113 protein-coding genes, 1 tRNA gene, 1 other RNA gene and 1 riboswitch (2 of these 116 running past the window's edge) are annotated in these 115343 nt (G+C 42.3%); of the genes, 37 read left to right on the top strand and 78 right to left on the bottom strand.

Features of this window, described 5'->3' with window-relative positions; translation table 11 throughout:
- From rseP to yhbY, 7 genes are all read right to left on the bottom strand, one after another.
- Positions 1-577, bottom strand: the start of a protein-coding gene (rseP, locus tag A4G17_RS06790; protein ID WP_123956323.1) for an RIP metalloprotease RseP. The gene continues 743 nt to the left of window position 1, outside the view; only the first 577 of its 1320 coding nucleotides appear in the window; it begins with the start codon at positions 575-577; the stop codon falls past the left edge of the window.
- Between the two features lie 9 nt (positions 578-586).
- On the bottom strand, positions 587-1456 hold the full coding sequence (locus tag A4G17_RS06785; RefSeq protein WP_123956324.1) for a phosphatidate cytidylyltransferase: 870 nt from the start codon (positions 1454-1456) through the stop codon (positions 587-589).
- A gap of 17 nt (positions 1457-1473) precedes the next feature.
- Positions 1474-2187, bottom strand: a complete 714-nt coding sequence (gene uppS, locus A4G17_RS06780; protein WP_207948542.1) for a polyprenyl diphosphate synthase — start codon at positions 2185-2187, stop codon at positions 1474-1476.
- An 88-nt stretch (positions 2188-2275) separates the two neighbouring features.
- The gene (gene gloB, locus A4G17_RS06775) at positions 2276-2983 is read right to left on the bottom strand and encodes a hydroxyacylglutathione hydrolase (protein WP_123956326.1); all 708 of its coding nucleotides are present in this window, start codon (positions 2981-2983) and stop codon (positions 2276-2278) included.
- A 73-nt stretch (positions 2984-3056) separates the two neighbouring features.
- Positions 3057-3974 (bottom strand): N-acetylglucosamine kinase, encoded by a 918-nt coding sequence (nagK, locus tag A4G17_RS06770; RefSeq protein ID WP_123956327.1) that lies wholly within the window; start codon positions 3972-3974, stop codon positions 3057-3059.
- Positions 3971-4699 carry a phosphatase PAP2 family protein gene (locus A4G17_RS06765; RefSeq protein WP_123956328.1) on the bottom strand — a complete coding sequence of 243 codons (729 nt, stop codon included), beginning with the start codon at positions 4697-4699 and terminating at the stop codon, positions 3971-3973. The genes nagK and A4G17_RS06765 overlap by 4 nt, the downstream gene beginning before the upstream one ends.
- A gap of 144 nt (positions 4700-4843) precedes the next feature.
- Positions 4844-5158, bottom strand: coding sequence for a ribosome assembly RNA-binding protein YhbY (yhbY, locus tag A4G17_RS06760; protein WP_123956329.1), 315 nt, complete (start codon positions 5156-5158; stop codon positions 4844-4846).
- 124 nt (positions 5159-5282) lie between these two features.
- Here yhbY and A4G17_RS06755 point away from each other — a divergent pair, with 124 nt between their 5' ends.
- Complete coding sequence (locus A4G17_RS06755) at positions 5283-6041, top strand: glycosyltransferase family 2 protein (RefSeq protein WP_123956330.1); 759 nt, start codon at positions 5283-5285, stop codon at positions 6039-6041.
- 83 nt (positions 6042-6124) lie between these two features.
- Here A4G17_RS06755 and A4G17_RS06750 read toward each other — a convergent pair whose 3' ends face one another.
- Complete coding sequence (locus A4G17_RS06750; RefSeq protein ID WP_123956331.1) at positions 6125-7150, bottom strand: glycosyltransferase family 9 protein; 1026 nt, start codon at positions 7148-7150, stop codon at positions 6125-6127.
- Between the two features lie 155 nt (positions 7151-7305).
- Here A4G17_RS06750 and argG point away from each other — a divergent pair, with 155 nt between their 5' ends.
- Positions 7306-8637 carry an argininosuccinate synthase gene (gene argG, locus A4G17_RS06745; protein WP_123956332.1) on the top strand — a complete coding sequence of 444 codons (1332 nt, stop codon included), beginning with the start codon at positions 7306-7308 and terminating at the stop codon, positions 8635-8637.
- Between the two features lie 79 nt (positions 8638-8716).
- Here the strand turns inward: argG and A4G17_RS06740 are convergent, their stop codons facing one another.
- Positions 8717-10096, bottom strand: coding sequence for an L-serine ammonia-lyase (locus tag A4G17_RS06740; protein WP_123956333.1), 1380 nt, complete (start codon positions 10094-10096; stop codon positions 8717-8719).
- Positions 10097-10117: 21 nt separating this feature from the next.
- On the bottom strand, positions 10118-11497 hold the full coding sequence (gene radA, locus A4G17_RS06735; RefSeq protein ID WP_123956334.1) for a DNA repair protein RadA: 1380 nt from the start codon (positions 11495-11497) through the stop codon (positions 10118-10120).
- Positions 11498-11682: 185 nt separating this feature from the next.
- Here radA and A4G17_RS06730 point away from each other — a divergent pair, with 185 nt between their 5' ends.
- From A4G17_RS06730 to A4G17_RS10300, 4 genes are all read left to right on the top strand, one after another.
- Entirely contained in the window at positions 11683-12135 is a 453-nt protein-coding gene (locus A4G17_RS06730) for a pilin (protein WP_123956335.1), read from the top strand.
- An 83-nt stretch (positions 12136-12218) separates the two neighbouring features.
- Positions 12219-13613: a GspE/PulE family protein gene (locus A4G17_RS06725; protein WP_123956336.1), complete on the top strand. Its 1395-nt coding sequence runs from the start codon at positions 12219-12221 to the stop codon at positions 13611-13613.
- On the top strand, positions 13610-14797 hold the full coding sequence (locus A4G17_RS06720; RefSeq protein ID WP_123956337.1) for a type II secretion system F family protein: 1188 nt from the start codon (positions 13610-13612) through the stop codon (positions 14795-14797). Before A4G17_RS06725 ends, A4G17_RS06720 begins: the two co-directional genes overlap by 4 nt.
- A 254-nt stretch (positions 14798-15051) precedes the next feature.
- Positions 15052-15462 (top strand): prepilin peptidase, encoded by a 411-nt coding sequence (locus A4G17_RS10300; RefSeq protein ID WP_236940993.1) that lies wholly within the window; start codon positions 15052-15054, stop codon positions 15460-15462.
- Here A4G17_RS10300 and purF read toward each other — a convergent pair.
- From purF to A4G17_RS06675, 8 genes are all read right to left on the bottom strand, one after another.
- Positions 15459-16976: an amidophosphoribosyltransferase gene (gene purF, locus A4G17_RS06710; RefSeq protein ID WP_123956339.1), complete on the bottom strand. Its 1518-nt coding sequence runs from the start codon at positions 16974-16976 to the stop codon at positions 15459-15461. The two genes, A4G17_RS10300 and purF, sit on opposite strands and share 4 nt — an antisense overlap.
- Positions 16977-16984: 8 nt before the next feature.
- A complete protein-coding gene (locus tag A4G17_RS06705) occupies positions 16985-17488 on the bottom strand; it encodes a CvpA family protein (protein ID WP_123956340.1) in 504 nt (167 codons plus the stop codon).
- 216 nt (positions 17489-17704) lie between these two features.
- Positions 17705-18841, bottom strand: a complete 1137-nt coding sequence (locus A4G17_RS06700) for an N-acetylneuraminate epimerase (protein ID WP_123956341.1) — start codon at positions 18839-18841, stop codon at positions 17705-17707.
- 113 nt (positions 18842-18954) lie between these two features.
- On the bottom strand, positions 18955-20802 hold the full coding sequence (locus A4G17_RS06695; protein ID WP_123956342.1) for a TRAP transporter large permease: 1848 nt from the start codon (positions 20800-20802) through the stop codon (positions 18955-18957).
- A 67-nt stretch (positions 20803-20869) separates the two neighbouring features.
- Entirely contained in the window at positions 20870-21856 is a 987-nt protein-coding gene (locus A4G17_RS06690; protein ID WP_123956343.1) for a sialic acid TRAP transporter substrate-binding protein SiaP, read from the bottom strand.
- Between the two features lie 281 nt (positions 21857-22137).
- Positions 22138-22599 (bottom strand): ribonuclease HI, encoded by a 462-nt coding sequence (gene rnhA, locus A4G17_RS06685; RefSeq protein ID WP_123956344.1) that lies wholly within the window; start codon positions 22597-22599, stop codon positions 22138-22140.
- A gap of 110 nt (positions 22600-22709) precedes the next feature.
- The gene (gene purU, locus A4G17_RS06680) at positions 22710-23546 is read right to left on the bottom strand and encodes a formyltetrahydrofolate deformylase (protein ID WP_123956345.1); all 837 of its coding nucleotides are present in this window, start codon (positions 23544-23546) and stop codon (positions 22710-22712) included.
- A gap of 88 nt (positions 23547-23634) precedes the next feature.
- On the bottom strand, positions 23635-24042 hold the full coding sequence (locus A4G17_RS06675) for an H-NS family histone-like protein (protein WP_123956346.1): 408 nt from the start codon (positions 24040-24042) through the stop codon (positions 23635-23637).
- 197 nt (positions 24043-24239) lie between these two features.
- Positions 24240-24419: riboswitch (Lysine riboswitch) on the top strand.
- 121 nt (positions 24420-24540) lie between these two features.
- Between A4G17_RS06675 and A4G17_RS06670 the strand changes: the two genes are divergently transcribed.
- Complete coding sequence (locus A4G17_RS06670) at positions 24541-26076, top strand: Na+/H+ antiporter NhaC family protein (protein ID WP_123956347.1); 1536 nt, start codon at positions 24541-24543, stop codon at positions 26074-26076.
- A 119-nt stretch (positions 26077-26195) separates the two neighbouring features.
- Here A4G17_RS06670 and truA read toward each other — a convergent pair whose 3' ends face one another.
- Positions 26196-26981: a tRNA pseudouridine(38-40) synthase TruA gene (gene truA / locus A4G17_RS06665; protein ID WP_123956348.1), complete on the bottom strand. Its 786-nt coding sequence runs from the start codon at positions 26979-26981 to the stop codon at positions 26196-26198.
- 204 nt (positions 26982-27185) lie between these two features.
- A complete protein-coding gene (gene folE / locus A4G17_RS06660) occupies positions 27186-27842 on the bottom strand; it encodes a GTP cyclohydrolase I FolE (protein ID WP_123956349.1) in 657 nt (218 codons plus the stop codon).
- A 118-nt stretch (positions 27843-27960) separates the two neighbouring features.
- On the opposite strand from folE, the gene A4G17_RS06655 reads away from it, so the two are divergent.
- Positions 27961-28665 (top strand): 3-deoxy-D-manno-octulosonic acid kinase, encoded by a 705-nt coding sequence (locus tag A4G17_RS06655; protein WP_123956350.1) that lies wholly within the window; start codon positions 27961-27963, stop codon positions 28663-28665.
- A 90-nt stretch (positions 28666-28755) separates the two neighbouring features.
- Positions 28756-30069, top strand: coding sequence for an NCS2 family permease (locus tag A4G17_RS06650; protein WP_123956351.1), 1314 nt, complete (start codon positions 28756-28758; stop codon positions 30067-30069).
- Positions 30070-30167: 98 nt separating this feature from the next.
- Here the strand turns inward: A4G17_RS06650 and A4G17_RS06645 are convergent, their stop codons facing one another.
- The 5 genes from A4G17_RS06645 to A4G17_RS06625 all read right to left on the bottom strand — a co-directional run bounded on the left by A4G17_RS06645 (position 30168) and on the right by A4G17_RS06625 (position 33469).
- Entirely contained in the window at positions 30168-30917 is a 750-nt protein-coding gene (locus tag A4G17_RS06645; RefSeq protein WP_123956352.1) for an SDR family oxidoreductase, read from the bottom strand.
- A gap of 149 nt (positions 30918-31066) precedes the next feature.
- On the bottom strand, positions 31067-31540 hold the full coding sequence (locus A4G17_RS06640; RefSeq protein ID WP_123956353.1) for a YcgN family cysteine cluster protein: 474 nt from the start codon (positions 31538-31540) through the stop codon (positions 31067-31069).
- Entirely contained in the window at positions 31540-31857 is a 318-nt protein-coding gene (locus A4G17_RS06635; protein WP_123956354.1) for a YbjQ family protein, read from the bottom strand. The genes A4G17_RS06640 and A4G17_RS06635 overlap by 1 nt, the downstream gene beginning before the upstream one ends.
- Positions 31854-32456: an RdgB/HAM1 family non-canonical purine NTP pyrophosphatase gene (gene rdgB, locus A4G17_RS06630; protein WP_123956355.1), complete on the bottom strand. Its 603-nt coding sequence runs from the start codon at positions 32454-32456 to the stop codon at positions 31854-31856. Before rdgB ends, A4G17_RS06635 begins: the two co-directional genes overlap by 4 nt.
- 80 nt (positions 32457-32536) lie before the next feature.
- A complete protein-coding gene (locus A4G17_RS06625; protein ID WP_123956356.1) occupies positions 32537-33469 on the bottom strand; it encodes a Kdo(2)-lipid IV(A) acyltransferase in 933 nt (310 codons plus the stop codon).
- A gap of 180 nt (positions 33470-33649) precedes the next feature.
- Here A4G17_RS06625 and hpf point away from each other — a divergent pair, with 180 nt between their 5' ends.
- The gene (hpf, locus tag A4G17_RS06620; protein WP_123956357.1) at positions 33650-33976 is read left to right on the top strand and encodes a ribosome hibernation-promoting factor, HPF/YfiA family; all 327 of its coding nucleotides are present in this window, start codon (positions 33650-33652) and stop codon (positions 33974-33976) included.
- Between the two features lie 49 nt (positions 33977-34025).
- Here the strand turns inward: hpf and A4G17_RS06615 are convergent, their stop codons facing one another.
- Together A4G17_RS06615 and A4G17_RS06610 are read right to left on the bottom strand one after the other, a co-directional pair.
- Positions 34026-34733, bottom strand: coding sequence for a SanA/YdcF family protein (locus A4G17_RS06615; protein WP_123956358.1), 708 nt, complete (start codon positions 34731-34733; stop codon positions 34026-34028).
- Complete coding sequence (locus A4G17_RS06610; protein ID WP_123956359.1) at positions 34730-35626, bottom strand: DMT family transporter; 897 nt, start codon at positions 35624-35626, stop codon at positions 34730-34732. Before A4G17_RS06610 ends, A4G17_RS06615 begins: the two co-directional genes overlap by 4 nt.
- A 198-nt stretch (positions 35627-35824) precedes the next feature.
- On the opposite strand from A4G17_RS06610, the gene metX reads away from it, so the two are divergent.
- Positions 35825-36898, top strand: coding sequence for a homoserine O-acetyltransferase MetX (gene metX, locus A4G17_RS06605; RefSeq protein WP_123956360.1), 1074 nt, complete (start codon positions 35825-35827; stop codon positions 36896-36898).
- A 20-nt stretch (positions 36899-36918) separates the two neighbouring features.
- Here the strand turns inward: metX and recO are convergent, their stop codons facing one another.
- The 6 genes from recO to lepA all read right to left on the bottom strand — a co-directional run bounded on the left by recO (position 36919) and on the right by lepA (position 43234).
- Positions 36919-37632: a DNA repair protein RecO gene (recO, locus tag A4G17_RS06600; RefSeq protein ID WP_123956361.1), complete on the bottom strand. Its 714-nt coding sequence runs from the start codon at positions 37630-37632 to the stop codon at positions 36919-36921.
- A 55-nt stretch (positions 37633-37687) separates the two neighbouring features.
- Positions 37688-38590: a GTPase Era gene (gene era, locus A4G17_RS06595; protein ID WP_123956362.1), complete on the bottom strand. Its 903-nt coding sequence runs from the start codon at positions 38588-38590 to the stop codon at positions 37688-37690.
- Between the two features lie 248 nt (positions 38591-38838).
- Positions 38839-39510, bottom strand: a complete 672-nt coding sequence (gene rnc, locus A4G17_RS06590) for a ribonuclease III (RefSeq protein WP_123956363.1) — start codon at positions 39508-39510, stop codon at positions 38839-38841.
- 111 nt (positions 39511-39621) lie between these two features.
- Positions 39622-40584: a signal peptidase I gene (gene lepB, locus A4G17_RS06585; RefSeq protein WP_123956364.1), complete on the bottom strand. Its 963-nt coding sequence runs from the start codon at positions 40582-40584 to the stop codon at positions 39622-39624.
- A gap of 14 nt (positions 40585-40598) precedes the next feature.
- Complete coding sequence (locus tag A4G17_RS06580) at positions 40599-41411, bottom strand: hypothetical protein (RefSeq protein ID WP_123956365.1); 813 nt, start codon at positions 41409-41411, stop codon at positions 40599-40601.
- A gap of 29 nt (positions 41412-41440) precedes the next feature.
- A complete protein-coding gene (gene lepA / locus A4G17_RS06575; RefSeq protein ID WP_123956721.1) occupies positions 41441-43234 on the bottom strand; it encodes a translation elongation factor 4 in 1794 nt (597 codons plus the stop codon).
- Positions 43235-43502: 268 nt separating this feature from the next.
- On the opposite strand from lepA, the gene A4G17_RS06570 reads away from it, so the two are divergent.
- Positions 43503-44186: a 2,3-diphosphoglycerate-dependent phosphoglycerate mutase gene (locus A4G17_RS06570; RefSeq protein WP_123956366.1), complete on the top strand. Its 684-nt coding sequence runs from the start codon at positions 43503-43505 to the stop codon at positions 44184-44186.
- Positions 44187-44290: 104 nt separating this feature from the next.
- Positions 44291-44682: RNase P RNA component class A (gene rnpB / locus A4G17_RS06565), an RNA gene on the top strand.
- 75 nt (positions 44683-44757) lie between these two features.
- On the opposite strand, the gene dacB is transcribed toward rnpB, so the two are convergent.
- Positions 44758-46137, bottom strand: coding sequence for a serine-type D-Ala-D-Ala carboxypeptidase (gene dacB, locus A4G17_RS06560; protein WP_418886386.1), 1380 nt, complete (start codon positions 46135-46137; stop codon positions 44758-44760).
- Between the two features lie 171 nt (positions 46138-46308).
- On the opposite strand from dacB, the gene greA reads away from it, so the two are divergent.
- Positions 46309-46785 (top strand): transcription elongation factor GreA, encoded by a 477-nt coding sequence (greA, locus tag A4G17_RS06555; RefSeq protein ID WP_123956367.1) that lies wholly within the window; start codon positions 46309-46311, stop codon positions 46783-46785.
- 35 nt (positions 46786-46820) lie between these two features.
- Here greA and nrdR read toward each other — a convergent pair whose 3' ends face one another.
- The 9 genes from nrdR to cysS all read right to left on the bottom strand — a co-directional run bounded on the left by nrdR (position 46821) and on the right by cysS (position 55639).
- On the bottom strand, positions 46821-47276 hold the full coding sequence (gene nrdR / locus A4G17_RS06550; protein WP_123956368.1) for a transcriptional regulator NrdR: 456 nt from the start codon (positions 47274-47276) through the stop codon (positions 46821-46823).
- Positions 47276-47575 (bottom strand): YcgL domain-containing protein, encoded by a 300-nt coding sequence (locus A4G17_RS06545; RefSeq protein WP_123956369.1) that lies wholly within the window; start codon positions 47573-47575, stop codon positions 47276-47278. The genes nrdR and A4G17_RS06545 overlap by 1 nt, the downstream gene beginning before the upstream one ends.
- Positions 47576-47671: 96 nt before the next feature.
- Positions 47672-49129 (bottom strand): replicative DNA helicase, encoded by a 1458-nt coding sequence (locus tag A4G17_RS06540; RefSeq protein ID WP_123956370.1) that lies wholly within the window; start codon positions 49127-49129, stop codon positions 47672-47674.
- A 96-nt stretch (positions 49130-49225) separates the two neighbouring features.
- Positions 49226-50044: an RNase RNM gene (gene rnm, locus A4G17_RS06535; protein ID WP_123956371.1), complete on the bottom strand. Its 819-nt coding sequence runs from the start codon at positions 50042-50044 to the stop codon at positions 49226-49228.
- Positions 50045-50110: 66 nt separating this feature from the next.
- Positions 50111-51082, bottom strand: a complete 972-nt coding sequence (locus A4G17_RS06530; RefSeq protein ID WP_123956372.1) for an SAM hydrolase/SAM-dependent halogenase family protein — start codon at positions 51080-51082, stop codon at positions 50111-50113.
- 162 nt (positions 51083-51244) lie between these two features.
- Positions 51245-52801 carry an exodeoxyribonuclease I gene (gene sbcB, locus A4G17_RS06525; protein ID WP_123956373.1) on the bottom strand — a complete coding sequence of 519 codons (1557 nt, stop codon included), beginning with the start codon at positions 52799-52801 and terminating at the stop codon, positions 51245-51247.
- A gap of 47 nt (positions 52802-52848) precedes the next feature.
- Positions 52849-53325 carry a low molecular weight protein-tyrosine-phosphatase gene (locus A4G17_RS06520; RefSeq protein WP_123956374.1) on the bottom strand — a complete coding sequence of 159 codons (477 nt, stop codon included), beginning with the start codon at positions 53323-53325 and terminating at the stop codon, positions 52849-52851.
- A gap of 1 nt (position 53326) precedes the next feature.
- Positions 53327-54172 (bottom strand): DUF817 domain-containing protein, encoded by an 846-nt coding sequence (locus tag A4G17_RS06515; RefSeq protein WP_123956375.1) that lies wholly within the window; start codon positions 54170-54172, stop codon positions 53327-53329.
- A 90-nt stretch (positions 54173-54262) separates the two neighbouring features.
- The gene (cysS, locus tag A4G17_RS06510) at positions 54263-55639 is read right to left on the bottom strand and encodes a cysteine--tRNA ligase (protein ID WP_123956376.1); all 1377 of its coding nucleotides are present in this window, start codon (positions 55637-55639) and stop codon (positions 54263-54265) included.
- A 143-nt stretch (positions 55640-55782) separates the two neighbouring features.
- On the opposite strand from cysS, the gene A4G17_RS06505 reads away from it, so the two are divergent.
- On the top strand, positions 55783-56292 hold the full coding sequence (locus A4G17_RS06505) for a peptidylprolyl isomerase (RefSeq protein WP_123956377.1): 510 nt from the start codon (positions 55783-55785) through the stop codon (positions 56290-56292).
- Between the two features lie 175 nt (positions 56293-56467).
- On the top strand, positions 56468-57196 hold the full coding sequence (locus tag A4G17_RS06500; RefSeq protein WP_123956378.1) for a glutathione peroxidase: 729 nt from the start codon (positions 56468-56470) through the stop codon (positions 57194-57196).
- 84 nt (positions 57197-57280) lie between these two features.
- Here the strand turns inward: A4G17_RS06500 and cpdB are convergent, their stop codons facing one another.
- The 7 genes from cpdB to A4G17_RS06465 all read right to left on the bottom strand — a co-directional run bounded on the left by cpdB (position 57281) and on the right by A4G17_RS06465 (position 65601).
- Positions 57281-59254: a 2',3'-cyclic-nucleotide 2'-phosphodiesterase gene (gene cpdB / locus A4G17_RS06495; RefSeq protein ID WP_123956379.1), complete on the bottom strand. Its 1974-nt coding sequence runs from the start codon at positions 59252-59254 to the stop codon at positions 57281-57283.
- Between the two features lie 232 nt (positions 59255-59486).
- Positions 59487-61820 (bottom strand): LPS assembly protein LptD, encoded by a 2334-nt coding sequence (gene lptD / locus A4G17_RS06490; RefSeq protein ID WP_123956380.1) that lies wholly within the window; start codon positions 61818-61820, stop codon positions 59487-59489.
- An 84-nt stretch (positions 61821-61904) separates the two neighbouring features.
- Entirely contained in the window at positions 61905-63272 is a 1368-nt protein-coding gene (hemN, locus tag A4G17_RS06485; RefSeq protein ID WP_123956381.1) for an oxygen-independent coproporphyrinogen III oxidase, read from the bottom strand.
- Positions 63273-63277: 5 nt separating this feature from the next.
- Entirely contained in the window at positions 63278-63727 is a 450-nt protein-coding gene (locus A4G17_RS06480) for a DUF2489 domain-containing protein (RefSeq protein WP_123956382.1), read from the bottom strand.
- Positions 63728-63744: 17 nt separating this feature from the next.
- Positions 63745-64323 carry a Der GTPase-activating protein YihI gene (yihI, locus tag A4G17_RS06475; protein WP_123956383.1) on the bottom strand — a complete coding sequence of 193 codons (579 nt, stop codon included), beginning with the start codon at positions 64321-64323 and terminating at the stop codon, positions 63745-63747.
- 148 nt (positions 64324-64471) lie between these two features.
- Entirely contained in the window at positions 64472-65212 is a 741-nt protein-coding gene (gene pgeF / locus A4G17_RS06470) for a peptidoglycan editing factor PgeF (protein ID WP_123956384.1), read from the bottom strand.
- On the bottom strand, positions 65212-65601 hold the full coding sequence (locus tag A4G17_RS06465; protein ID WP_123956385.1) for a RidA family protein: 390 nt from the start codon (positions 65599-65601) through the stop codon (positions 65212-65214). The genes pgeF and A4G17_RS06465 overlap by 1 nt, the downstream gene beginning before the upstream one ends.
- Before the next feature lie 113 nt (positions 65602-65714).
- Here A4G17_RS06465 and yejK point away from each other — a divergent pair, with 113 nt between their 5' ends.
- The 3 genes from yejK (at position 65715) to A4G17_RS06450 (ending at position 67893) form a co-directional block, all read left to right on the top strand.
- Positions 65715-66716 carry a nucleoid-associated protein YejK gene (gene yejK / locus A4G17_RS06460; RefSeq protein WP_123956386.1) on the top strand — a complete coding sequence of 334 codons (1002 nt, stop codon included), beginning with the start codon at positions 65715-65717 and terminating at the stop codon, positions 66714-66716.
- A gap of 60 nt (positions 66717-66776) precedes the next feature.
- Positions 66777-67109, top strand: coding sequence for an outer membrane protein assembly factor BamE (bamE, locus tag A4G17_RS06455; protein WP_123956387.1), 333 nt, complete (start codon positions 66777-66779; stop codon positions 67107-67109).
- Positions 67110-67209: 100 nt separating this feature from the next.
- Complete coding sequence (locus A4G17_RS06450) at positions 67210-67893, top strand: hypothetical protein (protein WP_123956388.1); 684 nt, start codon at positions 67210-67212, stop codon at positions 67891-67893.
- Positions 67894-67975: 82 nt separating this feature from the next.
- Here A4G17_RS06450 and tyrA read toward each other — a convergent pair whose 3' ends face one another.
- The 12 genes from tyrA to A4G17_RS06390 all read right to left on the bottom strand — a co-directional run bounded on the left by tyrA (position 67976) and on the right by A4G17_RS06390 (position 80342).
- Positions 67976-69109, bottom strand: coding sequence for a bifunctional chorismate mutase/prephenate dehydrogenase (tyrA, locus tag A4G17_RS06445; protein ID WP_123956389.1), 1134 nt, complete (start codon positions 69107-69109; stop codon positions 67976-67978).
- Positions 69110-69166: 57 nt separating this feature from the next.
- Positions 69167-70228, bottom strand: coding sequence for a 3-deoxy-7-phosphoheptulonate synthase (locus A4G17_RS06440; protein ID WP_123956390.1), 1062 nt, complete (start codon positions 70226-70228; stop codon positions 69167-69169).
- Positions 70229-70269: 41 nt separating this feature from the next.
- A complete protein-coding gene (locus tag A4G17_RS06435; RefSeq protein WP_123956391.1) occupies positions 70270-71292 on the bottom strand; it encodes a glycosyltransferase family 9 protein in 1023 nt (340 codons plus the stop codon).
- A 9-nt stretch (positions 71293-71301) separates the two neighbouring features.
- Complete coding sequence (locus A4G17_RS06430) at positions 71302-71640, bottom strand: TusE/DsrC/DsvC family sulfur relay protein (protein ID WP_123956392.1); 339 nt, start codon at positions 71638-71640, stop codon at positions 71302-71304.
- Between the two features lie 66 nt (positions 71641-71706).
- Entirely contained in the window at positions 71707-72369 is a 663-nt protein-coding gene (locus A4G17_RS06425) for a Bax inhibitor-1 family protein (protein ID WP_123956393.1), read from the bottom strand.
- 83 nt (positions 72370-72452) lie between these two features.
- Complete coding sequence (locus A4G17_RS06420; RefSeq protein ID WP_123956394.1) at positions 72453-73391, bottom strand: phosphatidate cytidylyltransferase; 939 nt, start codon at positions 73389-73391, stop codon at positions 72453-72455.
- Entirely contained in the window at positions 73388-74050 is a 663-nt protein-coding gene (locus tag A4G17_RS06415) for a lysophospholipid acyltransferase family protein (protein ID WP_123956395.1), read from the bottom strand. Before A4G17_RS06415 ends, A4G17_RS06420 begins: the two co-directional genes overlap by 4 nt.
- An 11-nt stretch (positions 74051-74061) precedes the next feature.
- Positions 74062-74427, bottom strand: coding sequence for a hypothetical protein (locus A4G17_RS06410; RefSeq protein WP_123956396.1), 366 nt, complete (start codon positions 74425-74427; stop codon positions 74062-74064).
- Between the two features lie 31 nt (positions 74428-74458).
- Positions 74459-75754, bottom strand: a complete 1296-nt coding sequence (locus A4G17_RS06405) for a phosphatase PAP2/dual specificity phosphatase family protein (protein ID WP_123956397.1) — start codon at positions 75752-75754, stop codon at positions 74459-74461.
- Positions 75754-77907, bottom strand: a complete 2154-nt coding sequence (locus tag A4G17_RS06400) for a WG repeat-containing protein (RefSeq protein ID WP_123956398.1) — start codon at positions 77905-77907, stop codon at positions 75754-75756. The genes A4G17_RS06405 and A4G17_RS06400 overlap by 1 nt, the downstream gene beginning before the upstream one ends.
- An 84-nt stretch (positions 77908-77991) precedes the next feature.
- The gene (locus tag A4G17_RS06395; RefSeq protein WP_123956399.1) at positions 77992-79737 is read right to left on the bottom strand and encodes a bifunctional alpha/beta hydrolase/class I SAM-dependent methyltransferase; all 1746 of its coding nucleotides are present in this window, start codon (positions 79735-79737) and stop codon (positions 77992-77994) included.
- Between the two features lie 11 nt (positions 79738-79748).
- On the bottom strand, positions 79749-80342 hold the full coding sequence (locus A4G17_RS06390) for a CDP-alcohol phosphatidyltransferase family protein (RefSeq protein ID WP_123956400.1): 594 nt from the start codon (positions 80340-80342) through the stop codon (positions 79749-79751).
- Between the two features lie 149 nt (positions 80343-80491).
- Between A4G17_RS06390 and tnaC the strand changes: the two genes are divergently transcribed.
- The 3 genes from tnaC (at position 80492) to A4G17_RS06375 (ending at position 83465) form a co-directional block, all read left to right on the top strand.
- Complete coding sequence (gene tnaC / locus A4G17_RS10380; protein WP_418886405.1) at positions 80492-80629, top strand: tryptophanase leader peptide; 138 nt, start codon at positions 80492-80494, stop codon at positions 80627-80629.
- A 90-nt stretch (positions 80630-80719) separates the two neighbouring features.
- Positions 80720-82135: a tryptophanase gene (gene tnaA / locus A4G17_RS06380; protein ID WP_123956402.1), complete on the top strand. Its 1416-nt coding sequence runs from the start codon at positions 80720-80722 to the stop codon at positions 82133-82135.
- A gap of 103 nt (positions 82136-82238) precedes the next feature.
- Positions 82239-83465: an aromatic amino acid transporter gene (locus A4G17_RS06375; RefSeq protein WP_123956403.1), complete on the top strand. Its 1227-nt coding sequence runs from the start codon at positions 82239-82241 to the stop codon at positions 83463-83465.
- Between the two features lie 113 nt (positions 83466-83578).
- On the opposite strand, the gene clpB is transcribed toward A4G17_RS06375, so the two are convergent.
- Together clpB and metK are read right to left on the bottom strand one after the other, a co-directional pair.
- Positions 83579-86152 carry an ATP-dependent chaperone ClpB gene (gene clpB / locus A4G17_RS06370; RefSeq protein ID WP_123956404.1) on the bottom strand — a complete coding sequence of 858 codons (2574 nt, stop codon included), beginning with the start codon at positions 86150-86152 and terminating at the stop codon, positions 83579-83581.
- Between the two features lie 320 nt (positions 86153-86472).
- Positions 86473-87627, bottom strand: coding sequence for a methionine adenosyltransferase (gene metK / locus A4G17_RS06365; RefSeq protein WP_123956405.1), 1155 nt, complete (start codon positions 87625-87627; stop codon positions 86473-86475).
- A 355-nt stretch (positions 87628-87982) separates the two neighbouring features.
- On the opposite strand from metK, the gene A4G17_RS06360 reads away from it, so the two are divergent.
- Together A4G17_RS06360 and argE are read left to right on the top strand one after the other, a co-directional pair.
- Positions 87983-88633, top strand: coding sequence for a hypothetical protein (locus A4G17_RS06360; protein WP_148087022.1), 651 nt, complete (start codon positions 87983-87985; stop codon positions 88631-88633).
- Positions 88633-89775: an acetylornithine deacetylase gene (gene argE / locus A4G17_RS06355; protein WP_123956407.1), complete on the top strand. Its 1143-nt coding sequence runs from the start codon at positions 88633-88635 to the stop codon at positions 89773-89775. The genes A4G17_RS06360 and argE overlap by 1 nt, the downstream gene beginning before the upstream one ends.
- A gap of 199 nt (positions 89776-89974) precedes the next feature.
- Here the strand turns inward: argE and A4G17_RS06350 are convergent.
- The 4 genes from A4G17_RS06350 to htpG form a co-directional block, all read right to left on the bottom strand.
- Positions 89975-90050 (bottom strand) — tRNA-Asn (locus A4G17_RS06350).
- 89 nt (positions 90051-90139) lie between these two features.
- Positions 90140-90889 (bottom strand): molybdopterin-synthase adenylyltransferase MoeB, encoded by a 750-nt coding sequence (gene moeB, locus A4G17_RS06345; RefSeq protein ID WP_123956408.1) that lies wholly within the window; start codon positions 90887-90889, stop codon positions 90140-90142.
- A complete protein-coding gene (gene hemW / locus A4G17_RS06340; RefSeq protein ID WP_123956409.1) occupies positions 90889-92046 on the bottom strand; it encodes a radical SAM family heme chaperone HemW in 1158 nt (385 codons plus the stop codon). Before hemW ends, moeB begins: the two co-directional genes overlap by 1 nt.
- A 167-nt stretch (positions 92047-92213) precedes the next feature.
- Positions 92214-94097, bottom strand: coding sequence for a molecular chaperone HtpG (htpG, locus tag A4G17_RS06335; protein WP_123956410.1), 1884 nt, complete (start codon positions 94095-94097; stop codon positions 92214-92216).
- Between the two features lie 137 nt (positions 94098-94234).
- Here htpG and A4G17_RS06330 point away from each other — a divergent pair, with 137 nt between their 5' ends.
- The 4 genes from A4G17_RS06330 (at position 94235) to A4G17_RS06315 (ending at position 97952) form a co-directional block, all read left to right on the top strand.
- Positions 94235-94447 (top strand): hypothetical protein, encoded by a 213-nt coding sequence (locus tag A4G17_RS06330; RefSeq protein WP_165894264.1) that lies wholly within the window; start codon positions 94235-94237, stop codon positions 94445-94447.
- Positions 94448-94529: 82 nt separating this feature from the next.
- Positions 94530-95978: a catalase gene (locus tag A4G17_RS06325; RefSeq protein ID WP_123956411.1), complete on the top strand. Its 1449-nt coding sequence runs from the start codon at positions 94530-94532 to the stop codon at positions 95976-95978.
- Between the two features lie 250 nt (positions 95979-96228).
- On the top strand, positions 96229-96867 hold the full coding sequence (locus A4G17_RS06320; protein WP_123956412.1) for a hypothetical protein: 639 nt from the start codon (positions 96229-96231) through the stop codon (positions 96865-96867).
- Entirely contained in the window at positions 96867-97952 is a 1086-nt protein-coding gene (locus A4G17_RS06315; protein WP_123956413.1) for a metallophosphoesterase, read from the top strand. The genes A4G17_RS06320 and A4G17_RS06315 overlap by 1 nt, the downstream gene beginning before the upstream one ends.
- A 36-nt stretch (positions 97953-97988) precedes the next feature.
- On the opposite strand, the gene folK is transcribed toward A4G17_RS06315, so the two are convergent.
- The 3 genes from folK to dksA form a co-directional block, all read right to left on the bottom strand.
- Positions 97989-98462: a 2-amino-4-hydroxy-6-hydroxymethyldihydropteridine diphosphokinase gene (gene folK, locus A4G17_RS06310; RefSeq protein ID WP_123956414.1), complete on the bottom strand. Its 474-nt coding sequence runs from the start codon at positions 98460-98462 to the stop codon at positions 97989-97991.
- Positions 98462-99979 carry a polynucleotide adenylyltransferase PcnB gene (gene pcnB / locus A4G17_RS06305; RefSeq protein WP_418886385.1) on the bottom strand — a complete coding sequence of 506 codons (1518 nt, stop codon included), beginning with the start codon at positions 99977-99979 and terminating at the stop codon, positions 98462-98464. The genes folK and pcnB overlap by 1 nt, the downstream gene beginning before the upstream one ends.
- 251 nt (positions 99980-100230) lie before the next feature.
- Positions 100231-100680 (bottom strand): RNA polymerase-binding protein DksA, encoded by a 450-nt coding sequence (gene dksA, locus A4G17_RS06300; protein ID WP_123956416.1) that lies wholly within the window; start codon positions 100678-100680, stop codon positions 100231-100233.
- 213 nt (positions 100681-100893) lie between these two features.
- Between dksA and purM the strand changes: the two genes are divergently transcribed.
- The 5 genes from purM (at position 100894) to aspA (ending at position 105135) form a co-directional block, all read left to right on the top strand.
- Positions 100894-101925: a phosphoribosylformylglycinamidine cyclo-ligase gene (gene purM, locus A4G17_RS06295; RefSeq protein ID WP_123956417.1), complete on the top strand. Its 1032-nt coding sequence runs from the start codon at positions 100894-100896 to the stop codon at positions 101923-101925.
- 105 nt (positions 101926-102030) lie between these two features.
- Complete coding sequence (purN, locus tag A4G17_RS06290) at positions 102031-102669, top strand: phosphoribosylglycinamide formyltransferase (RefSeq protein WP_123956418.1); 639 nt, start codon at positions 102031-102033, stop codon at positions 102667-102669.
- A 138-nt stretch (positions 102670-102807) separates the two neighbouring features.
- A complete protein-coding gene (locus tag A4G17_RS06285; protein WP_123956419.1) occupies positions 102808-103146 on the top strand; it encodes a NirD/YgiW/YdeI family stress tolerance protein in 339 nt (112 codons plus the stop codon).
- Positions 103147-103156: 10 nt separating this feature from the next.
- Entirely contained in the window at positions 103157-103519 is a 363-nt protein-coding gene (locus A4G17_RS06280; protein ID WP_123956420.1) for a YgiW/YdeI family stress tolerance OB fold protein, read from the top strand.
- Between the two features lie 191 nt (positions 103520-103710).
- The gene (aspA, locus tag A4G17_RS06275; RefSeq protein WP_123956421.1) at positions 103711-105135 is read left to right on the top strand and encodes an aspartate ammonia-lyase; all 1425 of its coding nucleotides are present in this window, start codon (positions 103711-103713) and stop codon (positions 105133-105135) included.
- Positions 105136-105198: 63 nt separating this feature from the next.
- Here aspA and A4G17_RS06270 read toward each other — a convergent pair whose 3' ends face one another.
- The 7 genes from A4G17_RS06270 to secM all read right to left on the bottom strand — a co-directional run bounded on the left by A4G17_RS06270 (position 105199) and on the right by secM (position 113894).
- Positions 105199-106188, bottom strand: coding sequence for a galactose-1-epimerase (locus tag A4G17_RS06270; protein WP_123956725.1), 990 nt, complete (start codon positions 106186-106188; stop codon positions 105199-105201).
- A 199-nt stretch (positions 106189-106387) separates the two neighbouring features.
- The gene (gene galK, locus A4G17_RS06265) at positions 106388-107542 is read right to left on the bottom strand and encodes a galactokinase (RefSeq protein WP_123956422.1); all 1155 of its coding nucleotides are present in this window, start codon (positions 107540-107542) and stop codon (positions 106388-106390) included.
- A gap of 12 nt (positions 107543-107554) precedes the next feature.
- Positions 107555-108604 carry a galactose-1-phosphate uridylyltransferase gene (gene galT / locus A4G17_RS06260; RefSeq protein ID WP_123956423.1) on the bottom strand — a complete coding sequence of 350 codons (1050 nt, stop codon included), beginning with the start codon at positions 108602-108604 and terminating at the stop codon, positions 107555-107557.
- A 272-nt stretch (positions 108605-108876) separates the two neighbouring features.
- Positions 108877-110088, bottom strand: a complete 1212-nt coding sequence (locus A4G17_RS06255; protein WP_123956424.1) for an MFS transporter — start codon at positions 110086-110088, stop codon at positions 108877-108879.
- Between the two features lie 165 nt (positions 110089-110253).
- Positions 110254-110652 carry an 8-oxo-dGTP diphosphatase MutT gene (mutT, locus tag A4G17_RS06250; protein ID WP_123956425.1) on the bottom strand — a complete coding sequence of 133 codons (399 nt, stop codon included), beginning with the start codon at positions 110650-110652 and terminating at the stop codon, positions 110254-110256.
- Between the two features lie 80 nt (positions 110653-110732).
- On the bottom strand, positions 110733-113438 hold the full coding sequence (gene secA, locus A4G17_RS06245) for a preprotein translocase subunit SecA (protein ID WP_123956426.1): 2706 nt from the start codon (positions 113436-113438) through the stop codon (positions 110733-110735).
- A 147-nt stretch (positions 113439-113585) separates the two neighbouring features.
- Positions 113586-113894, bottom strand: a complete 309-nt coding sequence (gene secM / locus A4G17_RS06240) for a secA translation cis-regulator SecM (RefSeq protein WP_123956427.1) — start codon at positions 113892-113894, stop codon at positions 113586-113588.
- 107 nt (positions 113895-114001) lie between these two features.
- Between secM and A4G17_RS06235 the strand changes: the two genes are divergently transcribed.
- The 4 genes from A4G17_RS06235 to alr form a co-directional block, all read left to right on the top strand.
- Positions 114002-114310, top strand: a complete 309-nt coding sequence (locus A4G17_RS06235) for a DciA family protein (RefSeq protein ID WP_123956428.1) — start codon at positions 114002-114004, stop codon at positions 114308-114310.
- Between the two features lie 21 nt (positions 114311-114331).
- Entirely contained in the window at positions 114332-114700 is a 369-nt protein-coding gene (locus tag A4G17_RS06230) for a copper resistance protein NlpE (protein WP_123956429.1), read from the top strand.
- Positions 114701-114979: 279 nt separating this feature from the next.
- Positions 114980-115270 carry a hypothetical protein gene (locus tag A4G17_RS06225; RefSeq protein WP_123956430.1) on the top strand — a complete coding sequence of 97 codons (291 nt, stop codon included), beginning with the start codon at positions 114980-114982 and terminating at the stop codon, positions 115268-115270.
- Between the two features lie 16 nt (positions 115271-115286).
- Positions 115287-115343, top strand: the 5' portion of a protein-coding gene (gene alr, locus A4G17_RS06220; protein WP_123956431.1) for an alanine racemase. 1065 nt of this gene lie beyond the right edge of the window; only the first 57 of its 1122 coding nucleotides appear in the window; the start codon lies at positions 115287-115289; the stop codon falls past the right edge of the window.

Raw genomic sequence — 115343 nt, 5'->3', positions numbered from 1 at the left:
TACTTAAATCCAGAGTGTAGGTTCGTGGAGAATCTTCATCAATCAATGCTCCTGATACTTCAACATGTTTAACGCCGACTTTGCCAATAAGTGCTAAGGTTACCTCTTCCCAGTCTTGAACAACCGCACCATCGACTTGTTTGAACTGAAACTCAGGCACAATCCCAGCATCTGCCGCAATAGTTTGTGGAATGACGGCACCCACAACAGGTTTTAGTGTGGGCACACCAGTCGCAAAAACAACCCAATACGCAGCAATCGCAAACAAGAAGTTCGCTGCGGGCCCCGCAAATATAATAAACGCACGCTGTAATACACTTTTATGTTTCACTGATTGGCTTTCAGGCAATCCATATTCCGGCTCGCCATTATACATATGTACATAACCACCTAGTGGAATCAATGAAAATGCAAATTCTGTGCCCTGCTTATCCGTTTTTTTCCAGAGTACTTTGCCAAAGCCAATAGAAAAACGTAATACTTTCACACCACATTTACGTGCAGCCCAGAAATGTCCATACTCATGGACAAAGACTAACACGCAGATGAGTACAAAAAAGGCTAAAATTGATGTCATATTATCGCCTTACAACAAAAAGAAAAAACCAATTGCAAATACGGGGACGGCTGCGGTTAAGCTGTCGATACGGTCTAAAATACCACCGTGACCTGGAATTAAATTGCTACTGTCTTTAATTCCCGCTTGGCGTTTGAACATGCTTTCGCTCAAATCACCTAACGCAGAAATCACTACAGTAACCATGGATAACACAATAAACGGCACAGTTGCTAATTCCCGTCCAAACACATTGCTCGGTGCAACATTGAGAAAAATAGCGGCAATAACGGCTGAAGTCAGCACTCCGCCAATCGCCCCCTCCCACGATTTCCCAGGGGAAACTTTCGGCGCTAATTTATGTTTACCGATAGCACGGCCCACAAAATACGCGCCTGAATCTGCCCCCCAAACGAGCAAGAAAACGTAAAGCAATAAATAGGTGCCTTGGAATTGATCTAAATTGTAGTTGTAGAAACGTAAAGCCAGGGTGCCGATGAAAAACGGAATTAAGGTACAGAAGCCAAAAATAAATTTTGCTGCAATGGATTTATTCCACCAAGTCGCTGAATTGGGATAAGAGGTCACTAAAACGATGGCAACGATCCACCAAATACCGCCAAGGAGCAGCAATGGTGTGGTTTCATCTGTTAAAAAACGAGCCGCTTGAATATAGTTAGTGCTTGCCATAATGGGAAAGAGTAAAAGGCCGAAAGTCGCAAAGCCAACAATTGCTCGTGCCACAGGACGTTTAATGCCAACAAATTGTGCCCACTCCCACATTCCTAATACAATGATGCCTGCTAATGCCAAGGTAAATGGTAATGGTGGTAACCCAAAAAGTGCGGCTAATGCTACTGCAATCATCACAATCGCAGATAAAACTCGTTGTTTAAGCATTTGAATTTCCTTCTATTTTAACAACCACCAAAACGGCGATCACGTTGTTGATAAGCCTCAATCGCTTGAGCAAAATGCTGTTCGTCAAAGTCAGGCCACAGCACAGGGCTGAAAAAAAGTTCTGCATAGGCAATTTGCCAGAGTAAGAAATTGCTGATCCGCTGTTCACCACTAGTACGAATTAACAAATCTACTTGGGGTTGGTCACCTGTTACTAATGCCTGCTGAAAACGTTCAGGCGTAATATCTGCTATGCTAATTTGCTCATTTTTTACTTGTTCTGCAAGCACTTGAGCAGCGGTTATAATATCCCAATAGCCACCATAATTAGCGGCGATATTAAGCGTCAGTCCCGTGTTATTGGCGGTTAAAGCTTCGGACTCGGCAATACGTTGCTGCAAGCGGTTACTAAATGCGGATTTATTACCAATGATTTTCAGCCGAATATTATTTTTATGCAGTTTTTTCACTTCGGAATCAAGCGCTTTCATAAATAAGTTCATCAACGCCGAGACTTCAGCTTCAGGGCGATTCCAGTTTTCACTGCTAAACGCATATAACGTCAGCACTTTGATCTGATGTTTTGCGGCAAAATTTACCGCTGCACGCACCGCTTTCACCCCATTCTGATGGCCAAAAATACGGAGTTTACCTTGCTGTTTCGCCCAACGACCGTTGCCATCCATAATAATCGCAACGTGTTGCGGCATGTTATTCCGATCAAAATTCACAGGACTCTCTTACTCAATGCATAATGCAAAATGGCGTAACTATACCATAAAAAAGCAGGGCAAATAATCATTTGCCCTGAGATGCCCGTTAAAAATTATCCTTTTGCTGCCGAAGTGCAATAAATTCGTCCAAACTGACCGCTTGTAAGAAGGGGTTGATCTGCTTTTCGATACCTATTGTGGTTGGTAGTGTTGGGCGATGTTGTGCACGCAAAATATCCGCCCGCTCTTGATATTCCAGCAATATGCAGCTTGGTGGCATCACCGCTTCGGCAAATTTGAGATTACTTTGGGTATATTCGTGAGCAGGATAAACTAGCACAAAATCGGGCAGTTGTTTGAAGCGTTGTAATGCGGCAAATTGCGCTGAATAATCGCCAGTAAACACCCGGCCACAACCGCCAGAAAAGAGCGAATCGCCGCAGAAAAGATACTCACGATCTACCAAATAACTGATGTGCCCTGCGGTATGTCCCGCACTTTCGATCACCTCAAACGACAAGCCCAATAACCCAAACTGCTGTTCAGGCTGTAAGATTTGATTAGCAAATTGGGCCGTTTCTTGCGGACCGATGACGACTAAATCAGGATAGCGTTCCAGCAACCCCGCCACACCATCGGTGTGGTCGTTGTGATTATGGGTGAGCAAGCAAGCGGTCAGTTCCAACGAATGTTTTGCAAAAAAATCTAATACCGGATGGGCTTGGGCGGGATCAAATACAATCGCTTGCTGATCTTTTTGCAACACCCAAATATAGTTATCTGAAAGGGCGGGAATGGGAGTAATGGTGATCATTTTATCTTCTCGTTTGTAGATAAAAGCTTGTTACGAGCGGACACAATAGACCCGCTCCTACGAACTGACTTGTTTATTTTAAGAACAATGCCGCAGCACCACGCACACCGCCAGAGTCGCCGTGGATCGCTTTTTTGATCGCAGGCACTTTGGCATTTTGCATTAAGTGAGCAGGTAACGCTTTTGGCAAGGCGTCATAGATGTGATCGAAATTGGATAACCCTCCCCCTAAGACGATCATATCTGGGTCTAAAACGGTGATCAAATTGCCGATACTGATCGCCATCAGTTCGATAAACATTTCCACGAATTTCACGGTTTTCGGCTCGCCTTCATAGAAACGGCGGATAATCGTTTTGGCATCAATCACTTCGCCGACTAAATCTCGATAGAGCATTTCAAAGCCACGTCCTGAGAGATAGGTATCCAAACAGGCTTTATTGCCGCAACCGCATTCATAAATTGGGGCGTTGTCCCAACCAAGTAGTTTCAATGCGTGATAGTTGAGCTGAATGTGCCCGACTTCGCCCGCCATACCGATTTTGCCTGAATGCACTTTACCGTCAAACACCAAGCCACCGCCGAAGCCCGTGCCTAAAATTAAACCAAGCACTGTTGGGTATTGCTGATTACTGTCGTCCCACGCTTCTGATAACGCAAAGCAGTTAGCATCGTTTTCAGCTCGAACTTCACGCTCTAAACGTTCGCTCAAATCTTGTACGATATTTTTGCCATCTGCGACACGGATATTGCTGATTTTTGCCAAGCCCGTTTCACGATTAACAAAGCCCGGTAAGCCTAAGCCAACACTGCCTTGCGTACCGAATTTTTGGTCTGCGTGGCGAACCAAAGTTTCTACCGCTGAGAGCCAATCTTCATAACTCGTTTGTGGGGTTGGCACTCGTTCGCTGTACAATTTTTCTAACTTGTCGTTAAATGCGGCAAGTTCGATTTTTGTGCCGCCGATGTCTAAGCCGTAATAGTAGGTCATTGTTGCCCTCTCTGTTTAAATAATTTCCAAGTTTCTAAATAAGGAACCGCCCAGCCAAACACGATGAGATGGCCCCCCCACGCAATCAACGTGCTGACGAAAAGGTCAATAGGATAATGCATTCCTAAACGCAAACGGCTGATCAACATCAAACCCGCCCAACAAATTGCAAAAAATTGGGCGAAAACCACCGCTTGTCCACGCAAGCCCATCAAAAATCCGCCGAACACTAATAGCCAAGAGACTGCAAAAATCGTATGTCCAGAGGGAAATGAGTAGCCTAATTCATCGGCTTGGTGAGAGACAATCGGGGCAGTTTCTGCCGTTGCCACCTTAATCACCTGTTGGAACTGTTCCGCTTTTGGCAAAGCATAAAATTGTGCGGTTTGCCCTTGGAACATTTCAGTCACGAACGGGCGTGGCTCTTTAAACACCGCTTTCGCCCCTTCTTTGATAATTTGTGTACCAACCACCGAGCTAGCACAAATAAACCCAACTAACAGCCATGAATAGCGTTTACGGGTTAACCACATTATCCACAACATAAACAGCACGCAAGTGATTAACGAATACGGGGTTGAGCCAGTTTCGGTTAAAAAGAGTAGCCAGAAATCGAAATCAAATGGCTGGTAATCCATCGCCAGTGTCCATTTCCAGCCCATTGCCCAAGTCACCAGCGGCACGAGCAGCATGAGAAAAGTAAAAAGAGAGAGTTTTTTTATCATATTGAGTAGGTAGAGGTTTGGCTCTCACCGATTTCCGTCATCAAGGTTTGTTAAATAGGAATTTCTCCCACTAATTCACCTTATTTTAAAAGTTAAAATGAAGATATAAAAATGGTGGGGCAAGCCCCACCCTATAACTAGCGATTAAATGGCCTTTGTCGCCTTTGGCAAGCTGATTTTTTTCTCTTCACTTTGGCGGAAAAGGACTAAAACGTGTCCAATAGTTTGCACTTCCACGGCTTTAGTTTCACGCACAATTGCATCAATAATCAGCTGCTTGGTATCACGATCCGCCCCTGCGATTTTCACTTTGATCAATTCGTGGTGATCAAGTGCGTGATCAATTTCCGCAAGCACGCCTTCAGTTAAGCCGTTGCCGCCAAGCATCACCACAGGGCTTAAATGGTGAGCTAAGCTTTTCAAATATTGTTTTTGTTTGGTTGTTAATGTAATCGACATTGATTTTGCCTTGAATAAAAAATAGAAATAAAAACGGCGGTGAAAATAGCACAAATAGCCCGATTTTTAAAGCGATTTGATTGTGCTAGAATGCCCACAATGTTTTCAGCCAAAGGAAAAGCCTATGCCAACTCTCAGCGTTGCGATGATTGTAAAAAACGAAGCTCAGGATCTTGCTCAATGTTTAGACAGCGTCAAAGATTGGGTCGATGAAATTGTGATTTTAGATAGCGGTAGTGAAGATCAAACGAAAGAGATCGCCCTAAGCTACGGGGCAAAGTGGTATGAAAATCGCAATTGGCAAGGCTTTGGCAAACAACGACAAATCGCCCAACAATATGTAACCAGCGATTATGTGTTATGGTTGGATGCCGATGAACGTGTGACGCCTGAATTAAAAACCTCGATTTTACAAGCGGTCAAAAATGACGAACAACATACCGTGTATAAAATCGCTCGACTCAGCAACATTTTCGGGCGGGAAATTCGCCATTCAGGTTGGTATCCTGATTATGTGGTGCGGCTCTATCGCACTCATTTTGCGGCTTATGGCGATGAATTAGTACACGAAAAAGTGCATTTTCCCCAAAACGCTAACATCATCAAATTACAAGGCGATCTGTTGCATTACACCTACAAAAATATTCATCATTACCTTGTGAAATCTGCAGGCTATGCCAAAGCATGGGCAATCCAACGAGAGCGGGCGGGCAAAAAAGCCACGATTTTTCAAGGCATTACCCATGCATTATCGGCATTCATTAAAATGTATATTTTGAAAGCGGGTTTTTTAGATGGCAAACAGGGCTTGCTTCTTGCCATTCTCTCCGCCCATTCCACCTTTGTGAAATATGCGGACTTATGGGATCGCACTCGCAACTAGTAGATAGCACAAGCGGTCAGTTTCAGGCAAAAATTTGCAAAATTTTTCTAGGAACTGACCGCTTGTCGCCTACCCTAGTCACTCTACTTCCACACGCTCCGCACAAACGGAATCACATCCAGCAGCGCTTTTTCAATCGAAATCAGAGTCAAATTCTTTTCAGTCGCTTTGCCTTCTGGGGCTGCGAACGCAAGATGTTTATCCGCATCGTTAATCGGCTGCCAGCGGCGTGGAATAGCAGATAATCGGCTTGGATAGAAACCGATCGTCGCCACATTCAACGCACCGCAAATATGCAATGGCCCTGTTGAGCCCGCAATGAACAGATCTGCACAAGCAAGGGAACGAGTGAAATCTTGCAAGCCCTCGTTTTTATCGTAAATGGCAGCGGGCTGGTTGAGCATGGTGGATAACGTATTTGCCCGTTCGCTTTCATTCGCCCCCGCAGTCAGCACCACTTCGCATTCAAATTCGGTTTGAATGCCGTTCATCAGCTGAGCATATTGCTCAAGGGATAAATTCGTAGCCGACCCGCCTGTACTACTATGCACAAACAGCCATTTTTTATGTGGATTGATCCCAAGCTGCTCGCTCAATTTCTGCTTTTGAGCTTGGCGTTCGTTGGCTGGAATAGTGAGATAAGGCGTATTCGGTTCAATAATCGGCACATTATGATCGCGTAAAAACTGGCGAGCGAGATCCATATTGTATTGAAATTCTGCCTGTTCTGAACGGGAACGACGTTGGGTTAAACGGTGGTTATACAAAAATTGAAAGAGCTTGGTCGCAGGGGCGAGACGATAGCTAATACCGCTTTGCCACGCCAGCTTCGCATTATACCAGTCAGATACAAAGCTGATCATCGCAAAAAATCCTGCGGATCTGACCGCTTGTAACACCCGCTGATTTTCGGCTTTATCATTACGATCACGGCTATCGATAATAATCTCATCAATATAAGGACAAAGCTCAGCAAGAGGAGCAGTATAAGGCGGCACAAGGGCGACAATTTGCGTGTTAGGCAAGGATTTTTTCAACATCGCAAAGGCGGGCCAAGCCACCATAAAATCGCCAATTTTATCATTTCGAATTACGAGAAGTTTTTGCATATTTCCGCCTTTTTACACTTAAAAGTGGCTTATTTTAATCGCTTATGTTGCAATTCTCTAGCCATTTAGACGTATTTTCAGTTAGAATACGTTCCCCGAAACGCAACCGTTTCCGCAACTCTTTTCTTAAACCCTACAAATATTCAGGAATTCAGATGTCAGCAACTATTTTAGAAACTCTCCCACTCGGACAAAAAGTCGGTATTGCCTTTTCAGGCGGTTTAGATACCAGTGCCGCACTACTTTGGATGCGTCAAAAAGGTGCCGTACCTTATGCTTATACCGCTAATTTAGGTCAGCCTGATGAAGACGATTACAATGCGATCCCGAAAAAAGCGATGGAGTACGGTGCAGAAAACGCCCGATTGATCGATTGCCGCACGCAGCTTGCTCATGAAGGAATTGCCGCAATTCAATGCGGTGCTTTCCATATTTCTACGGGGGGGATGCCGTATTTCAACACCACTCCACTTGGCCGTGCAGTAACAGGCACGATGCTTGTCGCAGCAATGAAAGAAGACGATGTAAACATTTGGGGCGATGGTTCCACTTTCAAAGGCAACGATATTGAGCGTTTCTATCGCTACGGCTTGCTGACCAATCCAAAACTCAAAATCTACAAACCTTGGTTAGACCAAACCTTTATTGATGAACTGGGTGGACGTTTTGAGATGTCCGAATTTTTAATCGCCAACGGCTTTAACTACAAAATGTCAGTCGAAAAAGCCTACTCGACCGATTCGAATATGCTCGGTGCAACTCACGAAGCGAAAGATTTAGAATTATTAAGTACTGGCATCAAAATTGTGAAGCCAATCATGGGCGTAGCATTCTGGGACGAAAGCATTGAAATCAAACCTGAAACCGTTTCAGTGACTTTTGAAGAAGGCGTACCCGTAGCATTAAACGGCAAGCGTTTAGAAGATCCTGTTGAATTGATTTTAGAAGCAAACCGCATTGGTGGTCGCCATGGTTTAGGTATGACTGACCAAATCGAAAATCGCATCATTGAAGCGAAAAGCCGTGGTATTTACGAAGCTCCAGGAATGGCGTTACTTCATATCGCTTACGAGCGTTTGCTAACTGGTATTCACAACGAGGACACCATTGAACAATATCGCATCAACGGCTTGCGTTTAGGTCGCTTGCTCTACCAGGGTCGCTGGTTCGATCCACAAGCGTTAATGTTGCGTGAAACCGCACAACGTTGGGTGGCAAAAGCAATAACAGGTACCGTAACCCTTGAACTTCGCCGCGGTAACGATTTCTCCATTCTCAACACCGAGTCACCGAACCTCACCTACGAACCAGAGCGTTTGAGTATGGAAAAAGTGGAAGATGCCCCATTCACCCCTGCAGACCGTATCGGTCAGCTCACGATGCGTAATCTCGACATCGTCGATACCCGTGCTAAGCTCGGTATTTACACCGACACGGGTTTGTTATCAGTGAAAAACAATGTCATTCCCCAATTGGATACCAAATAATTGGTAGATAACCAATAATTACGTTGAAAGAGAAAAAGCTCGTTTTGATAACATCATCGAAACGAGCTTTTTAACTGGCCTAATCACATGGCACAATTTTAATTGCTAGCCCACCCGTGGCAGTTTCTCGGTATTTGGCATTCATATCTCGCCCTGTTTCGTACATCGTTTCGATCACTTTATCAAGAGTAACGCGTGGCTGGGACGTTAAACGCAGTGCCATTCGGCAGGCGTTAATGGCTTTAACTGCAGCAATCGCATTACGTTCAATACACGGAACTTGCACCTGCCCACCAACGGGATCACAAGTTAAGCCAAGATTGTGTTCCATTGCGATTTCTGCTGCAATGCAGACTTGATTGGGTGAACCGCCCATAATTTCTGCCAAACCTGCCGCAGCCATTGAACAAGCAACTCCAACCTCACCTTGACAGCCAACTTCCGCACCCGAAATAGAAGCGTTCATTTTATACAGAGAGCCAATCACACCAGCCGCTAAAAAATAGCGTTCAATAGTTTCTTGGGTGAGCACGCCCACAAACTGACGATAATACGCCAGCACCGCAGGCACAATACCACAGGCTCCATTAGTAGGAGCAGTGACTACCCGCCCTCCTGCCGCATTTTCTTCACTCACCGCTAGGGCATACAGATTTATCCAATCAATAATTTGCATAGGATCGTTATTTAATTTATCCGTTGCTTCAAGTGCTCTACGTAAACTAGCCGCACGACGAACCACCTTAAGTGGCCCGGGCAGCAACCCTTCCGTATGCAAACCACGCTGAATACATTGATCCATCGTCTGCCAAATTTTCGCCAGATAGTCGCTGATTGCCAGTTTAGCACGCAACGCCAGCTCATTTTTCCACACTAAACTTGCCAGCGGTAAGCCCTGCTCTTTGCAATGTTTCAGTAGATCGGCGGCATTTTTATACGGAAATGGGACACTGATTTGGTTCTGTTTATCACTATCGACATTTTCATCGGAAACAATAAAACCGCCGCCAATCGAATAATAAGTCTTTTCAAACAATAAGTTATCGCTATTAAAGGCCTTAAACTTCAGCCCATTTTCGTGACGTGGCAAGAAATCGTAGTGAAACGGCATATCCGCGAAAAAATCAAAAGGAATGAGTTTACTGTGTTCTGGCTGGGCTTCACAAAGCACTAATTGCTGCTCACTTTTCACCCTTGCGATCACACCTTCAATACCTTCAATATCGACATCATCTGGCAAATAGCCCATCATCCCCATCACAATTGCAATATCGGTGCTATGCCCCCTCCCTGTGAGTGCGAGTGAGCCGTAAACATCTACTTGCAAGCGGTCAGTTCTGGCTAACATTTTGCCAATGAGTAACTCATCAATAAACGCTTTCGCCGCTTTCATCGGCCCAACGGTATGGGAACTGGACGGACCAATACCTATTTTAAACATATCAAAAACGCTAATCATAAAATCCACTCAAGAAATCCGCTATAAATTCCCTACAATATCCAAGGCATCACTCAGTTTTTTTACAGTAAACACGTCCATTCCCTTAATTGCTTTTTTCGGGGCGTTACCTGCAGGGACGATGGCACGTTTAAAGCCATGTTTAGCGGCTTCAGCAATTCGTTCTTGACCGCTTGGCACAGGGCGGATTTCGCCCCCTAACCCGACTTCACCGAAAATTACCAGATCTTGTGGCAACGGGCGGTTACGGAAGCTGGAAATCAACGCCAACAGCAAAGCTAAATCAGCACTAGTTTCAGTCACTTTCACCCCCCCCACGACATTAACAAACACATCTTGATCAGACATCTGCAAGCCGCCGTGGCGATGCAACACTGCAAGCAGTAACGACAAACGGTTCTGCTCCAAGCCTACGGCAACTCGGCGAGGGTTGGCAAGCATTGAATGATCGACCAATGCTTGAATTTCCACCAGTAACGGACGTGTGCCTTCCCACAGCACCATCACCGAACTACCCGAAGTCTGCTCCTCACTACGGCTTAGAAAAATCGCAGACGGATTTTTCACTTCTCGTAAGCCTTGCTCCGTCATGGCAAACACCCCCAATTCATTGACCGCACCGAAACGGTTTTTGTGGCTCCGCAAGGTACGAAAACGGGAATCGGCTTCACCCTCTAATAATAACGAGGCATCGATGGCATGTTCTAGCACTTTTGGACCGGCCAAAGTGCCATCTTTGGTAACATGCCCGACCATAATAATCGCTACTTGGCGAGTTTTGGCATAACGGGTCAAAAATGAGGCACATTCACGCACTTGAGCCACACTTCCTGGTGAGGATTGAATGTCGGCAAGGTGCATCACTTGGATTGAGTCAATCACAATCAACTTTGGCTTTTCTTGATCGGCAAGATTGCAAATATGTTCTACCGAGGTTTCCGACAGCATTTTGAGATGTTCCGTGGGCAAGCCTAATCGGTTTGCTCTCATCGCCACCTGCTGCAGCGATTCCTCCCCCGTTACATATAAGGTCGGAAGATGAACCGAAAGCCCGCACATCACTTGCAGTAATAAGGTACTTTTGCCCGCACCTGGGTGCCCGCCAATCAAAATCGCACTACCAGGTACAATCCCACCACCAAGAACACGATCCAACTCATTAAAGCCACTGGAAAACCGCGGCACGTCTTGTAAGTCGATTTCCGATAATGTCTGGATTTTGCCCGAGGTTGCTCCCGCATAGCCACTAAAACGATCGCCTTTGCTCTCTTGTTTTGCGGAAACCAAACGTACTTCGCTAATGGTATTCCACGCTAAACACGAACGGCATTGTCCCAGCCATTTTGAATATTCCTCGCCACAATCGCTACATACATAAGCTGTTTTCGGTGCCTTTGCCATTTTCTTTTCCTAATTTGACCTTTGAAACGCTGACATATTAGCAAAAAACACTGTGTAAACAAACAGGGTAGATTTTCTATTTTTGCGACACAGATCGAGAAAATCATTTTTGCTAGTCGATTTTCTTTTCATAAATTGCAAACTAATTAGGCGTAAATAATACGTCACGTTAAAAGGAACTTTTTATGGCTAAACTTCACCAACCGCTCAAACGAGCATTCACATTAATTGAATTGATGATTGTGATTGCAATCATCGCCATTCTTGCCACCATTGCTATTCCTTCTTACACAAGTTATACGCAAAAAGCGGCAATGTCTGAACTACTTCGAGCCTCATCTTCCTATAAATCCGATGTTGAAATCTGTATCTATAATTTAGGAAAAACAGCAGGATGTTCGGCGGGAACTCACGGCATTCAAGCAGAAAAAACCGAGGTGGCCAATGCCAAATACTTGAAATCTATCGCTGTCAGCGATGGCACGATCACCGTAGCTGGCAAAGGCACATTGGAAAATATCAGTTATAAACTGATTCCCACTTTCGCTAATAACAATGTGACTTGGGCTGGCAGCTGTACAGGCGATAGCAGTCTATTTCCAGCAGGATTCTGCTCAAGTGCTTCGCCAAGACAATAATGAGATGGGCATTTTTGCCCGTCTTCAGTTGCAAAATATACGAAGAATCTGACCGCTTGTATCCCAGCTAATAAGGAAAATGGATGAATACTTATTCTGCTTGTGAGCTCAATACCCAACGCATTTTTGAGATTTCTGAACCATTATGGCAGCGAAACTGCCGAGAAAAACAAATACTACAACGTTATCTCGCCGTTCCGCTCCAAGAGAATAACGAAAAATTATGGCTGGCGATTGATGATGAGAAAAATCTCAACGCCTGCGAAATTTTCGCATTTTTGCTGAATAAAGCGATTGAGCCTGTTATCGTGTCAAAAGAAGAGCTGAATTATCTACTCAATGCGTTATCGCCCGAACAACAGCCACTTTACGACACGGGCGAATTGCTCTATTACCAGCAACCGCAAGAGCAAATCGACCATAATGATCCGATTATCCAGATTTTAGATTCACTATTTAAATTCTGCTTGGCAAAAAATGCTTCTGATATTCATATTGAGCCATATCCCAATAAGTTATTGATTCGCTTACGAATTGATGGCGTTTTGCATATTTACCAGAACCTATCGCACAATTTCAGCAGCCGTATTCTTTCTCGGCTGAAGCTGCTGGCAAAACTAGATATTAGCGAAACTCGCCTTCCACAAGATGGACAATTTAGTTTCACCACTGCCTTGTCTGAAACCTTAGATTTTCGGGTTTCAACTTTGCCGACTAATCACGGTGAAAAAATCGTCTTGCGACTGCAGAAAAACAAACCTACGCACTTTGATTTCACCGCTCTCGGTTTTACCGAACCGCAAAAAGCCACCTTGCTCACCGCGTTAAAACAACCACAGGGGCTAATTTTAGTGACCGGTCCAACCGGTAGTGGCAAAAGTATTACGCTGTATAGTGCATTGAGTTACCTAAACCAAAGCGATAAACATATTTTGACAGCGGAAGACCCGATCGAAATTGAGATCAACGGCTTAATTCAAACCCAAGTCAATCGTGGGATCAACCTTGATTTCAGCCAACTGTTGCGGACGTTTTTACGCCAAGATCCCGACATCATTATGTTGGGCGAAATTCGTGATGAAGAAAGTGCCCAAATGGCATTGCGTGCCGCACAAACGGGGCATTTAGTGCTTTCTACCTTACATACCAATGATGCCCCTTCTGCGATTGAACGCCTAATGCAGCTCGGTATTCACGAATATGAAATCCGCAATGCATTGCTGCTCGTTATCGCTCAACGTCTTGTCCGAAAATGCTGCTCCAAATGTGCGGGCAAAGGTTGTGACAATTGTTATCAAGGCTACCAAGGACGAATTGGGGTTTATCAACTGCTCAGCCGAACTGCAAAAGTTTTCGACAAACAAACCGCTTGTTTAGACTACCCAACCCTTTTCACCGCCGCAAAACAAAAAGTACACGAAGGTGTAACGGATATGAAAGAAGTAGAAAGGGTAATTGGCGAAGAGGAAAAAGTATGATTGCAGAATTTCACTGGAAAGGTGTAAACCGTTTTGGGCAGAAACAGAAAGGCAAATGCTTAGCGGAAAGTCGAGCTCAGCTGGAGAAACAGCTGATCCACAAAGGCTATTCTCAACTCAAAATCAGCCGCAATTTTGTATTTAGATCCGCCCCAAAACAGGAAGAGATTACCCAAACACTAAACCAAATCGCACTGTTGCTCAGTGCGGCGATTCCATTAAAAAATGCGTTAGCAATGGTGCTGCAAAATTGCCAAAATATTCCGCTTTATCAATGGATTAATCAACTTATTCAACAGTTAGAAAGTGGTTTTGCTCTCTCATCTGCGTTAGAAAAATTAGGTAAATTTCTGCCCTCTCAAGAAATTCAGCTAATAAAAATGGGGGAAACAAGCGGTCAGTTAGCGACTATGTTTTGCAAAATTGTGGAGGCTCGTACTAAATCAGAAAAGTTACATAAAAAAATGAAGAAAATTCTATTTTACCCTGTGATTGTGTTATGTATTTCGTTGGCACTTTCACTTGGTTTATTGATTTTCATCGTTCCGCAATTTGCCGAACTGTATGATAGCAAAGGAAAATCATTACCTTTTATTACCGAAATCCTTTTTCTACTCTCTGAGTTTTTAACGGAAAACATTCAAACTATTTCAATGTTCAGTTTAATCATGAGTATTTTCAGCATCTGGTTAAATAAAAAGATACCCTTTCTTACTCGATTAAAATTAGCCATCTTAAGTCACCTTCCCATATTTAATCAAACTATTACCCACTCCCGCATTATTTTCTTCTGCCAACATAGTGCATTAATGTTGCAAGCCCATATCCGTTTAGATCGAATTTTACATTCTTTTATTCAGACGAAAAGTGATCCAGTTTTATCAAGTGAATCAGAGTTGGTTTTAAAATTATTGCAGCAAGGTTATCGCTTAAATGATGGATTAAATCCAACCATTTTTGGCAATGAAGTGATTCAAATGATTGCAATCGGTGAACAAAGCGGTAATTTATCTGAAATGCTTAACCATATTAGTGAACTTTATCAGCAACGGTTAGATTACCAAATTGATATGCTTTCACAATTACTTGAACCGCTATTGATGATATTGATGGGAATTATTATTGGCACGATTTTAATTGGACTTTATTTACCCATTTTTGATATGGGGAGTATTGTGGAATGATATTATTTGGCATTTCATTACTTTGTGCGATATGGTTTCACTTAGAAATCAAACAGTTCCCACACAAAATAAATCAACAAATTTATCAAGATATGCAAAGTTTGATACCGCTAAATTTTTCATTGCAACAATGTTTAGCGCATTCCAAATTACAACCGAAAAATAATAGACTATCTTGGCTATTTTTTATTTTATATCCGTTTATCTTAATATTATTTACCTCCCATTCTTTACCCATTATCTTAATGCTATTTATGTTGATTTATTTATCATTGTTAGATTATGAATACTATTTAACGGACAGTCGTTATGTTGCCTATATCTTATTATTATCTTTAGCTAATTTACTCTTTTTTGAAAGCCACTTCTTATACGAGAAAATCTGTAGCCTGTTTTTCACCTTTTTATTCTTTTCAATATTTATCCCATTGACAACATGGTGCTATAAGAAAGAAGTCTTTGGTTTAGGTGATGCGATTTTATTTATTGCTATCAGTCCACTCTTTCAATTAGACCAAATGCTCTGGCTATTACTCTGCTCTTGCTTACTCGGTATTCTATTTTATTTATGTTACTGGCTCATAAAAAAAGAAAAACTGATAAAGTTACCTTTTATTCCCTTTATCAGCTTTTCTACCATTGCGTTATTGTGGATTAACTACTAGCCTTCATTATGAATTTCTAAATTAGTGGCTTGTTTGGCTTGTTGTGCTTTGGCTTTGTCGTTACGGGTAGCTGCAATCGCATCGAGATAGCATTTATCAATATCACCCGTAATATATTCGCCAGTAAAGACAGAAGCATCGAAATTATGGATTGCAGGGTTTTCAAGCTGTACGGATTTGAATAGGTCTTGCAAATCTTGGAAAATGAGACGATCAACGCCGATCATTTCCGCAACTTGTTCAACGGTACGGTCATAAGCGACAAGCTCTTGGCACGTTGGCATATCAATGCCATAGACATTCGGATAGCGAATTTCGGGTGCAGCCGATGCAAAATAGACCTTATTTGCCCCCGCTTGTCGTGCCATTTCAACAATCTGTTCTGAGGTTGTACCTCGCACGATTGAATCATCCACTAACAACACATTTTTGCCTTTAAATTCGCTGGCGATTGGGTTGAGTTTGCGGCGAACAGACGATTTCCGCTGAGCCTGCCCAGGCATAATAAAGGTACGTGCCACATAGCGATTTTTCACATAACCTTGGCGATATGGTTTGCCAAGCACGTTGGCAATTTGCAAAGCAATGTCAGTAGATGTTTCAGGAATTGGGATCACCACATCAATATCGTCCAACACATCTTGCCATTCTCGGGCGATTTTCTCTCCCAATAGACGTCCCATATGCACACGAGCAGCATAAACGGACACGCCATCAATGACGGAGTCTGGACGAGCAAAATAAACGTATTCAAAAATACACGGGTTCAATTTCGGATCATCGGCACAAATTGCAGAGTGAAACTCCCCATCAAAAGTGATGTAGATGGCCTCACCTGGTTTGACATCTCGTACATAGTCAAAGCCCACAATATCTAATGCAATGGTTTCTGAAGCAAACATATATTCGGTTTTACCATTTTCTTCTCGTTTTCCAAGTACAAGCGGACGAATACCAAAGGGATCACGAAATGCAACCATACCGTAACCAATAATCATCGCTAAGCAGGCATAAGCCCCGCGAATTACACTGTTGGTTTTGCGAACCGTTTCAAAAATATTGTCTGGTGTAAGTGGCTCGGTGTCGTATTGATCAAGATAGTATGCGAAGATGTTAAGGAGAGATTCGGAATCAGAGTTGGTATTCACATGGCGTTTTGCCATGGTAAATAATAACTTCTTCAGCTCGGTATTATTGGTTAAATTACCGTTGTGAACCAAGGTTAACCCGTAAGGTGAATTCACATAAAACGGTTGAGCCTCGGAAACACTGGAACTACCCGCCGTTGGATAACGAACATGTCCAATGCCGACATTACCTTGTAGTCGCAACATATGTTCTTGACGAAATACATCACTAACTAAACCGTTTGCCTTGCGTAAACGGAAACGATTTTCTGCATCAATGGTGACAATCCCCGCCGCATCTTGCCCACGATGCTGCAACAGCGTCAGCCCATCATAAATCGCTTGATTAACGGGCGATTGCCCGATAATCCCAACAATACCGCACATAACTACCTCTAATTAGTTGATTTTAAAAATGTTGAATTTGCTTGTAGTTGTTCAAAAAACCATTTGACGATGAAATCAAAATGGGGAATTAATTTAGATTCTTTCCAAAGTTCACTTTGGCTAAATGCAGTGAAGGTGTCGAGAAAAAATAAAATAGCGGCAACAATAAACACGCCTCGTAGAATCCCAAAACCAGCACCTAAAACGCGATCTGTGCCAGAGAGCCCTGTTTTATCGACCAATTTAGCCAATAATGCGTTGATAATTCCGCTGATGATTAACACAGCGATAAATAAAATTCCTGCGGCAATACCATTACGCAGATATTCCGAATTATTCAAATAGACAGAATCAAACTGCAATAGGAGTTGTGCCATTGGCTGATAAAATTTGCTTGCTACAAAAAAGGCGATTACCCAGCCAGCTAATGACAACACCTCTCTGACAAAACCTCGCCATAAACTCACTAGTAATGAAAAAACAATAATCCCGATAATAATAAAATCAATCATAAAACCTCAAAAAGTAGGCAAAACAGAACGGCGTATTTTACAAAAAAAGAAAACGTTTGCGTAGCCCCTAAAGGGAAATCTTCTCTGTCTTTTACATTACAAGCGGTCAGATCACGCACAAGTTTTGCAATTGCAAAAAATTGCCAGAAACTGACCGCTTGTTACGGAAAATAAAAATGCTGAGCATCACACTCAGCATTTTCCGTTTAGTTACAATTACTCAACTTTTAAGCTTTTACCATCGAAACTCATGGTTTTCACTTCAGTTAACGCTTTACCGCCATCAGTTTCACCACCAACCATTAACACTTTATTGTCGTATGGAAGAGCCACACCGTATGCGATGTTGATTGGGTATTCGCCAACCACTTTCCAAGTACCTTTTTTCTCATCTAAAGAATAAACGGCATTGTGGAAAGTTTTCTTCAAGCCACCTGTGCGGTGTGCATCATTGATACCTTTCGCATAGTTCGCACGTGCACCAGGGAAGTTAGCACCACCCGTTACGATATAACCACCTTTGGTGTAACCGCCCATACCGCCAGCTAAACCTTCTTGTTCTGTGTAACCTTTTGGTGCTGGAAGTTTGCCTAATTGCTTCCAAGTGACGCCATTTTTACCCAGTGTACCTAACTCTGTAGTGTCTGTACGAAGACCTGCTTTAATCTCGCCGTTTACCACTAATAATTTATCGCCTTTCACTGCGACAGCAGCACCTGCACGACCTGAATATGGGAAATAACCTTCGTTACGCCATGTGTTTGTTGCAGGCTCATAGCTTAAGATGTCTGAGTTGAAGAAGAAGTCTTGGTGACGAAGGTTGAAGTATGGGTCTAAGTACATACCTTGTTTTTCTTTCTCAACACCTTCTAAATCTTGGAATAAACCATTCCAGATCTCGTGGTTAACACCACCTACGAAGTAGATTTTGCCATCTTTTGCGATTGCACTTGCACCCACTGAAGCAGAACGTGGTGAACGCGTTTTCACTTTGGTCCAAGTGTTATCTGCTGGGTTATAAACGTGAACATCATTGATGATTTGGTTTGCTGCAACATCCGTTTTTTGCATACCACCAAACACGTATAACTTACCATCAACGACCGCAGAAACTGGTTGGTTACGTGCACCGCCAGGGAAAGCTGGTAATTCTTTCCATTGACCATCTTTTTCTTTTAAGTTCAGTGCAAAGAATTTATCGCCGCCTGAACCTAATCCCACATAGACAGTGTCACCAATCAATGCCCCTGTACCACTTTTAATACCAACTGGAAGATCTGGATATTGCCCCGCTTGTGCGGCAAATGCAGTTGTTGCGATTGCTGTGAATAATGCAAGTTTTGCTAATTTCATTTTATTACCTCATTTTAGGTTAAGTCTAATGAATACCTATTCAGATACAACATTGAATGGCAAGTCTTTATTAAAAGCCAACCACTTATTGTGTTGGCTTTGAATTTTTAATGCTAAGGCATTAGTAAGTTAGGAATAAATGTAATGATTTGTGGGAAAATCGTCATTAATACCAAGGTAATGAAGATTGGTACTAAGAAAGGTAATACCCCTCTCGCTACCACACTCACTGGCATATTACCTACACGAGCAACCACAAATAATGCCATTCCCATTGGAGGTGTAAGAATACCAATCATCATATTTAAGGTTGTCATCACACCGAAGAAGATGAGATCGATACCAAAGTGCATTGCAATAGGAATTAACATTGGTAATACAAGGAACTGTAAGGCTAAAGCATCGATAAACATACCTAGGAATAAAAGCAGTAAGTTAATCATCACTAACACCATCACAGGCGAATCCGCAACAGATACGAAAAACTCTGCAATACGCATTGCCACTTGCTCACGTGCGATCATATCGCCGAAGAAAGTTACCGTCATTACCATCAATACAGTTACACCTGTAATTGCAATCGCTTCAACACAGCTTTGGAAAAGTTTTTTAAGAGTTAGCTCTTTATACACAAACATACCGATAATGATTGAGTAAAGTGCTGCAACTACCGCCGCTTCTGTTGGGGTAAACATACCAGAGAAAATACCACCAATAATGAGAATCGGGGTTAATACTGCCCAAATTGCTTTTTTGAAGGCTTGGCAACGTTCAGCTAGGGTTGCTTTTGGTGATCTTGGGTAGCCACGTTTTTTAGAAACGTAGTAGTTCATCACCATTAATGCGATAGTCACTAATACCCCTGGAACAAAGCCCGCAATAAAGAGCTTAGCAATAGATTGGTTTGCAATAACACCGTAGATAATCATTGCAATACTTGGTGGAACTAAAGGCCCGATAATACAAGATGCTGCTGTAATACCACCGCAAATATCATCATCATAACCTGCATCACGCATTGCTTTAATTTCTAATTGACCTAAACCACCCGCATCGGCTAAGGCTGAGCCTGACATACCTGAGAAGATTAAACTTGCCCCGATATTTACATGCCCCATACCACCACGATAGTGACCCAATAGGGCTTTGGCGAAGTTGAAAATACGCTCTGTGATACCCCCTGTATTCATCAGAATACCGGTCAAAATAAAGAATGGAACACTCAATAATGGGAAGCTATCTAAGCTAGAAACTAATTTTTCCGCTGCGTAAGATGATAGATTCCAACGTGTCATTGAAAAATAGAGTAAGGTCGCAATCAATAGAGACCAGCCTACTGGTGTTCCGATAAACATAATGATCAGCCAGAAAGCTAAGGTAATGTAAACTGCATTTTTTCCAAATTTCACATAGTCTGAAATACGGAAAATTTTAAAGAAATCTGGTGCAAAATAGAGCGTTGCAAGCGCTAATACCGTCAAGATCACAAAAAGCGTTGCCGGTAAGTAAGACAAGCCATTTTTAAAGTTTTCGTATTGCGCTTGGAAAAAACGGAATAACATTAAACAAGCAATTAAAGGCAAGCTACCGTACATCCATTTTTCTGAGATGCCTAATGTAAAAATATTATTTTCAGCTTTAAAGAAAAGTTTAATACCAAAATGAATAAAAGAAATTAGACAGATAAAAATAATGAGTTGCACAAAACTATTTGCCACTTTTTTTACTTTTTCTGGAAATAGGTTTGTAATAAAGTCAATAAAAACGTGTTGTTGATTACGGATACCAACACTAATTCCGAGCATGCCGACATAAACGAAAAGTAATCTCGCAAGTTCTTCACTCCAGTTTAACGGGCTATGAAATACTTGTCTGGCAAGAATTTGAGCAATTAAGATCAAAAAGATGAGGATAAATAAAGAACCGCCTATCCACTCTTCCAATTTATTGATGATTTTCATAAATACTCCAAAATCGACAATATTTAAAAAGCAGCCTTAGCACATAGGCTAAGGCTGTGAAATTAAATTATTTTGAAAGTGCGTTGATTTCAGCAATCGCTTTTTTACCAGCTTCACCATGTTTTTCAGCAAATTCATCGTGGTAAGGTTTTAACGCTGCTTTAAACTCATCAAGTTTAGGCATAGTTACTGTTACGCCTTTTGATTTGAAGTAATCCACTAACTTCGCTTCACCCTCTTTGAATAAACCAGTATGGAATTCTGCTGCTTTTTCTGCCGCATCTTTAACCACTTTTTGTAAGTCTGCTGGTAATTCATCATAAGCATCACCACTCATTAAATAGAGTTGGTCATTTAAGATGTGGTTAGTCATCGCTAAGTATTTTTGTACTTCGTAGAATTTTTTATCGTTGATTGTTGGCAATGGGTTTTCTTGAGCATCTACCGCATTTGTTTGTAATGCAAGATAAACTTCAGAGAATGCCATTGGTGTTGATGCCGCACCAGTGTATTTTGCATAAGCTACGTTAGATGGTGCGCCTGGAACACGTAATTTTAAGCCCTTCATATCCGCTAAAGAGTTGATTGCACGGTTTGATGTAGTTTGACGAGTACCGTTATAAGCTTGTGATAAAACAACGATTTTATCTTTTTTCAAGTTCGCTAAAAGCTCTTTACCCACATTGGTTTCATTTAATGCTTTTTTCATGGTTTCGAAATCAGGCACTAAATATGGAAGTGCATAGACTTGAGAAATTGGGTGACCCACTTCACTAAAGCGAGAAGACTCTGCAAAAGTGAAATCCATTGCACCATCTTTTAATTGCTTCATTGACTCAACGTCATTTTTCGCTAATTGTGCATCTGGATAAAGTTTGATCTCGATTTTACCGTTAGATTTTTCTTTCACTTCTTTTGCAAAAAGTTCTGCTGCTTTGTATTCATTTTGGTTAGTCCCTGCGGTCATACCAAAAGAAAATTCGTAATCAGCTGCTAACACAGACGCTGACATACCAAAGCATAATGTTGCAAGTGCAAGTTTGTTAAATTTCATTTGAGTTCTCCTCTTGGATCAGATGAAGGTGCGTTTTCAGATGAAACGCTTAGCTATATTAAGGTATTAGCACCGTTTTTACATAGCTGATTGAACTTTATCTCAAAAAATGATGGGATATCATGTTTTGCTTTTAGCACCATTTTGAAGTGAATCTATCAAAACTCAACTCAAAAATGGATTGAAAGCATCATAACATCCGCCAAAAGCTTGTCAATAAATCGACAAAAGGAAAATTCAGAATTGTGATCTACATCACGAAATCGTTTGCAGAGAGATGATTATTCAGGCTGATAGCCGTCATCAATTAAGGTAGGATGGTTTGCCCCTAAACGTGCTAATTCATCGCAGATTTCATTTTCACGATGCCCAGAATGCCCTTTGACCCATTGCCACTCAAGTTGATGTTGGGCAATCGCTTGGTCGAGCTGTACCCACAAATCTTGGTTTTTTACAGGCGTTTTGTTGCTAGTTTTCCAGTTATTGCGTTTCCAGTTGTGCATCCATTTCTCGATACCATTTTTCATATATTGGCTGTCGCTTGAAAGCACCACTTGACAAGGCTCTTTTAACATTGAAAGTGCCTCGATTACCGCCCGCAGTTCCATACGGTTATTAGTCGTGAGCTGATAACCTTTACTCAAAGTTTTTTCGTGCCCTTTGTAACGTAGCAGTACACCAATTCCACCTTTGCCTGGATTACCTAAACAAGAACCATCGGTAAAAATTTCAACTCGTTTCATCGCTGTCTCCATTTGCAAAACTTTTCCAAAAACTGACCGCTTATCAATTCTGCTCACCTTGTAGGGAGTTGGTGGCTTACAAGCGGTCAGTTCCAAAGAAAATTTTGCAATTACATCACAATCGTTTTGTTTTGGTAAACGAACACACGATCCGCCAATACCAATTCCAATGCACGGCTCAATACCGTTTTCTCCACATCACGCCCCGCTCGCATCATCGCATCGGCGGTGTAGGTATGATCCACATTGATCACATTCTGCATAATAATCGGGCCTTGATCGAGTTCGTTGTTAATGAAATGTGCGGTCGCACCGATAATTTTCACTCCACGCTCATAGGCTTGTTGATAGGGTTTTGCCCCGATAAACGCAGGCAAGAACGAATGGTGAATGTTGATCACACGGTTTGGATAACGCTCCACAAATTCAGGGTTTAGTACTCGCATATATTTCGCCAACACGATGTAATCAGGGGCGTATTCATCAATTTTTTCGCTGAGTAATTTATCGTGCTCAACTCGGCTTAAACCTTCGTGGCTAACCAAATGGAACGGCACATCAAAACGCTCGGCAAGGTTAGCTAAATCCGCATGATTACCAATCACTGCGGCAATTTCCACATTTAATCCGCCATAATAGGTTTTCATTAAAATATCGCCTAAACAGTGGGCTTCTTTGGTGACTAGAATCACAATCCGTTTTTGCTTTTGCGGCACTAATTTATAAACCGAGCCTTTTGGTAAGGTAAATGCTAAATCCGCTAATAACGTTTGATCGTTAAAAATGCCTTGTAATTCCGTACGCATAAAAAAGCGACGAGTATCACTATCCACAAACTCACTATTTTGAACAATATTGAGCTGATGTTTGTAACAAATATTGGTGATTTTTGCGACCAATCCCGTATCATCAGGGCATTCTGTTAATAAAATTTTATTTTCAATCACGTGGTGCTATTCCGTTTTTATTATTTTTAAAAATGGAAAAGAGAACTCGGTTTAGGAGTTCTCTTTATTAATCTCAAAATAAAATCAATTAGATTTCGAAATCTTTTAATGATTTACCTGCATCTAACGCTTTTTGAATGGCAAATGGCGTTCTTCCTTGACCAGTCCACGTTTTTTCAACGCCTTGTTCTGTCACATATTTATATTTTGCTGGACGTGCTGCACGTGATTCACGTTTTTTAGTTTCGCCTGAAGAGCCTAATAACAATACTAATTCTTCTGCAGAAATACCGTCTTTTTCAAGAAGCTCTTTATATTTATTTAAACCTGCTAAACGTTTTGCCTTTTCAGCTTCTTCTGCCTTAATTGCTTCACGTTTTTCATCAATCACCGTAGCTAATTTCTCAGCAATTCCTTCTAATTGAACCAATGAAAGATCACGCACAGCAGCACGTAAACTACGAATATTGTTCAATGTTTTTAATACTTCAGACATTTTTGCTCCTACAAAAAATAAGACTAAAAGAAAAAGAAAAGATGTTCGTATATTAACGTAATCTATTTATCAGGTAAATATTCTGGCGTATATATCTTGCAGAAATCCAACTTTATTACACAGATCCGATATGCTGATTATTTTTTGTCATATAACGCTTGCAAATTTTTTTGGTTTCAGTAATCTATCGCCGTCCTGCAAATTGTAGAGGTGCAAATATCATAAGTACTTTTTCTGAGTGGAAAACGTTGACGAAACAGGAAAGGGATATTTGCCGAAGTTAGTTAAGCGTCATCTTAATTAGCTGGGGTCGTTATTGAAAGGTACGACACTGTCATAGCAACATCATTGTGTCGCTATGGAGCGCTACTGTTAGGCTTGGGTGCATTTCTCTTACCCTTCCTTTATATTATTTATATTGCGATATAAATCATTTCAGTAGATCTCTTTCTTTGTTTGGCAATAATTTTAATTAATTAAAACAATCTTAGAGGTTTTATGAGTCCAATTGATTATTCCGCATCGGCATGGTCGCTCGTACCAGCAATGCTTGCTTTATTACTTGCTATATTGACCCGCAAAGTCATTTTATCCTTAAGTATCGGGATTATTGTCGGTGCGGTTATGTTACAAGGTGGCGATCCTGTTAATTCACTTCTCCATTTAAAAAATAGTGTACTTTCATTAGTTTATGGCGAAGATGGATTAAACAGCAACAATATCAACATTATCTTATTCCTTGTGTTATTAGGCATTCTTACCGCTCTACTCAGTCTTTCTGGTAGTAACCAAGCTTTTGCGACTTGGGTACAAAAACGTATTAAAGGCAGACGTGGGGCTAAATTAATGGCAGCTGGGCTCGTCTTTTTCACCTTCATTGATGACTACTTCCACAGCCTTGCCGTAGGTGCTATCGCTCGTCCTGTGACCGATAAATTCAAAGTATCACGAGCAAAACTTGCCTATATTTTAGACTCAACTGCCGCACCAATGTGTGTTTTAATGCCAATCTCCAGTTGGGGGGCATACATTATTACGCTTATTGCTGGTTTATTAGCCACTTATGGGATTACTGGCTACTCTCCACTAGGTGCGTTTATGACAATGAGTGCAATGAATTTCTATGCCATTTTTTCCATGGTTATGGTATTTCTGGTTGCTTATTTCACCATTGATATTGGTTCAATGAAACGTTTTGAACGCGAAGCATTAGCCCAATCTGAACAAGCTCAAGAGAATATTCAAGGCGATGGTAAAGTCATCAACCTAGTTTTACCTATTGTTACACTCATTCTTGCGACAGTTGCGATGATGATGTACACAGGTAATCAAGCTCTTGCTGCAGATGGAAAACCGTTTGATATCTTGGGGGCATTTGAAAATACGACAGTAGGTATTTCTTTAGTTGTGGGTGGTGTCAGTGCATTAGTTGTCGCAACCATTTGTATTTTTGCCGCTCACCAAATCACTGTACCAGAATACTTTAAAGCCTATGTAATTGGGGCAAAATCAATGTCTGGTGCCATTCTCATTCTCTGTTTTGCCTGGACCATCAACGGCATCGTTGGCGATATGCAAACAGGTAAATATCTCTCAACGCTTGTCGCAAGCAGCATTGATCCTGCGTTTTTACCTGCTATTCTTTTCGTACTTGGCACAGGTATGGCATTCTCAACGGGAACAAGCTGGGGGACATTCGGTATTATGTTACCAATTGCCGCCGCAATGGCAGCCAATGCTGATCCAAGTTTACTACTTCCTTGCTTATCTGCAGTGATGGCTGGTGCAGTGTGTGGCGACCACTGTTCACCGATTTCAGATACCACTATTTTGTCATCGACTGGAGCACAGTGTAATCACATGGATCACGTAACATCACAATTGCCATATGCGATGCTGGTTGCAATTGCCACTATTGCAGGTTATTTAGTTCTTGGCTTTACCAAATCGGCTTGGCTTGGTTTTGCAACGACTGCGGCCGTCTTGGCGGTTATTGTGTTAGTGATTGTGAAAAGAAAAGACGACTTGTCTTAACACCGATCTCAACAACAAGCGGTGAGTTCCGACTCCAATTTTGCAATTCAATTTGCAAAAAAATGAGCGGAACTCACCGCTTGTGTTTTTATGTCAATGACGTCTGGTTAATGGCTAAACTAATCGGCTAAAAAGAGTGGACCTAATTTTCCTTTTGGAATGGAAAATTGGTCGGGGTAAGTCACATCAACTAAATACAGTCCTTCGGCTTTGGCTGTCGGGGCGGCAAGGGTGCGATCACGCTGTTCAAGTAGCCATTTTATCCATTCCGCTGACTGTATGCCTTGCCCGACTTCAATCAAGCTGCCAACAATATTTCGCACCATATGATGAACAAAGGCATTGGCTTGAATATCCACGATGATGTAATCGCCTTGACGGCTGACGTTAAGATGATGCACATTTCGCCAAGGCGTATGGGATTGGCACTGGGCGGCCCGGAAAGAACTGAAGTCGTTCTCGCCCAGTAGAAACTGCCCCGCTTCATGCATTTTTTCCACATCAAGCGAGTGATAATAATGAGACACGCCAAAAGGTAAAATTGCCGAGCGAAGCTTGTGATTATAGATAATGTAGCGATAACGGCGAGCGGTTGCACTAAAACGAGCGTGAAAATCCTCTGGTACTTCCACAGCCCATTTCACTGCAATATCGGGCGGTAAGTGGGCATTGGTGCCAAAACACCAACTTTGTAACGGGCGTTTGGCATCCGTTTCAAAGTGTACCACCTGCCCCGTGCCGTGCACCCCCGCATCAGTTCTCCCCGCACAAAATACATCAACGGGCGAATTAGCGATAATCGACAGTGCTTCTTCTAATTTTTGTTGGACGGAATCCACATTCTGCTGGCGTTGCCAACCAAAATAGCGGCTGCCATCATATTCAATACCAAGGGCGATTTTCATTTTTATTTCTCTAAATAAAAAATTACCCTCGCCCGCTAGTGGGAGAGGGATAGATTCGAGCGTCATTCAGAAGTAAAAATAAGAGAGCACTATTATGAGATCGATTTGCAAAAAATTCTCAAAATCTGACCGCTTGTAAGCGCTCTGCTCAAAATGCCTAAATGCACTTTTGAGCGGTCTCTCGCAAGTGAGTGAGAGGGGATTCTACTTACTCAATAACGATAAAAACTCTTTGCGGGTTTCACGGTCTTGCAGGAACACGCCGCCAAATGCCGAAGTGAGGGTTTGGCTGTTGGTGTCTTTCACGCCACGGCATTTCACGCAGAAGTGGGTGGCTTTCACATAAACCGCCACATCTTCTGTTTCTAAAATGGTTTGGAAAGCCGTGAGAATTTGTTCAGTAAAACGCTCTTGTACCTGCGGACGTTGGGCAAAAAACTGTACTACACGGTTAATTTTAGACAAGCCGATCACCCAATCTTTCGGATAATAAGCAACCGCTACTTTACCATCAATAGTCACAAAATGATGCTCACAAGTGCTGGTTAGGGTAATGTCATCGACCAACACCATTTCGCTCACTTTCATCTGGTTTTTGATTTTGGTGATTTTCGGGAAAGTTTCATAGTCTAGTCCACTGAAAATTTCGTCCACATACATTTTGGCTAGACGATGGGGCGTTTCTTCAAGGCTGTCATCTCGCAGATCCAAGCCAAGTAATTCCAACACCGAACGCATATGCTGCTGAATTTCACTGCGGCGTACCGCTTTATCTTTGGTATGGGCAACTGTTGGGGTTTCAATGCCTTTCTCAAGTAAGGCAGCTCGTACGCTTTGGGCTTCTGGGGAGATATTGCTCATTGAATTTCCTTCCTAAAAATTTAAGCCGAGAATTCTACCAAATTGCATTAAAAACACAACGAAAGTGGGAGAAATCGTGTAAAATCACAGCCCTTTTCTAAACATACTCTCAACATCAATGGCATATTACCAATTTAATGCCAACCTTGTACCCTCTGAGCAACAAGGTTTGGTTCAACAACTTTTAGATTGCAAAACTTTCGCTGAATCTGACCGCTTGTTGGGGTCATCGACAGGGCGTGGAACAACGTGGTTCCTCAATACTGAGCAAGAATTAGGCGTTAATAGTGTTCGTCGGCACTACTATCGTGGCGGGTTGTTTAGCAAGATCATTAAAGATCGCTATTTCTTTCTCTCTCTCAATGCCACAAGAGCCGCGCAAGAGTTTGATTTATTAAATAAAATGGCACAATGGCAACTGCCTGTTCCCCGCCCGATTGCATTTAAAATCGACCGCTGCTGTGGCTTCTATCAAGCGGATATTTTGTTGGAAAAAATTGCCAATACCCAAGATTTAAGCCACGTTTTGCAACACAACACGTTAGACACGAAACAATATCAACAAATAGGAAAACTGATTCGACAATTGCACGATCATCAAGTGCACCATTCCGATCTCAACATTCACAATATTTTGCTCGATCAAAACGGCAAATTTTGGCTGATTGACTTCGACAAGTGTCAAATTCAGCAAGGTGATGAATGGAAATCGCAAAATCTCGCCCGCTTGCTTCGCTCTTTCCACAAAGAACAAATCCGTTTGGGCATTTTATTTGATGATGAAAATTGGCAGGCACTTTTAAAAGGTTATGCGTCTAATTAAAAACAGATTACGCAAACGTTTGCTTAATCATTTGTCCTTGTGTAAAATCACGCCTTTTTCATCTTTCATTCACTTTTTGAGGTCTTATCAATGTCTTTACTTTGTCGTTTCCAAATAAAGGAACGTGGCTCAAACGTTCGTCAGGAAATTATTGCGGGTCTAACCACGTTCTTAGCGATGGTTTATTCGGTGATCGTGGTACCCAAAATGTTAAGTGCTGCGGGCTTCCCTGCAGATTCGGTGTTTGTCGCAACCTGTTTAGTTGCAGGTCTTGGTTCAATTTTAATTGGCTTATGGGCAAATGTGCCGATGGCAATTGGTTGCGCTATTTCACTTACCGCCTTTACAGCCTACAGCTTAGTGCTAGGACAAGGTATTAGCGTCCCCGTTGCCTTAGGGGCGATCTTCTTAATGGGTGTGGTATTTACACTGGTTTCCGTAACGGGAATTCGTAGCTGGATTTTACGCAACTTACCTTCTAGCATCGCTCACGGTGCGGGGATTGGAATCGGTCTATTCTTATTACTCATTGCAAGTAACGGCGTGGGTTTAGTGGTAAGCAATCAGGCCGGTCTTCCCGTCAAAATGGGCGAGTTTATGTCATTCCCTGTCATCATGTCTTTACTTGGTTTAGCTGCCATTATCGGTTTAGAACGCCGACAAGTGAAAGGGGCTATTTTGTGGGTCATTATTGCGATTACCGCTATCGGTTTAGTTTTTGATCCGAATGTAAAATTTGACGGAAAAGTGTTCAAAATGCCAACTTTTGGTGAAAACTCACAGTTTCTCAATTTAGATATTATGGGGGCATTAAACACCGCAATTTTACCTGTTGTCTTTGCACTTGTGATGACGGCGATTTTTGACGCCACAGGCACTATTCGAGCGGTTGCAGGCCAAGCGAATTTACTGGATAAAGACGGGCAAATTATCAATGGCGGACGTGCTTTAACTTCTGATTCCTTAGGTAGTGTACTGTCAGGCTTATTCGGCACAGCACCCGCAGCGGTGTATATTGAATCTGCAGCGGGAACCGCGGTGGGTGGTAAAACAGGTTTAACTGCTGTCGTTGTTGGTGTGCTATTCCTGTTAATGTTATTCTTCCAACCACTTGCTTTTCTTGTTCCAGGTTACGCTACCGCTCCTGCGTTGATGTATGTTGGATTGTTAATGTTAAGCAACGTCTCAAAATTAGATTTTGATGATTTTATTGGAGCAATGTCTGGTTTAGTTTGTGCAGTATTCATTGTACTCACTGCTAACATCGTTACAGGCATTATGTTAGGTTTTGCAACGTTAGTTATCGGGCGTGTCATTTCAGGTGAGTTTAATAAATTAAATATCGGTACTGTTGTGATTGCTATTGTACTCGTTGCCTTCTATGCCTTAGGCTACGCTATTTAATCTATTCTTCAAGTGAAAAACGGTGGGAACTGAATCTATTCCCACCGTTTTTTTATTTGCAAAAAATTTGATGAAACTGACCGCTTGTAACTGTCCAATTATCCACGGTGAACGGAAAGCGGAGCGAAGGTTTGTGCCGTTGGCATCACTTCAATGCGGTTGATATTGACGTGTTCTGGCTGTTGGTTAAGCCAAAGCACAATATTCGCAATATCTTGCGGGCTGACATAATCCACATTTTCATACAGTTTTGCGGCTTTCTCATCATCGCCTTTAAAACGGACATTGGAAAACTCTGTGCCACCGCAAAGCCCCGGCTCAATGTTACTTACTCGCACTTTAGTTCCTGCTAAATCGGCACGCAAGTTCAAGCTGAATTGTTTTACAAATGCCTTGGTACCACCGTAAACATTTCCACCTGGGTACGGATAATTGCCCGCAATCGATCCTAAATTAATCACATGACCCGTATTGCGTTCCACCATCTCTGGTAAAATAAAACGAGTCACTGACACCAAACCTTTGATATTGGTGTCGATCATTTGCATCCAATCGGCAAGCTCCACTTTATGAGCGGGTTCTAAGCCTAACGCCAAACCTGCATTATTCACCAATACATCGACAGCTTGCCAACCTGCTGGGCGTGACTTTAACGCGGCTTCCGTTTGAGCAACATCACTCACGTCAAATGCTAAAGGTAAGAAATTCTCGCCAAGTTCGGCTTGCAGTGCAGCTAAACGCTCAGCACGTCTGCCCGTACCAATCACTTTGTAGCCATTTTGAATTAAGGTTTTACAAATCGCCAAGCCAAAGCCCGCGGTTGCCCCTGTTACTAATGCAGTTTTCATTTTTTACTCCTTTTTATCATTGATTACTTGCAACTATACTCTGACGAATTTGAGTGTAAAGTGAAAATATTTATGATGAGATTCAAATCATTTTCATCTAACAAAAAAGGGGAAAAATGTGCAAAAAATTACCCAAAAGTGACCGCTTGTTAGACTTCATCAATCACAAATTCAAACCAGTCAATTACCTCTTTTTCGTGAATACCGTGTTTGATTAAAATATCAGCATGTTTAACAGAGTTGGGATCCTTGGAAATCAGCGGGTGCCAATCAAATAACGGCTTGCCTTCGTAAAGTAGCCGATAAGCACACGTTCGTGGCAGCCAACCGAAATCGGGTAAGTTTTTTTTGGTAAGCTTAGTGCAATCGCTTTCAAGTTTAAAGCGATTCGGATAATCGCAACATTTGCCCGTCTCCACATCAAGCAAATTGCATGCCACCCGAGTGTAATACAATTTCTCTCTTTTGCCCCGTCCTTGAATGTATTTGCGATAGCAACACTTTCCGCAACCATCGCATAGTGCCTCCCACTCCGCTTCATTCATTTCCAACAACGATTTGGTTTGCCAAAAATTCGCTGCAAGCGGTGAGTTCAGGGCATTTTTTTGCAAGTCATTCGACATTAACGCACCACAACCGCCGTACCCGTTGCAACCACCATAAACATATTTTTGGTCCCCAGTGTCGCATAATCAAAAGAAACGCCGACAATGGCGTTTGCACCAAGTTTATGTGCCTTTTTTTCTAGTTCACGCAACGCATCTTGGCGCGAATCGCTGATTTTGCTTTCATAGGCCCCAGAACGCCCACCAATGACATCGGTGATGCTAGCAAAAAAATCGCGGGCAAAATTTGCCCCAGAGACAACTTCGCCAAATACCACGCCTTTGTATTCAACGATTTGATGATTTTCAATTTGGTTAGTGGTTGTAATAATCATAATTTCTCCTGAAATTGTTGTTTAAGGGATTGCAAGGCGATGGCTCTATGAGAAAGGCTTTTCTTTTCTGCTGTTTCCAACTCAGCAAAGCTACAATTCTTCGGCGGATAGAAAAACAGTGAATCGTAGCCAAAACCGTTTGTACCGCGTTCTTCACGCAAAATTGTCCCAAAACATTCGCCTAACGCAATTTTAGGAGTAGGATCGGTGTCGTGTTGCAAAAAAACGATACAGCTAACAAATTTAGCGGTACGCTTTTCATCTGCTACTGCTGCCATTTCTGCCAGTAATTTTTGCCGATTCGCAGCATCATCGCCGTCCACACCGGCATAGCGTGCCGAATAAAGCCCTGGAGCACCACCCAACGCATCTACCGCCAAGCCCGAATCATCAGCAATCGCAGGTAATCCTGTGATTTTGGCGGCATGGCGGGCTTTGAGTAACGCATTTTCAATAAAGGTCAGCCCCGTTTCTTCAGGTGATTCAATCCCAAATTCACTTTGTGCCACTACGTCAAAACCGAACGCACGTAGCACATCCGCCATTTCTTTTACCTTACCTTGATTACCCGTGGCAAGGACGATTTTTTGTTTGTTCATTCGTTCTCCTTTTGCAAAAAATTGCGAAAATCTAACCGCTTGTGGGCGAGTGCCCTGGTAGTTTCTACGCAATAGATGGTTCAATAAAGGTTCGGATCATTCTCGTGCGGGCGAGTTTTGAAACGGCGATGGAGCCACATATATTGGCTTTGAGCTTGCATAATTTCCGCTTCGACGACTTGGTTCATTCGAGTGGCGGTGTCGATATCGTTTTCGCATTGACTGAAATCAACCACTGGGCTGATTTTAACGGTATAGCCTGAATAATCGGCATGACGAATGGGGCTAAAGGGCACAACCACCGCATTCGGAGCAGAACGAAGTAGCATTCGTGTACCCGCCGTGGTACAAGTCTGTTCAACCGCAAAAAACGGCACGAAAACGCTATTTTTGCGACCGTAATCGTGATCAGGGGCATACCAAATCGTTTCGCCTGCTTTTAAGGCTTTGATCATTCCCCGCAAGTCTTTGCGATCTAGCATTCCTTTATTGGAACGCACTCGTCCACGAAATTGGATCCAATCCAGTAGCGGATTATCATTCGGGCGATACACGCCAATGCCTTGGTGATGCAAACCAACAATTCTCGCCCCGAGTTCTAACGTCAAAAAATGCACGCCGACAAAAATCACCCCCACACCTTCAGGTTGTTTAAGATGCTCCAATCCTTCGATTTTTGACCATTTGAGAATGCGTTTATCCGACCAGAACCATGCCATTCCCGTTTCGATAATCGCCATTCCAACTGAATCACGATTTTCGCATAAAATTTGCTCGATCTGGCCGCTTGTATAATGCGGAAAGCACAATTCAAGATTGCGGCGAGCAATTTGCATACGCTTTTTTCCAAAACCAAGCCGCCCAAATAATCTGCCTAAACCTCTGCCTATAAATACCAGAACGGGATACGGCAAGCACAAAATAACTCGAAATAGCCCAAGCCCAAGCCATAATCCCCAATATTTAGGGTATAAAAAAGCCGTTTGGAACGGCGGGAATTTATTCTCTCTCATTAACTCATCATCTCTCTATCAATTTGCACGAATTATAGTCGAAAACCGAATAAAAGTGTTAAGTAGTTCAAACTTTTCACTTTTTCTTGACTCTAACAGTTGAAATTTCTAGGGGAAAGGCATACCTTTCTATCATCGTTAATTGACCAATTTCGGTCGCAAACAAAAGAGGAAAATGCTATGACAATCAATATTTCAAGCAAACAGATGGAAGTGACTCCTGCAATTCGTACGCACATTGAAGAGCGTTTAGCGAAATTGAATAAGTGGCAAACCCAGCTAATCAACCCGCATTTTATGATTCATAAATTGCCAAACAGTTATGAAGTTGAAGCCTCAATTGGTACGCCCGTTGGCGATCTTTTCGCAAAAGCACAAGATGCCGATTTATACAAAGCAATTAACGAAGTCGAAACCAAATTAGAAACTCAGTTAAACAAACAAAAACACAAAGGTGAAGCCCGTCGAGCGGATGAAAGCATTAAAAAACTGAATGATGCACAATAAAATGATAAGAAAAAATCCACCTTTTGAGGTTATTCAAAAGGTGGATTTTTCATTTAACTGGTGGCTCAATAATTTTTGAATCTTCTAATGTTGTCGCATCAGCACCTATCAAGAAACGCCATACCATTCCCGTTCGAGCAATAAACTCTCGAATGCGCACACGATAATGTTGCTCTGGATATGTTGCAACAAAGCAAATCGCATCAATATCGTGAAATTTAGCGATCATTAAGGCTCTCTCACAATGAAAACGTTGAGATACAATCGTAAATGGCTTCAGTTTAAAGACTTTATCTGCTCGCAAAATGGAATCTAAAGTATTGTATCCCGCATAATCCTGCTTTATTACGCTACTTGGCATCCCCATTTGGCGTAAATCATTTGTCATTGTTTTTGGTTCATTATAATAAGCCGTCTGATTATCACCACTCATTAAAAAATAATCGGATTTTTGTGATCGGTAAATGGCGTAGGCTGCCTCTAGACGATATTTGTAATACAAATTCTGGCGTCCTGAAGGATAATATTTAGCGGTTCCAAGTACGACCGCATATTCTCGTTTAGGGAGTTGCTGAATATCCGTATAGATGCGATCTTTTACTAAATAACTCGTCCCTAGATCGATAACTAGCATCAATATCAATAACGGAAAAATTAGCCATACCAAGCCTTTCAAAAACGCCCAAAAATAACGAGCAACCTTATAAAAAAAGGTTGCTTTGGTTATTTTCTCTTCGTTTTCTACTTTTTCCTTCATTTAGCTACTTTTGCCTGCTTAGATTCTGCGTGAGTGATATACATTGTTGCGGCAATAATGATCGCGGCTCCTAACCACAATTTACCTGGTGGAACCCAATTAAAGACCAACCATCCCGCAAGTACATTTAATGGCAGCTTAATAAAATCAAAAGGTTGAATGTAAGAAGCATCCGCCAAGCTATACGCTTTGGCAACTGCAAGCTGTGCAAGTGCAGTAAAAAAGCCAAGTAAAATTAACCAGCCCAAATCGCTCATTGATGGCATACCAAAACCTGCTGGGCTTAAATTAGTTAAGGCGATCAATAAATTGAATGGCGTAATTAAAATAAATAGGTATGCCACCATTGTAGTAGGAGAATCATCACTAGAGAGTTTTTTCACCATCAAGGAATAACACGCCCAGAAAAATGCTGCAGCCACTGGCAGAAGCACGATCCAATCAAAATTTTCTGACCAAGGTTCTAAAATAATCATTGCCCCAACAAAACCTAAAAAAGTCGCAATCCAACGTTTACGATCGACTTTTTCTTTCAGCAATAGCCCTGAACCGATTGTCACGAAAAGCGGTGAGGTCATCAACAATGCAATGCCTTGCCAAATTGGAATCGGATAAGCCAATGCCATCGTCCAACATTGAATACCAATTGCAGAAAGAAAAACTCGAAAACAGTGCCAACCAAAATTCTTCGTTTTCAAGGATTGCGTGAACCCCAGATTCATCATACTTGGTAACAGAAAAATGAATGCAACTAAATATTGCACCAAGGCAATCACGCTGGCATCTATAGGTGAAACCGAGGTCAATTTAGGGATCAAAGTATTCACACAAGCAAAAAGTACACCTGCGGTAATGATTGCAATGGCCCCTTTAACGGGTTGATGCGTTTGCATAATGCTCTCACATTGAAAGGTAAAATGGAGCGTTAGCATAGCGAAGCAAGCAGAAATTGCAAGCATTTATATAGCCATCCAAAAGTTTAAACATCTAGACGTCCAAAATTTCTTGACAAACCATACTGCTACCGCTAACTTACTTAGCATTTTGATGCCACAAGCGGTTACTTTTCAGCAATATTTTGCAAGGATTTTATGGCAAAGTTCATCACTCTGTTTAAAGATTCCCCATTGGAACTCATATCGGGCGAATATTTGTCGCCTATTGATATTGCCTATCAAACCTATGGCACGCTCAATGCCGATAAAAGCAATGTAGTTCTGCTCTGCCATGCCCTAACGGGTGATGCGGAGCCTTATCATGTGGCTCCCGCAGACAAAGGCTGGTGGCAAGATTTTATCGGATCAGGCTTAGCATTTGACACCGACCGCTATTTTTTCATCTGCTCAAATGTACTCGGCGGCTGTAAAGGTACGACAGGCCCAATTTCCATCAACCCAAAAACTCAACGCCCTTACGGCAGCGAATTTCCCATCATCACCGTGCAAGATATTGTACGGGTGCAAAAAGCCTTGATCGATTGGTTAGAAATCCCACATTTAAAAGCAGTAGTCGGCGGTTCTTTCGGTGGAATGCAAGCAACTCAATGGGGTATTTTTTACCCTGATTTTGTAGATAACATCGTCAATCTTTGCTCATCACTGACTTTAAGTGCGGAAGCTATTGGCTTTAACCACGTAATGCGGCAAGCGATTATCAATGATCCTCACTTCAACAATGGCGATTACTACGACAGTACACCGCCTGATAACGGCTTGAAAATCGCACGAATGCTAGGGATGCTGACTTATCGCACCGATGTGCAACTCGCCAAAGCCTTTGGGCGAGAAACGAAGCAACAAAGCGAAATTTGGGGCGATCACTTCCAAGTGGAATCTTATTTGAGCTATCAAGGGGTGAAATTTCTCGATCGATTTGATGCAAACAGCTATTTGCGGCTGCTACGAGCATTGGATTTATACGATCCGGCTCTCACCTTTGATAATGAACAGCAAGCCTTATCTCGCATCAAAGCTAATTACACCTTAGTGGGCGTAACGAGCGACCAGCTATTCAAACAAATTGATCTGCACAAAAGCAAACAACGCCTTGAAAAGGCTGGGGTGAATGTGGACTATCACGAGTTTTATTCCAATTTCGGTCACGATGCGTTTTTGGTCGATTACGATTTTTTTGAAGAGATGATTAAGAAAGGGATTGCAAAATAAGAGCCCAAACTGACCGCTTGTTAGCCGCTTTTAAGCTTATTCGGCAAAATACTTTGAAATAATTCACGGCTTTTCAACGGTGCCGAACCCAAATACGGTTTCAACGCAAGGCGAGTAAAGCGTTTGGCGGCTTGTTGCGTACTTTTTTCACTGAAATCCAAACAATCAAACGCCAGCAACTCTTTTCCTAAAAAGGTCTGATTATTTTGCAACAATGAAGCAACAAAGCCTTGATTTTCATAGAATTGATACAGCATTTTCGGATCAACCGGTTCGCCCGTTGCGGCACAAGTTGCAAAATTCACGCCGTAACCGACCGCTTGTAACAGCCGAAATTCAAAGGTTCGTAGCGTCGGTTCAATTTGTTCGGGAGATGCCGCTAACTGTGTAACACATTGCAAATAGTGCTGAAACAGTTCGGGGTAAGCTGTCTGATTTTCCAATACTCTCGCCAATACTTCATTGACGTAAAACCCGCTATATAAAGATAAGCTTGTCATCGGCAATGTCAGTGATGCAGACTCCACTTTGAGCAATGTTTTCAACTCCCCTTTCCCCCCCCAATGCAATAGCAACGGTGTGAAAGGCTGTAACAACGCTTTCAGCGGCGATCGAACTCGTCTTGCCCCTTTTGCCAGTAAGGTGATCCGTCCGTGATTTTCGGTAAAAAAATCCACTAATAAACTGCTCTCGCTGTACTCTCGGCGGTGTAGCACAAAGCCACGCTGGAACATATTTGACCTTTCAACCTTAAATGAAGTACGAAGAAAACTCTAGCCCCTCAACTTTTTACTCATCAATATAACCTAAGCTGCGTAAGGCTCGTTCATCATCAGCCCATCCCGCTTTGACTTTCACCCATAATTCAAGGTGGACTTTGTTGTCAAACAGGCGTTCCATATCAGCTCGAGCCTCAGTGCCAATTACTTTGATTTTTTGACCTTTATTGCCGATCACCATTTTTTTCTGCCCTTCACGTTCTACTAAAATCAAGCCATTGATTTCGTAAGTGCCACGCTCGTTAGTTTTAAATTGCTCAATTTCAACAGTGACAGAATAAGGCAACTCTTCGCCCATAAAACGCATTAGTTTTTCACGAATAATTTCCGATGCCATAAAGCGTTGAGAACGGTCTGTCACATACTCTTCTGGGTAATGATGAATCCCTTCTTTTAATGATTCACGCACAAATTTTTCTAAAATATGGACATTTTTCCCACGCTGCCCAGAAATAGGAATAATCTCTTTGAATGGGAATTTTGCACTTAATTCGGTGATATGTGGTAACAATTCATCTTTATTTTGAATGTTGTCGATCTTATTGATCGCCAATACCACAGGGGCTTTGGTGCTACGCAGTTTGTTTAGCACCATTTCATCGTCATCCGTCCATTTTGTACCTTCAACTACAAAGATTACCATATCGACATCACCAATCGCACTGCTTGCAGCTCGGTTCATCAAGCGGTTAATCGCACGTTTTTCTTCGATGTGAAGCCCTGGGGTATCCACATAAATTTCTTGATACGCCCCTTCGGTTTTAATTCCTAAAATACGATGGCGAGTAGTCTGTGCTTTACGTGAGGTAATTGAAATTTTTTGCCCTAGGATTTTGTTGAGTAGAGTCGATTTGCCCACATTTGGACGACCGACAATGGCAATAAAGCCACAATATGTTTTTTGTTCTGTCATTATTTTTCTCTTTAATTCGATAAATTTTAGATTGAGACTTTTTCCTGTTACTTTTCTTTGTATTGCCAAAGAAAAGTAACCAAAAGAAAAGCAACCCTACTTCACCGCTGCTCTTCACTTTGTTTGAATTTGCTTAACGGAAAAATTTAAAACTCGCTTGCAAAGCAAGCTCAGACACTAAATTTTTCCTACAAATTCAAAGTCGTTCAGGCGGTTCAGAAGGGAAAAGTAGTATTTACAACATTAGTCTATTTGATTTTTAATTTCTCAATCACCTGCTCTGCCGCATGTTGCTCTGCTTTGCGGCGACTAGTGCCTTGTCCGATAACCACTTCCGCCAAATTTTCCACTTTACAGCTTACTTTGAAGGATTGATTATGTGCTTCACCTTTAATTTCAATCACTTCATACTCAGGTAATTTTAAACGGCGACCTTGTAAAAACTCTTGTAAGCGTGTTTTCGGATCTTTTTGTGCTTCGCCGGGTTTAATTTGAGCCAGTAATTCTTGATACCAGTGATATACTCGCTCTAAAGCGTTATCAATACCTGAATCCAAATAAATAGCAGCAATTAGGGCTTCTACACAGTCAGAAAGAATCGACTCTCGGCGATGTCCGCCACTTTTAAGCTCACCAGCCCCTAATTTGAGATATTCGCCAAGCTCAAATTGGCGAGCGATAATCGCAAGGGTTTGTTCTTTCACTAAGGCTGCACGCATTCGGCTTAATTCACCTTCATCCGACTTTGGAAATTTTTCATAGAGCGCTTTGCCAATCGCAAAATTCAGAATGGAATCGCCTAAAAATTCTAAGCGTTCGTTATTAAAGGCTGCCGCACTTCGGTGAGTTAAAGCTTGTTTGAGGTAATCAAGGTTCGCAAATTGGTAACCTAATTTTTTCTGTAATCGTTCTAGTTGCATAATAGATATATAAGGCGTATACGCCGAAAATTGCAAAAAATGTTATGGTTCTTACCGCTTGCACCGTATTTTTATGATGAAGGGCGTATGCAATACGCCCTACAATAATTGCTATTTAATCGAAGTAAACATTCTCTCAAAACGTAATCCCGTTGGGAATTCGTTTGGTTTTTTATCAAGGCTTAGCCATAGATAAGTCGCTTTACCGACCATATTTTTCTCAGGCACAAAGCCCCAGAAACGGCTGTCTTCGCTGTTATCACGATTATCGCCCATTACAAAATAATGTCCTTGTGGCACAAGCCACTCACCTGCATTTAAACCTTCTTGCTTGAAAAAATACGGAGCATAATTAAACGGCTGTGGATTATTCAAAATCTGATGAGTCACGTCTCCCGTTTCAGTCCGTTCCATCTGCATATCACCGTGATAGAAGAAATCTGGATTTGGCTTCGGTTGACTATACTTAAATGCAATAGTTTCACCGGTATCACCACGTGTTAGTGTTAATTCTTGTGTGGCAAAATCATATTTAATTTTATCGCCACCTACGCCAACAACACGTTTGATGTAGTCAATATGTGGCTGTTTCGGGGCTTTAAATACAACCACATCGCCACGCTCCACTTTGCCTGTTTCAATCAAGGTATTTTGCCAAATAGGATCTTTAATACCGTAGCTAAATTTATTTACCACTAAAAAATCGCCCACTCGCAACGTTGGTTCCATTGAGCCACTTGGAATTTGGAAGGGCTCAAACAAAAATGAACGAAGCACAGTCACAAAGAATAACACGCCAAAGAGTGATGCCAAAAATTCACCCACTGCAGAACGTGGTTGAATTTCCTTCAATTCATCTTCAGTCAATTCACGTCCTAAGCGTTTTTGCTCACGTGCGATTTTTGCTTTGCGACGTGGCTCGGCACTAAATTTATAGAATGCTGCAAAGCTCCCGCAAATAACAACTAAACCGACTAAAATAATCGAAATCGTATTCGGTAACTTCATACCATCTAACACTTTCCATACGCCGTATAGAACAGCAATAAAAATAATTGGCAGAATATTTGCCATGTATGCTCCTTAGCTTAAAAAGCAGTTTGTATCGTATGCTGTATAGGTTTTGGCTTAAAAACACAGCATTTAAACCCATATTTATCTTCTATTCGCTGTAATTTTTTTGAATAACAAGGCATAATTTCTTCGACTTTTTTATCATGCGATGATATCTCCCCGATAATATCCCAATCCTCATTATTAAGAACTAATGCTTGGTTATTAGTAATATAGTCATGTGGATCATAGTACTTGCTTTTTAAACTTATGAAGAATGATGATTCTTTTAAATCATTATATTTTCCAGAATATATATTTATATATCCTTTATAATAATTACCAGAAACATCAGAAACTACAACCATATCAATATCAGAACGTCTTTGAAAATTTGCTCTCTCATATCCATAGCAAGAAATTTCTTGTTGAGTCTCAAGCTTTATTAAGCTAACACGTCCATACAAAAGATCTATTAATTGTTTTTCATACAAATCACCAGCATACGTATCAATAATTAAAAGTACTACTCGAAATCTACACTCAAAATTTCTAGAAGATTCTCTAAGTTGTTGATTAGCTTTCCTAATAATATTATCCAAAGCCGTCTTTATTTCATAAATACAGCTATACACTTCGCCATTATTTAGACTTTCACTTCTTTTTGCTGATTCTTTTTCATCAGGCTCTTTTAGTTTTACTTCAATTAAAAAAGTATCTTCACCATATACAGCTAAATAATCAGCTGATTTTTGTTCTGTTGTAGGTATCTCTTCCGATGAACCATTAGGAAATGTAAATCCTAATTTAGTTAATATGTTTTTTCCAAGAAAAGATGATTTTTCCATAAACTTTCTCCAAAAAGAATAGAATCAGCTTAGTCTTTGCCAACATGTAAAATCGCTAAGAAAGCCTCTTGTGGTACTTCCACGTTACCGAGTGACTTCATACGTTTTTTACCTTCTTTCTGTTTCTGTAACAGTTTTTTCTTACGGCTTACGTCACCACCGTAACATTTGGCAAGAACGTTTTTACGTAATTGTTTTACTGTTGAACGAGCAATAATGTGGTTGCCGATTGCCGCTTGGATCGCAATATCAAACTGCTGACGTGGAATTAACTCTTTCATTTTTTCCACGAGCTCACGTCCACGATATGGCGCATTGGCTTTGTGAACGATCAACGCCAAAGCATCAACACGTTCGCCGTTAATCATAATATCCACACGCACCATATCTGCCGATTGGAAACGTTTGAAGCCATAATCTAAAGAGGCATAACCACGAGACGTTGATTTCAAGCGGTCGAAGAAGTCGAGAACCACTTCACCCATTGGGATTTCGTAGGTCAAGGCAATTTGGTTGCCATGGTAAACCATATTGGTTTGTACCCCACGTTTTTCTACGCAAAGGGTAATCACGTTGCCTAAGAACTCTTGTGGGACAAGCATATTACATTCTGCAATTGGCTCACGAATATCGGCAATATTGCTGATTGGCGGTAATTTCGATGGGCTATCCACATAGATCACTTCGCCATTGGTTTGTTCCACTTCGTAAACTACGGTCGGTGCAGTGGTAATCAAATCAAGATCGTATTCACGCTCTAAACGCTCTTGAATGATTTCCATATGTAGCAAACCTAAGAAACCACAACGGAAACCAAAACCTAATGCCGTTGAGTTTTCTGGCTCATAGAAAAGGGATGCGTCGTTTAGGCTTAATTTACCCAACGCATCACGGAAGGCTTCATAATCGTCCGAACTGATCGGGAACAAGCCTGCATAAACTTGTGGTTTCACCTTTTTGAAGCCTGGTAAGGCTTCTGTTGCCGAATGGTGGTGAGAGGTGAGCGTATCGCCCACTGGCGCACCTAAAATATCTTTAATCGCACACACAACCCAACCTACTTCGCCTGTTTTAAGCTCAGTGGTATCCACTTGTTTCGGAGTAAAAATACCAAGACGATCTACGTTATAAGATTGCCCTGTGGACATCACTTTGATCTTATCGCCTTTTTTGATTACGCCATTTTTCACACGCACAAGAGAAACCACACCCAAGTAGTTATCGAACCAAGAGTCGATAATCAAGGCTTGTAATGGTGCTTCAGGATCACCTTCGGGCGCAGGAATTTTCGCCACGATTTCTTCTAAAACTAAATCAATGCCTAAGCCTGTTTTCGCTGAGCAACGCACCGCTTCCATGGCATCAATGCCAACAATATCTTCAATCTCTTCCGCCACACGCTCTGGCTCTGCGGCTGGTAAGTCGATTTTGTTGAGAATTGGCACAACTTCTAAATCCATTTCAATCGCCGTATAGCAGTTTGCCAAGGTTTGCGCTTCCACACCTTGCCCCGCATCAACCACCAATAATGCCCCTTCACAGGCAGCAAGGGAACGAGATACTTCATAAGAAAAGTCAACGTGTCCTGGGGTGTCGATAAAGTTTAACTGATAGGTTTCGCCATCTTTGGCTTTGTAATTGAGAGTAACACTTTGTGCTTTAATGGTAATACCACGCTCACGCTCTAAGTCCATAGAGTCAAGCACTTGCGCTTCCATTTCACGATCAGACAAACCGCCACAGGTTTGGATCAAGCGGTCGGAAAGGGTCGATTTACCATGGTCAATGTGAGCAATAATAGAAAAGTTACGAATATTCTGCATTTTCATAAGGGCAACGAATGTCCTAAATAGTCATAGTTAAAAGAAAAATAATCGGCGGATTGTACCTGAATTTCCGCAAAAATGAAAAAGAAAGCGGTAGGTTACACAATCATTTGCAAAACTTTCTGAAAATCTGACCGCTTGTATGCCAATTCTTTGCGAAAAATCAGCTTTGCTGCAAAGAAAAGCCGTGGGCTATTTCAAATGCAAGCAAATTTTGCTATAAAGAGCGTGTTTTCAAATCATCAACTTTCTAATAGGAGAACGTATGGAATTAGTATTTATTCGCCACGGTTTCAGTGAGTGGAATGCTAAAAATTTATTTACTGGCTGGCGTGATGTGAATCTCACCGAACGTGGTGTGGAAGAAGCAAAAGCAGCGGGTAAAAAATTGTTAGACGCAGGCTATGAATTCGACATCGCTTTTACTTCAGTGTTAACCCGTGCGATCAAAACCTGTAACATCGTGTTAGAAGAATCTAACCAACTTTGGATCCCACAAGTAAAAAACTGGCGTTTAAACGAGCGTCACTACGGTGCATTGCAAGGTTTAGATAAAAAAGAAACCGCAGAAAAATACGGTGATGAGCAAGTTCACATCTGGCGTCGTTCTTACGATATTTCTCCACCTGATCTTGATCCTGCAGATCCAAACTCTGCTCACAACGACCGCCGCTATGCTCACTTACCAAGTGATGTCGTGCCAAACGCAGAAAACTTAAAAATCACCCTTGAACGTGTATTACCATTCTGGGAAGACCAAATCGCACCAGCGTTACTTTCTGGTAAACGCGTACTTGTCACTGCTCACGGTAACTCATTGCGAGCCTTAGCAAAACACATCATCGGTATTTCCGATGCAGACATTATGGATTTTGAGATCCCAACTGGTCAGCCGTTAGTGTTGAAATTAGATGACAATTTAAACTTCATTGAGAAGTTCTATTTATAATTGACTCTTTCACATTCAAGGGCAGGCTATTACCTGCCCTTATTTTTTGCCGACAAGCGGTCAGATCCTTGCAATTTTTTGCAACTCCGCTATACTTCGCCGCCTGAGTTGGTTAGGCAATCGCTGGTTTATTGAAGCCCTCAAATTCGCTATGCGTAAACTAGGGGACAAGTAAACGAGAGGAAAGTCCGAGCTACACAGGGCAGAGTGCCAGGTAACACCTGGGGGGCGTGAGCCTACGACAAGTGCAACAGAGAGCAGACCGCCACTTCTTTTTTCCTCCTAGAAGTGGTAAGGGTGAAAGGGTGTGGTAAGAGCACACCGCGTGATTGGTAACAATTCACGGCAAGGTAAACTCCACTCGTAGCAAGACCAAATAGGAATCCAACGAGTTGCCCGCTTGGGATTCGGGTAGGTTGCTTGAGCGTATGTGTGAATATACGCCTAGAGGAATGATTGTCCACGACAGAACTCGGCTTATCGACCAACTCACTTTCTTCCAACAAAAAAGGCGTTTCAAACGCCTTTTTTTATCTATCAATAAGTTGCTTAAATTTTATTTTCTGTTTCTCTATTCATTATATAAACTCATAAAAAAACGGTTCTCAAATTGGTTTAAGGGTGCACGCTTTGTTTTACGTTCATTATCGCTAGATGTTGAATAACCGTTGATAAATTGAACAAAAGCAATTCGCTCGCCTCGTGCATTCGTCATAAAACCTGCTAAATTATATACCCCTTTCAATGCCCCTGTTTTTGCCATAATATTTTTGGCTAATGGTTCAGTTGTCATTGAACCTCGCCCTGCGAGAGTGCCATCAACACCAGCAATTGGAAACGTTTCAAGCAAATGAAGTTGGGTTTCATTTTTAGCGATAAATTCTAATGCTTGGAGCATGGTTTCTGCACTCACTTGATTATGGCGAGAAAGCCCTGAACCATCAGTAATAACAGTATTATCCAACTTCACATTAGCTTTGGTTTTCAATAAATTATGCATAGTATGGCTTGCTAATGGAAATGATGCTGGGCGTTTATGTAGTTGATTAGCAATTGTGCGAAATAACGCATCTGCAATCTGGTTATCTGATTTTTTCATCATTTTTTTGAGCAAATCCGCTAACGAGTCGGAATAATGCACCGCTAACTCTGTGCCTTCAACCTTTTTTACCGATTGCTGAACTTGTCCCTTAAATGCAATGCCTGCTCGTTTAAGTTGGGACTTGATAATATTGGCACCGTAAGTGGTAGGATCTTGAACAGCAAAACTCAATCCAAATGGTTTAGTTTGGCGTGACATACAACCTTTAATGTGATAGCGGTTGTTATCACTGACAATCGCATCGAGCAAACAGTATCCCGCTTCTGCCTTGTCGGCGACATAAGCAGAGCTAAAAACTTGTATTGGGTAAGCTGCGGGGACATCCACTTTGACAGGGCTTCCTGCTGGTTGATTTGCGTCTAAATTGACATAAAAACAGTTATTATCAATGTTAATTGCTGCTGGTGGGGCACTGAAACAAACAGTTAAATCATTCCACACCCACCCTGCAGCTTTATCATGACTAGCGAACACAGAAGTATCTAAAATGAGATCATCACGGATCTGATGAATTCCTTGTTTTTTCAACTCGCTCACCAGTTTGGTCAACTGTCCGCTTTTAAGATCGGGATCTCCTGTAAAACGAGCAATTAAATTCCCTTTCAGCACACCATTTTCCACCTTACCGTCAGCTAAAAATGCGGTTTCAAAACGAAAATCTTCAGGTAATGCCAAACGTGTCGCTAATGCGGTCAATACTTTTTGTGTACTGGCGGGCAACATAAAGGTTTTACTTTGGTAATCGACAATCATTTGACCAGTATCGAGGTTTTTGGCAATTAAACTGACCGAAGCCCCTTCTGGTAGGGTTTCCAGCAAAGAAGGGATGTCGATTTTGGCATTTGCCATTGAGAAACAGCAGAATCCGAAAAAAAGCGAAAATGTGCGAAGAGATGAAATCATAATCAAGGTTGCTATTTTTAAAAAGAAAATGAATAATATCGGTTTGAAATCTATTCGTAAATAGGGGCTGTTGATCATTCACCAGCCCCTATGATCTAAAATAAAAAAGGAAACATAATGAAACAAATTCCAATGACGGTACGTGGCGCAGAATTACTGCGAGATGAACTTGAATTTTTAAAGAATGTTCGTCGTCCAGAAATCATCAATGCGATTGCAGAAGCTCGTGAGCATGGTGATTTAAAAGAAAATGCAGAATATCACGCTGCACGTGAACAACAAGGATTCTGCGAAGGTCGAATTCAAGAAATTGAAGGTAAACTAGGCAATGCCCAAATTATTGATGTCACTAAAATGCCTAATAATGGCAAAGTGATTTTTGGTACCACGGTCACTCTCTTGAATGTAGATAGCGACGAAGAAGTGACTTATCGCATCGTAGGTGATGACGAAGCAAATATTAAAGAAGGCTTAATTTCTGTGAATTCACCCATTGCTCGCGGCTTAATTGGCAAGGAAATTGATGAATCTGTGGCTATTCAAACTCCGGGCGGTAAAGTCGAATTTGAGATTATTAATGTGGAATATCTCTAGTCAAAAGGGCGTTTACAACGCCCTTTTCTCTTTGATTAGCTGTCTAAACGTAGCTTCTCAATTTCTTTAGTAAACTCTGCAATATCATCAAAACTCAGATAAATAGATGCAAAACGAATATAAGCGACTTTATCTAGACTTTTCAGCCCATCTAACACTAAATTGCCAACCAATTTACTCGGTACTTCCCGCTCTCCCAGTGCTTGTAATTGCAGCACAATTTTTTGGATCATCTGTTCAACATCATTTGTACTCACGGGGCGTTTCTCGAGTGCATACGCAATGCCTTTACGTAATTTCTGAATATCAAACGGTTCCCGATTACCATTATTTTTGATGATATGTGGCACGAGCAGCTCTGCCGTTTCAAAAGTGGTAAAGCGTTCCTTGCACTTTGGGCATTCACGGCGGCGGCGAATTTGGTAACCATCTCCCGTGAGACGAGAGTCAATCACTTTACTGTCTTCTTCTGAACAAAATGGGCAACGCATCAGTCATTTCCTTTGTGAATTGATTGCTTCGCTCGCTGTTGTGCCACAAAGGCTTGATGTAAGTTTTCAACAGGCGGTGGCATTTGTAAATAGTAGCCTTGGGTTTCGATTTTTTGCAAAACATCTTGCTTATCTAATCGCTTGAGTGGCTTTCCGCCCTTGAGATTAAACAACATAACAAATTGTGGTCTGCCAAAGAGTTGGCGAAGTTCATCAGGTACATGATCAAATTGATCTCGCTTCGCCACATAGAGATACATTCCCTCTTTTTTGGTACTTTTATAAATGGCACAAATCATGATTTTCCTTGTTTTTAGGTAGGACGTCCCTACTATTTGTAACATTTTTTGAAGATCTGACCGCTTGCATCGGTCTTGGTAAATCCAAAATACGGATTAATATTCGTCGTCGTAAGACGCACCGTGATAATTATCAAAACGGGAATATTGCCCTTGGAAAGTTAGCCGCACTCGTCCGATAGGACCGTTACGCTGTTTACCGATGATGATTTCAGCAATTCCTTTGAGATCGGAATTGTCATGATAAACTTCATCACGATAAATAAACATGATTAAATCGGCATCTTGCTCAATAGAGCCTGATTCACGTAAATCGGAGTTCACAGGACGTTTATCAGCTCGCTGCTCAAGGCTTCGGTTCAGCTGCGAAAGGGCGACCACGGGCACTTCCAACTCTTTGGCTAACGCTTTGAGCGATCGGGAAATTTCGGCAATTTCAAGAGTACGGTTATCCGCAAAACCAGGGGCTCGCATTAACTGCAAGTAATCAACCATAATTAAGCTCAAACCGCCATTTTCCCGATAAACCCGTCTAGCACGAGAACGCAGTTCCGTTGGCGTTAGCCCTGAGCTATCGTCAATGTAGATGTTTCGACGTTCTTGCAAAATTGCCATGGTACTGGAAATTTTCGACCAATCTTCATCATCACTCACCTGCCCTGTACGAATTTTCGTTTGATCCACGCGAGAAAGGGAAGCCAACATACGCATCATAATTTGATCAGCAGGCATCTCAAGGCTGAAAATGAGCACTGGTTTGTTTGGTTTTTTACCGATAACATTGCCCTGTTCATCCATTTCATCAATATCTACCAGAGAAGCATTTTCACACAAATTCATCGCAAAGGTGGTTTTTCCCATAGACGGACGTGCCGCAACGATCACTAAATCTGAAGGCTGTAAGCCTGCGGTTTTTTTATCTAAATCGGAAAAGCCCGTGGTAACGCCTGTTACCCCACCATTATTTTTACTGGCGGCTAATAATTCAATTCGAGCCAAAGTATCAAGCAAAATAGCATCAATGTTTTTCGGCCCCTCATCGCTTGATGTTCGCTTTTCTGCGATATGGAAGACGGCTCGTTCTGCTTCATCCAACACATCTTTTACCGACATTCCTTTTGGCTGATAGCTGATTTCGGCAATTTTATTCCCTGCCGCGATCAGCTCACGTCGAATTGCACGTTCACTGATGATCTCTGCATAAGTCAGCACATTCGCTACACTTGGCGTATTTTTTGAGAGTTCGGCTAAATAAGCAAAACCACCCACCTCTTGCAACACGCCTTTGTTTTTTAGGGCTTGATCGAGCGTGATCAAATCAATCGGCTGATGATTTCGTACCAATTCAATCATCTGTTCATAGATAGTGCGGTGTGCAAAATTATAGAAATCTGTCGGTTGTAAACGCTCCGCAACATTATCCCACTGTTCACTACTCAGCATTAATGCACCAAGCACCGCTTGCTCAGCTTCAATAGAATGGGGGGCGATGTTGATTTGTTCTAATTGTGGATCGGAAGGTTTATCCGATTTTTTAGGGCTTGGATTCAACATATTATCTTCTCATTTTCTTCATTCTGCTTACTCGAGGAGTAAGGCATTTTCTCTACAAGCGGTAAGTTTAATGCAAAATTTTGCAAATTTGAATGGTTAGAACCGTTCCCAAATTGGCTGGCATTCTGGAGGTAAAGTTAGTCCCCTGCCGAGTTCTATCCAACCTGATGGATAATGGAAATCCGAGCCCACCGAAGCCAATAATTCGAACTCTTTTGCCCAGCGGGCGAGCAATTGGCGTTGATCGGGAGTTTGGGCACAGCCTGCAACTTCAATGCCATCGCCCCCTGCGTGTTTAAATTCCTCGATCAAACGACGAATCCAACGTGCGGTCATTTTGTAACGTAGCGGGTGTGCCACACAAATCACACCACCTGCTTGGTGAGTGGCATCAATGGCTTGTTCCATTGAACACCAAATTGGCTTCACATAAGCCGACTTTCCCATGCCTAAGTAACGTTTAAAAGCGTGCTCATCATTACGGGCATAGCCTTCTGCAACTAAAAAACGTCCGTAATGTGCTCGAGTGACTTCACCACTTGCCAGCTTTTTCGCGCCTTCATAAGCATTTGGAATCCCAGCTTTAGCCAGTTTTTCGCCGATTTGCTCTGCTCGTTGTTGGCGAAGTTCTGCTTGTTGCTTGAGTAAATTGACCAAGGTTTCATTCTGTTCATCAATATTCAATGCGGCCAAATGAATACTTTTCCCTTTCCATAGAATCGATATTTCAACACCAGAAATCAGTTGAATAGGTAAATGTTGTGCCGTTTGTTTTGCTTCCGTAATACCAGCAATCGTGTCGTGATCGGTCAACGCCAACATGTCAACACCTTGTTCCACTGCCCGTTGAATCAACTCTGTTGGCGTTAAAATACCGTCTGATGCCGTACTATGGCTATGTAGGTCTCTAATCATTCTATTCTTCTTAAAACAAAAACCACGGCAGATATGACTATATGCCGTGGTTTATCCGTTTATTAATTAATTTTTCTTCTCACAGGATTTGAGTAATACAGACCACTCAGCACCTGATTTGATTTTGTATTTATCTGCAAAGCTGTCCATATTCAATGCAAATGAAACATTGAGTAAGCTGTTGAGATACATCAGTGGGCGACCTTCTTCTACCTCACCAAAGCTACTTTTATATGGCATTGCTCCCGTGTAGCGGACTTTACTTTCTTCGCCCATTTTTTCACGGATTTCAACACACACACGTCCATCTTTTTTGATGCCCGACTGCTCTAGTAAACTATCGCTGATGTTCGTCCAAATATTGCCATATTGAATATCAAGCACTGGGATGTTGCCCTTCAATACACCTTCTTCTACTGTCGGACGCTGGTAGGCGATTTCTTCCACTTTCGGTTCTAACTCAGGACCGACTTGCTCAAAGCTGATTTTACCTGATGCTAAACGTGCCCCTGTGTAAGCATACACATCACGGCCGTGGAAAGTGTAAGATTTTTCTGAGCCTTCTAAGCGGTTTGTTTGCTCATCAATTTGACGGATCGCCTCAATGCCAAAATGTTCTGCCACAAAGGTTAGTGTGCCGTTATCAGGCGTGACAAAATAATGCCCTGTTTTCGTTTTCAACACTACGGATTTGCGATCAGTGCCCACACCTGGGTCAACCACGCTCACAAAAACGGTGCCCTGTGGCCAGTATGTCGCGGTTTGGTATAAGCGATATGCTGCTTCCCAAATATTATAAGGCGGGATTTCGTGCGTTAAGTTGAACATGTTCAGCTCCCGATCCACACCGAACGCCACACCTTGCATTGCCGATACCGCCCCGTCCTTCAAACTGAAATCCGTTTGCATCACGAGGGCATTTTTTGCAACATTTTGCTCGGAAGTGACCGCTTGTTGAGCTTGCACAGTAGGCTGAGTATTTGCAAAAGCCGTCAATGAAAAAGTGGCGAACGCAAGGGAGAGAAGGGTTTTATTCATAGGACATCCTTAATGTTGTGTGGCTGTTATAAATGTCTCAGATAGTAATGGGTTGGATAAAAATTGTCTATATGCAATGGCTGAAATTGCAAAATTTTTAAAGGAGGTGCCCGCTTGTAAAGGTATGACAAGCGGTCACTTCCGAACAGAATGTTGCAACACCTAAATTTTCTTACCAATCAATGCGTTAAGTGCTGCGAATTTTGTACTTTTATCACTACTCTGCTCGGCGACTTGATTTAGCTCACTCAGTAATAAATCCGTTTGAGAACTGGCGGGAGAGTGCCATTTCGGCGTTTGTATCATCAGCTGCTCGGCATAAGCGGTCAATTCTTCCAACAGTTTGACCGCATCAATATCATCATGGTGAGTTTGGAAAAGGGCATCAATCGATTGAGAAAATGCTTCAGCTTGTTCATCAATCCGTTGGTGGCAATATTTCTGCCAACGAATCTGCTCCGCACGGTTCAACGTTTCAGGGTAGTGTCGTGCACGATAGTGAAACAGCAATTTTTCTACCCGTGGATCGGCAAATTTCAAGGCGTGATTGGCAAGATGTTCTGGGGGGAGATCTCGCAAGATCGCCATGTTGTTTTTATCCGCTGGGGAGAAAAAGCCGTCATACAGTGTAGTTTCGACATTGTTGGATTCGGCAAAAGTGCGTTCCTCACTAAAAATCTCCACCACTTTTTCTCGCACCACACTTTTATTCGCTTTGAGCCGTTTGAGATTGTCCAAACAAGCTTGGCGATCAATCCCCAAACGGGTGGCATTTTCAGGCAGCAAGGTTTTGGCAGGGGCAAGAATCGGGCATTTATTGATATGCACCAATTTTAGTGGAACGTGGGCAATGCCTTGTTCTTCTAATTCGGATTTTTTGGTGTAAAGCCGCTGTCGCAATACTTCCGCTGACTCATTCAGCAGCCCTTGTATATCGCCCGCTAAATCACACACAATCACCGCATTTTGATTGGTCGGATGCCACGCAAGCGGGACAATCCAAGCTGTATTTCCCCGATAATTACCGAGCATTCCCGAAACGTGCACCAATGGGGCCATTTCGCCAGTATCAATCATCTCTTCCAACGCTTTTTTACCACGATTTTCGAAGAAAAATTGGAAAAACTTCGGCTGTTTTTGCTTGATCAGCTTTGCCATTGCGATAGTCGCATAAACGTCCGCCATCGCATCATGAGCATTTTCGTGAGCAATACCGTTGGCTTTGGTGAGATTTTCTAATTTGAAACTTGGCAGCCCATCTTCGTCATACGCCCATTCAATGCCGTCAGGACGCAACGCATAGCACGCTCGCACCACATCGAGCAAATCCCAGCGGGAATTGCCATTTTTGTAGCTATATTCATAGGGATCGAAAAAGTTGCGGAAGAAGGTGTAGCGGGTCATTTCGTCATCGTAACGAATATTGTTATAGCCCATAATGCAAGTGTTTGGCTGGCTAAATTCGGCATGGATGCGGGCGGCAAATTCGGGTTCAGATAAACCTTTTTCGTTACAACGCTGTGGCGTGATCCCCGTGACCATCACTGCTTCAGGCGAAGGCAAATAGTCCGGTGTTTGTTTACAGTAGAACATTACTGGCTCACCGATGATGTTAAATTCGCTGTCGGTGCGAATACCCGCAAATTGTGCAGGACGGTCGCTTGCGGGGTTGATCCCAAAACTCTCAAAATCGTAGATAAAAAAAGTGGGTTGGTTCATTGCTAAAGTCCACGAAATAAAATTAGCCCGATTTTAGCATATTGTGGCTATAAATAATGGGTTTGGCGGATTTTTGCTAACAAGGCATCACAACATTGATCAAGCAAGCGGTAAGTTTCATCAAAATCGCCTGTGTACCACGGGTCTGGAATATGATCATGCGGTAAGTTCTCACACAAGGTGGTGATTTGAAATAACTTATCTGGGGCTTTACCGAATAGTTTTTCGAGATCATGCAGATTATGGTTATCCATCGCCACCAAATAATCAAATTGCTCCCAATCCGTTTTTCGGACCTTTCGGCTAGTAAAGCCACGATGATCAATTTCGTGTTTGGCTAACACATGGGCGGTGCCATGATGCATATTTTCACCATCGTGCCAGCCTGATGTACCCGCACTATCCGTAAAAATGACATGTTCTAAATGAGCCAAACGAATTTTTTCTCGCAGAATACATTCCGCCATTGGTGATCGACAAATATTGCCTAAGCACACAAATAACACATTGATTTGAGGTTTCATTTTAGTCCTTTGATACGCTAATAGATGCTTTGATATGTTTTAAATTTGCTACAATGGTGAAAGTCATAATCACTAATAATGACCACGCACTCCATTTGCTGACATGAACCATTGACCATGCGCCTAACTGATTTGGATACCGCCAAATGCCTGCAAGTGTACCAATATTTTCCGCGAGCCAAATAAAAAAGCCAATCAGCCCAAAAGAAACCAGCAAAGGCATTTTTCGTCCCCTATCGTAAGGGGTGAAATAGACCATGGTGCGTGCATACAGCCCCAATGCAAATGCGGCAAGATACCAGCGATAATCGCCAATATAGTGGTGAGTGAAAAAATTCAGATAAATCAACACCGCCACTAAAGTTGCTAACCAATAAGGCGGATGACTCTGCACTTTTAAATCAAACAACCGCCACGCTTGGATAATATAACTCCCCACTGCGGCATACATAAACCCTGTAAACAGCGGTACGCCAAGCACTTTGGTATAGGCAAAATCAGGATACGCCCAAGACTGAATATGGCTTGATGTCTTGAATACTTCCAACACAAAACCAACCAAATGGAAAAGCGTGATCGATTTCACTTCGTCCCACGTTTCCAGTTTAAAATAGAGCATCGCTGCTTGCACGAGAACAGCGATAATCAACAGCAAATCATAACGAGGAAGACCGAGTACCCCAGCTTTTGGCACCGCAAACATTGCCACGAAGAAAATCCCTGCAAACAAGCAGGCTCTTGCTTCTTTCAAGCCAAAAAACCAAAATTCTCTACAAAAACGGCGAAAACCAGTGAGAGTGGGATCAGGCTGATGGTTCATCAGCCAATGATCAAATTTATTGAGCATCTTGCCCCTTACAAGCGGTTAGTTCCTGAGGATTTTTTACACATCATAAATAGAAAAATCCCCCTAAATGTCAGGGGGATATCGTCAGAATTACGCCTTACGCCAAGTCGTGCCGTTCGCACCATCTTCAAGCACAATGCCCATTACAGTAAGTTTGTTGCGAGCTTCGTCGGCTTTTGCCCAATCTTTCGCCGCACGGGCTTCGTTACGCTGCTTGATGAGGGCTTCGATTTCAGCAACCTCATCATTGTCCGTATCGCCTTGTAAGAAGGCTTCAGGATCTTGTTCCAGCAAGCCAAGTACGCCTGCCAACTGTTTTAAGCGACTTGCCAAGCGGTTAGCCTCAGCTGGATTTTCGCTTTTTGCTTTGTTGATTTCACGAGCTAATTCAAACAGCACCGCCAACGCGCCAGGGGTATTGAAGTCGTCATTCATCGCGTCTTTAAAGGCTTGAACATAGCTGTCGTCTTCGTTTAAATCCACCCATTCGCAACCACGCAATGCAGTGTAAAGGCGTTCAAGAGCGGAACGGGCTAAGTCTAAATTGTCTGTGCTGTAATCAAGCAAACTGCGGTAATGTGCGGTTAAGAAGAAGTAACGCAAGGTTTCCGCATCGTATTGCTCAAGCATATAACGTAGCGTGAAATAGTTGCCAAGTGATTTCGACATCTTCTCTTTGTTGATCATCAACATTCCCGTATGTAGCCAATAATTAACATAATCATCGCCGTGAGCGCAGCAAGATTGGGCAATTTCATTTTCATGGTGTGGGAACATTAAATCCGAACCGCCGCCGTGAATATCAAAATGGTTGCCAAGCTCTTTACTGTTCATTGCCGAACACTCAATATGCCAGCCTGGGCGACCTTTGCCCCATGGAGAATCCCAACTTGGTTCGTTCTCTTTTGACATTTTCCACAACACGAAATCCATCGGGTTACGTTTAACTGACTTGATTTCAACTCTCGCCCCTGCTTGCAGCTGTTCAAGGTTTTGGCGGGATAATTTGCCGTATTGTTGGAAAGATTCCACATTAAACACCACATCGCCATCTTCTGCGACATAAGCGTGACCTTTTTCAATTAAAGTTTGCACAATCGCAATAATTTCAGGAATATGCAACGTCGCTCTTGGTTCCGCGTCAGGACGAAGTATGTTTAATGCATCGAAATCCTTGTACATTTCCGCAATCATGCGATCAACTAACTCTTGCCAGTTCTCATTGTTCTCAATCGCTCGTTTGATGATTTTGTCGTCCACATCGGTAATGTTGCGAACATAACGCAAATTGTAGCCAAGATAGCGTAAATAACGTGCAATTACATCGAAAGAAACGAAGGTCCGCCCATGCCCAAAGTGACAGAGATCATAAACCGTGACGCCACAGACGTACATCCCCACAAAATCTGGATGAATAGGTTTAAATTCTTCTTTTTCACGTTTTAGGGTGTTATAAATTTTGAGCATACTTTTCTCTCTGTTGATTGCCAATTAAAGGCAGCTAATATAGCAAACAAGCGGTTAGATTTTGAGAATTTTTTGCAATTTTTGCCAAACTTTTTAATAATAGGCTCCAACTTTTCCCGTCATAAATTAAGGAACAAATCGCAATGATTACATTACATACCAATTTCGGCGACATTAAAATCGCCTTAAATTTTGATAAAGCCCCTAATACTGCAGCCAACTTCGAAACCTACTGCAAAGACGGTTTCTACAATGGTACGATTTTCCACCGTGTCATTGACGGTTTTATGATTCAAGGTGGCGGTATGGAATCAGGTTTGCGTGAGAAAAATACGCGTGCACCAATCAAAAATGAAGCAAACAACGGCTTAAGCAACAAGCGTGGAACGATTGCCATGGCTCGCACTGCTGATCCACATTCTGCAACTGCACAGTTTTTTATCAATGTGGCAGATAACACCTTTTTAAACTATCGTTCGAAGGAAATGCACGGTCGTGAAGTGGTTCAAGAGTGGGGCTATTGCGTGTTTGGCGAAGTGGTTGAAGGAATGGACGTGGTGGATAAAATCAAAGGCGTGAAAACCGGCAACCACGGTTTCCACCAAGATGTGCCAAAAGAAGAGGTCGTGATCACCTCTGTCACGGTGGAATAATCTCAAGCATATTCAAAGCGAGATCTGATGCGATCTCGCTTTTTTATACTCAGTCCTCCTATTTTTCGCCCTATATTAGAATTTTTAGTAAATTTTTATTATAATTTCGGGACTAAATACCACCATTCAGTATGGTGGTATTTGGTTTTTTAAAGTGTAAAAATAGGAGAAAATTATGTCTGCAACAATGGAAGGGAAGAAAGTCCCTGAAGTCACATTCCATACTCGCCAAGGCGATCAATGGGTTGATGTGACAACATCCTCACTTTTCGATAACAAAACGGTTGTCGTGTTTTCATTACCTGGCGCATTTACCCCGACTTGCTCATCAACTCATTTACCACGCTACAACGAATTAGCGAGTGAATTCAAAGCATTAGGTGTAGACGATATTGTGTGTGTTTCAGTAAATGACACATTCGTCATGAATGCGTGGAAAGCCGATCAAGAAAGTGAAAACGTCACCGTTATTCCAGATGGCAACGGTGAATTCACTGCTGGAATGGGAATGTTGGTTGATAAAGATGACTTAGGCTTTGGCAAACGCTCTTGGCGTTACTCTATGTTAGTCAAAAATGGGGTGGTGGAAAAAATGTTTGTCGAACCAAACGAGCCTGGCGACCCATTCAAAGTATCTGATGCAGATACTATGCTCAAATATATTAAACCCGATTGGCAAGCAAAACCGTCTGTGACCATTTTCACCAAACCAGGCTGCCCGTTCTGCATTAAAGCTAAACTATTGTTGGATGCCAAAGGCTTAGCCTATGAAGAAATCTTACTTGGTCGTGATGCAAGCACCACTTCTGTGCGTGCAATCACAGGTAAGACAAGTGTACCTCAAATCTTCATCGGTGGTCAGCACATCGGCGGTAGCGATGATTTAGAAAAATACTTTGCTTAATCCTCTACTGCAATAAACAAGCGGTGAGTTCCGTTGCAAAATTTGCCAATGAACTCACCGCTTGTCTTTTTATTGATTTAACGGTTATTTAGTCAAATCAATTTGATACACCGCAAAACCGGTTTCGTCTGTATTTAAGAACGACATTGGATATTGGGCTTTCTCTTTGATAAAGGCTTTAGCTTTATCGCTTGGCGAGGTTTCAAAACGCACATCTAATTTCACTTTGCTTGAAATTGGGGCAATTCGCCAGTTTTTATCCGCACTTGGGCTGACTTGACCGTGAGCTTTGCTTTCCGCACTGATGTAGTTAGCTAAAATTTGACGGTTTTCATCAGGGGCAGCAAAGACAATGTGGCTGTCGCCAGTGCCTGGGAATTTATTGCTGTACGCACGGTAGTTGTTGGTCGCAATCAAAAATTCCGCTTTTGGATCAACGGGTTTACCGTTGTACGTTAAATTCAATACACGGCTGGTGTTTGGATTAACTAACTTACATTCGCCATCATAACGAGCTGGCTTGGTGAGATCGTATTGGTATTGCACCCCATCAATCACATCAAAATTGTAGGTGCGGAAACCCGTCCAATCGAGTAATGATTGTGGTTTGTCGCTGTTCGGATCGATTTGATTGAACATCCCTGCACTGCACTCTAACCACTCTTTGAGTTCTTCACCTGTTACTTTGACCACAACCAACGTATTTGGATATAAGTATAAATCCGCGGCATTACGGAAAGTCAGTTCGCCTTTATCCACTTCGGTATAACCGCTTGGATCGTTTTTACGACCACCCGCTTTAAACGGTGCACCCGCACTCAAAATTGGCAGACCTGCAAGTTCAGGTAAACCTTTTACCACGTTTTCCACATATGCACGTTGGGCTTGGTTGACGATTTGCACTGTCGGATCGTCTTGTACCAAGGCTAAGTAGCTGTACATATTGTCAGTTGCTTTACCGATTGGCTGTGAAACGAAGGCACGAGTCGCTTCATGAACAGGTTTGAGTAAGGCGGCCACTTCTGGGTGATTTTCGACCGTTGCCGCTTTTTTCTCTGCATCATAAATTGGGCGTAACACCGCTTGACCATCAACCACAACCCATTTGCCATCTTGTTTTGCAAGAGTTAAATCGACCACGCTAATGTTGTTACCCCAGTAACCTGCCATACTTTCTGGCACGCCTTTAACGGTACCTTTCTGAATATCCGCATTGGGCGATTTCGCAAACTCTTTGTTCGGGAACAAGCGATGTGAGTGACCGAAAATCACCGCATCAATGCCTTTCACATCGGCTAAATAGAAGGCTGAATTTTCTGCCCCTTCTTTGTATGGTTCGTCAGATGGACCAGTGTGTGCTAAGGCTACGATAATATCTGCCCCCGCTTTTTTCATGACTGGCACATATTTTTCTGCGGTTTTCACGATGTCACGGGCTTCCACTTTACCGTCTAAATTCGCTTTATCCCACACCATAATTTGCGGTGGCACAAAACCGATATAACCGATTTTCACGATATGCTTCATGCCATTCTCATCAACGACTTCTTTTTCTTGAATGAAATAAGGTTGGTAAACAGGCTCATCGCTGCCTACTTTCACCACATTTGCGTTCACAATTGGGAATTTTGCTTGTTTGATCGCATTATCTAAATAGGTCAAACCGTAATTAAATTCGTGGTTACCTAGCGTCCCTACGTCATATTTCATTAGGTTTAACACATCAACCGCAGGGTTTGATTTGCCTTCTTTGTAACCGACCGCCGCTTGATAGTCCGCAATTGGGTTCCCTTGAATTAGGTCACCGTTATCCACCAGAACGCTGTTTTTTGCTTCTTTACGAGCTTGATCAATTAAAGTTGCAGTACGAGTAAAACCAAATTTCTCAGTAGGTGCGTCTTTGTAATAGTCAAAGTCCGTTAAGAAACTGTGAATATCGGTTGTCCCCACAATGCGTAATGCCACTTTATTTTCCGCTTTAGCAAAGGCAAAACGGCTTGCCCCTAAAGCTAAAATGGTCGTTGCACCGATTTGAATAAAACGTCTTCTGTTCATCATAAGTAAATCTCCTCTAATAGGTAAAAATTGCAAAACATTTTACGGAAATGACCGCTTGTACTCTAGCATTTTTTAGCTAATTTGATGATCACTATCATTTTTTTGTACAATTTTCCAAACGGTTCTCAAGGTCAGCTCAACATCCTGACGCAAACCACAAACGATAGCTCCAAAAAAAGCTGAACTTGACCAATCCAAGTTCAGCTTTCAAACACTACTGTTGAGAATTTGCCTAATTAATACTAAATGCTTCCGTGTAAGGAATAATGCCTTTCTTCAGAATTTTCGAAACACCACTGCTGTAATTCGTGCCAAAGCGTAATTCAAAATTAACACCGAAACGGTTGTCGTAGTAGAAATTTTTAATCGAGTCTGGTTTACCTGTTGGGGTAGCCACTAAACGTCGAGCAGTATAAAAATTCGCACTCCAACAACACGTGTTATAGGTTATACCCAATTGGCTTTCTACTGGCTTTTTCAAGGCAAGATCTTGGTAGTGAGAAACCATCATCGACACATTGTCGGTTAGCTCCCAGCCTGCCACCATACCAATTTGTTTAATATCTTGACCGTATAAATTTGAGCTTAAGTTTTGGTCAATATAGTGACGGCTGGCATAGCGGTAGTTAAGCTGCACAACGTGATTTTCTTTTGGTTTAAACTGCAATGACGTATTTGCCAATGAAGTTTCATTTAAACGCGTATCGTATTGATAAGCGCCATGCCAATTCCATTTTGGATGGAATTTCCAGTTTGATTCTAATGACCAAGACGACGAGCGTTTAGCCGTCGTATTTTGAGAGTTGCTATCCACTTTCGATGGGCTAAGGTAATAAATCTGCCCTGCACTTAAGTTAAAGACTTCCTCACTCGTGCTATTTTTAAAGAAACGTGTCGTTCCACCCGCTGTCATTTGGTTAGCAGAAGCAATGCGGTCTAAACCGCTGTAACGACGATCATTGAATAGCGAGAAATAATCTTGCTGCAATAGTGCAGAATCATAGCCTAATCCTAAACTGGTTTGTCTTTTTGAGCCGATCGCACTTTGGTCTTTATACGGGCGATAAAGATATTGCACACGTGGTTCTAGCACTTGAGTAAAACCATTTATCCATGCTTTTGTGGCTTGTAAGGTTGTTTTTAAATCCACTTTTAACTGTGGTAAAACACGGCTGACACTTCGCTGCACCACCTCCGCATTTTTTGCTTCCCCCTGTTTTTGCCAGTAATGGGTTGCATAGAGTTTTGCTTCAATACCTAAACTACCGTAACGGTTGGCAACGGGGAAATTCAGTGCTGGCTCAGTATGCAGACGCCACGCTGTTGGCATGGTTTTGCTGTCATTCGCAAAATGCGAAAGTTGCGAGAAAAAGACAAAATCGCCATTTTGTACTACATTGTCTTTATAATAATTAAAATTGATTTGTGGAAAAACGCGATAGGGTTTACTGCCAGACTCGTCAAAAGTTTGAAAACGCTTTGCAGCAATAGATAAGTTATAACTTGGCTGGTAATAACCTAACTTAAAATTTTGCGTTGCATAACCATCGGTGCTGCTACCAAATGACGAATCAAAATCGGAGAAATAGCGGCGATCGCTCACACGAGTATAATCGGCAGCAAAATGCCAATTACTCGCAAAATTGATATTATGCTGCCAAAAAATCAAATGACGGCTTTTATTTTTCTCCGTCCATTCTGCCAAGCGGTCTTTCTGCATATATTCCGCTGCAACTCGCCCTTGACCAATTGGGCTCAAGTAACGGAATTCCGGACTAAACTGCCAACCACGACGACTGTAATAGGTTGGTGTGATGGTAGCATCCATATTTGGTGCAATATTCCAATAAAACGGTTGAGAATAGAAATAACCATCTCGCCCAGAGTGACCCGCATTTGGAATGAGTACACCGCTACGGCGGCGATCGCCGATCGGAAATTGCAAATAAGGCGAATAAAAAACAGGAACCCCCAGTACTTTAAAGCGAGCATGCCACATTTCTGCATATTCTTCTTTAACGTGTTGGATCATCTCACTGGCGTCAATAGTCCACGATTTATCATCCGGCAAACAAGAGGTAAAGCTCGCATTTTTCATCACCCGTTTATCATCACTTACCGCCACATGTTGTGCATTACCACGACCTTGCCGACCGACTAATTGATAATCGACTTGAGATAATTCTGCCTCTTTATTCAACAAATTGATTGATGCATTATTCCCTTTGGCATTAATTAAATTATCTTGATAATCGAACATACCTTGCAAAAAGGCTTGGCGAGCGTTATCACCATCTTGTTCAACACGAATTTGATCTGCCACAATGGTACGGTTGCCTTGCTTGACAACCACATTACCCGAATAAGTTGCATCTCGAGGTTGGTTAATTTCAGCGTTATCCGCTTCAATATAAACAGGTAACTGGGTTTGCTCCCCTTTCACCACTTCCCCTTGAAAATGCGGCACACCAAGCAAACATTGTGCTTTCAAATCCGCCATCGCTGAACCGCTATAACAGGCGGCAAAAATGGCTAAACTCAGCAGACTATAGGGATGTTGTTTCATATTTTTTCCTTTTACCACTACACACAAGCGGTCGGTTTTCGTCAACATTTTGCAAAAAATTCAGACAATCTGACCACTTGTTGCTTAAATAATTCGTGAGAATTGCTGACGTTTGGCTTGTTGACGGGAGTAGATATCAAAACACATACAAATATTACGGATCAACAAGCGTCCCCGTGGTGAAACGGCAATGCCCGTTTCACCAATGTCTAATAATCCATCTTTAGCAAGCGGGGTGAGTAATGCTAAATCTTCGGCAAAATAGTCGTGGAAGCGAATGTCATATTGCTGTTCAAACGGGGCATAGTCCAGTTTGAAATTGCAAATTAAGGCTTTGATCACATCACGGCGTAAGCAGTCGTCTTTGGTCATCGTCAAACCTTTATGCAACGCAATCCCCCGCATTTCAACTTCGGCGTAATACTGTTTCAACTCTTTGTGATTTTGTGCATAGCTGTCGCCCAATAAGCTGATTGCCGATACGCCCATTCCGAGCAAATCAGCATCTTCTTGAGTTGTATAACCTTGGAAATTGCGGTGTAGCACACCTTGATCTTGTGCAATCGCTAATTCATCATCCGGTTTGGCAAAGTGATCCATTCCGATGAATTTGTAACCTGCGTTGCCGAGCGTTTCAATGGTTTTTTGCAAGATTTCCAGTTTAATTTCTGGGGCTGGCAACATTTCATCTTTAATTTTGATTTGGGCAGCAAAGCGGCTTGGCAAGTGGGCGTAGTTGAACACACTCATTCGGTCTGGGTTGAGTTCGATCACTTTTTCTAACGTGAACATAAAACTTTCCACCGTTTGTTTTGGTAAGCCGTAAATTAAATCGATGTTGGTGGATTTAAAGCCAAGCTCTTTTGCTCGTTTCATCAAGGCGAAAATGAAATTTTCATCTTGCTCACGATTGACCAACTTTTGTACTTCTTTGTTGAAGTCTTGAATGCCCATACTAATGCGGTTGAAGCCAATTTTGCGTAAATGGTCGAGCATCGACAACTCAATTTCACGCGGATCCATTTCAATGCTGATTTCCGCATCCTCTTGGACATGAAAATGAGTACGGAGCATCGTCATCAAACGGGCAGATTGCTCTTCATCCAGATAGGTTGGCGTACCGCCGCCCCAGTGAATTTGGGTCACTTTGCGGTTTTTGAATAATGCCGAGCGGTACAAAATTTCTTTCTCAAGGTAATCAAGATAAATATCGACTTTGTGCTGGTGACGAGTGATGATTTTGTTGCAGGCACAGAAATAGCACAATTTATGGCAAAACGGGATATGCACATAGAGCGATAACGGCTTGTTTGGATAGCGTTCTGCGGCGATTTTGAAATCGTCATCGTTATAGCCTTCGTTAAACTCCAACGCCGTAGGATAAGACGTGTAACGTGGGCCTGATTGATTGTATTTTTGGATCAGATTCAAATCCCAAATAATTTCTGACATATAACCTACTTCAACTCTAATTTAAATTGTTCAATTTCGTTAAGTAACTGCGATAATTCCGTGCGGATTTCACGCTCTAATTCGGCTTCTTTGGCTTCACGCTCCAAGTCCAATTTCATTCGCTCGTTGCGTTTCAAGCCTTTGCGAGCATCTAAAATTGGCATCTCTTCCACCACTTGATATAGTCCCCACATTGCTGGGAAAGCGCTTAATTTTTTACCCAACACATCAAGTAGCGGTTTAAGTCGTAGTACGCCTTCCGACAGCCCACACTGATCCGTTTGCATCGCTTGGGCGATGATTTGAATACTGTCAATCACCCGTAGATAACGTTCATTTTTCGCTTCCTGAAGTTGCTTTTTTTGTTGATGCAGTTTCCAAAACAGTGATGCTGCATAAGCCGCCATCGAAAGCAGGATCAACACAGCCAAAATGATTAAGAAAAATCGCCACATATTGCTGTTCCAACCGCTTATCTAAATTTGTTAATGTCCATCGTTTCAAATTGACGCAATAAGGCCTCGTCATTTTCTTCTTCGTCTTCAATGCCGAGCTCTGTCATCAATTCGTGAATGCGATCTAAGCATTCATCAACAAATTTTTGATCCGCTGGCGAAAGCGTTTTGCCCGCTTCTAAATCGTCTAACAACTGGTTCAAACACTCGTTATTTTCCAACTGCTCCAATTCAACGTCAGGGGCTAAACGTGGTTTCTGAATTTCTTCGGCAGAAATCAAGGGCTTAATTGGCTTATCGCTTGGTTTATTGACAAACTCCACGATCAACGGCACTTTCTTACGGCTGCCAATTCGGGCATCTTTCACCATTTTTTCTTCAGTTTTTTTTGGCTCCACACCCGCATTCGCCCGCGAGCCAGATGGCAAGCCTTTGTGCTTACGCTTTTTCTTCTCTTCACGAGCTTGGACATCTAATTCATAACGGGTAGGTTTACGATTTTTAGAAGGACGAGCTTTCGGCAGCTCAAAAGGGTTGTCCGCTTTGCGAGCAGGCATAATATCGGTAATTCTGCGTGTTTTTTTGGTACGACTCATAGTCTTCATTCTCAATAAAAATAGGCGTGGATTGTACCACTAAAGGCAGGGAATGAAAAATCAAGAATAGTAAATGGTGCAAGCGGTCAGATCTTGCAAATTTTTTGCAAATTTTGTCGAGAATCTCACCGCTTGCGATGTGTTTTTGCTAGGCACTTCGCCAAATCAGTGTTGCCATTCGCCCTGTCTGCTTGTCACGGCGGTATGAGAAGAAATTTTCTGCATCGCAATAAGTGCAATAATCACCGCCTGAAATCTTAGTAATGCCGAGTTTATTCAAACGTTGGCGAGCGATTTGGTAAAGATTGCCGAAAAACTTACCGCTTGTGATGGGATCAGCAACGAAAGCTTCTCGTGCTTGCGGGTCAATCGCCGTAAACTGTTCAATTACCTCTTCGCCGACTTGGAAGGCAGTCGGTCCGATCGCAGGTCCGAGCCAAACTTGGATTTCGCTCGGGTTGCAAGCAAATTCCGCCACGGTTGCTTCCAATACGCCATCGCACAATCCTCGCCAACCTGCGTGTGCGGCGGCAATTTCTTTACCATCTCGACTGCAAAAAATCGCAGGTAAGCAATCGGCAGTCATGACCAAGCAAACTTCATTTGGCTGATTGGTGTAAACCGCATCAGCATTTAAATCTGTTCCATTTTCCAACGGCAGGCGTAGCACTTTTGTAGAATGAGTTTGGGTGAGATAAACAGGCTGCTGTGGCAAGCGGTACGTTTCCGCCAATATTTTACGATTTGCCACAACATCCCCAAGGTTATCCCCCACGTGATCGCCCAGATTTAAACTATCGAATGGTACTTGGCTCACACCACCTGCACGAGTGCTGGTGAACGCGTGAATATGGCGTGGCACAGCCCAATTAGGTTGGATAATTTTCATTAGTTTCTTACCGCAATCGCTTCGATTTCGATCCCCACATCTTTTGGCAAGCGAGCCACTTCAACACAGGAACGAGCAGGGAATGCGGGGTGATTGTTCTCACGGAAAAAGGCCTCGTATTCAGCATTCACTGCAGCAAAATCGTTGAGATCTTTCACAAAAACCGTGGTTTTGATGATGTCTGCCACTTTCAAACCTGATTGTTCAATAATCGCTTTCACGTTTTCAAGGGATTGACGGGTTTGAGCAACAATGTCTGCTGGGATTTCGTTCGTTTTTGGATTCACGGGAATTTGTCCTGAAGTCAAAACGATGTTGCCTAAATCCACTGCTTGCACATAAGGGCCAATGGCTTGCGGAGCGTTGTCGGTGTGAATTACTTTTGTCATAACATGTCCTTTTTGAGCTGAAAAACCGCTCAAGTTTGAAAGGTTTTTCTCAGTTTGTAAATAGCTTATAATTGCAAAAATTCCAAAAAATCTCACCGCTTGTAAGGATATTTATGAGTATCACTCTAACTGATATTGTTTTGCATCAGTTGCACCAAACGACTGATGAACCGCCGCAGTTGAACACCGTGTTACGCGACACATTACTGCCAATTAGCCCTGAAGCTGAGCAGATGATGTTACAACTGCATCAAGCCTATCAAGGCAAAGCGAAAGCCTATGGCGTATTTAAATCGGAGTCCGTCTTTGCCCAGCAACTCAACCGCTTGCTCGAACAAGAAACGGATTTTCTGCCGTTTAGCCACAGTGCAGCCAAAATGTTGGCGACAGAACTCGGTAAATATAGCTTTGCTTCGGGCGGCACTTTTATTTTGTGTCGTTACACCTTCTTAGCTACCGAATATTTATTTATTGCGTTAATCGACAGTCGCAGTTCAATGTTGGTCGATGAAAAATTAGACGTCAAACGCACCGAATATCTCGATATTTCGCAATACGACATTGCCTGTCGTATCAACTTAACGGAACTTAAATTAAACTCACAATCTAACCGCTATTTAACCTTTATCAAGGGGCGTGTGGGTCGCAAAGTGGCTGATTTCTTTATGGATTTTCTCGCCGCCGAAGAAGGGTTAAATCCGCAATTACAAAACCAAACGCTATTACAAGCAGTCAGTGATTACTGCGAACAGGGCGAGCTGAACGCCACTCAAACCCAAGCGGTCAAAAAACAGGTATTTGATTACTGCAAGGGGCAAATCAACAGTGGCGAAGACATTGCCTTGCAAGAGCTTTCCGCTAGCTTGCCTACCTTAAATGAACAAGATTTCGCTCATTTTGCCGAAAGTCAAGAATATGGTTTGGAAGAAAGCATTCCTCCTGTACGTAATGCATTGAAAACATTGACAAAATATTCAGGCTCTGGCAAAGGCGTAACGCTGAGTTTTAACGCAGAATTATTAGGCGAGCGGATTGTGTGGGACGAACTTTCTGACACTTTAACAATCAAAGGATTACCTGCAAACCTGCGTGATCAGTTGCAACGTAATAAATAATGGCATTTTTTGGGCAATTTGGTATGATTCGCCCAATTTTTCAAAAAAGAAGGTTATTCTATGAAAGTCAAATCTCTCGTGGCGGTATTACTGTTGGCATTAGGCGTAACCGCCTGCTCAACAGTTAAAAAAGTGGTCTATCGCATTGACGTACCGCAAGGAAACTACCTAGAACAAGATAAAATCGACCAAGTAAAAATTGGTATGACGCCAGAGCAAGTTGCTTACTTACTCGGCACGCCCGTATTAAAAGATCCGTTTGAAACCCACCGTTGGGATTATGTGTTTATCAAACGTGAAGGGCATCAGGAACCTATTCAACATACTTTATTTATCTACTTTAATCCGCAAGGCTTAGTCAGTGATATCAAACTAGATAAACCGATTGGATAACTCAATACATTAGGGAGGCGGTCAGATTTGTATCATGTTTCATCGAAACAGAGCAAACTGACCGCTTTTTTATAGCGGCTTAACCCACAAGGAGCACTCTATGAAACTCAAACGAATTATTCATCTTGCATTCTTTTTGCCTATCCTCACATTAACTGGTTGTACCGCTTGGCTATGGGCAGGTGGAAATGGAGGAGGTTTTATTCCCGGATCTGGAGATATTGTAACAACCCATAATGAGACAAAAGAAATTGCCAAAGACACTGTTCGGGCCTTTGGAAAGGCACAAAATAATCAACAAATTGTGATGATGGGTGACACTTATTGGTATTTCATTAACACCGCACACACTAACGAACTTCAAAAATTGCTTCACACCAAACTGCCAAAGGCGTTTAGCACACAGAAAAATCAGCCTTTTGGTCTCTATCTCGACAGTAATGCCAAAAGCTTCTCGACAGGTTATTTCTCACTTTATTACCAGCCAAAAACAACACAAGAGACCAACACGCTCAAAGCTCTCGGTTTTACGCCAACAAAATATGATCCGCAGACTTATAGAAAACAGTACAAGTTCGAGGGGGAGATGTATAAAAAAGCGGACAATATTAAATTAGAATACCAATTTGAAACGGCATTACCTATTTCAATTCGGGTTTCAAAGAGTGAAACTCATATAGATGGTAGCCTGCTCGCAACCAAAGTCGCAACAACCCCTTTGGCATTAGCGGCTGATATCATTTTCATTCCAGCCATGCTTATTATGTTGCCGTTTATGGACTAACTGACTTCTCTATACAACAAGCGGTCACTTTCTCGCTATTTTTTGCAAAAAATGAGGAGAAAGTGACCGCTTGTCATTTCTACTACTTGCGTAAATCATTTGCCTGTTTCAGCAAGTTTTGGCTTTCGGTTAAAAACTGCTCGGAATAGTCGCCAAACCAACGATGCACATTATCAAAGGCTTGGATAAAACCTTGCTTATTACCATTTTTAAAAAATTCAACGCTCTGGGCGAAACTTTGTTGTAGGGATTCAATTACCGCCAAATTTTCCGGTTTGTCAGCAATAATATCCGCGTATAACGCCCCGTCTTGTGCGAAAAGCCGCCCAATCATCGCCAACTCCAAGCGATAAATCGGTGAAGAAAGGGCTAAAAGTTGCGATAAATCGACCGCTTGTTGTGAGAGATGTAGCCCTGCTGCAAAGGTAGAAAAGTGCCGCAGTGCTTGGATATAAGTCATTGAATGATCATGTTTTTCTGCCTCAATCACTTCAATTTTTCCGCCCCAAATCTGAATTTGCTCAAGCAACCATTGGTAACGCTCGGCAAATCGCCCATGGCAACATGCGGTGACTTGTTTAGCGAAGCTGGCAATATCTGGCCCAAACATCGGGTGTAACCCAACCACCGCCCCTTGATGCACTTCCAACATTTTTGCCAACGGCTGCGCTTTGACGGAAGTGAGATCGGCTAAGATCATCTTTTCATTCAGATAAGGTTTCAGTGCTTCCAACACTGCCAACGTATTAGCAATCGGCACCGACACCAACACCAAATCTGCTCCATTTAAAATTGATGCGGCATTCGCCCAGTCATTTTTATCAAGGCTTTCCACCTTATAACCTGAAAGACGGAAATAACGAGCAAACAGCCCACCCAATTTGCCCTGCCCCCCCACAATCACAATTTTCTGCACATTCGGATTGGTCGCTTTAAAGCCGTGTTTATTTTCATTAGCGTAGGATTCTCGCATCACACGCCGCAAAATATCTTCAATCAAGTCCGCTGGCACGCCTTGGTTCTCTGCTTCTTCACGGCGTGCGTTGATCATTGCGGCTTCACGTTCAGGGGCATAAACAGGCAAGCCATATTGATGCTTGATTTTTCCCACTTCAGCAACCAATGAAAGCCGTTTAGACAGCAATTCAATTAACGCTTGATCGACTTGATCAATCTGCTCACGAATAGGAGTTAGAGGATTTTGTTGTGTATTCATACTCTATGCTAATACTGCTCCACAATCAGGGGCTGAATATTTTCTATATTTAATAAATTATGTCCGTAATGCTTCTGCAAATCCAACCAACAGTTCTTCGGTGGTTTGCCAATCAATGCACGCATCGGTGATGGAAACGCCGTATTGCATCTGTTCAAACGGCTGTTCTGAAGATTGATTGCCCGCAAATAAGTGGCTTTCGAGCATTAAACCGATGATAGATTGATTGCCCGCGAGCAGTTGTTGCAACGCATTTTCTGCCACAATCGGCTGGCGGCGGTAATCTTTGTTAGAATTACCGTGGCTGCAGTCGATCATAATCGCCTCTGGTAGACCCGCTTTGCGTAATGCCTGTTCGCACTCAGCAACGTATTGGGCTTCGTAGTTCGGGGTTTTGCCACCACGTAAAATCACATGCCCGTCTGGGTTACCTTTGGTGGTCAGCACCGTAACCTGCCCTTGCTGATTAATACCGATAAATCTGTGTCCTTGTGCTGAGGCTTGCATTGCGTTGATTGCCACACCGAGATTGCCGTCGGTGCCATTTTTAAAGCCTACCGCCATAGACAAGCCCGATGCCATTTCCCTGTGGGTTTGCGATTCTGTGGTTCTCGCCCCAATCGCAGACCAGCTGAACAAATCGGCTAAATATTGCGGGCTGATAGGATCTAAGGCTTCAGTGGCAAGCGGTAAACCAAGCTCCACAAGTTCCAACAACAATTTACGAGCTACTCGCAAGCCTTTTTCCACATTGAAGGTACCATTTAAATTCGGGTCATTAATCAAACCTTTCCAGCCAACTGTAGTGCGAGGTTTTTCAAAGTACACTCGCATCACAATGTAAAGTTTATCTGACAGTTCATCTGATAATGCCTTTAATTTTTTGGCGTATTCAAGGGCCGAAACAGGATCGTGAATGGAACAAGGTCCGATCACAATCAGTTTGCGAGGATCACGTTTGTGAATGATGTTTGAAATCACCAAGCGAGATTGCTCAATCTGCTTGCGTAGATTTTCGGATAAAGGAAATTCCGTTTTAAGTTGCTTGGGAGTGAGTAACACGTACTCATCGGTAATATTGACATTGTGTAAGCTATCTTGATTGACCACAGTGTTCATTTTTATTTCCTAAAAATGTAAAAATAACAATACAGTGTAATTTACCGAGATAGTTGCAAAGTTTCAAGCACTTTTTGTTGAACTTGCTCAACAGAAATACGTTGCATCAACTCTTCACCTTTGGCTCGTGTTGCCCAAGGGAGCTGCTCCCAAGATCTGCCATATTGTTCAAGAATGGCTTGATCGTACACGGAAATCACTTTATCCAAATCGTTATAAGGCCCTGTGCGGCGTGGGTTGTGTATGGCATACAGCCCGATAACTGCGGTTTGCTGTGTAGTAGCAATATGAGCTGGTCCTGAATCGGAAGAAAGGACTAAATCTACTTGTTTAATTAATGCGGTAAGCTGTTTTAGATTGGTTTCCCCCGCAACATTGCAGCAATTAGGGGCTAGTTGTTGAATTTTTGCTGCCGTTTCCATTTCATAAACTGATGGCGAGCCGCAAATAATCACATTGATATTCTGCTCTGCGGTAAAATTTGCTACTTGGGCATAATTTTCTGGCGACCAATCTTTGGCTTTTTTACTAGAACAAGGGGCTATCAGCAGATTTTTCTTTGTTGGATCAATAAATTGTTTTGCATATTCGAAATCGGCTTGGCTAACGGGTAAATGCCAAATTGGAGTTAGATCTGCTACGCCAAGTGCTTTAGCAAACATCATCTGCCCATCTAATACGTGGGGATAACTTGTCTGCTCCACTTTCGCATTCGTAAACAGCCACTGCCCTTCTCTTGCCCGATCACGATTAAAGCCGATTTTAGTTTTCGCTTTGATCCCCAAGGACAACACTGACGCTCGCAATGCTGTTTGCAAATTAAGCAAAAAATCAAACCGCTTGTGTCTCAGTTTTTGCCAAAGTGTAAAAATGCCTTTCCAACCTGATTTTTTATCGTAGGTTATTAACTCAACATTGGGAATACCGGCTAATAAATTTGCTTCCGTCTTGCCGACAATCCAGGTAATTTCCGCCTGCGGATAGTGGCGTTGAATTGCCTGCACCACAGCGAGCGTGTGGCACACATCACCAATCGCAGACAAGCGTAGCACGCAAATTTTCATTGCATCTCCTTACAAACATTTCGCGGGTTTTGGCAGCCCTGCGATTTTGGTTGCTTGTTTGGCAGGACCTTCGGGAAAAAGGCGTTGTAAATAGCGGCTATTGCCTTTTTCTTCGCCAAATTTTTGGGCAAGGGCTTTAACTAACATTCGGATGGCAGGCGAAGTTTTGTATTCTTGGTAAAATTCCCGCACGAAGTGGACGATTTCCCAATGGGCTTCGCTGAGAACGACACCATCTTTAGCCGCAATCGCTACGGCAAGTTCTTCACTCCAGTCGTTTAAATTTTTGAGATAGCCAAATTCATCGGTGGGGAATTGTTGATCATTCAGTTGAATAAAGTGGGACATACAAGCGGTCAGATTTGAGAAATATTTTACAAATTGGGCGAACCATTTGGCTCGCCCGAAAGACAATTAATCGTCGTTGCCAAGCACACCGAAGATGTTTAAGAAGCTGACGAATAAATTATAAAGGGAAACGTATAAATCCACAGTTGCACGAATATAGTTGGTTTCGCCACCGTGAATGATGTTGCTGGTCGCAAATAAAATCCCCCCCGTTGAGAACAACACAAATAAGGCACTAATGGCTAAACCCAACGCAGGGATTTGCAAGAAGATGTTGGCAATCACACCGACTAGCAACACTACGAAAAGTGCGATCATCATTCCCGAAAGGAAAGACATATCTTTTTTAGTGGTTAGCACATAGGCAGAGCAAGCAAAGAATACCGCTGCGGTTGCACCGAAGGCTAATGCAACAATATCCCCCATTCCGTTGCTGACGAAAGCATTGAGAATTGGACCTAAGCTGTAACCTAAAAAGCCGGTAAGTGCAAATACACTCACCAAGCCCATTGCACTGTTAGCTGTGGCACTAGTTAGGAAAAGTAAGCCATAGAAGCCAACTAACATTCCCCACCAAGGTAAACGGGGCAAATTAAGGCTCATGGAAACTATCGCAACGACGGATGAAAAGGCTAACGTCAATGCTAATAAGAAGTAGGTATTACGTAGCACTTTGTGGGTGCTAACTAACGATTCGCCACGTACGGTTGTGGTGAGATTTTGTTGCATAAAAAACTCCTGTTAAATAGAGATAGTTTTAGGGTTAAAAATTGCGGCTAAACTAGCAGAAATCGAAAGAAAGTCAATTGGATTTAACCATTCCAAAAATAACGAACAAAGTGAAAATAAACAGGTGCCGCAAAACAGATTGAATCGACTCTATCTAGCATTCCACCGTGTCCACTAATCATATTTCCCCAGTCTTTCACACCGTGATCGCGTTTGATCGCAGACATCACTAACCCGCCAAGAAATCCCATGATACAGATAACAAACCCGATTGCAGCCGCCTGCCAGTAACTAAATGGTGTGATAGGAGCCATTAATGCGGCTAGTGCTGTAGCAGACAAGATGCCGCCAACGGTGCCAGATACGGTTTTAGAAGGCGATAAACGTGGCATAATTTTCGGCCCGCCCACTAATTTACCCCAAATATATTGTAATACATCGCTTGCTTGCACAGTCGCAATCATAAAAATGAGTAATAAGATATTATTATCACTGTGGAATCCGTCTAGGTTTAAAAAAAGTAACGCTGGCACGTGCGACAAACAGAAAATACAAATCATCGCCATCCACTGCGTTTTAGCAGCTCTTTCTAAAAAATGTTCCGTATTTCCACTCATACTTGCCACAATAGGCAGTAATAAAAAACCATAGACTGGAATGAAAATCGAAAACATGCCATACCAATGGTCAAGCACGAAATAGTATTGAATTGGTAATAACAAATAGAAACAGACCACCATGCTGTAATAATCACTGCGTTTACGATAAACCAGCGTCATGAATTCACGCAATGCCACAAAGGAGATTAAGAAAAATAAAATGGTGGTGCCGATCTGCCCAAATAAAAAAGCGGCAAGTAAAATCAACGTCATCACCCACCACGCATCAATCCGAGCAGTCAGATTCGCAATAGTTGGATTCTTTACGCCATATTTTTGTTTCAGCATCTCACCGATCACACTGGCGATAATTAATACCGCAAATACCGCCGCAAAGATATAACCGACTTGTGGTGTAATCATAACGTTTTCTCCTTCAACGTGCCGCTAGGGGCAAGCTCTAAAAGCAAGCGATGCGAGCGTTCTAAAAAAGCTTGCTTTTCTTCCCCCACTTCAAGTTGAAACGGTTCACCCATACGCACATCGCATAATAAAGGCACAGGCAACAGTTTCCCTTTGGGCAATACACGATTGATATTATTGATCCACATAGGTACAAATTGAATATCTGGATTCGCTTTCGCTAAATGATAAATCCCCGTTTTAAAAGGCTGAAGGGGGATTTCTTCATCGGTATTTCTTGTTCCTTCTGGAAAAATAATCAGCGAATGTGCTTTCAAAGCTTGGCTGAGTTGATCGGTAATTTCTTCGGGATGCTCACTATGACGTGGAATGAGCAACGCATTAAATACATTCTCAACAATAAACTTTCGACAACGTCCACCCAGCCAATATTCCGATGCCGCCACAGGGCGAGTTCGTAACCGCCATCTGTCTGGCAGTGAATTCCAAACCAAAATGAAATCACCATGGCTCGTGTGGTTGGCATAGTAAACCTTACGTTCAGGCTCAAAGGTCATTTCTTGAACGGGCTTAGTTCTCAGCCCAGTCAGAAATGAGACCAGCCGACAAAGCAGATGGTTGGTAAGCCAAGCTAAGGTTTTCTTGATCATCTTTTTCATCGAGCCTCTCCTTAAGATTGGATAAAAAAGAGTAATAATTGCACTTGTGTGGTGTAAACAAGGTATCGCCATAACTTAGCAGCACCTTGAACTCGCAATACAAGCGGTCTGTTCCCACTATTTTTTTGCAAATCCAATATTGAGAGTGCTGAGTCAAGATCTTCAGTGGAAAATTGCTGTCTTGCTAATCCTACAAAGAGCTTTTGATCAAAGTAGATCCGAACATGCCAATAAAGCAACAACGCAAACAGCATCACTTGAATGGAAAACAGTCCTCCACCGAGATATGCAGAAAGACAAAAGATGACAACATTCGCAACGGCAATATAGCGGCTGGTTGCTAAAAGATGGCTAGTAATTAAGGCATTTTTGTCCATTATTTTCTCCTTAGCTTGGCTTAACAAGCGGTTAGTTCCGAGACGTTTTTTGCAAATCCTCAATGGCTGATAATATGGATAAACGACTCTCCTCTGGCAGTACCATTTCAGGACGGGCCAACCGAAGTCGCTCAATGGCTTGTTCAAGTGTTTTACACTCGCCAAATATCACCAACCAAACCAAAATGGCAGCGGCACTTCTACCATATCCCAATGCACAACAAACCAACACATTTTCACCTTGTTGAAGACTTTGCTGAATGCAAACGGCCGCGTTCACTAAGTCTGGTACGGGCGGTGCGACCAAATCTAACATGGGAATAGCACAATATTTTTTGACATTAACACTCGGATATTCGGCACATAGATCCACAACAACAGGGAATTTTTTTGTTTCCGTAATACTGCCGATAAAAAGATTCTCTGTCACTGCCACGGCTTTCTGTTTTCCAAACAGCCATATTCCTATATTGATTCTCACCCCAATTAAATAAGGCAATAATAATAAAAAAGCAGGAACAGATAATTTTCCATATTGATTTTTCTGAAAAACCTTAACCCCTGAATACTGATAGGCAAAGGCGACTAACCATAACGCAACTGAAATCCATAAAACCCATAGCCAAGTACCATTCAAAAATGCAAACAGTGCAATAATGAATCCAGCAAGGAAATAATAACTTGCTAATTTACGTCTTTTTTGATTACTTTCTTTTTTCTCTACGTTTAATGGGGTGGTGCTCTCATAAGGAAATGCCCATATAATCAAATAACCAATTAATGCCCCTGTTGGTAAATCAATAAAATGATGCTGATAGGTGGTTAAAATAGAAACTGCAATCAAACTTAGCCAAATCAATAATGGCAAATGCCATTTTTTAGATAAATAACGCCAATAAAATGCCCCAACAACGATGGTTAAAATAATATGAAGTGACGGAGCTTGATTATACGGCTGATCAAATGCTGCAAGAGAAGAAAAAAGCTGACCTAATACGCCTTCTGTGACTGGTTTTTCCCAACTAAATTGTAATGGAAAACATAAAAAGCCAATAACCGCGAGACACTGTGCAAGGATTAACTGTAAAATATAGCGATGTAATTCTTGACTGGTTCGACACAAATAAAATGCAAGGGCATATAAAAGATTTAACGACCAATACGGAATAATTGTCCAAGCAAGAAATGGGATTTGATATTCCCAACTAAAAATAATTTCAGGCACATTTTCTTGCTGAGCAGTAAACCAATTAGAAAAACCATAGGTGGAATAAAAAAATACACCAACTAAAGCTAAATACCACGTTCTGGTTAAAAATTTACGCATTATTCTTTCTCAGTTCTCGTTGGGCGACCAAAATCGTCATACCATATTCCGTTTGAATAAATAAACTCGTGATCTTCCGATCGCCAATTCCAATCTGTCACGTCAGAAAAACACTTTTTGATTTTTCCCTTAGTATCGATCAACGCAAAAGATGCCGTATTATTCTTATTACAAATGGGATCATTTAATTCTACTAATGCATATTTTGATCCCATAAAAAATGGCGTTGCATAATGATACCGTGGAGAAATCACCCATTTACCTTGGCGATCAATAAATCCATATTTTTCTGTTTTCCCATCTTGGACTGCTAATAATCCCACACTGAATCTTTCTGCCGTAGATAAAAGATGTAATTTAGTTAAATTAAGTACTTCTTTACCCATTTCATCTATCACATAATGATAGGACTCATATTCACTTGCGCCTGTTTTTTTATCCTTTTTATCAACCATTCTTCTCACTAATAGCAAACCATCATTAAATTTATGTATCTCTTGATATTTGCCGTTGGTAATATTTTTTCCTTGTGCATTATATACATCTGAAATTGTCTCTCCTTTTCTATCTCTTTTATTGGTGTAAAAGAATCCCGCCTCATAATTTATATGGGAGAATTCAAAAGGGAGAAGCATTGATAAGTCTGATCGGAATACTCCAAATTTCTGGGTATCTGCCTCTTTAGCAATCAAAAAATCCTTTCCAATAAAGTCAAGATACTCATAGTTTCTATTGAATGCTAACTGACCTGTTTTAATATTAGCCAAATTAAGAATATAAGAAGAGTCAAATTCTACTTTAACCCAGTTATCCATATAAATGGTTGCATCATTCAAATTATAATTAACTTTGGATAAAGCATTATCTTCTGGATTAAAATGATACTGATGATATTCATCTGCAAAATAGTATGGATTAATCATTCTTAGACGAAAATAATCTGGATTTACCAACCAATTCCCTTGATTATTCATCACACCTGTTTTTTCAGAATTAACTACCCCAGCTACAAAATATCCGCTCGCTAGATCTTCTCTTACTAAAGCGATGTCTTTTTCAATCGTTTTTAGCGAATCTAATTCAGTGATCTGCAAAATTATTTCGGCAGGTTTATGTTCATAATAATAAGCAATTTGTATACGACTCTGTTCTAAACTTAATGCTTTTTTTGGCTTATGCGTATTTAAATAATCCTGAAGTTCACTTTCTCTAGCGAGTTTTCCTTGCTTAACTTGAATATGAGCTTGCTTAAGTAAATTCAGCCATTCTTGAACATTTTTTCTATCTCTCTCATTGAGTTTTACTTGTGTTTCCGAGCGAGTTAAATAACTATCTCGGTGACTTTCTTTTACCAGTATATGATTAGCTAATTCAGCAGGCAATTCCAGTATCAAAAAATCATCTTTAACTTCAACAACATTTATTTTATTACCATTAATAGCATGTTCGCCAAGACGATTTTCAATTTTATATTCATTCTTCTTAAAAGTCGGATATTCAATCAATAGCTGGAGATTCTTAATTCTCTCCTTTAAATCAAACACAAAAAGTGGCAGTTCACTTTTTTCAACTTGACTTTTTAAAATAGGAAATACATCGGAATCAATATTATCCTGCTTATTTTCTATATTCTGTTTTGAAAAAAAATCAGGCTCAGTTACTTTTTTACCTGTTACTAGCTCAATCATTTTAGGCTTCAACTGAATACGATATTGTGGATTCTGACGAAAAAAATCCGAAAAATAGAGATAAAACAATAAGCCAATCTCTTGATTACTATAGTCTAATCGAAGAAATTGGTATGGATATTGCACATCATTTCTCAGTGAGAGATTATCAAATAATGTGCTGAAACTTTGTTCTGAAAGAAATTTTCCTTTTACCTCTTGGAAAACACTATCATGCTCTGAAATAGTAAAGACTGGCTCTGCTAATAATGCATTGAGCTTATCAATATCAATTTGGATAAGCTGTGCTAAATTTCGTTCTATTCGAATATATTCGCCATCTTTACTATTAGATAACCCTAACAAATGCTGTTGTAAAATTGGCATATCCACAAAAGAATAAGGCACTGAATTTACATTAATTTCTTGTGCTAAAGTATTATTCCATAGCCCAAATAAACTCAAAAAATAGATGTATTTTCGCATTGATTTTTCCTAAATTCTTAAGCAACAAGCGGTCACTTCTGCCCAAAATTTTGCAATTTTTTTCTCGGAACTGACCGCTTGTCATCAACGTTTTCGTGCAAGGCTAACAGTAAAAATACCGTCTTCATCAATCCATTGATGGATTTTTTCAAAGCCTGCTTTTTCAACGAGTTGATCCATTTCTTGTTGTGATCGACGACGCATTATCCAATCTGGGCTTCCTTCTTTATGGCTGGTTAAGCAACGAGCAATCATCTCTAACTGTGGATGCCAAGGCTGCCCTGTATAAATCAAATAGCCACCTTGTTGAATCGCATCGCCAAAGCCGTACAGCGAATTTAAAATTAACTCATTGTCAGCAAAGAGTTCATGTAGTCCCGAGACAATGCCTAAGGTTGGTGCAGGCTCAAGATCTTGATAATTGGCTCGATCAAACGCATTCACTTGCTCAAACATCGCAATATCTTGCAGATTTCGTTCAAAGATCAATTTACGCCCAGCTTCAACATTAATCGGGCTGTAATCCCTTAAACGGATTGAATGAGGTAAATTATCTGTGGTGAGTGCATCTAAAACATAACGACCATGCCCAGACGCAATATCTAAAACATGAATCGGTTGATCCGCTGCACGTAATTTAGCAAACGCCAGTTGAATCGCTTTACCAATATTCACTTTACGCTGACGAATTCCCCGCCAACCAATAGCATTGAGGTAATTTTTATCAACCAATTCACCAAACTTATTTGTTCCTTGTGGCTGATTTTGATAAACATAATCCAGCGTACTCCCAGAGTCGAAACCCGTTTCTTGTCCCAGCTTCAAGCCTTGACTCCAACGAGCACCTAATTTCATCAGCCAACGGTAGCTTGCCCAGAAAAAGCCTTTTACGGAAAAGAAGGATAATGGCGTGGCTAATTGATCCGCCTCGGTGCGACTAGGACTATAAATATGCGACTGTGAAACATCTACCACTTGCAATGGCTCTGCAAAACGTTCCTGAATAAAACGTCGCACTGCTTTAAGGGCAATTTCTCGATTTTCTTCGCCTAAAGTGTCGTGATAAAACCCTTTAAGCACATGGCGTTCTTTTATATGACTGCCTAAGCGGTTATAGAACTCGTGTTGCGGTTGATGATGAACAACCCAGTCACTTCCTGAAATCAAAAGCTGAATGGGTGTGGTAATCGCTTGAGCATCTGCAACGACTCGTTCAGACGCATCATATAGCCCTAGTAAAATTCGCACGGAAATTGCTCGAGCAATTAATGGATCGTTATTGTAACTCTCTTGGCGTGCTTTATTGTGAGTAAGATAATGTGCTTTAACATAGCTATTCACAAAGAAGTTGCCTTTCCATTTATACATCAAACGTAATCCTTCACGAGCAAAAGGCACATAGAGTTTCACTTTAAAGGCAGGTGATGCCAAAATGGCACAACGAATTTTAGGGGCATAATCATGTAGCCAAGTAGAAACTAACACTGCACCAACGCTCTGTGCGATCACTGCGATATTTTCAAGTTTGATTTGGTAGGTTTGCTCAATATGCTGCATAAAATCTTGAATATCTGCCACCGAAGTGCCCAAACTTGGGCTATCACCTCGTTCCCCAGGGCTATGTCCGTGTCCGCGCGCATCCCAAGCAAAATAGGCAAAGTCGTCTAATCCTAGCTCATCAGCCAGAAACATCATTCGTCCAGAATGTTCGTGTCCTCGATGAAATAACACAATCGCTTTATCATTTTGTCCTTGCAATGCTGGACGATAACGATAAAACAGTTGTGTGCCATCACTCGTTGTAAAATAGTTTTGTTGTTCTTGTTGCATATTCTATTCCTCTAAATTAATCCGTTTCTCACTCGTTTATAGCAAGTCACAATTAGCATGATACAAGCCCCCCACATCAGCCAAACAAATAGGGGAGGGAAAGTCCCTGCAATGGCGTACCAAAGACCTAAAGCACCGATCAAAAAGGCTCGGTCGCTCTTACCTAATGGTCCATCATATCGCCGACTGTTGCCATGTACTTGCCCTAAAATGCCACACATTTCTGTTAATAAAGCAAGCCAAATAAATAATCCGATTTGCCAAAAGTGAAATGGTACGATTAAAGCAAAAGGTAAATAGAGAAAGGAATCTGAAATCACATCAGTCAGCTCGTTAAGATAGCCACCTAATTGAGATTGTTGATGAAACTCTCGGGCAAGCATTCCATCTATGGCGTTTAGTGCCATTCGTAAGAAAAGCCATAAAGGCAATAATAGAAAAAGGGCTGAATGCGTTGAAAAACAACAAAGTAATACCCCAACAAAGACAGAAATAAGACAAGCCAAAACGGTGACTTGATTCGCTGTTACGCCTTTATCATACAAGCGTTGCACTATCGGACGTAACAAATTTTGAAATGCGGGTTTTAAAGAATAAATACTCATAGAGCCCCCACGCTGGGTAAAACGTCTTGCCATTAAAATCTAACTCTTGTGAAAAAGCAAGCATTGATTATTTTGTGAGCTACATCACAAATTTTAAACAAAAAACATGACAAAATTTAACCAAAACGTTAGATTTATTGACAGCATTGATGAGATATCATCAATGTCTTGATGCCATAAATCCTATTATCACTGAAAAGGATACGTTTATGACACAAATACTATCCCCTAACCAAATCTGGATCATCGTTGATCCCAAGCTCTCTTTTTTCTTTCCCATAATTTGATCGTTTTCTTTGTTTGTTTCCCAATCATTTGATTCTACAAAATAAATTCATTTTATTTTGTCCCATTCTCTATTCATTAAGGACGTTACAATGGAAAATTTTAAACATTTACCAGAGCCTTTCCGTATTCGTGTCATTGAGCCAGTAAAACGCACAACACGTGAGTATCGTGATCACGCTATTCTTAAAGCCGGTATGAATCCATTTTTATTAGACAGTGAAGATATTTTTATCGATCTTCTCACTGATAGTGGCACAGGTGCAGTCACACAAGAAATGCAAGCCGCAATGTTACGTGGAGATGAAGCCTATAGCGGCAGCCGCAGTTACTACGCTCTTGCCAATGCGGTAAAAGAGATCTTTGGCTACGAATACACTATTCCGACTCACCAAGGCCGTGGAGCTGAACAAATTTATATTCCTGTCCTAATCCGCAAACGCGAACAGGAAAAAGGGCTTGATCGGAATAAAATGGTCGTTTTTTCCAACTATTTCTTCGATACAACTCAAGGTCATAGCCAAATTAATGGGGCTACGGTTCGTAACGTTTATACCAAAGAAGCTTTTGACACAGGCGTTAATGCCGATTTCAAAGGCAATTTTGATTTAGAAAAACTCGAACAGGGTATTCAAGAAGTCGGTGCCAATAATGTGCCTTATATCGTTTGTACTATTACTTGTAACTCTGCTGGTGGGCAGCCGGTGTCACTGGCGAATATGAAAGGGATGTATGAAATTGCACGTAAATACGATATTCCTGTGATTATGGATTCTGCTCGTTTCGCTGAAAATGCTTACTTTATTCAGCAACGAGAAACGGCTTACAAAGATTGGACCATTGAACAGATCACTTATGAAAGCTATAAATATGCCGATGCTCTCGCTATGTCTGCCAAAAAAGATGCAATGGTTCCAATGGGCGGTTTGCTGTGCTTCAAAGAGAGTTCAATGGAAGATGTTTATAATGAATGCCGCACACTTTGTGTAGTACAGGAAGGCTTCCCAACCTATGGTGGTTTAGAAGGTGGGGCCATGGAACGTTTAGCCGTAGGCTTGCGAGATGGTATGCGTCAAGACTGGCTGGCGTATCGCATAAATCAAATTGAATATTTAGTGAATGGCTTAGAAGAAATTGGCATTGTTTGCCAACAACCCGGTGGACACGCCGCTTTCGTTGATGCCGGTAAACTATTGCCACATATCCCCGCAGATCAATTCCCCGCACAAGCTCTGGCGTGTGAACTTTATAAAGTGGCAGGCATTCGAGCGGTTGAAATTGGCTCATTCCTTCTCGGTCGAGATCCAAAAACAGGCGAACAACTGCCTTGCCCTGCCGAATTGCTACGATTGACCATTCCTCGAGCCACTTATACACAAACGCATATGGATTTTATTATTGAAGCGTTCAAACAAGTCAAAGAAAATGCAAAAAATATCAAAGGGCTTACCTTCACCTACGAGCCAAAAGTGCTCCGCCACTTTACCGCTCGTTTGAAAGAGGTGTAAAACGGCAAAACAAGATGGTGGGCATCTCGCCCACCTTTTGCAAAATTTATTGATCATCTGACCGCTTGTTGCGGTGAGTCTCTCGTCTAAAAGGAAATTGATTATGCAAAAGACACCTTCAATTTTTGGCGGTGCCTGTATTATCGCGAGTGTTTGTGTTGGTGCGGGAATGTTAGGTTTACCAACTTCTGGTGCAGGTGCTTGGACAATTTGGTCGATCATCACGATCTGTTTCACCATGCTAATAATGACGCTTTCAGGTGGGCTACTGCTTGAAGCCTATAAACATTATGATTTACGGGCATCTTTTAATACGGTAACCAAAAGTATGCTTGGTAATACTGTCAATATTATCAATAACTTAGCTGTTTATTTTGTTGGTGGTATTTTACTTTACGCTTATACCACCGCCTCTGGGGAAGTTCTTGCAGGGCTGACCAGCGATTTTATTAAACTCGACTCACGTTTATGGTCAGTGATTTTCGTCTTAGTTTTCTCCTATTTTGTTTGGCACTCCACTCGCATTGTCGATCGTATTTCCGTGCTACTGATCATTTTTATGTCATTCAGTTTTATTCTGAGTATTTCAGGACTCACCGCCAATATCGATCTCGGAAAATTATTTAACCCGCAAAGTAGCGACCCAAACTACGCTATTTATGCCATGGGGCTTCTACCCGTTGCACTCACCTCTTTTGGCTATCATCACTCTGTCTCTACAATGCGAGCCTATTATGGTGATGAATACAAAGCGAAGAAAGCCATTATCGGAGGCACGACAATCGCTTTAACTCTTTATTTACTTTGGGTTATCGCTATTTTTGGCAATCTCTCACGAGATCAATTTGCTCCCGTTCTCGAACAAAGCGGAAATTTAGATGTCCTGCTGGCTGCATTGGGTAATGTGATTGAATCAAGCACACTGAAACAAGCCATCAATGCTTTCTCTATCGCCGCCATCCTATCGTCTTTCATTGGCGTTGGCTTGGGAGTATTTGACTTCTTAGCCGATTTCTTCAAATTTGATAATAGTAAAACAGGGCGAGCAAAATCTTGGGCGGTCACATTCCTACCACCGCTCATCTTATCTGTTGCTTTCCCACTTGGATTCTTAAAAGCCATTGGCTACGCAGGTGCAGTTGCCACCATTTGGACGTGCATCATTCCCGCAATGCTTGCAAAAAAATCCCGCTCAATGCCAAATGGCAACACGGGATTCATTGTATGGGGCGGGAATTTCACCATTGTGTTACTGATTATTTTTGGCGTTGTCACCGCCGTCTTCCACTTCCTTTCCATGTTCAACTTATTGCCTGCCTTCAAAGGCTAGCCCAAACAAGCGGTGACTTCCGACAGATTTTTTGCAAATTTTTTATCGGAAGCCACCGCTTGTCGTCTTCCACCCATAAAAAAACCTCGCTGTTGCGAGGTTTTTGTTGATGATTATTGCAACGCCACAATTCGTTCGTCTTGGTAATCCACCACCACATCTTTATTTGGCAACAATTTGCCAGATAAAATTTGCTGTGCAAGTGGGTTTTCAATTTCTTGCTGAATTGCCCGTTTGAGCGGTCTTGCACCAAACAATGGGTCAAAACCTGCAGCTCCGATATGATCCACCGCCGCATCGGTGACTGTCACGTGATAGCCTCGCTCTGCCATGCGTTTGATTAAACGTGCTAATTGAATACGAGCAATCGCACGAATGTTGTCTTTATCAAGCGGATGGAACACTACGGTTTCATCAATACGGTTGATAAATTCTGGTCGAAAGTGCTGCCCAACCACATTCATCACTACGGCCTTCATTTCGTCATAGTTCATGTTTTCCGCATTTTCTTGGATTAAATGTGAACCCAAGTTTGAGGTCATAATCACCACCGTATTGCGGAAATCAACCGTGCGACCTTGACCGTCGGTCAACCGTCCATCATCAAGTACTTGCAGCAAGATGTTAAACACATCTGGGTGGGCTTTTTCCACTTCATCGAGCAAAATCACCGAATATGGACGGCGGCGAACCGCTTCAGTTAAGTATCCCCCTTCTTCATAGCCGACATAACCCGGAGGGGCACCAACCAAGCGAGACACGCTATGTTTTTCCATAAATTCGGACATATCGATCCGCACCATTGCGTCTTCACTATCGAATAAGAAATTCGCCAAGGTTTTACACAATTCGGTTTTCCCTACCCCCGTAGGCCCTAGGAATAAGAATGAACCAATCGGGCGGTTCGGGTCAGAAAGCCCTGCACGACTACGACGAATGGCATTCGCTACGGCATCAACCGCTTCTGATTGCCCGATCACACGTTTATGTAACACCTCTTCCATTTTGAGTAATTTCTCTTTCTCGCCTTCCATCATTTTTGAAACAGGAATGCCTGTAGCACGAGAAAGCACTTCGGCGATTTCTTCGTCCGTAACACGGGTGCGTAGCAGCTGCATTCCGCTCTCTTCAGACTCATGTTTTTCCGCTTCTGCTAACTGTTTTTCGAGAGTTGGAATGATACCGTATTGCAACTCTGCCATTTTCTCGAAGTTATTTTCACGGCGAGCCTGTTCCATTTTCAAACGAGCATTTTCCAATTCTTCTTTTACGTGTTGTGCACCAAGCAAGGCGGATTTTTCTGCTTTCCACACTTCTTCTAGCTCCGCATATTCACGCTCACGAGCGGTCAGATCCTCACTCAATTTTGCAAGTCGCTGACGGCTAGCTTCGTCATCTTCTTTTTGTAACGCCTGCTGTTCTAATTTGAGCTGGATAATTCGGCGTTCAAGGCGATCAAGCGGTTCCGGTTTGGAATCAATTTCCATCCGCAAGCTAGATGCGGCTTCGTCAATCAAATCAATCGCTTTGTCTGGCAACTGACGGTCGCTAATATAACGGTGCGATAGGGTCGCTGCCGCCACGATTGCTGGGTCAGTAATTTGCACGTGGTGGTGAATTTCATAACGCTCTTTCAAACCACGTAAAATCGCAATGGTATCTTCCACCGTTGGCTCATCCACCAATACTTTTTGGAAACGGCGTTCCAGTGCTGCATCTTTTTCAATGTATTGACGATATTCGTCTAAAGTCGTTGCTCCAACACAGTGCAGTTCACCCCGAGCGAGAGATGGTTTCAGCAAGTTGCCCGCATCCATCGCCCCATCTGTTTTGCCCGCTCCGACCATGGTGTGAATTTCGTCGATGAATAAAATCACCTGACCTTCTTCTTTCGCCAGTTCGTTCAACACCGCTTTTAAACGCTCTTCAAACTCACCACGATATTTCGCTCCTGCGATCAACGCCCCCATATCAAGCGATAATACACGTTTGTTTTTCAAGCCTTCAGGCACTTCGCCATTAACAATGCGTTGTGCTAACCCTTCCACAATCGCCGTTTTACCCACGCCCGGTTCACCAATTAACACTGGGTTGTTTTTGGTACGGCGTTGCAACACTTGAATCGCACGGCGAATTTCTTCATCACGACCAATCACAGGGTCTAACTTGCCACTACGAGCCCGTTCGGTTAAATCAATGGTATATTTTTGCAATGCTTGGCGGGTTTCTTCCGCATTTTGACTATTCACGTTCTCTCCTCCACGAATTTGTTGAATGGCTGCTGTCACTTTTTCTTTAGTCAGCCCGACATTTTTCAGTAATTTGCCTAATTCACCGCTATCGTCCAACGCAGCTAACACAAACAATTCCGATGAAATAAAGCTATCGCCGAATTGTTGTGCTAATTTATCGCATTGATTTAACAAGCGGAAAAGTTGCTGTGATGGCTGAATATTGGTGCCTTGCACTTGTGGCAAGCGGTTGATCATACTCTCCAACTCGCTCACCAATTTTGCCGCTGGCACATTTAATGCCGTGACAAGCGGTGCAGTGGAGCCATCACTTTGTCTCATCAATGCCAACATCAAATGCACAGGCTCGATGTAAGCATTGTCTTTACCAATCGCTAAAGACTGTGCTTCGGCAATCGCTTCTTGGAATTTGCTGGTAAATTTATCGATATTCATAGCGTTCCTTTCAATTGAGTGTAGGGTGAGCCTCGACCCACCAATAAATTCAAAACTGTAATGGTAGGTTAAAACCCACCTTACCATTTAGACAAAACAATAAATTGGGCTTGTCAAGAGTATTTCAAGAGAAAATGTGAAGAAGATCACAAAAAATTATTTAACTGAATAAAAATTCAACGTATTTTGGTGGGTTCGCTGGGCGACGAGTTCGACGGGAAGAGATTTCAGCAATTTGTTCATCGCTGAATTGATCAAGAGGGATATGGGCGTCAATCATAGATACAAAAATCCCCCTTTGGTAAGGGGGATTCTCTCAATTATTTCAAACCAGCCGCTTCTCTTAATGCGGCTGCTTTGTCGGTTTTTTCCCAAGGGAAATGTTCACGACCAAAGTGACCGTAAGCGGCCGTTTCACGATAGATTGGGCGAATTAAATCTAACATTTGAATTAAGCCGTACGGGCGTAAATCGAAGAATTCACGCACTAATTTCACCAAAACGTCATTTGCGACTTTGCCCGTGCCGAAAGTTTCCACCATAATTGAGGTTGGTTCGGCAATACCGATCGCATAAGAAAGTTGGATTTCACAACGATCTGCCAAACCTGCCGCGACGATATTTTTTGCTACATAGCGTGCCGCATAAGCCGCTGAACGGTCCACTTTTGATGGATCTTTACCCGAGAACGCCCCACCACCGTGACGCGCTGCACCGCCGTAGGTATCAACAATGATTTTACGTCCTGTTAAACCGCAGTCGCCCATTGGTCCACCGATCACGAAACGTCCCGTTGGGTTGATGAAGTATTTGGTGTCTTGGCTCAACCATTCGCTTGGCAATACTGGCTTGATGATTTCTTCCATTACGCCTTCAAAAACGTCTTTTTGTGACACGTGTTCTGCGTGCTGAGTTGAAAGCACCACCGCATCAATGCCTTTGATTTTGTTATCTTCATAAATGAAAGTGAGCTGGCTTTTCGCATCGGGACGTAACCAATCTAGTTTACCCGATTTACGCACTTTCGCTTGCTGTTCCATTAAACGATGGGCGTAAGTAATGGGTGCTGGCATCAATACTTCCGTTTCATTTGTCGCATAGCCGAACATAATCCCTTGGTCGCCCGCCCCTTGCTCTAATGGGTTGGCACGATCTACGCCTTGATTAATGTCTGGTGACTGTTTGCCGATCGCATTCAACACCGCACAAGAGTGCGCATCAAAGCCCATATCCGAGTGGGTGTAGCCGATGTCACAAATCACTTGGCGGGTTAAGTTTTCGATATCCACCCACGCTGATGTGGTGATTTCACCGCCCACCAATGCCATACCGGTTTTCACATAGGTTTCACACGCCACACGCGCTTTGGGGTCTTGTTTGAGAATTTCGTCTAATACCGCATCAGAAATTTGGTCGGCGATTTTATCTGGATGTCCTTCAGACACAGACTCAGAAGTAAATAAATTGATTGTCATTTTGCTATCCTTTTGATTTATCTAAATTTTTATGTATAAAACAAGCGGTCAGTTTCGCATCACATTTTGCAAAAAATTGCCATGATCTGACCGCTTGCACAAATTATTTTTGGAAGTTTTTCCATCTAGACGTCTATAATACGTTTTTTCTGCCGAGCTGACAAATTATTTTTCTGATCGTACAACACAAGATTTTCGGTTTTGTGCTAAATTTACCGCAATGAGAGACGATGGATCCCCTAAAATGAAACAAGCAAGCCTCAATTCCCTTATCCACATAATAAAAAATCAATACCAAAAACTGGAAGACTTTTTTACTAAAGGGTCATTTGGCGTAATCTTTTACCCTATTCTTATGCACCCTTGCGTTCGCCATAGTCACTCTTTTGTCGTGAAAATCTTTGCGATACTCTCGGTTTTTATCGGTTTATATTTTTTATTTGCGGAACTCATTGCTATTCTTTTCAGTGATGCCTCGCTTTCGGCTTATCTGCATCATACTATTTTCGAATTAGCACAGCCTCAGGGCACGTTGATTGATGAAAAAGCCGTGTTTAACTCGCCACTTTCCTTTGTAATTCGTGCTTCTTTTCTGACTCAAGGCTACTTGTTTGCGGTAATTTATTGGTTTGCGGTAATGCGAATAACTCACGGAATCCGCCTGATAACAGGGCTTCTTGCCATTTTAATCAGCTGCGGAATGATATTGATCTCTTCCGCTCAAGGCGGTAAATGGACAGTTGGTGGGCTGCAAAATCTAGGGGTTAGCCTCACTTTTTTACTCGGCAATCTTATGCTCATCATCACGGCATTAACCATAAAAGCCTCTGACCTTTCGTTATTCCGACAGTTCAGTGTCATTGCTGGCAGTCTTGGGCTCGCTGCTATTTTAGTCAGCTTATTCCAACCAACCGAATACTTGCCCCTATTAGAAAGAATCAGTTTATACAGCCTGCTCATTTGGGAAATTGCCGCAGGCTTTGCGATTTTAAGACAGGTGAAATAATGACGAAATCCATTCCTTTTTTACAACGTTATCAGCAGCTTATCGAAATCCCTACTATCAGCAGTTTAGAACCGCAATTTGATTTAACCAATCGACCGCTTATCGAATTGCTTGCCAGTTGGCTGGTGGATTTTGGCTTTAAAACGGAGATTATCAAAGTCGAAGGTAGCCGAGAAAAATATAATTTATTGGCGACTTATGGCGAAGGTGAAGGCGGCTTATTACTTGCAGGGCATACAGACACCGTACCATTTGATGAAGGACGTTGGCAGTTCGCCCCCTTCAAACTGACCGAAAAAGACGGCAAATTCTACGGCTTAGGCAGTGCCGATATGAAAGGCTTTTTTGCATTTGTGGTCGACGCCGTCAGCCAAATCGATCTGAGCAAACTCACCAAACCGCTTCGCATTCTCGCCACTGCCGATGAAGAAACCACTATGCTCGGAGCCAGAACCTTTGCTCAACACGCCCACATTCGCCCTGATTGTGCAATTATCGGTGAGCCGACGTCGCTTAAACCGATCCGAGCTCACAAAGGGCATCTAGCCGAAGCGGTGAGAATTATCGGTAAATCGGGGCATTCCAGCGATCCTGCGAATGGCGTAAATGCGATCGAAATTATGCACCAAGCCACTTGCAATTTATTGGCACTAAAGCACCGCTTGCAACAAGATTTTCGCAATGAATTATTCAAAGTGCCTTATCCAACGATGAACTTCGGCAATATCCACGGCGGCGATGCATTAAACCGCATTTGTGCCTGCTGTGAATTGCAGCTTGAAATTCGTCCGCTGCCGCATTTGGCGGTGCAAGATCTGCAAGATTTACTGCAACAAAGCCTTGCCCCGCTGATTGCGGAATATGGCGACCGCATCGAAATTCGTCATCTGCACGGCGGTATCCCCGGCTATGAATGCGAACATTCGGAACAAATTGTACAAGTGGTAGAAAAATTACTCGGCGAGAAATGTGAGTCAGTCAATTACTGCACGGAAGCCCCGTTTATCAACCAACTCTGTCCCACTTTGGTGCTTGGTCCTGGCGCCATCGAACAAGCCCACCAACCTGATGAGTTTCTCGACAGCCGCTTCGTTCGCCCAACGCAAGCGTTGCTGACAAAACTGATTTATCACTTTTGCTAATACAAGCGGTCAGATCCGCCAAAAGATTTGCAAAAAATTTTACGGAACGGACCGCTTGTACCGTAAATTTAGGATAAAAAAAAGCCCTCAACATGGAGGGCAATATTTTTGATCTAATTCTGGAGGTATGAATTGGTGTCTTATTAAAGGAGACAAATAAAACAACGATCAAAAATAAAAACTAAAGGAGGAAATTAGTTGGCTCCTCTTGCTGGACTTGAACCAGCGACATACGGATTAACAGTCCGCCGTTCTACCGACTGAACTAAAGAGGATCAACCGATGCATATAATAAGCGAAAGAAACAACTTGGTCAAATCACTTAACCAAAACTTGCACAACTTTTAACATTGTTTCCTACTGATCAGAGTTCTTTACAAATGGAACAATTTGGTAACTTAGGCAACTGCATTTCTCGCACTGAGAAATTGAGCCCGTCAATCATCAGCAGCTTGCCTGACAAGGTTTTGCCGATATTCATCAAAATCTTCATTGTTTCTAGCGCTTGCAGCGTTCCTACCACGCCAACAATCGCAGAAATCACCCCCGCTTCCACACAGCTCAATACATTTTCACCAAACAGTTGGCTCAAGCATTGATAGCACGGCTCACCTTGCTGATAGCGAAACACCGATACTTGCCCTTCAAAGCGAATTGCCGAGCCCGATACAAGCGGTCGCTTATGACAAAAACATTGCAAATTCAATAAATTACGAATTTCAACATTATCGGTGCAATCCACCACCACATCAAACTGTGGGATCAGCGCGGCCCATTCACTTTTGCTCAATTTCGCATTAATCGTTTCAATTTCAATATGCGGATTTAACGCCGCCAAGCGTTTTTTTGCCGACTCCACTTTCGGCTCGCCGATATTTTCGTCTGTATGTAAAATTTGGCGTTGCAAGTTCGACAGAGAAACCGTATCGAAATCGACCAACGTCAAATGCCCAACACCGCCGCTAGCGAGATATTGCGAGGCAGCACAGCCCAAACCGCCTAAGCCCACAATCAGCACGCGACTGGCTTTGAGTTTTTCCTGCCCGTCAAAATCGACACTTTTCAGCACAATTTGGCGGTTGTAACGCAACATTTCTTGATCGCTGAGTTCCATTATTCTAAAAATCCTTGCAAAAGTTCGTTTAAAAACAGCTTGCCTTGCTGAGTAATTTGCCAATGGCTTGTGGTTTCGCTGAGATAATTTTTCCCCAATGCCCAATCGATTGTCGGGCGAACGATTTCTTGCGACAAGCCTGTGTAGCCTTCAAATTCGGCTTTGGGCGTAGCTTCCAACAAGCGAAAACGATTCATAAAAAATTCAAAAGGGCGATCCGCCATTTCAACCAAATCTTGCTGATACAAATACTCGCCTCGCATATAGCCTTTCGGATGCTTGGTTTTACTAAAGCGGTAGATTTCACCCGTTGGATAGCTTATTTTGCCGTGGGCACCGCAGCCAATCGCTAAATAATCGCCAAACCGCCAATAGTTCAAATTGTGCTGGCATTGAAAGCCTTTTTTGGCGTAGGCAGACGTTTCATACTGCTCATAGCCCGCTCTCGTTAAAAGCTGATGCCCTTGCTCGAAAATATCCCACAATTCATCATCATCGGGCAACGTTGGCTGGCGGTAGTAAAACATCGTATTCGGCTCAATGGTGAGCTGATACCACGAAAGATGCGGCGGGGCGAGTTCAATCGCTTGGCGTAAGTCGTTCAAGGCTTGGGCAACGGACTGATTTGGCAAGCCGTGCATTAAATCCACATTGAAGCTGCGTAGCCCAAAATTTGCAGAATGTTTAGCGAAACTGACCGCTTGTCTCGCCTCTTGGCTGTCGTGGATCCGTCCGAGCTTGAGCAATTTTTCAGGTTCAAAACTCTGAATCCCCATTGAAATACGGTTCACACCACCTTGAGCGTAGCCGATAAAGCGTTCCGCTTCCGCTGTGCCGGGGTTCGCTTCTAACGTGATTTCCAAATTCGGTGCAAAGGCGATCCGCTTTTCAATTTCTGCCAATAAATAGGCAATACCGTCCGCTGAGAACAAACTCGGTGTGCCTCCCCCGATAAAAATGGAATGAATCTTCCGCTCGCCAATCGCCGAGCGATAATGTTCAAGATCCTGCGTAAGATCCGCCAACAGATGCTGAATATAGTCGCGTTCAGGAATGGCTCCCTTTTGAGCGTGGGAATTGAAATCACAGTACGGACATTTCTGCACGCACCAAGGAATATGAATGTAAAGGCTAAGTGGGGGTAAGGTGAGATTCACAGTAAATTCTAACGATAAAAAATAGCGACATTATCCCTTGTCACTATTTGGTTGTCTAGTTTGCAAAAAATTGTGAGAAACTGACCGCTTGTTACCTGCTTGCAAGCGATCAGTTTCTCAGAAAGTTTTGCAATTCATAGGCGGGATTTCCCCGCCCTTTTCATTGATTATCCAAGCAATTTATTCATCCGTTTAATAAACGCTGTTGGATTTTCTAATGTACCACGTTCTGCAAGTAACGCTTGTTCGAACAGCAATTCTAACCAATCGTTAAATTGATCTTCATCGGCAATGTCGGCAACACGTTTGATCATCGGGTGATCGGGGTTGAGCTCAAAAGTGTATTTCACTTCTGGGGCTTGCTGACCCATTGCGGCGAACAATTTTGCCATTTGGGTGGTCATTTCATCACTGTCCGTGGAGACAACCGCAGGAGTGTCCGTCAAGCGGTGGGTAAGTGCCACTTTTTTAACTCGCTCGCCGAAGTAACTTTTTGCTCGTTCTAAGAAGCTGGCAAATTCGGCTTCTTGAGCTTTTTGGCTGTCTTCTTCCTGTTTGTCGGCAAGATCACCTAAATCTAAATCGGATTTGGTGATACTTTGTAGCGGTTTGCCGTCAAATTCGGTTAAATGTCCAAGCAACCATTCATCAATGCGGTCGGAAAGCAACAACACTTCGATGCCTTTTTTGTTGAACAATTCTAAATGTGGGCTATTTTTAGCGGCGGTGTAGCTGTCAGCGGTTACATAATAAATCGCTTTTTGTCCGTCTTTCATTCTTGCAAGATAGTCGGCAAAACTGACCGCTTGTTCGCTACTGTCACTGTGAGTCGAAGCAAAACGTAGCAAGCCTGCGACTTGGTCTTTGTTGGTAAAATCTTCGCCCACCCCTTCTTTTAGCACTAATCCAAACTCTTTCCAAAATTGTTGATATTGCTCTGGGTTATCTTTCGCAAACTTTTCCAACATTTGCAGCGAGCGTTTGGTCAATGCCGAACGCAATGCCGCAGTGGTTTTGTTATCTTGCAAAATTTCACGGGAAACGTTGAGTGGCAGGTCGTTGCTGTCGAGCAAACCACGCATAAAACGCAGGTAATTTGGCATAAAGAGTTCGGCATCATCCATAATGAAGACCCGTTGTACATAGAGCTTCAAGCCGTGTTTGTGATCACGGTTGAATAAATCCCACGGGGCTTTGCTCGGTACATAGAGCAGGCTGGTGTATTCCTGTTTACCTTCAACTTTATTATGCGACCAAAGCAGCGGATCGGCAAAATCATGACTCAAATGTTTGTAGAACTCTTTGTATTCCTCGTCCGAAATCTCATTTTTAGAACGTGTCCACAGGGCTTGAGCTTTGTTGATTTTTTCCCACTTGGTGCCAACTTCTTTCCCTTCGTCATCATATTCTTTGGTGAGAATTTCCACTGGCAAGCCGATATGATCAGAATATTTGCCAATGATTTCGCGTAATTTCCATTCGCTTAAGAAGGCTTTTTCATCATCACGCAAGTGTAAAATCACTTCCGTGCCACGCTCTTTTTTCTCAATGTCGGCAACGGAATATTCACCTTCACCCGCAGATTCCCAAAGCACACCTTGCTCCGCCGAAAGTCCTGCTGCACGGCTGCGAACAGTCACTTTATCTGCCACGATAAAGGCAGAATAGAAACCGACGCCGAATTGCCCGATCAACTGGCTATCTTTGGCTTGCTCGCTGCCAAGAGCGTTTAAAAATTCTTTGGTGCCTGATTTGGCTATTGTGCCAAGATGATCGATGATTTGCTCACGGCTCATTCCGATGCCGTTATCGCTAACCGTTAGCGTACCGAGAGTTTCATCAACACTAATACGAACCCGCAATTCGCCATCGCCTTCGTACAACTCAGGATGAGAAAGGGCTTTGAAACGCAATTTATCCGCTGCATCAGACGCGTTGGAAATCAACTCACGCAGGAAAATTTCTTTGTTGGAGTAAAGGGAGTGGATCATCAATTGAAGCAGTTGTTTGACTTCCGATTGAAAGCCACGAGTTTCTTGATTTTGGCTCATAATGTTCCTTTTGATTAGTAAAATTTTTCAAAAAAATGACCGCTTGTAGGCGGAAAACGAGCTTATAAATAGGGATGAGTGGGCGGATTTCAAGCCACAATTATAAATTTCCTCGCTCTCGAAGGACTTTTTCTTAAATGACTTCAAAAGTGAAGGTAGTTAATCAACAGTTTCCAGACAGCCATACCACTTCACAACGAAGTTCTTCCCTCATTCAGACATTGAAAGTGCCTTTAAGCAGAACAAGCGATCTGATTTTTTCTGAATTTTGCGGCATAGGTAAAGAAAATAGACTTAAATTATTGAGAATAGCTATCAATAAATTAATTTTGATAGCTATTTTTTATTGATTTGATAGTTTGAGGGCCAAAAGCAATCCGCATATAATCCGCCCCGAATTGATTACCTATTACCCTTTTAGGAGATTTTATTATGTCTAAATGCCCATTTGATCATGGTTCAAAAACATTAACTAACGCAGCAGGTGCACCTGTTGTTGATAACGATAACACAATGTCTGCTGGCCCTCGTGGTCCATTACTTTTACAAGATGTATGGTTCCAAGAGAAATTAGCACACTTCGCACGTGAGCGTATTCCTGAGCGTGTTGTTCATGCTAAAGGTTCTGCAGCTTATGGTACTTTCAAAGTTACAGCAGACATCACTAAATACACCAAAGCAGCGGTATTCAAACCAGGTGCTGAAACTGAAGTTTTATTACGTTTCTCAACCGTTGCGGGTGAGCGTGGTGCAGCAGATGCAGAGCGTGATGTGCGTGGTTTCTCATTAAAATTTTACACAGAACAAGGTAACTGGGACTTAGTAGGTAACAACACACCAGTATTCTTTATTCGTGATCCATTAAAATTCCCAGATTTTATTCACACCCAAAAACGTAACCCACAAACTAACTTACGTGATGCAAACGCTGCGTGGGATTTCTGGTCACGTCACCCTGAGTCAATGCACCAAATTATGACATTGTTCTCAGATCGTGGTATTCCTGCGACGTTACGTCACATGAACGGTTACGGTAGCCACACTTATAGCTTTGTAAACGAAGCAAATGAGCGTTTCTGGGTGAAATTCCACTTCAAAACACAACAAGGTCACAAATTCTTCACTAACGAAGAAGCGGCGAAAGTTGTGGGTGAAAACCGTGAATCAAGCCAACAAGATTTATACGAAGCAATCGAGCGTGGTGAATTCCCACGTTGGACTGTTCAAGTACAAATCATGCCTGAAGCAGATGCACACAAACACAACTATGCATTTGACTTAACCAAAGTATGGCCACACGCGGATTACCCCGTAATCGAAGTGGGTGTTTTAGAATTAAGCCGTAACCCAGTAAACTACTTCGCAGAAGTTGAGCAAGCGGCATTCGCTCCATCTAACATCGTTCCGGGAATTGGTTTCTCGCCAGACCGTATGTTACAAGGTCGTCTGTTCTCTTACCAAGATGCACAGCGTTACCGTTTAGGTGTGAACCACCACCAAATCCCAGTAAACGCACCAAAATGCCCATATCACACAACTCATCGTGATGGTGCAATGCGTGTAGATAACAACGGTGGTAACAACCCTAACTATGCACCAAATCGTTTCGAAACTTATGTGCCGACACACGACCAAGTGCCTTTACAAATCGAACGTGAAGCAGCACACTTTGACTTCCGCGAATACGATAACGATTACTACTCACAACCAGCAGCACTTTACAACATCTTCACTGCTGAAGAGAAAGATCGTTTAGCGGGTAACTTTGCAGCAGGTTTATCTGGTGTAACTGTACCTGAAATTGTTGAACGCCAAATGGCACACTTTGAGAAAGTGAGCACCGAATTAGCAAACGCAATCCGTCAAAAACTTGCAAAATAGTTTAGACATATTTTCTCCTTACACAAACTTGTGTTTGCTATAACCCTAAGCCCTACCGCAAGGTAGGGCTTTCTTTTATGTTTTATTTAAAAATTCATTTTTTAGATAAAAAAACGTAACTTATTATTCGATATTTAGGTAAAATACCGAGCATTTTCTCAATAATTAGAAAATCTGAATTTCACGGTGCTAAATAAAGCACAGAATAGAACGTATTCTTTTATTTAAAATAATTAGTAAGGAGCATCAAATGCAAGTTGGTAGTCTTAATGACTTTGTTGGAGAGGTTAAAAATAAAATTCAAGTCATTTTTAAATCAGAGGGTTTTGAAACAACAAATGGATATGGCGAACCCTATTTAAAAATTATTTCTTCAACCTTTAGTGATAACGTAAATTGTGCGATTGTTTTGCCTTCATTAGGGCAGCATCCAAGTGAAGAAATTCGAGTTGAACATGTTGGACAATTAACAACCGAAGTGCTCACAACAAAGCTACGTAAATATTACGGCGGTAGCAAATCTGGTATGAAATTAGAGAATAATAATGGCATTACGCTACCGCAAGGGTTAAGCATTCGCCTATTTGGAACCTTTAATGAACTCGATCACAAACACCCATTATTTGAGTCGCAAGAAATTATTAAACGAATCCTGCTGAATATCAGAAAAATCTATAATCAATTTAATTGTAATGTGGTATTTTCTGCCGCCAGCATGGGCGTAGATACTTATGATGTCGTTTGTGATTTATATGTAGGTTCCATGGTTGTGAATTCCTTCCGCTTCACAAAATCAGTCAATGAAGACGACAGTAATGAGCTAGAAGATGTAATCACGACCGATCTAATGAAACGTATTCAAGCAGCACCACAGAATTATAGTTTGTAATGGAATTACGTCATTATATTACATTAGCTATTGCCGTATTAGCGTTACAGTTTTTACTTTACTGTTTTGCTCGTACGGCAGCTTGGTTATTCAAGCTCTCAAATAGCGGATTTAAACGGTTTGCAATAAGCAGTTATTTGATTGCCAATGGGATGATGTTAATCCACATCACACAGATCGTTCCTATTTTCCGAACCGTTGCCCTCGTGCTTACGTTGCTGCTTTTTCTGTTTCTCATCAGTAGCATCACCTTGGTTATTTATTGGCTCTGCAAGCGGTCAGTTCCGACTAAAAATTTGCAAATCGGGTTACGTATTGCCTACCCTATTGCGTTTTTCGGCTTGGTTGGGCTGGCAATCTACAATGCTTATACCCCTAAGGTAGTGCATTATTCAATCACGCTTGATAAAGCACTGGCTCCTATGCGTATTGGTGTGGCAAGCGATTTTCACTTAGGTAAGTTATTTGGCAGTAATCAGCTTGATCAACTTGCTGATATTTTCAATGAACAGAAAGTTGATCTGATTTTGCTCCCTGGCGATATTATGGACGATAATGTTGATGCCTATCTCGCAGAGCAAATGCAACCACACTTGGCGAAATTACAAGCGCCGCTTGGTGTATATGCCACATTAGGCAATCATGATTTTTTTGGTGCTCAACGCAAAATTGCAAGTGAAATTCAAAAAGCAGGTATTCAAGTTCTGTGGGATCAAGCGGTCAGTTTAGGCGGAAAATTTACCATTATTGGACGCAATGATGAGCTCAATAAAAAACGCCCAGCAACCGAACAGCTGTTGCAAAATGTGGATACATCCAAACCTGTTTTCCTACTCGATCATCGCCCAACTGGGATTGTTAAACACAGCCAATTGCCGATTGATGTGCAAGTCTCTGGGCATACCCATAACGGGCAAATCTTCCCCGCGAATTTGATCACCCGCATGATGTACCGCTTAAACCATGGCTACGAAAAAATTGGTTTAGGGCACTATTTTGTCACATCCGGCTACGGCTTCTGGGGTATTCCAATGCGACTAGGGTCGCAGTCTGAAGTGATGATTATTGATGTAAAAGGACGTTAAAAGCCACCGCTTGTTGAACAAACAAGCGGTGTTTTTTTAGCTCAATTTTACCATTTGATGAGAAGCAAATTGCAGATAAAGCTCGGCTAATGCCACGCCTGTTGGCAACACAAGATCGGGGGCGATCTCGTACAACGGCACAATCACAAATTCTCGATTGTGCATATCATAATGGGGGATGGTGAGCCGTTCAGTTTGAATTTGCTGATTGCCGTAAAGCAAAATATCCAAATCCAGCGTGCGTTCGCCCCAACGGCGTAAACGTACTCGACCTTGTTGATTTTCAATGCCTTGCAGCTTATCAAGCAGCTCGCAAGCGGTCAGTTCCGTCTCGAATTTTGCAACCGCATTGACATAATCGGGCTGATCTTGTGGACCAAGCGGCTTACTACCGTAAAAACGGCTTACTGTAAAATTTTTTGCAAAACTTTCTAAGGAACTGACCGCTTGTTTAAGCTGCTCAAGGGGATTATCCAAATTTGAGCCGAGGGCAATATACACCGTTTCCATCAATTTTCCCCTACGGTTGCTGAAGCTGCTGATTTTTTCTTGCGATGAAATCGACGACGTGGTTTGCGTTTTTTCTTCGGCTGCTCATCACGGAACGTTGGCAATGGTTTCACACTTTTGAGCAATTCTTGGCGTTGTGCATCATTGCTGAATTGGTATTCGTGCCACCACGCACTGAGCTCGACTAAATCGCCGCCTTCAATTTCTGCTCGCATCACTAACAAGTCAAAACCTGCACGAAATTTGATGTGTTCCAACGTTTGTTGCGGGCGTTTACCCGTACGTTTCGGGAACTGAAATTGCAACGCCCAAATATCCCGAATGACTGCGGTATAACGACGATGTAACGCTACAGCTTTGCAGCTCTCCGCTAAAATATCGTTTGCAGCCAATGCCATTGCATCAAAGGTATTCAAACCGCCTTCGTTTTTCAGTTCATCAATTTTTTCTCGCAATGGATACCAAAGCAACGCAGCAAATAAGAACGCCGGATTCACTCGCAAATTATCACGAATGCGATCATCCGTTGAAGTTAACGCTTTGGCTAACATTCTCTCCGCGTTGGAATCATTTTGCTCGGTGAAAAATGGCAATAGTACAGGGAAAAGCTGCTCAAATAGCCCATATTTTCGCAATAATTCATAGGTTTTAAAACCTTGCCCCGATTGCAATAATTTCAACGATTCTTCAAACAAACGGGCAGGCGGAATATGCCCAAGTAAATGTGCCATAGTGCGAATGGGTTCATCGCAGGCTTTATCGAGATACATATCCAGTTTCGCCATAAAACGAATCGCTCGTAGCATTCGTACAGGATCTTCCTGATAACGTACAACGGGATCACCAATCAAACGCAATTTCCCCGCATTGAGATCAGCAATACCGTCAAAAAAGTCAAAAATCAGGTTGTGTGCGACATCGTAATACAAGGAATTAATACTAAAATCGCGCCGTTCAGCATCTTCACGCAAGGTGCCGTAAACGTTGTCTCGCAATAACATTCCGACATCGTTGGTTTTAGAGATTTTTTCGTTTTGACTGTTTTCGTGCCCTGCCCGAAAGGTCGCGACTTCGTAAATTTCTCGCCCATAAACAAGATGAGCTAAGCGGAAACGGCGACCAATTAACCGACATTGACGCCCAAAAATTTTCTGGATTTCTTCTGGGCGAGCATTGGTGGCAATATCAAAATCTTTGGCTTTCAAGCCAAGTAGCAAGTCTCGCACGCAACCACCCACCATATAAGCTTCATAGCCGTTTTTGTGTAATTTATTCACAATCGCTATGGCGTTGCTAGGGAAATCTTTTGGACTGATACCGTACTGGCTGGCACTCACGCTGTATTTCTTATGTTTAATATGAGAAGCCGACACGGAATTTTTCTTTGAATGGGATTTCTTAGATGCGGGTTTGTTATCGTCCGCACAACTTGGTTTTGGACGAGCGTTTAACGTTGGTGTTTCTGTTCTAGCAACCACATGCGATGTATTTCTCGCTTTTTTTTGCTTTGAAAACAAAGATTTGATGTAATTAAAAATAATTCACCTCTAACATACTACCTTCTCCCCTTACGGGGAAGGAACAGATTTGAGCCTCATTCAGAAGCGAAAATCAGAGATAGGGCATTCGCAAAAAATCAGTAACAACTGACCGCTTGTTAGCCCTCTCTCCGACAAAAACTGAATATCTTTTTGCCTGTTTCTCTCCTGCAATCAGGCAAGATACCATATGCATAAAATAGGATAGCATTTGCTATCCTTTCTTTTTATTAGCCGCCCATCTGTTTTTCACGGATTTCGGCAAGGGTTTTACAATCAATACAAAGCTCTGCCGTTGGGCGAGCCTCTAAGCGTTTTAAGCCAATCTCAATGCCACAGGCATCACAATAGCCATAATCGCCAGAATCTAGTTTGACCAATGTTTGTTCTATTTTTTTCAATAGCTTACGTTCACGATCACGGTTACGAAGCTCAAGGCTGAACTCTTCTTCTTGTGTAGCACGATCAGCAGGGTCTGCAAAATTAGTCACATCATCTTGCATTTGGCTTTTGGTACGTTCTGCTTCTTCCATAATTTGAGCGTGCCAGGCTTTTAAAATTTTACGGAAATGTTCAATTTGAGAATCGCTCATGTATTCTTCATTTTCGCCCAGTTGGTAAGGGGTCACGCCAGCAATCGCTAACAAGCTCAGTGAGTTGATATTTGGCACTTGAGTCATAAGTCACTCCTGTTTTCTTTGTATGATTCTTCCCTAAGCACAACATTTTAGGGGCTTCCAAAAAGTGCGTATAAATAGCAGAAGTTCATCTACTTGGCAAATGGATTTTCCTAAATTTGCGAAAGGGGGCATAAAATTTTAAATCACAAGGATCGCAAACGTTTGCTTTATGCTATAATCCCTGCCGTTTTTTTTACTTTTCGAGGTTTTTCCGTGACTACACAACTCAGTTATAAAGATGCAGGCGTAGATATACACGCAGGAAATGAATTAGTTGAACGCATTAAAGCGGATGTAAAGCGTACTCGTCGCCCTGAAGTGATGGGGGGATTAGGCGGCTTCGGTGCATTATGTGCTTTACCGACGAAATATAAAGAGCCGATTCTAGTTTCGGGAACTGATGGCGTTGGAACTAAACTGCGTTTAGCAATCGACTTAAACAAACACGACACTATCGGAATTGATTTAGTTGCCATGTGTGTAAACGACCTTGTAGTACAAGGCGCTGAACCACTATTCTTCCTTGACTACTATGCCACAGGCAAACTTGATGTAGAGGTGGCAAGTTCTGTGATCAAAGGTATTGCAAACGGTTGTGAACAGTCAGGCTGTGCATTGGTTGGTGGTGAAACGGCGGAAATGCCAGGAATGTATCACGCAGGTGACTACGATTTAGCGGGATTTTGCGTAGGCGTGGTGGAAAAATCAGAAATCATTGATGGTTCAAATGTAAAAGTGGGTGATGCTTTGATTGCGTTAGGCTCAAGTGGCCCACACTCAAACGGTTATTCACTCATTCGTAAAGTGTTAGAAGTCAGCGGTGCGAAAGCGGATGATTTACTTGAAGGCAAACCGTTAAGCGAACATTTCCTTGCTCCGACTAAAATTTATGTGAAATCGATTTTACAGCTAATCAAACAGACTGATGTTCATGCTATCGCACATTTAACTGGCGGTGGTTTCTGGGAAAATATTCCACGCGTGTTACCAAACAACGTAAAAGCGGTGATCAACGAAAAAAGTTGGGAATGGCAACCCGCATTCAAATGGTTACAAGAAAAAGGCAACATTAGCCGTTATGAGATGTATCGCACCTTCAACTGTGGCGTGGGTATGGTGATTGCTCTACCTGAAAGTGATGTTGAAACTGCCCTTGCGGTGCTTGAACAAGCCGGTGAAAATGCGTGGGTAATTGGTAAAATCGACGCCCTTGATGAAGGCAAAGCACAAGTGGAAATGATTTAATTCCTTTGATCTCATTATTGTAGGGGCGGACCTAAGTGTCCGCCCGTCATTTTTCGTCTCAAAACCGCCATACAAGCGGTCACTTTAGCTAAAACATTTGCAAATATGAAAAAAATAGTTGTGCTAATTTCGGGCAATGGCTCAAATTTACAAGCCATTATCGACGCCGTTGCTGCAGGCAGAATTCAAGCTGAAATTTGTGGCGTGATTTCCAATAAAGCCGATGCTTATGGTTTAGAACGAGCCAAAAACGCAGGCATTCCTACTTTTGTCTTTACTCGCAAATCCTTTGACAGCAATCTCACAATGGATAATGCCATTGCCGAGACAATCACCGCACTCCAAGCCGATTTAATTGTGCTTGCTGGCTATATGAAAATTCTTACGGCAGAATTTACTCAGCGTTTTGCAGGCAAAATTCTCAATATTCACCCTTCTCTATTGCCGAAATACCCTGGGCTGAACACTTATCAACGAGCGATTGATGCAGGAGATACTGAACACGGTATGAGTATTCATTTCGTCAATGAAGAAGTTGATGGCGGGGCAGTTGTACTGCAAGCGAAAGTGCCAATCTATCCTGATGATGAAATTTCGGATATTCAAGAACGTGTGCATGAACAAGAACATCGTTGCTATCCTTTGGTAGTGCAATGGTTCTGTTCGGGGCGTCTAATACTCAAAGAGAGGAAAGCATATTTAGATGGAGCATGTTTACCTGCTCAAGGATATGCCTTAGACTGAGCTTGTTCGTTTTTAACTATCAATGCAATAATAACAATAAATATTTTCTTAAGATTTTTTTAAGATTTATCTGGTCTAATAGCCACATCTAAGCAACACTGCTTTGATTATGTTGAAATCTTACTTAGGAATTGATTTATGAAAAAATTAATGACATTTGTCTCTGTTCTGACTCTTTCTACTTCTGCGTTTGCCGGCTTCCAAGGTCACAATGCGGCCGTTAAACAGCCAACAACGGTTGCACAAGCAAAAAAAGCATACGATGATACTACTGTCTCATTACACGGTTACATTGTGCAAAAAGTGGGTAACGAGAAATACACTTTTAAAGACAATACGGGACAGATTCGTGTGGAAATTGATGATGAACTTTGGGGTGGATTAACCGCTACGCCAAAAACTAAAGTGCGTATTTATGGTCAAGTTGATAAAGACAACGGCAAAACAGAAATTGATGTAACACGTATTTCAAAATAAGGAGTTGAACATGAAAAAATTCGTATTAATTTCAGCATTACTCGGTACATTGACCCTAACAGCCTGCAGCAACCAAGGCAATGGTCAGCAAGTATTTGGTGCAAATTTACCATCAAGCCAAATCAGCGTAAAACAAGCATTATCTGCACGTGATGATAGCTATGTTACTATTGAAGGCTCTATCGTGAGCCAAGTTGATGACGACGAATACATGTTTGCCGATACAACTGGTCAAATTCGTGTTGAAATCGATAACCATATTTGGCGAGGTCAAAATGTTACCGCTCAAGATAAACTCCGCTTATATGGTGAAATCGATAACGAATGGAACAAAACAGAACTTAAAGTGCGTGAATTAACGATTATTAAGTAGTAAACATGGGAGCAAGAAGCTCCCATTTTTTATCTCCATTTTTCTTCATAAAAAAAACTAATCTAAACCAGCAATTTATATCGCCCACCTTGATAACCAAAGTTTGATCAAGTTCACATTTTTTTATTACTGAAATCGGTATGATCACGCTAACATTTTGATAACAACAATCCATTTAGAAGGAAATTAAAATGAGCAATACTCGAATTGAAGTTGATTTACTCGGACAACGTGAAGTTCCAAATGATGCTTACTGGGGCATTCATACGCTGAGAGCGATAGAGAATTTCAATATTTCAAAAAACGTGATTTCAGACGTGCCTGAGTTTGTGCGTGGTATGGTAATGGTAAAAAAAGCCACGGCTATGGCAAATGGTGACTTAGGTGCAATCCCGAAAAAAATTGCAAAAGCTATCGTACAAGCGTGCGATGAAGTATTACATAATGGTCGCTGTATGGATCAGTTCCCATCTGATGTTTATCAAGGTGGGGCAGGTACCTCAGTGAATATGAATACAAACGAAGTCATTGCCAACCTTGCACTTGAAATTTTAGGTCACAAAAAAGGTGAATATAAAGTTGTGAATCCAATGGATCACGTCAATGCAAGCCAATCAACTAACGATGCTTATCCTACAGGATTCCGCATTGCGGTATATAACAGCGTAATGCATTTGATTGCAAAAGTGCTTTATTTACAACAGAGCTTTGAATCCAAAGCAAATGAATTTGCGAATGTCTTAAAAATGGGACGCACTCAGTTACAAGATGCTGTGCCAATGACTGTTGGGCAAGAGTTCAAGGCCTTCTCTGTCTTGCTTGATGAAGAAGTTAAAAATCTTAAACGAACAGCTGAATTATTGTTAGAAGTCAACCTTGGTGCAACTGCAATTGGAACAGGATTAAACACGCCAGAGGGCTATTCTAGCTTAGCCGTAAAATACCTATCTGAAGTTACACAATTACCTTGCGTCCTTTCTGAAAACTTAATTGAAGCGACTTCTGACTGCGGTGCTTATGTGATGGTGCATGGTGCCTTAAAACGGACAGCCGTCAAACTTTCAAAAGTATGTAATGATTTACGTTTGCTTTCATCTGGTCCACGTGCAGGTTTAAATGAAATTAATTTACCTGAATTGCAAGCTGGCTCATCAATTATGCCAGCAAAAGTGAACCCCGTTGTACCTGAAGTCGTCAACCAAGTCTGCTTTAAAGTGATTGGTAATGATGCAACAATTACCTTCGCGGCGGAAGCTGGACAATTACAGCTCAATGTTATGGAACCAGTGATTGCACAGTCTATGTTTGAGTCGATTGAATTGCTATCAAATGCGTGCGTCAACTTGCGTGATAAATGTATCGATGGCATTACGGTAAATAAAGAAATTTGCGAAAACTACGTTTTCAATTCAATTGGCATTGTGACTTATCTCAATCCATTTATCGGTCACCACGAAGGGGATATTGTAGGCAAAATTTGTGCAACGACAGGTAGAAGTGTTCGTGAAGTCGTACTTGAACGTGGTCTTCTCACCGAAGAACAACTTGACGACATTCTTTCCGTTGAAAACTTAATGAATCCAAAATACAAAGCAAAACGCTTTGAAGACGAATAATCGTTACTTTTAGCATAACAAAGGGCGTTCAATATGAACGCCTTTATTTTTTTACTCTTTTCTTCAGCCCATTTCGATAAAGCGATAAGAAATCCAATGCCGATAAGGCTCATTTGCTTTGGATATCCCACCTAAATGCCACCATTCAGGGTGATTTGGCGTGTCAGGGAAAAATTCAGGTTCTAACGCAATACCTGCGTAATCAGGGTAGGTTCCGCCATTTAAATTCGGCTGCCCGTTGAGCCAGTTGCCCGTATAAACTTGTAATACTGGCTTACTAGTGCGAAGCTCCAAACGCAAATCCGCCACCGACAGTATCGCATCAGGCGAACAAGCGGTTAGATCCTGCGGATTTTTTGCAAGTAAGAAGGCGTGATCGTAACCTTTCACCGCTTGTTGATCTCGCTCCGTCAGCAGATCTCGCCCGATCGATTTTGACTGGCGGAAATCAAAACTGCTGTTTTCCACCGCTTTCAGATCTCCATTTGGAATGCCATCTGCTGCTACTGGTAAATAGTGATTGGCATTGAGCTGCAATTGATGCTGATGAATGGTCGGCTCGCCCGACAAATTGAAATAGGCATGGTTAGTTAAACAAAGGGGCGTGTCTTGATCGCTTACCGCATTAAATTCAATGTCTAGCTGATTGCCATTTAAGCGGTATTCCACCGTTGCTTTCACTTCGCCGCCAAACCCTTCTTCACCATTTGCAAAAGTTTTAGCGAATCTGACCGCTTGTGAATCGGAAAACTCCACGGTCCACAGGCATTTATCTGCCCCCACTTCGCCTCCGTGCAAGTGATTATTGCCGTTGTTGCGAGCCAACACAAACTCCTTGCCGTTTAAGGTATAGCGACCGTTGGCAATACGATTGGCATACCGCCCTACCGTCGCCCCAAAATAAGCACTCTGTTTGTCCCAATTTTCTGCCGTGGTAGAGACTAGCACTTCCCGCTGTTCATTCGGCAATTTCACCACGCAAGAGAGCCAACTCGCTCCGAAATCGGAAAGGGAAATTTTTAGGCGGTTGTTTTCTAAGGTATATACATTCACAATGATTATTCTCCGAATAAAGTTCATCCCCAACTTTAGCGGGGGAAATACCTTTGCCTAGCAAGGTGGTCAGGGGAAAATTTGCAAAAAATCAGAAAAATGTGACCGCTTGTCATCCCCTTCTTATTGATAGTGCTCGTATTCACACACGACTTTTTATCGGTGTGAGACAGGGTGACATCATCATTAATATATCAAACTAAACCAAATGCACTCCGTCATTTGCCGTACAAACGTAGAAGGTTTCTTGAATGCCCGTCTGTTTTTGATAGTTTTCGGCGATGAGTTTACGCAGATCATCGACTTTTTCATTTGGTACTAAGCAAACGATACAACCGCCAAAGCCACCGCCAGTCATTCTCGCTCCGCCATTTTTACCGATAGCGACTTGAGCCAGCTCAACTAAATAGTCGATTTCTGGAATGGTGATCTCAAAATCATCTCGCATGGAATCGTGGGAATCTGCCATTAACACACCTAATTTTTGCATATCACCCGCTTTCAATGCTTCTACGGCTTCTAACACACGATTATTTTCGCTGATCACATGTTTGGCTCGTTTGTAGGCAAGTTCGTCCAACTCTTGTAGCTCAGCAGCACGTTCGATAAATTGTTCGGGGCTAACATCTCGCAAGGCTTTCACGCCGAAAAATTCAGCCGCTTTTTCGCACTCTTGGCGACGGCTATTGTATTCGCCTGTGACTAAATCGTGTTTCACATTGGAGTTGATGATTGCAATCGAATAGCCTTGTGGCACAGGGGTTGGGGTGATGTCGAGCGTTCGACAATCGATCATCACTAAATGATCTTTTTGCCCCAAGGCGGAAGTGAGCTGATCCATATTGCCGCAGTTGGCTCCCACGAATTTATTTTCCGCTTCTTGCCCAATCAATGCGATCTCCGATAAGCTTAACGGCAAATTACCAAGCACTTGGCAAGTTTTGCCAATGGAAATTTCCAACGCTGCTGATGAACTTAACCCAGACGACATCGGCACATCGCTGGTCATCGCAATATCCGCTCCTTGAATAAATTCAGGGCATTTCGCTTGCACAAATTTCACCACACCCCGCACATAATTTTTCCATTTGTCTTCACTTTGCGGAATGGGCTTTTTAATATCGAAAGCATCCGTTTCATTAATATCAATCGCATACACTCGCCAAAGGGAGTCACTCCGTGGAGTAAAACTGACCGCCATACCGTAGTTGATCGCACACGGCATCACAAAGCCATCATTGTAATCTGTATGCTCACCAATGATATTCACTCGCCCCGGGGCGAAAACCGTTTGCTTAGGCGAATAACCGAAATGCTGTTCAAATTTTTGCTGTGAGAGTTCAATCGGGTTCATATTTCTTCCTTTTTAGCTATTTTTGTAATGAATTTCATCGCTCACCGCACGCAAGCGTTCTGCCGCTTGTTCAGGCGTTAAGTCACGTTGGCTTTCGGCTAACATTTCATAGCCGACCATAAATTTACGCACTGTTGCCGAACGAAGCAGTGGTGGATAAAAATGTGCATGCAGTTGCCAATGAGTATTTTCTTGCTGATTGAACGGGGCGAAGTGGAAACCCATCGAATATGGGAAGCTGATCTTAAACAAGTTATCGTAACGGGTTGTTAGCTTTTTCAACGCGAGGGCAAGATCTTCTCGTTCCGTCTTATTAAGCTGATTGATATTAGTGAACTGTTTCGCTTTAGGTAGCAGTAAGGTTTCAAATGGCCAACTTGCCCAATACGGCACAACAGCCAACCAATCTTCCGTTTCTACGACAATTCGTTCTTTAAACTCAAGTTCTCGTTTTGCATAATCAACTAACAATACCGAGCCGTATTTTTGCAGATAATCGGCTTGGCATTGATCTGCAATGGCAATTTCGTTTGGCAGAAAATTACTCGCCCAAATTTGTCCATGGGGGTGCGGGTTAGAACAGCCCATCATTTCGCCTTTGTTTTCAAAAATCTGCACCCATTGATAACGTTGGCTTAATTCATTCACTTGTGCTTGCCACGTCTCAATCACTTTTTCAATTTCTACCGTAGTTAAAAGCGGCAAGGTTTTACTGTGATCAGGCGAAAAGCAGATCACTCTGCTCTCGCCTTGAGTATGAGAAATGCGGAAAAGCGGATCATGATTTTCAGGAGGACAAGGCGTATCGGCAAGTAAGGCAGAAAAATCGTTTTTAAAAACAAAAGGTTCCGTGTAATTCGGGTTCACTTCGCCCGTAATGCGTTTATTGCCTGGGCAGAGATAGCAAGTCGGGTCGTAACTCGGTTTTTCATCTTGCACTAAGGCTTCTTGTTGCCCTTGCCAAGGACGTTTAGCACGATGAGGAGAAACTAAAACCCACTGATTTTTCAATGGGTTAAAACGGCGATGGGGATGATCATTTTGTACAAATGGCTCGTTCATAACCTTTCCTTTTTTGCATATTCGACAATGTTCGAAAGTATAACCGAAAGCAAAGGAAAGAGAATGTGACAGAGATCACAAAACGAGTCAAAAATCGCCCTACAAGCGGTCAGTTCCTGACAAAAATTTGCAAATCTTTATGCGGAACTGACCGCTTGCACTCTTTATTAATCGAATCTAAAAAGACGAAGCCCTGTGGAATACAGGGCTTCGTCCTTGAATTAAATACTCTTCACTTTTTGGGTGCGATCAATCGAAGGTAAATTTTTACTTTATTCCAATTCCTTTCCTTTCAGTTCAGGAATCAAGAAAATCGTTGCAATAATATCAACGACATAAATAAGTGCTAACATCGCAATCGCTAATTGGAAAGAATACGCAGAAACCACTGCCCCAACGACTACTGGACCAAACCCACCGACTGCTCGCCCTAAGTTGAACAACACATTCTGTGCGGTTGCACGTGCTTGGGTTGGATAGGCCTCTGCCATTAACGCCCCGTATCCCCCCATCATGCCATTAACGAACATGCCTAAAAATGCCCCAGCAATCAACATTGCGGTCGGATCTGTTAATTGAGAGTACGTTAAGATGCTAATCACCGCCCCCGCTTGGAACAAAATAAAACTCGGTTTCCGTCCAATTCGATCTGCGAGCTGACCAAAAATCCAGATTCCCAACATCATTCCGCAAATGGTTACCGCGGTCCAAAGTCCTGATTTCGTTAAACTAAAGCCGAGTTGCTTAGACAAGAAATTCGGCATCCAAATCATAATGCCGTAGTAGCCGAAATTTTGTACTGAAGTCAAAACTACGATCCCTGCACTGACTTTAGCGGTAGCTTTATCTTTCACCAATAATTTGAACGATTCAAACTTTGAGGCCGTTGGCGTACTCGCTGCTTTTTTTACGAAGACTTCAGGCTCATGTAATTTCGCCCGTAAATACCATGCTACAAATGCAGGGAAAATGCCTAAAATGAACATTCCTCGCCAACCAATGTAAGGTAACAATAATGGCGTCAGCAATGCCGCCGCTAGTACCCCTACTTGCCAACCTAATGCAACATAGGATGCGGCTTTTGCACGGTGTCTTGCCGGCCAGGCTTCGGCTGCCAATGCCATACCAATACCAAACTCACCCCCTAAGCCAATTCCTGCAATGGTTCGGTAAATAAGTAGATCCCAGTAGCCTTGAGCAAGTGCACAAAGTCCAGTGAAAACGGCGAATAATACGATTGTCCAAGTCAGTACTCGAACGCGTCCGTATTTATCACTTAAAGCCCCAAAAATCACGCCTCCAGCCACGGCACCAATCAGTGTCCAAGTAACAAGAGAGCCTGCTTGAGAAGGAGAAAGGGCAAGATCTGCCGAAATTGCGGTGAGCATAAAGCCCAAAATGAGAAGGTCAAAACCGTCCATTGCATAGCCGACGGCAGAGCCAAGTAAGGCTTTCCAGCCATACTGATTTACTTTATGAGTCATTTTTATTCCTTTTGCTACTCACAGGTAGCCTTTAAAAGTGTAAATTGTGCCAATAAAAAGGCGACGTAGTTTATAGCCTATTTTCTTGAGACTCAAGTATTCATTGGATTTCAGTGCTTCAATTGCAAAAAATCCCAACAAACTGACCGCTTGTTGGGACTCTTATTACATTTCATTTTTCAATCGATGAATCAACTCTGCATTGGCTGGTGGGAATTGGCCCTCCTCAAGTTCGGCTTGGTCGATCCAGAAGCCTTCTTGCCCTTCCCGTCCGAAGGGTTCCCCGACCCATTCTTCAACTAAATAAAAGAAAAACTCGATACATTTTGTTGGGTATTCAAAGCGAAAATGCTCGTAGGGAAATGCACTTAAAATATGAATACCGATTTCTTCTTCTAATTCGCGAGCAAGAGCTTGTTCAGGTGTTTCGCCTGCATCGACTTTTCCCCCCGGAAACTCGAGGGATTGAGCAAAATCTTGCCCCTCAAGCCTTTGGGTGAGGTAGATTTGTTTAAATTCGTTGCGGATAATTCCCGCAGCAACTTGAATAGTGGGTTTAGACATCATTCTTCCTAAAGCAAGCGGTCATTTTTGTCGAGAAATTTGCAAAATTTCCCTCAAATCTGACCGCTTGCTATCACTCATTATGCATATTTCGCTTTGCTACCGTGGCAATGCTTGTATTTTTTACCTGAACCACACGGGCAAGGCTCATTTCGACCGATTTTAAGATCCGCAAGATCTTGTTCACCGTTTTCGGTTGCCGTTTTTTGTCCTTCTTCGTGGTAGTGCGAAGCTTCTTGTTCTGCGGCAGCTAAACGTTCCCGCTCGGCTTGCTCCACTTCTTCTTGGCTACGCACTTGAATGCGGCTGAGAATGCTGATCACGTTCGCTTTCAAAGCATCAAGCATATTAGTGAACATTGCAAATGACTCTTTTTTGTACTCTTGCTTCGGATCTTTTTGAGCATAGCCACGTAAGTGAATACCTTTACGCAGGTAATCCATCGCAGAAAGATGCTCTTTCCAAAGTTCATCTAAGTTTTGCAACATCACGCCTTTTTCAAAGCTACGCATAATTTCTGCCCCAACCATCGCTTCTTTTTGCTGATATTGCTCCTTGGCGATGTTGATAATACGTTCACGTAAGCGATCTTCATCGAGATCTTTTTCTTCATCGAGCCATTTGGTGAGTGGCAATTCCATACCGAACTCTTTGTTTAAACGTTCTTCAAGGCCTGGCACATCCCACATTTCTTCGATAGATTGCGGCGGGATATATTGGTCGATCACGGCATTAAACACGTCGGCACGAATGGTGTCGATCATCGCTGAAATATCATCTGCTTCAAGTAGGTAATTACGCTGTTCATAAATCGCTTTACGTTGTTCGTTTGCCACATCATCGTATTGTAAAAGCTGTTTACGACCATCAAAGTTGTGGGCTTCTACTTTCGCTTGAGCTGAGGCGATCACTTTGGTCAGCAATTTCGACTCCATCGCCTCCCCCTCTTCGGTGAAGGCTCTACGCATCATATTCAGTTTGCCTTCATTTAAGTAAATTCGCATTAAGGCATCATCCAGCGATAAATAAAAACGAGAGGATCCTGGGTCACCTTGACGCCCTGAACGACCACGCAATTGGTTGTCAATACGACGAGACTCGTGGCGTTCGGTACCAATAATGTGTAAACCACCTGCTTTCATCACGATATCGTGGCGTTCTTTCCACGCCGCCTTGATCGCTTCAATTTGTTCTTCCGTTGGGTTATCTAATTTGGCAATTTCCGCTTTCCAGTTACCGCCAAGCACGATGTCCGTACCACGTCCCGCCATATTAGTGGCGATTGTTACCGCCCCTGGATAGCCGGCATCGGCAACGATTTCCGCTTCTTGTGCGTGGAATTTCGCATTCAATACTTTGTGTGGAATACCCGCTTTATTTAAGGCTTCCGATAACGCTTCGGATTTTTCAATCGAAATCGTACCAACCAACACTGGCTGCTGGCGAGCGATGCACTCTTTGATATCTTTAATCACCGCTTCAAATTTTTCTGGTTCACTCTTGAACATCAAATCCGTTTTATCATCACGAATCATCGGACGGTTGGTTGGAATGACGACCGTATCTAAGCCATAAATTTGTTGAAATTCAAAGGCTTCTGTGTCGGCGGTTCCCGTCATCCCCGCTAATTTTTCGTATAAACGGAAATAGTTTTGGTAAGTGATAGAAGCAACGGTTTGGTTTTCACCTTGGATATTTACGCCCTCTTTCGCTTCAATCGCTTGATGTAGGCCGTCTGACCAGCGACGACCTGCCATTGTCCGTCCTGTATGTTCGTCAATGATCACAATTTCACCATCTTTGACGATGTAATCCACGTTCACCTCAAACAATTTGTGAGCACGCAATGCCGCATAAACGTGGTGTAACAAGCTAATGCGAGCAGGGTGATAGAGACTTTCACCTTCGTGCATCAAGCCCATTTGGGTCAATAAATCTTCGACTTTTACCTGACCACGCTCGGTTAAGTGGGCTTGTTTGCTTTTGAGATCTAAGGTGAAATCGCCTTCGCCTGTGTATTCTTCGGTGTCTTCTTTATCTTGAGCGATCAAATGTGGAATGATTTTATCGATCGCTTGATAAATTTGAGTAGCATCTTCTGCCGGCCCTGAAATAATTAACGGGGTACGGGCTTCATCGATCAAAATAGAATCCACTTCATCAACTAACGCATAGTGCAGCGGGCGTTGAAAACGCTCTTCTTTGGTGTGAGCCAAGTTATCACGCAAGTAGTCAAAACCGAGTTCACTATTGGTCGCATAAGTAATATCGGCAGCGTAAGCAGCACGTTTTTCATCATGTGGCAGACCTGGGATATTGACCGCCACACTCATGCCTAAAAATTCAAATAATGGACGGTTGGTTTCTGCGTCACGACGCGCCAAGTAGTCATTGACGGTAACAACGTGTACACCTTTGCCAGTTAAAGCATTAAGGTAGCAAGGCAGCGTTGCAGTTAACGTTTTCCCTTCCCCAGTACGCATTTCGGCGATGTTACGTTCGGTCAGTACCATACCGCCAATCATCTGCACATCAAAATGACGCATTCCGAGCACACGTTTACTCGCTTCACGTACGGTAGCAAAGGCTTCGTGCAGGAGGCTATCAAGGCTTTCTCCGTCGGCTAAACGCTGTTTAAACTCCGCCGTTTTTGCTTTTAATTCTTCGTCGGTTAATTTTTCAAACTCTGGCTCTAATTTGTTGATTTGTACTACACGTTTGTTTAAACGGCGTAAAGTACGGTCGTTGCTGGAACCAAAAATCGCTGTCATCAATTTAGTAATCATAAACATCCTTTCATATATAGTATGCGTGGGCTTTGTCCCACTGTTGTAAAATTCAGCAAAAATCTGACCGCTTGCACGGTATTAGTGAGTCCCCCCACTACGGCAGTCAGCTTCCCCTTTGAAAAAAGGGATTAAGGAAGATTAACTTTATACGAAAGGTCCAGCTCGAATTGGCGGGTTCGTGATGGCATACAAGCGGTAAGATTTTGCAAAAAATTCGCAAAAAACGACCGCTTGTTTGACGATTTGAACGGAATGTTGCGTTTGTGATAAGAAATGGGCTTGTTCGATATCGGCTTGTTGAGCCGCAAATTCGCTGACGGTTAAAGTTTGTGCTACGGGGCTTTGTTCGGTTTCTTTAGCAACTTCTGCCGTTGGCAACGCCAAAATCGCAACCATTCCTAATAGAAGTTGCGACCAAAATGCAGATTTATGTAGTTGCCGAAAAAGTCCCATTACAATTAAATGACTGAAAAAAGTGTGCCGATTATACGCTAGTTTTTGTAGAATGGGCAGATTATTGGGTCAAAGCAGCAAAAATCAAGGGAAAATGCGAAAAGACGATGAAAATTCAGCCATATAAAAATATCAGCGAGATTTTGCAGAACTCTAGCCTCGCAAAGCTTGTCGAACGCAGCAATAAAATTAACGAAATCCATCGAAAAATTCAGCAACGGTTGCCAGAAGCATATCGCAAGCTTTACCGTATTATCAATTTATACGATAATTCGCTGGTGATTGAAGTGCAAAATGCAACGGTTCGGCAAGGTTTGTTACTTCAACAATCCCTATTGCTTAAACTGATTCAAGTGGACTTTCCACATATCATTGCTTTAGAATTTCGAGTAAATCCTGAATTTAAAGCAAGTTAATCTTAAAAAGAGGATAGAAAAATGAAAAAATTCGCTCTCATTGCAATAACGACGCTGTTAGGAGCTTGCTCGCTACAATCACAAAAAACCGTTTCAGGCATCTATCAAGGTACGCTTCCTTGCTCTGACTGTGAAAAAATTCAAGCTAAATTGACATTAAATCACGATAAAACCTATCAATACTCTACCATCTATTTCAAAAATAAAAAGCAGCATCTATTCGTTGAGAAAGGTTTATATACTTGGGATGACCAAAAAGAAAACGTTATCCGTCTAAGTAACTCAGGAAATTTGGCATTACAAGTAAATCAAGATTATGTAGAACTGTGTGATTCACAAGGCAATGTGGCGAAAAATCAAAATAACTATAAGTTATACAAAATGAAATAGCCGTTTTAGTTTACATAAAAGTGAAGGCTGAATAGCACCCCGCACGTCAAACGTGCGGTTTTAAGTAGTCCATTCTTTCTTCGAAACACTATTCGAGATCGTCTCTCTCTTTTCCCGATTCCTAATATCCTTCTCGGCTATCTTCGTATTGAACCAACAATACTAATTAAACATCAAATAAACCGAAAATTCCGTGCAATTACTTGGTCTTATTCAGTATAATCCCCTTACTGATAAATTTCTTTTCTCTACTTATTCATTTAACTAAAGGAAAACAACATGAAAAAAAGTACACAAGGTCGCTCTCTCGTTCCTGCACAAAAAACCATTACACACAACCAACCACTCTATATTCCACTCTTTTTAGCTGATCCCACACAAAAAAAACAAGTCGTATGGGAACTTGCCTTTGAAGACGGCTCTCGCGATTCTGGCAAAGCTAAACGTAATGCTATCAATATTCCTAAAGGACTGCCAGTCGGTAAACATAAATTCACAATTATTGCCGGAGAGCCTTTATTGAGTAAAGGGCACAAACTCTATTATTGTGATTTAACCGTTACCCCTTAATCTTTGGTTCGCTTTTATGAAACCAGCAACGGCAACGATTAACGGTGATGCTTTACGCCATAACTTCCAGTTA

This window comes from Frederiksenia canicola (assembly GCF_011455495.1).
Classification (GTDB): domain Bacteria; phylum Pseudomonadota; class Gammaproteobacteria; order Enterobacterales; family Pasteurellaceae; genus Frederiksenia; species Frederiksenia canicola.
Note: the sequence above shows the minus strand (reverse complement) of the source record. Positions and strands in the feature narration are given on the sequence as shown.

Excerpts from the sequence above, each read along its gene's own strand:
- rnhA (WP_123956344.1), bottom strand. The coding sequence starts at position 22,599 with ATGAAACGAGTTGAAATTTTTACCGATGGTTCTTGTTTAGGTAATCCA.
- A4G17_RS06450 (WP_123956388.1), top strand. The coding sequence starts at position 67,210 with ATGAAACTCAAACGAATTATTCATCTTGCATTCTTTTTGCCTATCCTC.
- A4G17_RS06655 (WP_123956350.1), top strand. The coding sequence starts at position 27,961 with ATGGCATATTACCAATTTAATGCCAACCTTGTACCCTCTGAGCAACAA.
- A4G17_RS06500 (WP_123956378.1), top strand. The coding sequence starts at position 56,468 with ATGTCTGCAACAATGGAAGGGAAGAAAGTCCCTGAAGTCACATTCCAT.
- A4G17_RS06410 (WP_123956396.1), bottom strand. The coding sequence starts at position 74,427 with ATGGACAAAAATGCCTTAATTACTAGCCATCTTTTAGCAACCAGCCGC.
- A4G17_RS06755 (WP_123956330.1), top strand. The coding sequence starts at position 5,283 with ATGCCAACTCTCAGCGTTGCGATGATTGTAAAAAACGAAGCTCAGGAT.
- A4G17_RS06690 (WP_123956343.1), bottom strand. The coding sequence starts at position 21,856 with ATGAAATTTAACAAACTTGCACTTGCAACATTATGCTTTGGTATGTCA.
- A4G17_RS06320 (WP_123956412.1), top strand. The coding sequence starts at position 96,229 with ATGCAAGTTGGTAGTCTTAATGACTTTGTTGGAGAGGTTAAAAATAAA.
- A4G17_RS06675 (WP_123956346.1), bottom strand. The coding sequence starts at position 24,042 with ATGTCTGAAGTATTAAAAACATTGAACAATATTCGTAGTTTACGTGCT.
- bamE (WP_123956387.1), top strand. The coding sequence starts at position 66,777 with ATGAAAGTCAAATCTCTCGTGGCGGTATTACTGTTGGCATTAGGCGTA.
- gloB (WP_123956326.1), bottom strand. The coding sequence starts at position 2,983 with ATGATCACCATTACTCCCATTCCCGCCCTTTCAGATAACTATATTTGG.
- hemN (WP_123956381.1), bottom strand. The coding sequence starts at position 63,272 with ATGTCAGAAATTATTTGGGATTTGAATCTGATCCAAAAATACAATCAA.
- A4G17_RS06705 (WP_123956340.1), bottom strand. The coding sequence starts at position 17,488 with ATGATTGATTTTATTATTATCGGGATTATTGTTTTTTCATTACTAGTG.
- A4G17_RS06635 (WP_123956354.1), bottom strand. The coding sequence starts at position 31,857 with ATGATTATTACAACCACTAACCAAATTGAAAATCATCAAATCGTTGAA.
- A4G17_RS06480 (WP_123956382.1), bottom strand. The coding sequence starts at position 63,727 with ATGTGGCGATTTTTCTTAATCATTTTGGCTGTGTTGATCCTGCTTTCG.
- A4G17_RS06750 (WP_123956331.1), bottom strand. The coding sequence starts at position 7,150 with ATGCAAAAACTTCTCGTAATTCGAAATGATAAAATTGGCGATTTTATG.
- A4G17_RS06645 (WP_123956352.1), bottom strand. The coding sequence starts at position 30,917 with ATGAAAACTGCATTAGTAACAGGGGCAACCGCGGGCTTTGGCTTGGCG.
- nagK (WP_123956327.1), bottom strand. The coding sequence starts at position 3,974 with ATGACCTACTATTACGGCTTAGACATCGGCGGCACAAAAATCGAACTT.
- secM (WP_123956427.1), bottom strand. The coding sequence starts at position 113,894 with ATGGGACTTTTTCGGCAACTACATAAATCTGCATTTTGGTCGCAACTT.
- secA (WP_123956426.1), bottom strand. The coding sequence starts at position 113,438 with ATGATTACTAAATTGATGACAGCGATTTTTGGTTCCAGCAACGACCGT.
- A4G17_RS06725 (WP_123956336.1), top strand. The coding sequence starts at position 12,219 with ATGAATACTTATTCTGCTTGTGAGCTCAATACCCAACGCATTTTTGAG.
- A4G17_RS06420 (WP_123956394.1), bottom strand. The coding sequence starts at position 73,391 with ATGATTACACCACAAGTCGGTTATATCTTTGCGGCGGTATTTGCGGTA.
- argE (WP_123956407.1), top strand. The coding sequence starts at position 88,633 with ATGACGAAATCCATTCCTTTTTTACAACGTTATCAGCAGCTTATCGAA.
- purN (WP_123956418.1), top strand. The coding sequence starts at position 102,031 with ATGAAAAAAATAGTTGTGCTAATTTCGGGCAATGGCTCAAATTTACAA.
- A4G17_RS06650 (WP_123956351.1), top strand. The coding sequence starts at position 28,756 with ATGTCTTTACTTTGTCGTTTCCAAATAAAGGAACGTGGCTCAAACGTT.
- galK (WP_123956422.1), bottom strand. The coding sequence starts at position 107,542 with ATGAACCCGATTGAACTCTCACAGCAAAAATTTGAACAGCATTTCGGT.
- metK (WP_123956405.1), bottom strand. The coding sequence starts at position 87,627 with ATGACAATCAATTTATTTACTTCTGAGTCTGTGTCTGAAGGACATCCA.
- cysS (WP_123956376.1), bottom strand. The coding sequence starts at position 55,639 with ATGCTCAAAATTTATAACACCCTAAAACGTGAAAAAGAAGAATTTAAA.
- A4G17_RS10300 (WP_236940993.1), top strand. The coding sequence starts at position 15,052 with ATGTTGATTTATTTATCATTGTTAGATTATGAATACTATTTAACGGAC.
- A4G17_RS06570 (WP_123956366.1), top strand. The coding sequence starts at position 43,503 with ATGGAATTAGTATTTATTCGCCACGGTTTCAGTGAGTGGAATGCTAAA.
- A4G17_RS06375 (WP_123956403.1), top strand. The coding sequence starts at position 82,239 with ATGCAAAAGACACCTTCAATTTTTGGCGGTGCCTGTATTATCGCGAGT.
- A4G17_RS06430 (WP_123956392.1), bottom strand. The coding sequence starts at position 71,640 with ATGTCCCACTTTATTCAACTGAATGATCAACAATTCCCCACCGATGAA.
- lepB (WP_123956364.1), bottom strand. The coding sequence starts at position 40,584 with ATGGCAAATATTCTGCCAATTATTTTTATTGCTGTTCTATACGGCGTA.
- metX (WP_123956360.1), top strand. The coding sequence starts at position 35,825 with ATGGCAAAGTTCATCACTCTGTTTAAAGATTCCCCATTGGAACTCATA.
- A4G17_RS06425 (WP_123956393.1), bottom strand. The coding sequence starts at position 72,369 with ATGCAACAAAATCTCACCACAACCGTACGTGGCGAATCGTTAGTTAGC.
- tnaA (WP_123956402.1), top strand. The coding sequence starts at position 80,720 with ATGGAAAATTTTAAACATTTACCAGAGCCTTTCCGTATTCGTGTCATT.
- greA (WP_123956367.1), top strand. The coding sequence starts at position 46,309 with ATGAAACAAATTCCAATGACGGTACGTGGCGCAGAATTACTGCGAGAT.
- lepA (WP_123956721.1), bottom strand. The coding sequence starts at position 43,234 with ATGCAGAATATTCGTAACTTTTCTATTATTGCTCACATTGACCATGGT.
- A4G17_RS06530 (WP_123956372.1), bottom strand. The coding sequence starts at position 51,082 with ATGAATAAAACCCTTCTCTCCCTTGCGTTCGCCACTTTTTCATTGACG.
- A4G17_RS06785 (WP_123956324.1), bottom strand. The coding sequence starts at position 1,456 with ATGCTTAAACAACGAGTTTTATCTGCGATTGTGATGATTGCAGTAGCA.
- A4G17_RS06255 (WP_123956424.1), bottom strand. The coding sequence starts at position 110,088 with ATGACTCATAAAGTAAATCAGTATGGCTGGAAAGCCTTACTTGGCTCT.
- mutT (WP_123956425.1), bottom strand. The coding sequence starts at position 110,652 with ATGTCTAAACCCACTATTCAAGTTGCTGCGGGAATTATCCGCAACGAA.
- A4G17_RS06415 (WP_123956395.1), bottom strand. The coding sequence starts at position 74,050 with ATGAAAAAGATGATCAAGAAAACCTTAGCTTGGCTTACCAACCATCTG.
- A4G17_RS06325 (WP_123956411.1), top strand. The coding sequence starts at position 94,530 with ATGTCTAAATGCCCATTTGATCATGGTTCAAAAACATTAACTAACGCA.
- A4G17_RS06670 (WP_123956347.1), top strand. The coding sequence starts at position 24,541 with ATGAGTCCAATTGATTATTCCGCATCGGCATGGTCGCTCGTACCAGCA.
- A4G17_RS06390 (WP_123956400.1), bottom strand. The coding sequence starts at position 80,342 with ATGAGTATTTATTCTTTAAAACCCGCATTTCAAAATTTGTTACGTCCG.
- A4G17_RS06515 (WP_123956375.1), bottom strand. The coding sequence starts at position 54,172 with ATGCTCAATAAATTTGATCATTGGCTGATGAACCATCAGCCTGATCCC.
- A4G17_RS06280 (WP_123956420.1), top strand. The coding sequence starts at position 103,157 with ATGAAAAAATTCGTATTAATTTCAGCATTACTCGGTACATTGACCCTA.
- dksA (WP_123956416.1), bottom strand. The coding sequence starts at position 100,680 with ATGACTCAAGTGCCAAATATCAACTCACTGAGCTTGTTAGCGATTGCT.
- A4G17_RS06315 (WP_123956413.1), top strand. The coding sequence starts at position 96,867 with ATGGAATTACGTCATTATATTACATTAGCTATTGCCGTATTAGCGTTA.
- argG (WP_123956332.1), top strand. The coding sequence starts at position 7,306 with ATGTCAGCAACTATTTTAGAAACTCTCCCACTCGGACAAAAAGTCGGT.
- htpG (WP_123956410.1), bottom strand. The coding sequence starts at position 94,097 with ATGAGCCAAAATCAAGAAACTCGTGGCTTTCAATCGGAAGTCAAACAA.
- truA (WP_123956348.1), bottom strand. The coding sequence starts at position 26,981 with ATGAAAATCGCCCTTGGTATTGAATATGATGGCAGCCGCTATTTTGGT.
- A4G17_RS06765 (WP_123956328.1), bottom strand. The coding sequence starts at position 4,699 with ATGATAAAAAAACTCTCTCTTTTTACTTTTCTCATGCTGCTCGTGCCG.
- rnm (WP_123956371.1), bottom strand. The coding sequence starts at position 50,044 with ATGATTAGAGACCTACATAGCCATAGTACGGCATCAGACGGTATTTTA.
- radA (WP_123956334.1), bottom strand. The coding sequence starts at position 11,497 with ATGGCAAAGGCACCGAAAACAGCTTATGTATGTAGCGATTGTGGCGAG.
- rnc (WP_123956363.1), bottom strand. The coding sequence starts at position 39,510 with ATGCAACTAGAACGATTACAGAAAAAATTAGGTTACCAATTTGCGAAC.
- A4G17_RS06505 (WP_123956377.1), top strand. The coding sequence starts at position 55,783 with ATGATTACATTACATACCAATTTCGGCGACATTAAAATCGCCTTAAAT.
- yhbY (WP_123956329.1), bottom strand. The coding sequence starts at position 5,158 with ATGTCGATTACATTAACAACCAAACAAAAACAATATTTGAAAAGCTTA.
- tyrA (WP_123956389.1), bottom strand. The coding sequence starts at position 69,109 with ATGAATACACAACAAAATCCTCTAACTCCTATTCGTGAGCAGATTGAT.
- A4G17_RS06285 (WP_123956419.1), top strand. The coding sequence starts at position 102,808 with ATGAAAAAATTAATGACATTTGTCTCTGTTCTGACTCTTTCTACTTCT.
- moeB (WP_123956408.1), bottom strand. The coding sequence starts at position 90,889 with ATGGAACTCAGCGATCAAGAAATGTTGCGTTACAACCGCCAAATTGTG.
- A4G17_RS06230 (WP_123956429.1), top strand. The coding sequence starts at position 114,332 with ATGAAAAAATTCGCTCTCATTGCAATAACGACGCTGTTAGGAGCTTGC.
- cpdB (WP_123956379.1), bottom strand. The coding sequence starts at position 59,254 with ATGATGAACAGAAGACGTTTTATTCAAATCGGTGCAACGACCATTTTA.
- A4G17_RS06545 (WP_123956369.1), bottom strand. The coding sequence starts at position 47,575 with ATGATTTGTGCCATTTATAAAAGTACCAAAAAAGAGGGAATGTATCTC.
- hpf (WP_123956357.1), top strand. The coding sequence starts at position 33,650 with ATGACAATCAATATTTCAAGCAAACAGATGGAAGTGACTCCTGCAATT.
- sbcB (WP_123956373.1), bottom strand. The coding sequence starts at position 52,801 with ATGAACCAACCCACTTTTTTTATCTACGATTTTGAGAGTTTTGGGATC.
- A4G17_RS06615 (WP_123956358.1), bottom strand. The coding sequence starts at position 34,733 with ATGAAGGAAAAAGTAGAAAACGAAGAGAAAATAACCAAAGCAACCTTT.
- clpB (WP_123956404.1), bottom strand. The coding sequence starts at position 86,152 with ATGAATATCGATAAATTTACCAGCAAATTCCAAGAAGCGATTGCCGAA.
- A4G17_RS06235 (WP_123956428.1), top strand. The coding sequence starts at position 114,002 with ATGAAAATTCAGCCATATAAAAATATCAGCGAGATTTTGCAGAACTCT.
- dacB (WP_418886386.1), bottom strand. The coding sequence starts at position 46,137 with ATGGCAAATGCCAAAATCGACATCCCTTCTTTGCTGGAAACCCTACCA.
- A4G17_RS06400 (WP_123956398.1), bottom strand. The coding sequence starts at position 77,907 with ATGCGAAAATACATCTATTTTTTGAGTTTATTTGGGCTATGGAATAAT.
- A4G17_RS06225 (WP_123956430.1), top strand. The coding sequence starts at position 114,980 with ATGAAAAAAAGTACACAAGGTCGCTCTCTCGTTCCTGCACAAAAAACC.
- A4G17_RS06625 (WP_123956356.1), bottom strand. The coding sequence starts at position 33,469 with ATGAGAGAGAATAAATTCCCGCCGTTCCAAACGGCTTTTTTATACCCT.
- nrdR (WP_123956368.1), bottom strand. The coding sequence starts at position 47,276 with ATGCGTTGCCCATTTTGTTCAGAAGAAGACAGTAAAGTGATTGACTCT.
- A4G17_RS06440 (WP_123956390.1), bottom strand. The coding sequence starts at position 70,228 with ATGAACACTGTGGTCAATCAAGATAGCTTACACAATGTCAATATTACC.
- A4G17_RS06465 (WP_123956385.1), bottom strand. The coding sequence starts at position 65,601 with ATGACAAAAGTAATTCACACCGACAACGCTCCGCAAGCCATTGGCCCT.
- A4G17_RS06720 (WP_123956337.1), top strand. The coding sequence starts at position 13,610 with ATGATTGCAGAATTTCACTGGAAAGGTGTAAACCGTTTTGGGCAGAAA.
- A4G17_RS06330 (WP_165894264.1), top strand. The coding sequence starts at position 94,235 with ATGACTTCAAAAGTGAAGGTAGTTAATCAACAGTTTCCAGACAGCCAT.
- lptD (WP_123956380.1), bottom strand. The coding sequence starts at position 61,820 with ATGAAACAACATCCCTATAGTCTGCTGAGTTTAGCCATTTTTGCCGCC.
- A4G17_RS06435 (WP_123956391.1), bottom strand. The coding sequence starts at position 71,292 with ATGAAAATTTGCGTGCTACGCTTGTCTGCGATTGGTGATGTGTGCCAC.
- era (WP_123956362.1), bottom strand. The coding sequence starts at position 38,590 with ATGACAGAACAAAAAACATATTGTGGCTTTATTGCCATTGTCGGTCGT.
- A4G17_RS06520 (WP_123956374.1), bottom strand. The coding sequence starts at position 53,325 with ATGAAACCTCAAATCAATGTGTTATTTGTGTGCTTAGGCAATATTTGT.
- A4G17_RS06700 (WP_123956341.1), bottom strand. The coding sequence starts at position 18,841 with ATGAAATTAGCAAAACTTGCATTATTCACAGCAATCGCAACAACTGCA.
- tnaC (WP_418886405.1), top strand. The coding sequence starts at position 80,492 with ATGAGATATCATCAATGTCTTGATGCCATAAATCCTATTATCACTGAA.
- recO (WP_123956361.1), bottom strand. The coding sequence starts at position 37,632 with ATGTTCCAGCGTGGCTTTGTGCTACACCGCCGAGAGTACAGCGAGAGC.
- yejK (WP_123956386.1), top strand. The coding sequence starts at position 65,715 with ATGAGTATCACTCTAACTGATATTGTTTTGCATCAGTTGCACCAAACG.
- A4G17_RS06610 (WP_123956359.1), bottom strand. The coding sequence starts at position 35,626 with ATGCAAACGCATCAACCCGTTAAAGGGGCCATTGCAATCATTACCGCA.
- A4G17_RS06640 (WP_123956353.1), bottom strand. The coding sequence starts at position 31,540 with ATGTCGAATGACTTGCAAAAAAATGCCCTGAACTCACCGCTTGCAGCG.
- A4G17_RS06580 (WP_123956365.1), bottom strand. The coding sequence starts at position 41,411 with ATGGAAAAATCATCTTTTCTTGGAAAAAACATATTAACTAAATTAGGA.
- A4G17_RS06740 (WP_123956333.1), bottom strand. The coding sequence starts at position 10,096 with ATGATTAGCGTTTTTGATATGTTTAAAATAGGTATTGGTCCGTCCAGT.
- A4G17_RS06405 (WP_123956397.1), bottom strand. The coding sequence starts at position 75,754 with ATGCGTAAATTTTTAACCAGAACGTGGTATTTAGCTTTAGTTGGTGTA.
- pgeF (WP_123956384.1), bottom strand. The coding sequence starts at position 65,212 with ATGAAAATTATCCAACCTAATTGGGCTGTGCCACGCCATATTCACGCG.
- purF (WP_123956339.1), bottom strand. The coding sequence starts at position 16,976 with ATGTGCGGTATTGTTGGGATTATCGGGCAATCGCCCGTTAATCAAGCG.
- A4G17_RS06395 (WP_123956399.1), bottom strand. The coding sequence starts at position 79,737 with ATGCAACAAGAACAACAAAACTATTTTACAACGAGTGATGGCACACAA.
- A4G17_RS06360 (WP_148087022.1), top strand. The coding sequence starts at position 87,983 with ATGCACCCTTGCGTTCGCCATAGTCACTCTTTTGTCGTGAAAATCTTT.
- rdgB (WP_123956355.1), bottom strand. The coding sequence starts at position 32,456 with ATGAACAAACAAAAAATCGTCCTTGCCACGGGTAATCAAGGTAAGGTA.
- aspA (WP_123956421.1), top strand. The coding sequence starts at position 103,711 with ATGAGCAATACTCGAATTGAAGTTGATTTACTCGGACAACGTGAAGTT.
- A4G17_RS06695 (WP_123956342.1), bottom strand. The coding sequence starts at position 20,802 with ATGAAAATCATCAATAAATTGGAAGAGTGGATAGGCGGTTCTTTATTT.
- galT (WP_123956423.1), bottom strand. The coding sequence starts at position 108,604 with ATGAACGAGCCATTTGTACAAAATGATCATCCCCATCGCCGTTTTAAC.
- folK (WP_123956414.1), bottom strand. The coding sequence starts at position 98,462 with ATGGAAACGGTGTATATTGCCCTCGGCTCAAATTTGGATAATCCCCTT.
- A4G17_RS06730 (WP_123956335.1), top strand. The coding sequence starts at position 11,683 with ATGGCTAAACTTCACCAACCGCTCAAACGAGCATTCACATTAATTGAA.
- folE (WP_123956349.1), bottom strand. The coding sequence starts at position 27,842 with ATGAGCAATATCTCCCCAGAAGCCCAAAGCGTACGAGCTGCCTTACTT.
- yihI (WP_123956383.1), bottom strand. The coding sequence starts at position 64,323 with ATGAGTCGTACCAAAAAAACACGCAGAATTACCGATATTATGCCTGCT.
- A4G17_RS06540 (WP_123956370.1), bottom strand. The coding sequence starts at position 49,129 with ATGTTGAATCCAAGCCCTAAAAAATCGGATAAACCTTCCGATCCACAA.